Source organism: Bilophila sp. T19-St14, assembly GCF_059728385.1.
This window is the reverse complement of sequence record NZ_BAAGFT010000001.1, coordinates 2,073,776-2,189,118: the sequence shown is the minus strand read 5'-3', so window position 1 is coordinate 2,189,118 and position 115,343 is coordinate 2,073,776. Positions and strand designations below refer to the sequence as shown.

General features: G+C 60.1%; 88 protein-coding genes, 2 tRNA genes and 1 pseudogene (1 of these 91 cut by a window edge). 48 read left to right on the top strand and 43 right to left on the bottom strand.

The window, feature by feature from the left end; all coding sequences use genetic code 11:
• Positions 1 to 9, bottom strand: the 5' portion of a protein-coding gene (locus AC6I1V_RS09325; protein WP_302553498.1) for a D-alanyl-D-alanine carboxypeptidase family protein. The gene continues 1,011 nt to the left of window position 1, outside the view; only the first 9 of its 1,020 coding nucleotides appear in the window; it begins with the start codon at positions 7 to 9; the stop codon falls past the left edge of the window.
• Between the two features lie 316 nt (positions 10 to 325).
• Here AC6I1V_RS09325 and dnaK point away from each other — a divergent pair, with 316 nt between their 5' ends.
• Positions 326 to 2,242, top strand: coding sequence for a molecular chaperone DnaK (gene dnaK, locus AC6I1V_RS09320; protein WP_479859282.1), 1,917 nt, complete (start codon positions 326 to 328; stop codon positions 2,240 to 2,242).
• A gap of 1,312 nt (positions 2,243 to 3,554) precedes the next feature.
• Positions 3,555 to 4,052, top strand: a complete 498-nt coding sequence (locus AC6I1V_RS09315) for a pyridoxamine 5'-phosphate oxidase family protein (protein ID WP_486853923.1) — start codon at positions 3,555 to 3,557, stop codon at positions 4,050 to 4,052.
• Between the two features lie 408 nt (positions 4,053 to 4,460).
• Here AC6I1V_RS09315 and AC6I1V_RS09310 read toward each other — a convergent pair whose 3' ends face one another.
• Positions 4,461 to 5,816: a phosphomannomutase/phosphoglucomutase gene (locus tag AC6I1V_RS09310; protein WP_486853922.1), complete on the bottom strand. Its 1,356-nt coding sequence runs from the start codon at positions 5,814 to 5,816 to the stop codon at positions 4,461 to 4,463.
• A gap of 487 nt (positions 5,817 to 6,303) precedes the next feature.
• Here AC6I1V_RS09310 and hflK point away from each other — a divergent pair, with 487 nt between their 5' ends.
• The 6 genes from hflK to AC6I1V_RS09280 all read left to right on the top strand — a co-directional run bounded on the left by hflK (position 6,304) and on the right by AC6I1V_RS09280 (position 12,209).
• A complete protein-coding gene (gene hflK, locus AC6I1V_RS09305) occupies positions 6,304 to 7,506 on the top strand; it encodes an FtsH protease activity modulator HflK (protein WP_302553493.1) in 1,203 nt (400 codons plus the stop codon).
• Positions 7,506 to 8,354 (top strand): protease modulator HflC, encoded by an 849-nt coding sequence (hflC, locus tag AC6I1V_RS09300; RefSeq protein WP_302553492.1) that lies wholly within the window; start codon positions 7,506 to 7,508, stop codon positions 8,352 to 8,354. The genes hflK and hflC overlap by 1 nt, the downstream gene beginning before the upstream one ends.
• Positions 8,355 to 8,377: 23 nt before the next feature.
• Positions 8,378 to 9,073, top strand: a complete 696-nt coding sequence (locus AC6I1V_RS09295; protein ID WP_302553491.1) for a LexA family transcriptional regulator — start codon at positions 8,378 to 8,380, stop codon at positions 9,071 to 9,073.
• A 580-nt stretch (positions 9,074 to 9,653) separates the two neighbouring features.
• On the top strand, positions 9,654 to 10,664 hold the full coding sequence (locus tag AC6I1V_RS09290) for a lytic murein transglycosylase (protein WP_479859454.1): 1,011 nt from the start codon (positions 9,654 to 9,656) through the stop codon (positions 10,662 to 10,664).
• Between the two features lie 28 nt (positions 10,665 to 10,692).
• Entirely contained in the window at positions 10,693 to 10,893 is a 201-nt protein-coding gene (locus tag AC6I1V_RS09285; protein WP_486853921.1) for a hypothetical protein, read from the top strand.
• A 152-nt stretch (positions 10,894 to 11,045) separates the two neighbouring features.
• The gene (locus AC6I1V_RS09280; RefSeq protein ID WP_486849738.1) at positions 11,046 to 12,209 is read left to right on the top strand and encodes a metallophosphoesterase family protein; all 1,164 of its coding nucleotides are present in this window, start codon (positions 11,046 to 11,048) and stop codon (positions 12,207 to 12,209) included.
• 423 nt (positions 12,210 to 12,632) lie between these two features.
• Here the strand turns inward: AC6I1V_RS09280 and murJ are convergent, their stop codons facing one another.
• From murJ to AC6I1V_RS09250, 6 genes are all read right to left on the bottom strand, one after another.
• Positions 12,633 to 14,222, bottom strand: a complete 1,590-nt coding sequence (gene murJ / locus AC6I1V_RS09275) for a murein biosynthesis integral membrane protein MurJ (RefSeq protein WP_486849739.1) — start codon at positions 14,220 to 14,222, stop codon at positions 12,633 to 12,635.
• 265 nt (positions 14,223 to 14,487) lie between these two features.
• Positions 14,488 to 17,364, bottom strand: a complete 2,877-nt coding sequence (locus AC6I1V_RS09270) for a ComEC/Rec2 family competence protein (protein ID WP_486853920.1) — start codon at positions 17,362 to 17,364, stop codon at positions 14,488 to 14,490.
• 1,091 nt (positions 17,365 to 18,455) lie between these two features.
• Positions 18,456 to 19,550, bottom strand: coding sequence for a pyridoxal-phosphate-dependent aminotransferase family protein (locus AC6I1V_RS09265; RefSeq protein ID WP_486853919.1), 1,095 nt, complete (start codon positions 19,548 to 19,550; stop codon positions 18,456 to 18,458).
• On the bottom strand, positions 19,547 to 20,437 hold the full coding sequence (gene murI / locus AC6I1V_RS09260) for a glutamate racemase (RefSeq protein ID WP_486853918.1): 891 nt from the start codon (positions 20,435 to 20,437) through the stop codon (positions 19,547 to 19,549). Before murI ends, AC6I1V_RS09265 begins: the two co-directional genes overlap by 4 nt.
• A 111-nt stretch (positions 20,438 to 20,548) precedes the next feature.
• Positions 20,549 to 21,475, bottom strand: a complete 927-nt coding sequence (locus AC6I1V_RS09255) for a pyridoxamine kinase (protein WP_302552671.1) — start codon at positions 21,473 to 21,475, stop codon at positions 20,549 to 20,551.
• A gap of 805 nt (positions 21,476 to 22,280) precedes the next feature.
• Complete coding sequence (locus AC6I1V_RS09250) at positions 22,281 to 23,069, bottom strand: pseudouridine synthase (RefSeq protein ID WP_486854412.1); 789 nt, start codon at positions 23,067 to 23,069, stop codon at positions 22,281 to 22,283.
• A 145-nt stretch (positions 23,070 to 23,214) separates the two neighbouring features.
• Between AC6I1V_RS09250 and msbA the strand changes: the two genes are divergently transcribed.
• Positions 23,215 to 25,041 carry a lipid A export permease/ATP-binding protein MsbA gene (msbA, locus tag AC6I1V_RS09245; protein ID WP_302552673.1) on the top strand — a complete coding sequence of 609 codons (1,827 nt, stop codon included), beginning with the start codon at positions 23,215 to 23,217 and terminating at the stop codon, positions 25,039 to 25,041.
• Positions 25,041 to 26,603: an LpxL/LpxP family acyltransferase gene (locus tag AC6I1V_RS09240; RefSeq protein WP_486854413.1), complete on the top strand. Its 1,563-nt coding sequence runs from the start codon at positions 25,041 to 25,043 to the stop codon at positions 26,601 to 26,603. Before msbA ends, AC6I1V_RS09240 begins: the two co-directional genes overlap by 1 nt.
• A gap of 264 nt (positions 26,604 to 26,867) precedes the next feature.
• Here AC6I1V_RS09240 and AC6I1V_RS09235 read toward each other — a convergent pair whose 3' ends face one another.
• From AC6I1V_RS09235 to AC6I1V_RS09180, 12 genes are all read right to left on the bottom strand, one after another.
• Positions 26,868 to 27,524, bottom strand: a complete 657-nt coding sequence (locus AC6I1V_RS09235) for an alpha/beta hydrolase family protein (RefSeq protein ID WP_302552675.1) — start codon at positions 27,522 to 27,524, stop codon at positions 26,868 to 26,870.
• Positions 27,525 to 28,239: 715 nt separating this feature from the next.
• Positions 28,240 to 29,418 carry a sulfate reduction electron transfer complex DsrMKJOP subunit DsrP gene (dsrP, locus tag AC6I1V_RS09230; protein WP_302552676.1) on the bottom strand — a complete coding sequence of 393 codons (1,179 nt, stop codon included), beginning with the start codon at positions 29,416 to 29,418 and terminating at the stop codon, positions 28,240 to 28,242.
• Positions 29,419 to 29,427: 9 nt separating this feature from the next.
• Positions 29,428 to 30,225, bottom strand: a complete 798-nt coding sequence (gene dsrO / locus AC6I1V_RS09225) for a sulfate reduction electron transfer complex DsrMKJOP subunit DsrO (protein ID WP_302552677.1) — start codon at positions 30,223 to 30,225, stop codon at positions 29,428 to 29,430.
• Positions 30,225 to 30,611: a sulfate reduction electron transfer complex DsrMKJOP subunit DsrJ gene (dsrJ, locus tag AC6I1V_RS09220; protein WP_302552678.1), complete on the bottom strand. Its 387-nt coding sequence runs from the start codon at positions 30,609 to 30,611 to the stop codon at positions 30,225 to 30,227. Before dsrJ ends, dsrO begins: the two co-directional genes overlap by 1 nt.
• Positions 30,612 to 30,614: 3 nt before the next feature.
• Positions 30,615 to 32,279 (bottom strand): sulfate reduction electron transfer complex DsrMKJOP subunit DsrK, encoded by a 1,665-nt coding sequence (gene dsrK / locus AC6I1V_RS09215; RefSeq protein WP_302552679.1) that lies wholly within the window; start codon positions 32,277 to 32,279, stop codon positions 30,615 to 30,617.
• A gap of 12 nt (positions 32,280 to 32,291) precedes the next feature.
• The gene (gene dsrM, locus AC6I1V_RS09210) at positions 32,292 to 33,323 is read right to left on the bottom strand and encodes a sulfate reduction electron transfer complex DsrMKJOP subunit DsrM (RefSeq protein WP_302552680.1); all 1,032 of its coding nucleotides are present in this window, start codon (positions 33,321 to 33,323) and stop codon (positions 32,292 to 32,294) included.
• Positions 33,324 to 33,412: 89 nt separating this feature from the next.
• Positions 33,413 to 33,940, bottom strand: a complete 528-nt coding sequence (locus AC6I1V_RS09205; protein WP_486854414.1) for an RsbRD N-terminal domain-containing protein — start codon at positions 33,938 to 33,940, stop codon at positions 33,413 to 33,415.
• Positions 33,941 to 34,490: 550 nt separating this feature from the next.
• Positions 34,491 to 38,876 (bottom strand): acyl-CoA dehydratase activase-related protein, encoded by a 4,386-nt coding sequence (locus tag AC6I1V_RS09200; protein ID WP_486854415.1) that lies wholly within the window; start codon positions 38,874 to 38,876, stop codon positions 34,491 to 34,493.
• Between the two features lie 301 nt (positions 38,877 to 39,177).
• On the bottom strand, positions 39,178 to 39,561 hold the full coding sequence (locus AC6I1V_RS09195; protein ID WP_486854416.1) for a hypothetical protein: 384 nt from the start codon (positions 39,559 to 39,561) through the stop codon (positions 39,178 to 39,180).
• Positions 39,562 to 41,088: 1,527 nt separating this feature from the next.
• Positions 41,089 to 42,153: a permease gene (locus tag AC6I1V_RS09190; protein ID WP_486854461.1), complete on the bottom strand. Its 1,065-nt coding sequence runs from the start codon at positions 42,151 to 42,153 to the stop codon at positions 41,089 to 41,091.
• A gap of 84 nt (positions 42,154 to 42,237) precedes the next feature.
• Positions 42,238 to 42,579: an ArsR/SmtB family transcription factor gene (locus tag AC6I1V_RS09185; RefSeq protein ID WP_308770559.1), complete on the bottom strand. Its 342-nt coding sequence runs from the start codon at positions 42,577 to 42,579 to the stop codon at positions 42,238 to 42,240.
• A gap of 529 nt (positions 42,580 to 43,108) precedes the next feature.
• Positions 43,109 to 44,401, bottom strand: coding sequence for an N-acetylmuramoyl-L-alanine amidase (locus tag AC6I1V_RS09180; protein WP_302552690.1), 1,293 nt, complete (start codon positions 44,399 to 44,401; stop codon positions 43,109 to 43,111).
• A 236-nt stretch (positions 44,402 to 44,637) separates the two neighbouring features.
• Between AC6I1V_RS09180 and AC6I1V_RS09175 the strand changes: the two genes are divergently transcribed.
• Complete coding sequence (locus AC6I1V_RS09175; protein ID WP_486854462.1) at positions 44,638 to 45,600, top strand: AEC family transporter; 963 nt, start codon at positions 44,638 to 44,640, stop codon at positions 45,598 to 45,600.
• Positions 45,601 to 46,201: 601 nt separating this feature from the next.
• On the opposite strand, the gene AC6I1V_RS09170 is transcribed toward AC6I1V_RS09175, so the two are convergent.
• On the bottom strand, positions 46,202 to 46,939 hold the full coding sequence (locus AC6I1V_RS09170; protein ID WP_486854463.1) for a sulfite exporter TauE/SafE family protein: 738 nt from the start codon (positions 46,937 to 46,939) through the stop codon (positions 46,202 to 46,204).
• A gap of 264 nt (positions 46,940 to 47,203) precedes the next feature.
• On the opposite strand from AC6I1V_RS09170, the gene AC6I1V_RS09165 reads away from it, so the two are divergent.
• A complete protein-coding gene (locus AC6I1V_RS09165; RefSeq protein ID WP_302551384.1) occupies positions 47,204 to 49,141 on the top strand; it encodes a 3-phosphoshikimate 1-carboxyvinyltransferase in 1,938 nt (645 codons plus the stop codon).
• A 521-nt stretch (positions 49,142 to 49,662) separates the two neighbouring features.
• Here AC6I1V_RS09165 and AC6I1V_RS09160 read toward each other — a convergent pair.
• Both AC6I1V_RS09160 and AC6I1V_RS09155 read right to left on the bottom strand, forming a co-directional pair.
• Entirely contained in the window at positions 49,663 to 50,697 is a 1,035-nt protein-coding gene (locus AC6I1V_RS09160; RefSeq protein ID WP_486854464.1) for a hypothetical protein, read from the bottom strand.
• A 152-nt stretch (positions 50,698 to 50,849) separates the two neighbouring features.
• The gene (locus AC6I1V_RS09155) at positions 50,850 to 51,512 is read right to left on the bottom strand and encodes a tetratricopeptide repeat protein (protein ID WP_497736971.1); all 663 of its coding nucleotides are present in this window, start codon (positions 51,510 to 51,512) and stop codon (positions 50,850 to 50,852) included.
• Between the two features lie 21 nt (positions 51,513 to 51,533).
• Here AC6I1V_RS09155 and AC6I1V_RS09150 point away from each other — a divergent pair, with 21 nt between their 5' ends.
• Together AC6I1V_RS09150 and AC6I1V_RS09145 are read left to right on the top strand one after the other, a co-directional pair.
• Positions 51,534 to 51,938 carry a hypothetical protein gene (locus AC6I1V_RS09150; RefSeq protein ID WP_486849752.1) on the top strand — a complete coding sequence of 135 codons (405 nt, stop codon included), beginning with the start codon at positions 51,534 to 51,536 and terminating at the stop codon, positions 51,936 to 51,938.
• 143 nt (positions 51,939 to 52,081) lie between these two features.
• Positions 52,082 to 53,005, top strand: a complete 924-nt coding sequence (locus tag AC6I1V_RS09145; RefSeq protein WP_302551380.1) for a hypothetical protein — start codon at positions 52,082 to 52,084, stop codon at positions 53,003 to 53,005.
• A 285-nt stretch (positions 53,006 to 53,290) separates the two neighbouring features.
• Here AC6I1V_RS09145 and AC6I1V_RS09140 read toward each other — a convergent pair whose 3' ends face one another.
• The 3 genes from AC6I1V_RS09140 to uvrC form a co-directional block, all read right to left on the bottom strand.
• Entirely contained in the window at positions 53,291 to 53,803 is a 513-nt protein-coding gene (locus AC6I1V_RS09140; protein ID WP_486854465.1) for a GNAT family N-acetyltransferase, read from the bottom strand.
• A 461-nt stretch (positions 53,804 to 54,264) separates the two neighbouring features.
• Positions 54,265 to 56,190: a molybdopterin biosynthesis protein gene (locus AC6I1V_RS09135; protein WP_497736970.1), complete on the bottom strand. Its 1,926-nt coding sequence runs from the start codon at positions 56,188 to 56,190 to the stop codon at positions 54,265 to 54,267.
• Positions 56,191 to 56,522: 332 nt separating this feature from the next.
• Complete coding sequence (gene uvrC, locus AC6I1V_RS09130) at positions 56,523 to 58,538, bottom strand: excinuclease ABC subunit UvrC (protein WP_486853446.1); 2,016 nt, start codon at positions 58,536 to 58,538, stop codon at positions 56,523 to 56,525.
• A 167-nt stretch (positions 58,539 to 58,705) separates the two neighbouring features.
• On the opposite strand from uvrC, the gene AC6I1V_RS09125 reads away from it, so the two are divergent.
• Entirely contained in the window at positions 58,706 to 60,358 is a 1,653-nt protein-coding gene (locus AC6I1V_RS09125) for a hypothetical protein (RefSeq protein ID WP_486853447.1), read from the top strand.
• Positions 60,359 to 61,665: 1,307 nt separating this feature from the next.
• On the opposite strand, the gene lepA is transcribed toward AC6I1V_RS09125, so the two are convergent.
• The 6 genes from lepA to AC6I1V_RS09095 all read right to left on the bottom strand — a co-directional run bounded on the left by lepA (position 61,666) and on the right by AC6I1V_RS09095 (position 67,219).
• Positions 61,666 to 63,471, bottom strand: coding sequence for a translation elongation factor 4 (gene lepA / locus AC6I1V_RS09120; RefSeq protein WP_486853448.1), 1,806 nt, complete (start codon positions 63,469 to 63,471; stop codon positions 61,666 to 61,668).
• Between the two features lie 363 nt (positions 63,472 to 63,834).
• Positions 63,835 to 64,509, bottom strand: coding sequence for an amino acid ABC transporter permease (locus AC6I1V_RS09115; protein ID WP_005028212.1), 675 nt, complete (start codon positions 64,507 to 64,509; stop codon positions 63,835 to 63,837).
• Between the two features lie 3 nt (positions 64,510 to 64,512).
• Complete coding sequence (locus AC6I1V_RS09110; protein WP_486850087.1) at positions 64,513 to 65,379, bottom strand: amino acid ABC transporter ATP-binding protein; 867 nt, start codon at positions 65,377 to 65,379, stop codon at positions 64,513 to 64,515.
• 11 nt (positions 65,380 to 65,390) lie between these two features.
• On the bottom strand, positions 65,391 to 66,080 hold the full coding sequence (locus tag AC6I1V_RS09105) for an amino acid ABC transporter permease (protein ID WP_308771120.1): 690 nt from the start codon (positions 66,078 to 66,080) through the stop codon (positions 65,391 to 65,393).
• Between the two features lie 27 nt (positions 66,081 to 66,107).
• Positions 66,108 to 66,467, bottom strand: coding sequence for a hypothetical protein (locus AC6I1V_RS09100; RefSeq protein ID WP_486853449.1), 360 nt, complete (start codon positions 66,465 to 66,467; stop codon positions 66,108 to 66,110).
• Entirely contained in the window at positions 66,467 to 67,219 is a 753-nt protein-coding gene (locus AC6I1V_RS09095; RefSeq protein WP_486853450.1) for an ABC transporter substrate-binding protein, read from the bottom strand. The genes AC6I1V_RS09100 and AC6I1V_RS09095 overlap by 1 nt, the downstream gene beginning before the upstream one ends.
• A gap of 552 nt (positions 67,220 to 67,771) precedes the next feature.
• Between AC6I1V_RS09095 and speA the strand changes: the two genes are divergently transcribed.
• The 6 genes from speA to AC6I1V_RS09065 all read left to right on the top strand — a co-directional run bounded on the left by speA (position 67,772) and on the right by AC6I1V_RS09065 (position 78,312).
• On the top strand, positions 67,772 to 69,694 hold the full coding sequence (gene speA, locus AC6I1V_RS09090) for a biosynthetic arginine decarboxylase (RefSeq protein WP_302551371.1): 1,923 nt from the start codon (positions 67,772 to 67,774) through the stop codon (positions 69,692 to 69,694).
• A 247-nt stretch (positions 69,695 to 69,941) separates the two neighbouring features.
• Positions 69,942 to 71,129, top strand: coding sequence for a saccharopine dehydrogenase family protein (locus AC6I1V_RS09085; RefSeq protein WP_308771122.1), 1,188 nt, complete (start codon positions 69,942 to 69,944; stop codon positions 71,127 to 71,129).
• Positions 71,130 to 71,485: 356 nt separating this feature from the next.
• The gene (nspC, locus tag AC6I1V_RS09080; RefSeq protein ID WP_486853451.1) at positions 71,486 to 72,706 is read left to right on the top strand and encodes a carboxynorspermidine decarboxylase; all 1,221 of its coding nucleotides are present in this window, start codon (positions 71,486 to 71,488) and stop codon (positions 72,704 to 72,706) included.
• On the top strand, positions 72,706 to 73,458 hold the full coding sequence (locus AC6I1V_RS09075) for a tRNA lysidine(34) synthetase (RefSeq protein WP_486853452.1): 753 nt from the start codon (positions 72,706 to 72,708) through the stop codon (positions 73,456 to 73,458). Before nspC ends, AC6I1V_RS09075 begins: the two co-directional genes overlap by 1 nt.
• Entirely contained in the window at positions 73,455 to 74,114 is a 660-nt protein-coding gene (locus tag AC6I1V_RS09070) for an acyltransferase (protein WP_486853453.1), read from the top strand. The genes AC6I1V_RS09075 and AC6I1V_RS09070 overlap by 4 nt, the downstream gene beginning before the upstream one ends.
• 1,153 nt (positions 74,115 to 75,267) lie before the next feature.
• Positions 75,268 to 78,312, top strand: coding sequence for a DEAD/DEAH box helicase (locus AC6I1V_RS09065; protein ID WP_486853454.1), 3,045 nt, complete (start codon positions 75,268 to 75,270; stop codon positions 78,310 to 78,312).
• A 489-nt stretch (positions 78,313 to 78,801) separates the two neighbouring features.
• Here the strand turns inward: AC6I1V_RS09065 and AC6I1V_RS09060 are convergent, their stop codons facing one another.
• The 4 genes from AC6I1V_RS09060 to AC6I1V_RS09045 form a co-directional block, all read right to left on the bottom strand.
• Positions 78,802 to 79,488, bottom strand: coding sequence for a cytidylyltransferase domain-containing protein (locus AC6I1V_RS09060; RefSeq protein ID WP_302551365.1), 687 nt, complete (start codon positions 79,486 to 79,488; stop codon positions 78,802 to 78,804).
• A 452-nt stretch (positions 79,489 to 79,940) separates the two neighbouring features.
• Positions 79,941 to 81,578, bottom strand: a complete 1,638-nt coding sequence (locus AC6I1V_RS09055) for a cytidine 5'-phosphate N-acetylneuraminic acid synthetase (protein WP_486853455.1) — start codon at positions 81,576 to 81,578, stop codon at positions 79,941 to 79,943.
• A gap of 346 nt (positions 81,579 to 81,924) precedes the next feature.
• Positions 81,925 to 83,100, bottom strand: a complete 1,176-nt coding sequence (locus AC6I1V_RS09050; protein WP_302551362.1) for a DegT/DnrJ/EryC1/StrS family aminotransferase — start codon at positions 83,098 to 83,100, stop codon at positions 81,925 to 81,927.
• A 157-nt stretch (positions 83,101 to 83,257) separates the two neighbouring features.
• Complete coding sequence (locus tag AC6I1V_RS09045; RefSeq protein ID WP_302551361.1) at positions 83,258 to 84,334, bottom strand: iron-containing alcohol dehydrogenase family protein; 1,077 nt, start codon at positions 84,332 to 84,334, stop codon at positions 83,258 to 83,260.
• 129 nt (positions 84,335 to 84,463) lie between these two features.
• Here AC6I1V_RS09045 and AC6I1V_RS09040 point away from each other — a divergent pair, with 129 nt between their 5' ends.
• The 16 genes from AC6I1V_RS09040 (at position 84,464) to AC6I1V_RS08965 (ending at position 95,891) form a co-directional block, all read left to right on the top strand.
• A complete protein-coding gene (locus AC6I1V_RS09040) occupies positions 84,464 to 85,486 on the top strand; it encodes an NAD(P)H-dependent glycerol-3-phosphate dehydrogenase (protein ID WP_486853456.1) in 1,023 nt (340 codons plus the stop codon).
• 893 nt (positions 85,487 to 86,379) lie between these two features.
• Positions 86,380 to 87,564 (top strand): tyrosine-type recombinase/integrase, encoded by a 1,185-nt coding sequence (locus tag AC6I1V_RS09035; RefSeq protein WP_497736969.1) that lies wholly within the window; start codon positions 86,380 to 86,382, stop codon positions 87,562 to 87,564.
• 125 nt (positions 87,565 to 87,689) lie between these two features.
• Positions 87,690 to 87,824: a hypothetical protein gene (locus AC6I1V_RS09030; RefSeq protein ID WP_486853458.1), complete on the top strand. Its 135-nt coding sequence runs from the start codon at positions 87,690 to 87,692 to the stop codon at positions 87,822 to 87,824.
• Between the two features lie 89 nt (positions 87,825 to 87,913).
• Entirely contained in the window at positions 87,914 to 88,258 is a 345-nt protein-coding gene (locus AC6I1V_RS09025; protein ID WP_486853459.1) for a hypothetical protein, read from the top strand.
• Between the two features lie 57 nt (positions 88,259 to 88,315).
• The gene (locus tag AC6I1V_RS09020; RefSeq protein ID WP_486853460.1) at positions 88,316 to 88,651 is read left to right on the top strand and encodes a type II toxin-antitoxin system RelE/ParE family toxin; all 336 of its coding nucleotides are present in this window, start codon (positions 88,316 to 88,318) and stop codon (positions 88,649 to 88,651) included.
• Positions 88,648 to 88,962, top strand: a complete 315-nt coding sequence (locus tag AC6I1V_RS09015; RefSeq protein ID WP_486853461.1) for a helix-turn-helix domain-containing protein — start codon at positions 88,648 to 88,650, stop codon at positions 88,960 to 88,962. Before AC6I1V_RS09020 ends, AC6I1V_RS09015 begins: the two co-directional genes overlap by 4 nt.
• 592 nt (positions 88,963 to 89,554) lie before the next feature.
• A complete protein-coding gene (locus tag AC6I1V_RS09010; RefSeq protein ID WP_486853462.1) occupies positions 89,555 to 89,701 on the top strand; it encodes a hypothetical protein in 147 nt (48 codons plus the stop codon).
• A 136-nt stretch (positions 89,702 to 89,837) separates the two neighbouring features.
• Positions 89,838 to 90,185: a hypothetical protein gene (locus AC6I1V_RS09005; protein WP_486853463.1), complete on the top strand. Its 348-nt coding sequence runs from the start codon at positions 89,838 to 89,840 to the stop codon at positions 90,183 to 90,185.
• 571 nt (positions 90,186 to 90,756) lie between these two features.
• Positions 90,757 to 90,993 (top strand): helix-turn-helix transcriptional regulator, encoded by a 237-nt coding sequence (locus AC6I1V_RS09000; RefSeq protein ID WP_486853464.1) that lies wholly within the window; start codon positions 90,757 to 90,759, stop codon positions 90,991 to 90,993.
• A gap of 3 nt (positions 90,994 to 90,996) precedes the next feature.
• Positions 90,997 to 91,404 carry a hypothetical protein gene (locus AC6I1V_RS08995; protein ID WP_486853465.1) on the top strand — a complete coding sequence of 136 codons (408 nt, stop codon included), beginning with the start codon at positions 90,997 to 90,999 and terminating at the stop codon, positions 91,402 to 91,404.
• Positions 91,405 to 91,431: 27 nt separating this feature from the next.
• Positions 91,432 to 94,137 carry a DUF927 domain-containing protein gene (locus AC6I1V_RS08990; RefSeq protein ID WP_486853466.1) on the top strand — a complete coding sequence of 902 codons (2,706 nt, stop codon included), beginning with the start codon at positions 91,432 to 91,434 and terminating at the stop codon, positions 94,135 to 94,137.
• Positions 94,130 to 94,507, top strand: coding sequence for a hypothetical protein (locus AC6I1V_RS08985; protein WP_497736968.1), 378 nt, complete (start codon positions 94,130 to 94,132; stop codon positions 94,505 to 94,507). The genes AC6I1V_RS08990 and AC6I1V_RS08985 overlap by 8 nt, the downstream gene beginning before the upstream one ends.
• Before the next feature lie 472 nt (positions 94,508 to 94,979).
• A tRNA-Asn gene (locus tag AC6I1V_RS08980) sits at positions 94,980 to 95,057 on the top strand.
• Positions 95,058 to 95,102: 45 nt separating this feature from the next.
• Entirely contained in the window at positions 95,103 to 95,300 is a 198-nt protein-coding gene (locus AC6I1V_RS08975; protein WP_486853467.1) for a hypothetical protein, read from the top strand.
• Between the two features lie 69 nt (positions 95,301 to 95,369).
• Positions 95,370 to 95,645: a hypothetical protein gene (locus tag AC6I1V_RS08970; protein ID WP_497736967.1), complete on the top strand. Its 276-nt coding sequence runs from the start codon at positions 95,370 to 95,372 to the stop codon at positions 95,643 to 95,645.
• A gap of 69 nt (positions 95,646 to 95,714) precedes the next feature.
• On the top strand, positions 95,715 to 95,891 hold the full coding sequence (locus AC6I1V_RS08965) for a hypothetical protein (protein WP_497736966.1): 177 nt from the start codon (positions 95,715 to 95,717) through the stop codon (positions 95,889 to 95,891).
• A gap of 89 nt (positions 95,892 to 95,980) precedes the next feature.
• Here the strand turns inward: AC6I1V_RS08965 and AC6I1V_RS08960 are convergent.
• Positions 95,981 to 96,057, bottom strand: a tRNA-Arg gene (locus AC6I1V_RS08960).
• A 181-nt stretch (positions 96,058 to 96,238) separates the two neighbouring features.
• On the opposite strand from AC6I1V_RS08960, the gene AC6I1V_RS08955 reads away from it, so the two are divergent.
• From AC6I1V_RS08955 to AC6I1V_RS08935, 5 genes and pseudogenes are all read left to right on the top strand, one after another.
• Positions 96,239 to 96,931, top strand: a complete 693-nt coding sequence (locus AC6I1V_RS08955) for a metal-dependent hydrolase (protein WP_308771567.1) — start codon at positions 96,239 to 96,241, stop codon at positions 96,929 to 96,931.
• 15 nt (positions 96,932 to 96,946) lie between these two features.
• Entirely contained in the window at positions 96,947 to 97,150 is a 204-nt protein-coding gene (locus AC6I1V_RS08950) for a hypothetical protein (RefSeq protein ID WP_308771568.1), read from the top strand.
• 27 nt (positions 97,151 to 97,177) lie between these two features.
• Positions 97,178 to 98,335, top strand: coding sequence for an LPS export ABC transporter permease LptF (gene lptF / locus AC6I1V_RS08945; RefSeq protein WP_302551357.1), 1,158 nt, complete (start codon positions 97,178 to 97,180; stop codon positions 98,333 to 98,335).
• The gene (locus tag AC6I1V_RS08940) at positions 98,332 to 99,405 is read left to right on the top strand and encodes an LptF/LptG family permease (protein WP_486853469.1); all 1,074 of its coding nucleotides are present in this window, start codon (positions 98,332 to 98,334) and stop codon (positions 99,403 to 99,405) included. Before lptF ends, AC6I1V_RS08940 begins: the two co-directional genes overlap by 4 nt.
• A 757-nt stretch (positions 99,406 to 100,162) precedes the next feature.
• Positions 100,163 to 100,797 (top strand): annotated as a pseudogene (locus AC6I1V_RS08935) (IS1595 family transposase).
• Positions 100,798 to 101,178: 381 nt separating this feature from the next.
• Here AC6I1V_RS08935 and moaA read toward each other — a convergent pair.
• The 5 genes from moaA to AC6I1V_RS08910 form a co-directional block, all read right to left on the bottom strand.
• Positions 101,179 to 102,222 carry a GTP 3',8-cyclase MoaA gene (gene moaA / locus AC6I1V_RS08930; protein WP_486853470.1) on the bottom strand — a complete coding sequence of 348 codons (1,044 nt, stop codon included), beginning with the start codon at positions 102,220 to 102,222 and terminating at the stop codon, positions 101,179 to 101,181.
• A gap of 52 nt (positions 102,223 to 102,274) precedes the next feature.
• Positions 102,275 to 102,928: a molybdenum cofactor guanylyltransferase gene (gene mobA / locus AC6I1V_RS08925; protein ID WP_486853471.1), complete on the bottom strand. Its 654-nt coding sequence runs from the start codon at positions 102,926 to 102,928 to the stop codon at positions 102,275 to 102,277.
• Positions 102,925 to 103,701: a formate dehydrogenase accessory sulfurtransferase FdhD gene (locus AC6I1V_RS08920; RefSeq protein ID WP_302551351.1), complete on the bottom strand. Its 777-nt coding sequence runs from the start codon at positions 103,699 to 103,701 to the stop codon at positions 102,925 to 102,927. The genes mobA and AC6I1V_RS08920 overlap by 4 nt, the downstream gene beginning before the upstream one ends.
• The gene (locus tag AC6I1V_RS08915) at positions 103,698 to 103,925 is read right to left on the bottom strand and encodes a MoaD/ThiS family protein (RefSeq protein WP_302551350.1); all 228 of its coding nucleotides are present in this window, start codon (positions 103,923 to 103,925) and stop codon (positions 103,698 to 103,700) included. Before AC6I1V_RS08915 ends, AC6I1V_RS08920 begins: the two co-directional genes overlap by 4 nt.
• A 537-nt stretch (positions 103,926 to 104,462) precedes the next feature.
• Positions 104,463 to 105,740 (bottom strand): NOL1/NOP2/SUN domain family protein, encoded by a 1,278-nt coding sequence (locus AC6I1V_RS08910; RefSeq protein WP_486853472.1) that lies wholly within the window; start codon positions 105,738 to 105,740, stop codon positions 104,463 to 104,465.
• A 143-nt stretch (positions 105,741 to 105,883) separates the two neighbouring features.
• Here AC6I1V_RS08910 and AC6I1V_RS08905 point away from each other — a divergent pair, with 143 nt between their 5' ends.
• From AC6I1V_RS08905 to mdtI, 6 genes are all read left to right on the top strand, one after another.
• Complete coding sequence (locus tag AC6I1V_RS08905) at positions 105,884 to 107,533, top strand: FG-GAP repeat domain-containing protein (RefSeq protein ID WP_497736965.1); 1,650 nt, start codon at positions 105,884 to 105,886, stop codon at positions 107,531 to 107,533.
• A 489-nt stretch (positions 107,534 to 108,022) separates the two neighbouring features.
• Positions 108,023 to 109,255: a diaminopropionate ammonia-lyase gene (gene dpaL, locus AC6I1V_RS08900; RefSeq protein WP_337432130.1), complete on the top strand. Its 1,233-nt coding sequence runs from the start codon at positions 108,023 to 108,025 to the stop codon at positions 109,253 to 109,255.
• Positions 109,256 to 109,775: 520 nt separating this feature from the next.
• Positions 109,776 to 110,555: a YkgJ family cysteine cluster protein gene (locus tag AC6I1V_RS08895; RefSeq protein WP_486854727.1), complete on the top strand. Its 780-nt coding sequence runs from the start codon at positions 109,776 to 109,778 to the stop codon at positions 110,553 to 110,555.
• A gap of 25 nt (positions 110,556 to 110,580) precedes the next feature.
• Positions 110,581 to 111,399, top strand: coding sequence for a bifunctional hydroxymethylpyrimidine kinase/phosphomethylpyrimidine kinase (gene thiD, locus AC6I1V_RS08890; protein ID WP_302551345.1), 819 nt, complete (start codon positions 110,581 to 110,583; stop codon positions 111,397 to 111,399).
• Between the two features lie 528 nt (positions 111,400 to 111,927).
• Positions 111,928 to 112,323 (top strand): DMT family transporter, encoded by a 396-nt coding sequence (locus tag AC6I1V_RS08885; RefSeq protein WP_486854728.1) that lies wholly within the window; start codon positions 111,928 to 111,930, stop codon positions 112,321 to 112,323.
• Complete coding sequence (gene mdtI, locus AC6I1V_RS08880) at positions 112,320 to 112,649, top strand: multidrug/spermidine efflux SMR transporter subunit MdtI (protein WP_302551343.1); 330 nt, start codon at positions 112,320 to 112,322, stop codon at positions 112,647 to 112,649. Before AC6I1V_RS08885 ends, mdtI begins: the two co-directional genes overlap by 4 nt.
• Positions 112,650 to 113,934: 1,285 nt before the next feature.
• On the opposite strand, the gene AC6I1V_RS08875 is transcribed toward mdtI, so the two are convergent.
• Complete coding sequence (locus tag AC6I1V_RS08875) at positions 113,935 to 115,323, bottom strand: 3-deoxy-D-manno-octulosonic acid transferase (RefSeq protein ID WP_486854729.1); 1,389 nt, start codon at positions 115,321 to 115,323, stop codon at positions 113,935 to 113,937.
• Positions 115,324 to 115,343: the final 20 nt, after the last annotated feature.

Sequence of the window (115,343 nt, the reverse complement as noted above, 5' to 3'; positions counted from 1 at the left end):
GGTGGACATGCTGGATACGCTCCGGGAACCGTGTCTAGGGAAATGGGGAATCAGATAAGAACCTTATTCCAGCCGGATTGCGATGACAAGGGAAAACAGGCGGGTTTCCCGGCGAAAGGCCCCAGCGGGGCCCACTTTCTCATCAGGAACATAATTCTTTGATATTCCATATTGTTATGCCTATACCCCAACCCGGCCGCCATGAGAGTGTAAAAAAAATAGGCTCCCCCCTCTGGACGACATCGAGGAATGCTTTATTTCTTTCGCATAAAACATGACATCATCACCTCTTTACAGGGTGTGAGTCCTCGAGGAGGAACCTATTATGGGCAAAATCATCGGAATCGACCTTGGCACGACGAACAGTTGTGTCTATGTTATGGAAGGCAAAGACCCCAAATGCATCACCAACCCGAACGGCGGCCGTACGACCCCGTCCGTGGTCGCCTTCACCGACAAGGAGCGTCTGGTCGGCGACGCCGCCAAGCGTCAGGCCGTGACGAACTCCAGCCGTACCGTTTTTGCGGTCAAGCGTCTGATGGGGCGTATGGCCAATTCTCCCGAAGTCGAACATTGGAAGCAGCACGCTCCCTATAAGATCGTGGCCGGCGCCAATGGTGCCGCCGTGGTCGAAATCGACGGGCACCAGTACACCCCGCAGGAAGTCTCCGCGACCATCCTGAGCAAGCTGAAAGCCGACGCGGAAGCCTATCTCGGCGAACCCGTGACCGAAGCCGTCATCACCGTCCCGGCCTACTTCAACGACGCCCAGCGCCAGGCCACCAAGGACGCCGGGCAGATCGCCGGCCTCGACGTCAAGCGCATCATCAACGAACCCACCGCGGCCTCCCTTGCCTACGGTTTTGACAAGAAGGCCAATGAAAAGATCGTCGTGTTCGACCTCGGCGGCGGCACGTTCGACGTGTCCATCCTCGAAGTGGGCGACAACGTGGTTGAAGTGCGCGCCACCAACGGCGACACCTTCCTCGGCGGCGAAGACTTCGACCAGCGCGTCATCAACTATCTGGTGGAGGAATTTAAGAAAGAACAGGGCATCGACCTTGCCAAGGACAGCATGGCCCTCCAGCGTCTGAAAGACGCCGCCGAAGCCGCCAAGAAGGAACTGTCCACGTCGATGGAATCCGAAATCAACCTGCCGTTCATCACGGCCGACCAGACCGGCCCCAAGCACATGCTGATCAAGCTGTCCCGCGCCAAGCTGGAACAACTGGTCGCCGACCTGGTGCAGAAGACGCTGGAACCCTGCCGCAAGGCTCTGGCCGACGCCAACCTGAAGCCTTCCGACATTGACGAAGTGCTCCTCGTGGGCGGCATGACCCGTATGCCTCTGGTCCAGAAGACCGTGGCCGACTTCTTCGGCAAGGAACCCAACCGTTCCGTGAACCCCGATGAAGTGGTCGCCATGGGCGCCGCCATTCAGGGCGGCATCCTCGCCGGCGACGTGAAGGACGTACTGCTTCTCGACGTGACCCCGCTTTCCCTCGGCATCGAAACCATGGGCGGCGTGTTCACCAAGCTGATCGATCGCAATACGACCATCCCGACCCGCAAGAGCCAGACCTTTACGACCGCCGCGGACAACCAGCCCTCCGTGTCCATCCACGTGCTGCAGGGCGAACGTCCGATGGCCGCCGACAACATGACGCTGGCCCGTTTCGACCTGACCGGCATTCCGCCGGCACCGCGCGGCGTGCCGCAGATTGAAGTGGCCTTCAACATCGACGCCAACGGCATCGTGAACGTGTCCGCCAAGGATCTCGGCACGGGCAAGGAACAGTCCATCCAGATCACCGCTTCGTCCGGCCTCTCCGATGCCGACATCGAAAAGCTGGTGAAGGAAGCCGAAGCCCACGCCGCCGACGACAAGAAGAAGCAGGAGCTCATCAGCGCCCGCAATCAGGCCGACGGCCTGATCTACGGTACTGAAAAGTCCATCAAGGATCTCGGCGACAAGCTTGACGCGGCCCTCAAGAGCGACATTGAAGGCAAGATTGCCTCCCTCAAGACGCTCATGGAAGGCGAAGACGTCGAAGCCATCAAGAAGGCGACCGAAGAACTGGCTCAGGCTTCGCACAAGCTGGCCGAACAGCTTTACTCGCAGGCTCAGGGCCAGCAGCCCGGAGCTGACGCCGCCGCGGGCGCCCAGCCCGGAGCTGGCGCGGCTGGCGGCAAGAAGGCCGACGACGACGTGATCGACGCCGACTTCACCGAATCGAAGTAATAAGAGGAAAGGCAGTGCCTCCGGCGGCTGGGGGGCGACTCGCCCCCCAGACCCCGACAGTACGGCCTGAAAGCCCGAAACGCCCGGAACTTTTGTTCCGGGCGTTTCGGGCTTTCAGGCCGTTTCTGATCGCGTCGGGTGGTTGCTGTTTGAGGGGAGGGGGATTTTCAAAGGCTGTGTTATAGAAAATGGTTGGTGTCTGATTCCTTGAAATTTCAAAGGGGTAACCGGAAAAATGTCTTAGCCGTGGATCCCGCCAAGGGGAAAACTGGAAAAAAGGCTGTATTTTCCACCGCACCGTGGAGATGAAACAACCACATCTATATATAACAGAGACTTTTCAAAAAGATTTTGTCATAGTTATGATTGTCTCATCTTCATAGTATAGTGAAAATACAGCCTTTCCCCCATTTTGGGAGTGGAGGGCTCCATCCTGAGGCATTTGTTGGCTGTTTCTTTGGCGTTTCAAAAGAAAAAATATCAATCAGTTATTGTGGAACAACTTTGTTGCTTGAGGAAAGGGTGTTTTTAAAGGCTGTGCCATAGAAAACTGTTGATGTTTTTTTCTTGAATTTTCAAAAAAATAGCCGACAAAATCCCTTAGTCTTGGATTCAGTTAAAGGGGAAACTGGAGAAAAAGTTTGTATTTTTCAGTGTACTGTGGAGATGAAACAACCATATACTATGACAGAGCCAAATGTAAAAATAAAATACCAATCATTTACTGTGGCGCATCCATAGAAAAAGAAACACTTTTCCTTTTCAAAGGAGCTCTTTCTCTCCTCAAGCCTGCTAGTACGGGGTATATTCTCCCCCATGATAAGCTTTCGTGCCTATTTCCCTTTCGCCATGCTGTAAAGATGAGGTTGCCATATTCTATGGCAGGCTTTTTTATTGGCTCTGTTATAGTTTGTGGTTGTTTCATCTCCACAGTGTTGTGAAAATACAGCCTTTTTTCCGGTTTTCCTCTTGGCGGAATACAGGGCTAAGGCATTTTGTCGGTTATCCCTGTGGAATTTCAAGGAAAAAAGTATCAACCATTTTCTATAACACAGCTTTTTTATTACGGGGTATTTTTTAGAAAGGCTGTGCCATAGGAAGTGGTTGATGCCTGATTTCTTAAAATTTCAAAGAAATAACTCATAAAATGCCCCAATCATAGAGCCCATCAGCGGAAAATGAGATAAAAAGTATATTTTTCAACATGCTACGGAAATAAAACAACCATAGGCTATGACGGAACCTTTAGAAAAGGCGGGGAATGACAGGCGGGGAGGAATAGGATAGGGGGAGAAAAACACGGAGGTTGCTTATGAAAGCGATGCGGCGCAAGGATCGGCAAGTATCCGCCGAAGAAGCGATGGAGTATTTGAAAGCCTCAGTATACGGCGTGCTGTCCACTGTCGGCCCGGACGGAGAGCCCTATGGCATACCTTTGACGTATGCGGTTGAAGAAGGCGGCAAGAGCCTCGTGTTCCACTGTGCGCGCGACGGCTACAAGCTGGACTGCTTTGCCGTGAATCCGAGGGCGCATTTTGTGGCGGTGCAGGAAACGAATGTGTTGCCCGAAGAATTTTCCATCGAGTATAAGAGCGTCATGGTGTCCGGGAACCTTGAAGAGATCGAAGATCGTGAGGAGAAAGTCCGTTGCGCGCAGGTCGTCGGCGACAAGTATTCCACCATCAGCTCGGAAGGGTACGCCAACCGCGCCGTGGATAAGATCCGGGTGTTCCGCCTGAAGATAGAGCATATCTCCGGCAAGCGTCTCGTCAAGGCCGGAGAGCCCGGCATGGGCTATAAAAAAGGGTAGCAAGATGCCGAAAACGGGGAAAAGGCCAGCCTTTTCCCCGTTTTTTTGTATAGAAAGAAAACCGCCCCTTCAAGGGGCGGTCATGATTGGGAAGGTTTCGTCATAGCATGTGCTTGTTTTATCTCCTCAGCACACTGAAAATACAGTTTTTATCCTGTTTTCCCATTGACGGAATGCATGCCTAAGACATTTTGTTGGTTATTCCTTTTTCTATGACACAGCCACTGGAAAAAGGCTGTATTTTCCACCGCACTGTAGGTATACTATGACAGAGCCTTTTTCTTACGCGAAACCGACAAGAGGGATTCGATAAGGTCAAAAGTCTTTGAAGAGGGAGGGATGGGGTTTGGGGAAGGGAGGGGGAAACTTTCTTTAGAAAGTTTCCCCCTCCCTTCCCCAATTCCATGCTTACTCAGCTTCCCCAATCCACTTCTTCAGCGGGGTCTCCATCTCTTCACGGATGGCGGCGAGGGCTTCAGCGCTGTCCGCTTCAAAACGGGTGACGAGGACGGGCTGGGTGTTGGACGCGCGGACAAGGCCCCAGCCGTGGGGGAAATTCACGCGTGCGCCGTCCAGCTCAATGGTGTCGTAAAGGGCGCGGAAATGGGCCTTGACCTTCTCGACGACGGCGAATTTGGCGTTGTCCGGGCAGGGGATGTTGATCTCGCGGGTGGCGAAGGACGCGGGCCAGCCGGGGAGCCCGGTCATGGGCTTGTCCTGCGCCGAAAAGAGGGCCACAAACCGGGCCGAGCCATAGATGGCGTCGTCGAAGCCGTACCAGTTGTCGGCAAAGAACATATGGCCGGACATCTCGCCGGCGAGCGGGGCGCCGACTTCCTGCATCTTGGCCTTGATGATGGAGTGCCCGGTAGTCCACATCAGGGGATTGCCGCCGTGCGCCTTGATGTCATTGAACAGACGGCTGGAGCACTTCACGTCCGCGATGACCGTGGAGCCCGGCTTGCGGGACAGCAGCTCACGGGCATAGAGGGAAAGGACTTCGTCGCCAAAAAGCAGCCGCCCGTCGGGATCGACGATGCCGAGGCGGTCGGCGTCGCCATCCAGCCCGATGCCGAGATCGGCCTTTTCTTCCTTCACGCGGGCCATAAGCGCCTGCATGTTGGCCTCTACGACGGGATCGGGGTGATGGTTGGGGAAATCGCCGTCCGGCTCGCAGAACATGGGGATGACCGTTGCGCCGAGCTTGGTGAGGATGTCCGCGCAGATTTCGCCGCCCGCGCCGTTGCCGCCGTCGAGCACCACTTTGACCGGGCGGGCCAGCTTGAAGCGGCTGAGGATATCCTGTTTGTACGTGGGGATAATGTCGATGCGGGAAGCCGTCCCCGTGCCTTCGGCGAAGTCGCCCGCCTCAAAGATGGCCTTGATCTTTTGGATTTCTTCGCCGTGGATGGTGGACTGTCCGGCCCATACCTTGAACCCGTTGTATTCCGGCGGGTTGTGGCTGGCGGTGATCATGATGCCGCCCTGCCGGTTGAGGTGCTTGACCGCAAAATAGAGCGCGGGGGTGGGCACCATGCCGATGCTGATCACATCGATCCCGGTGGACAGGAGGCCCGCTACAAGCGCGTCGTGGTACGCGGGCGAGGAATGGCGGCAGTCATAGCCGATGACCGCACTGCTGATGCCCCTGCCTGCGAGATAGGTGCCGCAGGCTTTCCCAAGATGGGTCACCCATTCGGCGTTGAAGTCCTTGTCCACGACGCCGCGGATATCATAAGCGCGGAATACGTTGCCTGCGTTCATTTTTTTCCTCCGGGCATAGCCCGCTGTTTGTCGTATGGCGTGCGAAGAACATACGCTATGGCAGAAAAGAGAGGCGCTGGGTGCATAAAGAACCGTATTGGCCGTTTTCCGTAGTATACGTTTTGATGCGTTTGAAGGTTTGAACAACCGCAGCCCTTTTTATAGCAGACACCCCTCCCGCCCGCAAATGAGAAGGAAAAAGCCTTGACGGGCGGCAACGGGACAATACGCGCACTTTAGTCATTAGAACGGCGAAAGTCGCGTTCTTGGAAGAAAAAAACTAAATGAACTTGACCGTCTGTGCAGGATGACCTATATTTTGTAGACTCTGAATCCATTTGGCAGGCAATCCCGGAACGGACGGAATCCCGCCTGCGCCCGGATGGATTTGCCCCCCTCCGAAGGGGGATGCGATGCCCGGCCCGTGCCGGTGCGCCCCGCATGCCCCGGTACGGAGGAGTTTTTCTGGCCATATGAAGGAATCTTGATGAACTGGGACTGGGACAAGCTCCAAGAGAAACGGCAGAGGCAGAACTGGGGTAACAACAATAACAACAGCAATAATAACGAAGAAGAGCCGCCTTTCGGCAGCGGGAGCGGCAACGGAGGCAGGGGGCCGGACTATGAGAAGCTCTCCGACGCCTTCAAGCGCCTGCCTCACCTCTCCGCGCCCGCCGGCGGCAAGGCCAAGTGGATCCTTGTCGCGCTCGTCGCCGTATGGCTGCTTTCCGGCATCTATATCGTCAACCCCGATGAAGAGGGCGTTGTCCTGCGCTTCGGCAAATACGACCGCACGGTCGGGGCCGGCCCGCATTACGCGCTGCCCTTTCCCATAGAAACCGTCTACAAACCCAAAGTCACGCAAGTCCAGCGTGTGGAAGTGGGCTTCCGTTCCGTAGGGCAGGGGCGCACCTTCCAGCAGGGCGCGAACCGTTCCCTGCCTGAAGAGGCTTCCATGCTCACTGGCGACGAGAACATCGTCAACGTGCAGTTCAGCGTCCAGTACCAGATCAAGAATCCGGTGGAATATCTGTTCAACGTGACGGATCAGGCCGCCGTGGTCAAAAACGCCGCGGAAGCCGCCATGCGCGAAGTCATCGGCAACAGCCTCATCGACTCCGCGCTGACGGACGGCAAGCTCCAGATCCAGACGGAAGCCACGCAGCTTCTGCAGGAAATCCTCGACCGCTACAAGGTCGGCGTGCGCGTCATAGCCGTCCAGCTTCAGGACGTCCACCCGCCCAAGGAAGTCAGCGACGCCTTCAAGGACGTCGCCAGCGCCCGCGAGGACAAGAGCCGCATCATCAACGAAGCCGAAGCCTACCGCAACGAGCTCATCCCCAAGGCGCGCGGCCTCGCCGCCGAGGTGGAGAATCAGGCGCAGGCCTACAAGGAAACCCGTATCCGCAATGCCGAGGGCGAAGCCGACCGCTTCCTCGCGCTCCTCAAGGAGTACGAGCAGGCCAAGGACGTCACGAAGCAGCGCATGTATCTTGAAGCCATGGAAGAAATCCTCAGCCGCCCCGGCATGGAAAAACTCGTTCTTCCGAAGGACGCCGCCGATCGCGTGCTGCCGCTTTTGCCGCTCATGCAGCCCGCCCCGTCCGCCGGAAAGATTGCGCCCCAAGAACACCTTTCCGGGGGACGGCTCCCGGAAGCAACCCTGAGCAGACCGAGGGGGGACAACTGATGGAAAAGCGTTTTCCCTTTTTGATCGGCCTGATCATCATTCTGGTTTTGATCGGTTCCCAGAGCATCTTCATCGTCAACCAGACGGAAAAGGCGCTGGTGATCCAGCTCGGCGACCCTGTGGACAGGGTGTTTGGGCCGGGCCTGCATTTCAAGATTCCGCTTATCCAAACCGTCGTGCGTTTCGACGCGCGCGTATTAGATTATGAGGCAAGGGCCGCAGAGGCCTTGACCAGCGACAAAAAAGCTATAGTTCTCGATAACTACGCTCGTTGGCGGATCATCGATCCTTTACAGTTCTACAGATCGGTGCGCACGATACCGGGGGCCCAGGCCCGCCTTGATGACGTCGTGTACTCCCAGTTGCGCGCCCAGGTTGGTCGGCACAGCCTGACCGAGGTCGTCTCGAGCAAACGCAGCGGCATCATGGCCGACGTGACCCGCCGCGCTTCGGACATCATGAAAGAGTATGGTATTGAAGTTGTTGACGTGCGCATCAAGCGCACCGACCTGCCCGCCGAAAACCAGCGGGCCATTTTCGGAAGGATGCGGGCCGAACGCGAGCGCCAGGCCAAGCAGTACCGCTCCGAAGGTGTCGAAGAAGCGACAAAACTCCGTTCCGAAGCAGACAGGGAACGGGCAGTGATACTGGCAGAGGCCAACCGCCGTTCATCCGTCATCCGCGGTGAGGGCGATGCGACGGCGGCACGGGTTTTTGCGGAAGCTTTTTCCCGCGCCCCGGACTTCTATAAGTTTCAGCGCGGGCTTGAAGCGCTCAAGAAGGGCTTCGAGCAAAATTCCCGCATTGTGATTACGAACGATGACCCTTTCCTCGCCCCCATCAGATAACCCCGGGGGTATGGAGTTCTTCAATGACGTTTTTTCAGGAAGTTTATGACCGCATCCGTTGTGCGACGAATGCCAGAACCCAAACGGAACTGGCCGCCGTGCTTGAAATACGGCAGTCAAGCATTTCGGATGCGAAGCGTCGGAATTCGATCCCTTCCGACTGGTACATGAAACTGTTTGAAAAGTTCGGGCTCAACCCCGATTGGATCAAGAGCGGCACCGGCCCGATGTTCCTGAAGATCGATCAGGTCTATACGCCGGTTGAAGGCCCGCCGGAAGGGTTCCGCGAGGAACCGGCCCACTATGCGGACCCCAACGCCATCAGCACGCTGGCTAAGGTTTATTCGACGCAATGCGCGTATGAAGAGGGGCATCCCGCCCCGGATTTGCAGACTTCGGGCAAGATTGCCCTGCCGCAGTCCTACGTCAATGCGCAGACGCTCGTGTTTCATATCGAATCGGATTCGTTTTCCCCGCTGATCCGCCGCGGGGCCTATGTCGGGGTGGATACTTCGCGTGCGCATCCCATTTCCGGCGAAGTGTACGCCGTATATATGCCGCATGAGGGCGTGGCGCTCAAACGCCTGTTCCTCGACGGCGATCATGACCGTTTCATCCTGAGGACGGAACAGCCCGCCCATCCCGGCGTGGTGCTTCTCCCTCAGGACTGTCCGGGCCGCATCCTCGGCAGGGTGTCCTGGGTGTTGCAGAATGTGTAATGTATAACCGGTGAGGGGCCTTTTCCCAAAGCCCCTCGCCCGGCCCCAACGTATAACGGCTTTACGTTCATTGAATCCCTGTTCGCGGTTTTCCCTGTCGGCCTGTTGGCCTGCGGGGAGGCCGGGAGCAGGGATTTTATGGACTGGGAGGGCTGGCAATGTTTGGGGAGAGCTCGTGGGATGCCTTTTTGAAAGGCTGTGTTATAGAAAATGGTTGATGCTTTTTTCCTTGAAGTTCCACAGGGATAACCGACAAAATGCCTTAGCCCTGTATTCCGCCAAGAGGAAAACCGGAGAAAAAGGTTGTATTTTTCACCGCACTGTGGAGATGAAACAACCACAAACTATAACAGAGCCTTTTTGAAAGGCTGCGTCATGGGAAATGGCTGATGCCTTCCTGAAGTTCCAAGGGAAGCCGATGCAATGCCGCAGGCATGGAGCCCGGCAACGGAACAGCTGGAGAAAAGGCTGTAGTTTCACCATACTGTGGAGATGGAACAGCCGCGTCCTATGGCGGGGCCTTTGGAAAAGGGCCGTTTCACGATTCAATGAAAAAGAGGAGAATGCTTTGGAGAGTTCCATGATACGGCGTGCGTTGAGCGCCGTTTTGCTTTTGCTGGCGCTGGCTGGGGCGGGGTGCTCACAGAACAGGATCGTGTACGCGCAGCCCGGCGCGCAAGCGCAGCCGCCCCAATATCCCTCTTATCAGGGCTCGTATACGGGCACTGCGATCCCCCCGGCATGGCTGCCCCTGTACCAGCGTTTGCGTGCCGACGGGCTGGACGGCCCGGATCTTCCGGTTCTCTTTGCCTCGATGGGGATGCCGTCGCAGGATCCGATGGGCCGCAAGATCAAGGAGCTCTATACCAAGGCCTTCGCCCCCAAGCCAAAGCCGGCGCCGCCCTCCGCAAAGCCCGCAGCCCCCGCCCGCCCCAAGCCGTTGGTCTATCCCGGCGTGATCACCGCCGGGAACGTGGAGAAATGCCGGGCCTTCCTTGAGGCCAACAAGCCCGCCTTCGATTATGCCGAACGGACGTTCGGCGTGCCGCGCCAGATTTCCGTGTCGCTCCTGTTCGTGGAAACCCGCCTCGGCACGTTCTTGGGCAAGGAAAAGGCGTTCTACACGCTGGCGAGCATGGCTTCATCCCGGCGGCCAGAGGCCATTTCCACGTATGTGGCGCAGCTTCCCGGATCCGCGGCGGCCAATCGCCAAAGCTGGATCCAGCAGCGCATGGAGCAGCGTTCGGACTGGGCCTATAAGGAACTGGTCGCCCTGCTCAAAAATATCCGCGCATCCGGCGAGGACGCGCTGTCCATGCCGGGCTCCATTTACGGGGCTGTCGGGCTGTGCCAGTTCATGCCCACGAATATCAGCCACTACGGGGCCGACGGCAACGGGGACGGCGTGGTGAACCTGTTTGACGTGCCCGATGCCGTGGCGAGCCTTTCCAACTACCTCGCACGGCACGGCTGGAACAAGGCGGCGACCCGCGCCCAAAAGCAGAAGGTCATCAAGACCTATAACCGTATCGACATCTACGCCAATACGATCCTCGGCCTTGCGGAGGCGCAGGGGTACGTGGCGGAGTAACGCCCCCTCCTGTTCCCTAGGCATCCTCATGGAGGACAAAGGAAAAGGTTCTGTTAAGTATGTGGTTGTTTCATCTCCACAGTGCGGTGAAACATACGGCTTTTTTTCCAGTTTTTCCCTTGGCGGGATTCACGGCCAAGGCATTTTTCCGGTTATCCCTTTGGAGCTTCAAGGAAAAAAGCATCAACCATTTTCTATAGCGCAGCCAAGGAAAAAGGCCCCAGGCTAAGGCTTTGGAACCTTGGCGGGCCTATCGCCCCGTCCAAACGGGGGAGGGGGCTTCTCGGAATTGTATCCGTCCGTTCGCCAAGGCGTCACGGAAACGGCGTATCAGTTTGGTCTGTCTCTCTGACGGGCCAAACTTTTATTCGGAGAATGAAAATGACGTATCGACTTTCCGGCAGGCTGTTGAACAAGGGCCTCATGGGTGCCGTGGCCGCACTGCTTCTGCTGATGGGGCTGTTGGCTCCGGCGCGGGCCGAGCTGGTTCAGTTTGTCTATACCTCTGACCAGCATTATGGGATCACCCGCAAGGCATTCCGTGGGCTGGATAAGGTGTCTTCCCGCGAAGTCAATGCGGCGATGGTGCAGGCCATCAATACGCTTCCGGGGATCACGCTTCCCGATGACGGCGGCGTCCGGGCCGGGCAGCCCGTGCAGTGGGCCGATGCGGTGATCTCAACCGGCGACATCGCCAACCGCATGGAAGGAACCGACGAGCGCCTGATTCCTTCGGCTTCGGAGTGTTGGGCCCTGTTCGAGCAGCAGTACATCAACGGCGTCTCGCTCAAAAACCGTGCGGGTAAGGCGGCTGAAGTGCTGGCTATTCCCGGCAACCACGACGTGACCAATGCCGTGGGGTTTTACAGGGCGATGGCCCCGGCGAAGGACAATGGCTCCCTGCTCGCCATGTACAACCGCGCCAACAACGCCTCGCTGACGTCCGAAGCCTTTGACGCGAAGCGGGACAAGGTGTTCCTGAGCCGGGAATACGGCGGCGTACGTCTGCTTTTCGTACAGATGTGGCCTGACAGCGCGGCCCGGTCATGGCTCGGCGCGCAATTGGCCGGCATCCCTTCCGGCAAGCCGGTGCTGCTGTTCACCCACGATCAGCCGGACATTGAGGCGAAGCACCTCATCAACCCCAACGGTTCCGGGGACATCAACGCGAAGGACAAGTTCGAGAATCTGGTTTCCGACGTGTCCAGCGTTCGCAAGGCCAAGGAAGTCCCGGTCAAGGAACACCGGGAGCTTGCGGCGTTCCTCAAGAAGCACCCCGCCATCGTTGCGTATTTTCACGGCAACGAGAATTACAACGAGTTCTACACGTGGGGCGGCCCGGACAACGACATCGCCATGCCCGTGTTCCGCGTGGATTCTCCCATGAAGGGCAATGTGTCCGGCAAGGACGAGAAACGCCTTTCCTTTCAGGTGGTGAGCATTGATACCGACGCCCGGAAGATGACCGTGCGCGAAGCCCTCTGGAACGCCGATCCCAAGCATCCGGCGGTTACGTGGGGGGAGAGCAAGACCATCGGGATTTAGTGCGGATGGCGGAGGATAGTATTGGGGAGGGGGAGGGGAACTTTCTGAAGAAGGGGGGAGTACCCCCACGTTTCCCCACCCCCTCCCCAAACTCCACCCCCTCCTCTTCAAAGACTTTCGTGTTTATCGAATCCCTGTCCTTGAGTTTTTCCGGCGCGGATTGTTTTTGAAGCAAGACACATTGCAAAGCGGAAATGTTCCAAGCGAAAAGAGTATATTGGAATTTTTCGTAAAACGCCTTTTCCAATTCCCCAAAAAAAGAAGCCGCCTGAACACCGTTCAGGCGGCTTTGTTGCCTTCAGGGAAGGCTTGCAGCAGGGATTCGATAAAGCCGAAAGTCTTGGGAGGGGAAGGGGGAGGTTTGGAGGGGGGAGGGGAACCCTTCTCCAGAAGGGTTCCCCTCCCCCCTCCAATCTTCAATCCCTACCTTCCCCTTCTCAACGACAATGCTTCGGGCATGAACAGCTTGGCGAGCAAAAGATAGGGGATGGCGAAGATGACCCCGGCGATGCCGCATATGACGGCGTGACGCATAGCTGCGGGCAGATAGGCGTACAGGGAGGGGAACCAGAGGGGCAGGCGGCCTGAAAGCCCGTAGACCGCGGAAAAGGCCAGCAGCGTGCCGGGCAGGGCCAGCAGGCAGCCCTTGATGAGCAGGCGCCCCATGCCGTCGAACGCGCCCCTGCCGTGCTTGCGGATCCAGAACCACGACAGGGCAAGGGTGTAGGCGAAGAGGCAGAGCGTCGTCAGCGTGGCAACGCCGAACGCCCCCCAGAGCTTTACCGCGAGCGGATAGACGGGCAGGGCCGCAATGGTCGCTGCGGTGCCTACGATGGCCGGGGTGAGGGTATTCTGGCGGGCGTAGAAAGCCCTTCCGATAACCTGCTGCACGACCCAGAAGGGGACTGAAAGGAGCAGCATCTGGAGCAGCGGCGCGGCGAGGATGGTTTCCTCGGCGGAGAATTGCCCGCCTTCAAAGATGAATCCGAGCGTGGGCAGGGCAACGGCCATCATATAGGCCGTGAGCGGGATGACCACAAGCATGCTCCCGCGCAGGGCCGTGCCAAGGGTCTTGTCGAACCCGGCGTCGTCACCCCTGGCCGCCAGCGCGGCAAGGAACGGGAAGGACGCCACGCCCGCGGCCTGCGCCACCACGCCCACGGGGACAAGCATGATGCGCCGGGCATAGCTCAGGAGGCTCACCGCCCCTTCTCCCGCCATGGAGCCGAAAATACGCACGAACTGTTCATCCATAGCCACAATGGACACGCCGAGCATAAGCGGCAGGGCCAGCAGGAGAAGCCGTTTGAGGAGCGGGTGGCGCAGGTTGAAGCGGAGCCGCAGCCCAGCGGGGATGCCTTCGGGCAAGGGCGCGCCGGAGGAGCGGGCCGCCATGACGGGCAGCAGGAACGAGCCGAGGGCCGCGCCGAACAGGACGCCCCAGCAGAAGCCTTCCATGTCCCTCCCGGTCACGAGGAGGCCGCCCGCGATGATGCAGCCGTTATAGATGAGCGGCGTGAGCGCGGGGGTGAGGAACTGCTTGCGGATGTAGAGCAGGGCGGATACGCACGCGCCGGGCAGGAAGAAGACCTGTGCGGGCAGGATGATGCGCAGGAAATGGGACAGCCGTGCCTGTTTTTCCGGGGAAAATCCCGGCCCGACGAGTTGGGAGAGTTCCGGGGCGAAGATCCAGGCCACGGCGGTCAGGACGGCTATGCTGAGTGCCGCCCACCAGAACACCGCCGAGAAGAACCGCCAGCCGTCGGCCTCATCCTCCTCGAACCGTTTGGAAAGCAAAGGGATCAGGGTGATTGAGATATAACCGCCCGCAAGCAGGTGATTGAGGAAGTCCGGGATCACGAAGGCCGCGAAATAGACGTCCGACTCCGCACCCGCCCCGAATTGCCACGAAACCACCTTATCCCGTACCAGCCCCATGAGCCGGGACAGGAACACGCTGCCCGCCATGATCAGGGCCGCTATGCCCATTTTATGCGTTGCCGTCAGTCGCACTGGTTATCCTTATGATTGGAGGTTCAAACCGGGAAAAGGGCTTTCCGGGGAATATGTTGGGCTGTGTCACAGAAAACGGTTGATGCTTTATCTCTTGAAATTCCAAAGGGATAACCAATGAAATCCCCCAGTTATGGGGCCCGCCAGCGGTAAATTGGAGAAAAAGCATATATTTTCAGCATATTGCCGAGAAAAAACAACCATGTGCTGTGACAGAGCCCTATTTTTCCCTGCCCGGCATCCGTTCCCGTCCTCCAACGGTTTTTTAGGGTAAAGGGATGCTGCCGCCATTCCGTATTTCCGGCGGGAGGGCCTTTGCCCTCTCCAGAGGTTGGCCATATAGGGAGAGGCGAGGCTGTGGAGGAAAGCCTTCCTGAAGGGTGGGGTTCTTCCCAACATTCTTTTTCAGGGCCCAATGGACGGCAATTTCACCTTCATCGCCGGTGATGTAAAGCGGAATATCCCGCCATTCCAATGCGTCGCGGACTTTCCGGGAAGGAAGCCGGTAAGGGTTGTACGCCCCGGCGCTGGCGATGGCCAGCTTTGGGGATACCGCGTCGTACAGGGCCGGGACACGGCTGCCTGCGGAACCGTGGTGAGGCAGGACGAGCACGTCCGCCGAAAGATCCGCGCCGCTTCGCAGCAGGGCCCGCAGGTACGGGGCTTCGGCGTCTCCGGGCAGCAAGGCGAGGCTGTGCCCGTTGAGGGCAAGCCGGAACACCAGCCCGTTATTGCCCGAAGGCGTCACGCCGGGGGCCGGGGCCAGCACTTCAAGCGCCAGCCCGCCCGCAAGGGGGAGCACGTTTCCCGCCCGCAAAGTATGACGGGGAATGCCGCGCGAGGCAAGGATGGCGGCAAACGCTTCGGAGAGAGGCCGGGGCGAACCCTGCCGCGGCGTGTCGATGCCTTCAAGCGGAGCGGTATAAGCCTTTTTTATCGCGTAATTGTCCGCGATGAACAGCAAGCCTTTAAGATGATCCCGGTCGGGATGCGTTACGGCGATGAAGTCCAGCCGGGGCAGGTTGTTGGCGGTGAGCACCGGGGAAACGATATCCCTCCCTACATCGAAACGGTCGGAAAACAGCCCGCCGCCGTCCACCAGCGCCCGCCCTCCGCAGGGCCATTCCAGAAGGATGGCTTGCCCCTGCCCGACATCCAGCACCCTGAGGGAAATTTTGGGTTCAAAGAAGGCATGTATCCAGAGCAGCGGCCCGACGGAAAGCAGGAGCGCGCCGGAGATCAGAAGGCGTTTCGCCGCGTGCGGGAAGTGATCCCGGTGTACGCGCATGGCCAGCGCCACGGCAGCCGCCCCGAAGCCGAGGATGGCGGTCCAGTGCGGGCGCGGGGATACGAACAGATCCAGACCCGCGTGCGCCTGTAGCCAGCGCAGGCCGTACAGAAGGGCCTCGCAAGGGATGTTCGCCAGATGGAGCAGGAAAGCGGCAGCCTGTTCCAACCCGGCTGCCGCGGCGATAAGCCCAAGGAACGACAGCGGCAGGACGATGAAGCCGAGCGCCGGAAGCCAGAGCAGGTTGATCGGGAACCAGAGGGTCGAGCGCCCGAAGGCATCCAGCACGAGGGGGAGGGTGGCGAGCTGCGCGGCAACGGAACAGCCGAGGGTCAGCCAGAGAAGCCGGGCGAAACGGCTCATGGCGGCACGCATGGGCGAGATCCCGCCTTGCAGGGCTTTGAGCGGCGAGAAGGAAAACGGGCCGTCGTTCCAGAGCTTGCTGAGCCACGGGGAACAAAGCGCGATGCCCGCCACCGCCGAAAAAGAGAGCTGCACGCCCAGATCGTAAAGGCACAGGGGATCGGCCAGAACCATGCAGAGCAGGGCGAGCAGGAGCACGTCGGCAAAGGTGAAGGCCGGGCGCAGGTTCCGGCGGAAGCGTTCGGGAAGCAGATCGGGCACGCAGTGCAGCAGGCAAACGATGGTGAGCATCAGGGCGGCCCGCACCAGTGAAGGCGGCGCATCGCCAAGCCATAGATAGGCGTAGGCCAGCGGCAGGCTCAGGAGCCCGATGAGGCTGTAGGCCGGGAAGCGCAGGAACAGCCCCGGCGCGAGAAGCCCCACCATCCCTGTGAGCGCCAACGCGCCCAAGCCGACGACGGCAAGGTGCTGCCCGGACAGGGCAAGGCTGTGCATCAGCCCCGCCGCGTTGATGCGTTCCATGTCCGGCGTGTTGAGCCCGTAGCGATCCCCGAACAGCAAGGCCGGGATGATGGAAGAGCCGCCGTCCCGCATCCTTGAAAAGGGCCTCGTATCCGCCGGCGCTGCGGAGTGCGCCGGTGAACCGGAATGGTTCCGAACCTCGCCAATCCGTACGGCCCCAACCCGCTCAGGGGCGGACGGGAGGTTCTCCTCCCGTGGGGCAGGAGGCAATTCGTTCCAAGCGGCTGGGGGCGGCAGGGCCGACCGCCGGGAAGTGTTTCCGTCCGCACTGGAAGGGGAAAGCGTGCGGGGGCCGCGTTCTTCCGGCGAACCCAGCGCGGCGGCGACACGCAGGCGCAGGCGTTCCCGCAGCCCGGCTCCGGCGGAAGGCGTGCCGGATGTACGGATGGCGGCGTCATCCTGTTTGGCCCACGCCTGAAAGAACACGCCTTGGCGATGCCAGTAGTCTTCACTGTTCCACGCGCCTTGGTTGCGGAAGCCGTGAACCGGGCGGATTTTCAGGTTTGCGGTTATCCGTTGCCCCGGCAGGGGGCGGGGTACGTCGGGCATGTCCTGCCACGTCAGGGCCAGCCTGCCGGGGAGCGGTTCCTTTTCGGCGGGGCCTACATCGTCCAGAATGATTTGCAGCCGCTGATCCGGCAGGCCGCGGGAACCGACGATCACGCCCTCCACGGTGACGGCCCGCCGCGAGGACAGGCTTTTTTCCAGCCATGCCGGATACTCTTGGGGGACGCGCGGAGCGGACTTCCCACCGATCCACCAGCCCGCGATGACGCACGCAGCCGCCAGCAGGCAGCAAAGGGGGCGGCGCGTCCGGCTGTCCGCCCATGCGAACAGGGCGCAGGCCGTCAAAGCCGGAATCGGGAAACGGGCCGCGACGATTCCCGCGGCGAACAGCAAGACGCCGGTTTCCCAGAACAGGAGCGGCTGAAGCGGCGGGACGGGCGGCATCGGCTGTTTTGTCGGCATGGCGCAAGTTGTTTTGGGAAGGAGAAGGAAGATGGAAAAGGGGAGGCGCGTTTCTGGGGAAAGGGGCCGTTACGTTTTTCCTCCCGTTCCCAAGCCTGCCGATGCGGGGCCTTTTCAGGGTGCGCTTACCGGATTTTTCTGAAAGGTCCTGTTAGATTGTGTCGTCAATTATGTATCATTTATTGAAAGTATTAAATTATTTTCAAGTTGCAAAAAAGATTATTTTTTAATAATTTCAAATAATTATATACAATGACGACACAGCCTAGGGCAACCGGTTGATGGGTTAGGCTGCATCACAGCAAGGGATTGGTGTTTCAGGTTCTGCCAGAGGGAAAGGTTGGTATTCTATTTTATGCAATTCAAGATGGAACTGGGGAAAACTTTTTCGTTGTCGGGAACGCCAGCAAATGCCTTTAAAAGGCGCTCAATAAGAGCAGCCACTGAAAAATATATCAGTCAAATGGTATGACGACACTATAGTTTATTTTGGCTCTGTCATAGCAACATGGTTGCTTTATTTCAGCAGTATGCTGAAAGTAGAGACTTTTTCTCCAATTTTTCCGCTGACGGACTCCATAATTGAAGCATCTTATTGGTTATTCCTTTGGAATTTCAAGAAAGAAAGCATCAACCGTTTCTTATGACACAGCCTTTATTTTTTGAAATTCCAAATAAACCCAAGTCCCTGTTATGGAATGTGATTGTTTCATCTCCACAATATGGCGAAAAAACAGCTTTTTTTCTTCAATTTTTCCGTTGGCGGACTCTCCGGCTGAGGTATTTTATCAGTTATCCCTTTGGAGCTTCAAGAAATGCAGCATCAAGCATTTCCTTATGATGCAGCCCAAAAAACGGAGTGCCTTAGCCATATTTTTTCAAAGGAAAAAGGCTTGTATAATTGTTGAGTTATGCAAAATGCCAATCATGTGCCTACGGCAGGGCCCTTTGAAAGGGCTTCGCTGAGGAAAGGCATTTCATACGGCCCTGCCCCTGTCATATCCTTTTGTGGAATGCACCTTAAGATGCATGTTAAGACGCCCGGAAGGGGGAGGGCTGGGCCCTCCCCGAAAGCGTTTTGCCTCAGCGGGCTATTTTTTCAGCGTGGCGGCGATGGCGTCGAGGGCCTGTTCCATGAGGTACGGCTGGGCCTGCGTACCCATGTGTCCGAGGCGGAAGACCTTGCCGTCCATCGGGCCGAAACTGCCGGTGCAGATCAGCCCTCGGCGGCGGAGGGCTTCTTTCCATTCCGGCCACGTAAAGCCGTCGGGGATCATGGCCGCCGTGACGGTCGGCGCGTTGACGGCGTCGGGGGCCGTCCAGAGCTTGATGCCGAGTTCGGCCAGCCCCGCCCGGCATTGGGCCGCCACCGCTTCGTGGCGGGCAAACGCGGCGTCCATGCCTTCCTTAAAAATGGCCTGCGTCCCGGCGTACAGCGCGGCCACGCCGTGCCAGTTCGGGGTGTAGGGGCAGCGCCCGTCCGTGCGCACGGTGCGGAAGGGCAGGATGGCGTCGTAACCCTGATAGTTTACTTCCTTCATGCGTTCCCACGCGGCGGCGCTGACGCCCACCATGCTCATGCTTGGGGGGCAGCTCAGGCATTTCTGGGAACCGCCGAGCATCAGGTCGACGTTCCATTCGTCCATGTGTACGGGTGCCCCGCCGAGCCCCGCCACCGTGTCCACGTAGAACAGCGGCACGCCGAGATCCTTCTTGAGCTTGCCGAGCAGCCCGATGGGGTTCAGGGTGCCGGACGGCGTCTCGCAGTGCACGGCGGTCAGCATGACCGGCTTGACGCGGCGGATGGCTTCCTCCACGGCGGCAAGGTCGCTTTCACGGATGCTGCAATCATAAGGGAGGGATACTTTTTCCACGATGCAGCCGAAGGATTCGGCCATTTCGCCGATGCCGTCCCCGAAGACGCCGGTACCGACGCTGACCACATGATCGCCGGGTTTCAGGCAGCTTTTCAACGCGCCCCAGAGGGCGAGCATGCCTTCGCCGGTCATCAGGACGACATCGTCCTTTGTGCCCATGAGCTTGCCGATGCTGCGGCTGGCGGCGTCGTAAAGGCACAGGAAATCGGATTCGACCTGCCCCGATCCGTAATCCCTGCCGAGGACGGCGATGACGTCTTCATGCAGGGCGACCGGGCCGGGAACCATAGGAATGGGGGCGTAACTCATGATGGTTTCCTTTGTGTTGGCGTTTCGGCGGCGTCGGGGAGGGGCACGTTTTCAAGATCCACAAGCCGGACGTCGCTGTCCGTGATGGTCATGTTGAGGAACAGGCTGCCCGTGCGGGTGAACCGCTGCGGGTCGTCGGTGATGAAAAAGCGGATGCGCCCCGTGCGCCCGGCCTGCGGGTGGGCCAGCCCTTCATCGGCGAGGCGGCACTTGACGACTTCAGCCGTGGTCGCTGCGGAATCCACGATATGGACTTCCGGCCCGACGACCTTGCGGATGGCGGCGGCGAGCATGGGGTAGTGCGTGCAGCCGAGCACGAGGCAGTCGGGCGCGGGCGCTTTCTTAAACAGCGGCTCAAGGTAGCGTGAAACCACGCCCTCGGCGATGGGGCCGTCGAACCAGCCTTCTTCGGCCAGCGGCACGAACAGGGGGCAGGCAAGGCTGCGGACCTGCGCTTCGGGGCGGCGGCGGAGGATGGCCTCGGCATAGGCCCCGCTGCGGATGGTGGATTCGGTGGCGATGACCGCGATGTCGCCGGAGGGCGAGGCTTCGCAGGCGGCGCGGGAACCGGGCTCGATCACGCCGATGATGGGCATGTCGGGCCATGTTTCGCGCAGGGTGGGAAGCGCGGCGGCCGTGGCCGTGTTGCAGGCGATGACCAGCAGCTTGATGCGCTGGCCGATGAGCTTGGCGGCGGCCTGAAGGGAATAACGGACAATCGTTTTCTGGCTCTTGGCCCCGTAGGGCACGCGGGCGGTGTCTCCAAGGAACAGGTAATCCTCGCCGGGCATGAGGCGGCGCATGGCGTCAAGGACGGTCAGGCCGCCCACGCCGGAATCGAAAAGGCCAATGGGCAGTTGGCTTTGGGCGCATTGTTCCGTAGTCATCAGCATATCCTTTGCCCCATGCCGCCGTACCGGATGGGGCGTTCGCGTCCGGGGCGTCCCGCCGTCCGCGATTTCGATCGTGCGCCTTTGGGACGGGAGGCGGGGCCCATGTCAGCCTTCAAAGGGGGCCGCCGGGGTATGGCAGCCGTCCCCGTCCATGAGCCGGCATTTGCAGGCCGAGACGGGCGCGAACAGGCTGCCGAGGATGCGTTCCAACAGGATGCCTTCGCGCGAAGGCAGCCCTTGCCCGAATGTGGCCCGGATGCCGAGGGTGACGAACTGGACGGCGCGATCCAGCGCGATGGACAGGCTGTCGCCCTGAATGAGGCTGCCCGTGAGGACGCTGGAGAACGTGTCCCCCGTGCCGGGGTAGTGGGCGGGGATGTAGGCGCAGTCAATGCGCCAAAAACGGTCTTCGTTGCGTTCGTAGGCAATGACCGAGGCATTGCGTCCGGGGTCCCTGCCGCCTTCCAGCAGGGGGACGCTTGTGGCGACCACGGTTTGAGGCCCCATTGCGGACAGGCGGCGCAGCCGGCCCTTGATTTCCTCAGGCGAGATCCGGGGCGTGAACGGCTCGTCGAGGAGCAGGGCGACTTCGGTGATGTTCGGGGTGATGATGTCGGCGCAGGAGATGAGCCAGCGCATTTTTTCCACCATTTCCGGGGTCATGGTGGGATCAAGGATGCCGTTGTCCCCAAGCACCGGGTCCACGACCGCCAGCCCGCCGGGGGCAAGGCAGTTGCGGATGCACCGGGCTGCCGAATCCATCTGTTCCGGGGAGGCCATAAAGCCGGAGTACACGCCGTCGAAATGGAGGCCGAGCCTTTCCCAGTGGTCGAGGATGCCGCCCAGTTCCGGGGTGAGGTCGCACAGCGTATAGTCCGTGAATTCCACCGTGTGCGTGGAGAGCACCGCCGTGGGCATCGGGCAGACCTGTATGCCCATGCAGGAGAGGATCGGGATCGCCACCGTCAGCGAGGTGCGCCCGAACCCCGACATATCATGGATTGCGGCGATTCTGGGGACTGGGTTGCGCATAGCGAGACTCCGGGGAAAGGCTTGGACGGGGGAGGGAAACCCTTCTGGAGAAGGGGGAGCCTTCCCCCGAACCCCCTCCCTTCCCAAAGAGTCGGCCTTTTTGAGAGGGGGAGCCCCATTGTTTTTCAGGAGGCAGAAGTTTCCCATACCGGGGGCGGCAAATCAAGATCCTGAAAACGGGAGATATTCGCTTTTGCAATGGCTCTGTTCAAGTTTACGGTTGATAAAGAGAAAGGCTCTGTCATAGTATGCGGTTGTTTCATCCCACAGTGTGGTGAAAATACAGCCTTTTCTTTCAGGTTTCTCCTTGGCGAAACCTATGGTTAAGGCATTTTGCTGGTTATTCCTTTGAAACTTCAAGGAAAAAAGCATCAACCATTTTCTAGGACACAGCCTTGCAATAAAATCCATATTCCAACTACGTGAAATTCAAAATGAAATCTTTAACTCATCGAAAGGGCGAATGCCTCAAAACGGGCAAAAACGATTTTCACCAAAAAACAAGCAGGGTGCGCCCATTTTTCAGGCAAGATCCCCCATCTTTCCCCACCCTACGCGCCTGCAGGGAAAGCTGACAGCGTATCGCCCGCCGGGGCGAGGATCTCCCCCACCCTATATACCTACGGGGAAAGCCGACACTGTGGCTCCCGGCATCGTACAGTGCAACCCCACCCTACATGCCTACGGGGAAAGCGGCGAACAGGGATTCGATAAGGCCGAAAGTCTTTGAAGAGGAGGGGGGAGGCTTGGAGGGGGGAGGGGAAACTTTCTACAGAAAGTTTCCCCTCCCCCCTCCAATTTCCTCTTACATCCCCACAGCTTTTTTCAGGGCCGCCACTTCGGCGGGGGTCAGCTCGCGGGCTTCGCCGGGCTTCATGACGCCGAGGCGCAAGGGGCCTTGCGCGACGCGGACAAGCCGGAGGATGGTCAGATGCAGATCGCGGCACATGCGGCGGATCTGGCGGTTCAGGCCCTGATGCAGGGTCATTTCGAGCAGTGTGCCGCGCTGCCCCGTGGGAGATTCGGCATTGCGCGAAATCCCGGACAGGTCATGAACCTGCCCCGGCAGGACGCGGATTTCCACGGGCGCGAGCTTTTCGCCTTCGGCAAGCGTCATTCCCTTGCGCATGACGTCCAAGGCGCGGTCGGACACCCCGCCCCGGATGAGCACGCGATACACGCGCGGCATGTGGTGCCGGGGATGCACGACCCGGTTGGTCAGTTCGCCGTCGTCGGTGAGCAGGACAAGCCCTTCCGAAAAAAAGTCGAGACGCCCGGCGGGATAAAGGCGGCGTGCCTTCCACTTCGCGGGGACGAAATCGAGCACCGTGGTCCGGCCTTCGGGATCGTAGGCCGTGGACACCACGCGCACGGGCTTGTTCAGCAGCAGGTAGCAGGGGGACTGCGCAATGGGCCGGACGGGCTTGCCGTCCACTTCCAGCCTGTCGGCGCCGGGCCTGACCTGGAGGCCCGGCGTGGCGACGGGCTCGCCGTTGACGCTGACGCGCCCGGCGGCGATGAGCTCGTCGGCCCGGCGGCGGGAACAGACGCCGGCGTCCGCCAGCGCCTTGTTGATTCGTACGGTCTTTTCCATGATACTCCTAAGTGCGCGTGCGCTGGGCCGTTCCTGAAAAGCGCGGCGCAGCGCCTCCCCGCAGCTCTTGGGCGCGGGCCGGGATTCTCCGCTGGCGCTTGCCGATAATGTGGGCTAGAATGCCCTTTCGTCAAGGAATATGCGAATGAGTAAAAAGAAAGAGACCAAGGAGGAACGCTCCGAGCGCCGCAGGAAAGAACTCCGGCTGGCTCTGCGGGTGTTCCGGTACTTCCTCCCTTACAAGTGGGCCATGGTCGTCGCGCTGCTGGCTTCCGGCGTCGTTTCCGCAACTACGGCAGGCACGGCATGGCTGATCAAGCCCGCGCTCGACGACATCTTCATCCGGCAGGACGGCAAGGCGCTTCTGTACGTGCCTCTGGCCTTCATCGTGCTGACGGCCCTGAAGGGCGCCGGGCGCTACCTGCAAAACTGGTGCATGCACTACAGCGCGCTGCATGTGCTGGAAACCATGCGGCAGGAATTGTTCCAGAAAATCATTACCCTGCCCCTGCACTTCTATGAGGAGTCGCAGGTGGGGGCGCTCATGTCGCGCGTCATCAACGACGTGGGCATGATCCGGCAGAGCCTGCCCGCGTTCATCCAGATCATCCGGCAGGTGATCACCATGATCAGCCTGCTGTACGTCGTGTTCCAACAGAATTTCGAGCTGGCGTGCTGGGCCGTCATCGTCCTGCCCATCGCCGGGTTCCCGCTGTCGCTGTTCAGCCGGGCCCTGCGGCGGTACGGGCGCAAGAACGCCGAGGTGAACGCCAGCATCTCCAGCATGTTGCAGGAACTGCTCAGCGGCATCCGGGTCATCAAGGCCTTCGCCACCGAAAAGCAGGAAACGGGGCGTTTCAACAAGGAAAACGCCCGGATCATCAACATCAATTTCCGCCAGTCCTGCGTGTCCGAGCTGTCGTCCCCGGTGATGGAACTCATCGGCGCCCTCGGCATCGGGCTGGTCATCTGGTACGGCGGCCGCGAGGTCATCCAGGGCGATATGACTCCGGGCACGTTCTTCGCCTTCATGGGCGCGCTTGCCATGCTGTATACGCCTTTCAAAAGCCTGAACGGTGCGAATATGAACGTGCAGAACGCCCTTGCCGGGGCCGAGCGCGTATTCGCCATCCTCGACGATCCCGCCCTCAAGACCGAACGCGGCGGCACGCTGCCGCTGGACGAGCCTTTCCGCGAGCTGGCCTTCCGCAACGTGAGCCTGCACTACGGCGATGAGGGCACGCCCGCGCTCCGGGACGTTTCGCTTACGGTGAAGGCCGGGGAGCGCATCGCCTTCGTGGGGCCTTCCGGCGCGGGCAAGACCACGCTCGTCAACCTGATCCCCCGCTTCTATGATCCGCAGCACGGCGAAATCCTCCTGAACGGCAAGCCGATCAAGGAATATTCGCTGGCGTCCCTGCGGCGCTCGGTATCAATGGTTTCACAGGATGCCTTCCTGTTCGACACGACCATCGCCGAAAACATCGCCTATGGGCGCGACCTCTCCTCGGATCTGGATATGGAGCGCGTGCGTTCCGCAGCCGCGGCCGCCTATGCCGACGGCTTCATCAGCGAGCTGCCCGAAGGCTACGAAACGCCCATCGGGGAGCGCGGCGTGCGCCTTTCCGGGGGCCAGAAGCAGCGCCTGACCATTGCCCGCGCCCTGCTCAAGGATGCGCCCCTGCTCATTCTGGACGAGGCCACCAGCGCCCTTGACTCCGAATCCGAACATATGGTTCAGAAGGCCCTCGACAACCTCATGCTCAACCGCACCAGCCTGATCATCGCGCACCGGCTTTCCACCATTCTGGAAGCGGATCGCATCGTGGTCATGGAGTGCGGGCGCATCGTGGACATCGGGAGGCACGAGGAGCTGCTTGGGCGCTGCGAACTGTATACCCGACTGTACAACATGCAGTTCCGTACGCATGAGGACGTCTGCGTGTGTGAAACCGATATTGTGGAGTCTTGATGCCCTATTTTGGAAAATCGCTGCTTGGGGGCCTTTCCGCGCCCGTGTATTGGCTGTACCGCTTGTGGTGCCGCTCGCTGCGCTATACCGAAATCAACCGCGCCACCATCGAAAACACGGCCGATCAGGGCCGCCCCGTGGTTCTGTCGCTGTGGCATGATGAGCTCTTTCCTCTGATTTACCTGAAACGCCAGCTCAACATCATCGCGCTGGTCAGCCAGAGCGACGACGGCGATCTCCTCGCCGGGGTGCTGGAACGCATGGGCCTTGAAACCGCACGGGGCTCCAGTTCCAGGGGGGGGGTGAAGGCCCTCCTTGCCGCCGCCCACCGGATGCGCGAGTCCGGGATCTGCGGCTGCGTGACCGTGGACGGCCCGCGCGGCCCGCGCCATGAGGTCAAAGAAGGCGCGATATTCCTCGCGGCACGGGCAAATGCGCCCATCGTGCCCATCCGTCTGTTCATGGAGCGGCGTAAGGTCTTCAAAAGCTGGGATCGCTTCCAGCTTCCTTTGCCGTTCAGCCGGGTTTCGATGGTGTGCGCCGACGCCTATTACGTTGAATGCGATATCCGCGATCCCGAAGCCGTAGCGCGCGAGTGCCGCCGCCTTGAAGAAAAGCTTGAGGGGCTGAAAGCGCCCGATGTGCCGCCTTCCCCTTCTTTGCCGCACCAGGTTTCCCAAGCGTTTTCTTGGATCATGTGCCGGGTGGGGTATGGCTTCGCCCTTCTGCTCGGCAAGCTCGGCTTTTCCCGGATCCGCACGCTTGCCAAGGGGCTTGGTTCCCTGCTCTGGGCCTGCCTGCCCAAGCGCCGCCGCCTCGCCACGGAGAGCATCGCCCGGCACCTTGAGGTTTCACAGGCAACGGCGGAATCGTTGGCGCGGGCCAGCTTCATGCACAACGCCCGCTCGTTCCTTGAGTCCGTCCTTGTCCCCCAGTTCGGCCTGTCCCATCCTTTGCTTGATGTGGAGCGCCCGGATCTGCTGGAGCGCCTTAAGCGTGGGGAGCGCCCTTGTGTGGCGACGACGGCACATCTTGGGGCGTGGGAGCTGTTGGCCGGCATGCTTGGGGAGGTATCCGATCATCCGCGCCTGACGGTCGTGCGGACGTACAGAAACAAGGTGATGGATTACGTCACCACGCGGCTGCGCTCCGCGCACGGGGCGGGCGTCGTCGGACACCGGGAAGCGACTTTTCCGGTACTGCGGGTACTCAGAAAGAACGGGTACGCGGCGTTCCTCGCGGATCACAATACCAGCAGGAGCGAAGCGCTTTTCCTGCCGTTCCTTGGCGAGGAGGCCGCCGTCAACAAGGGGCCCGCTGTCCTCGCCGTCCGGGCCAAGGCCCTTGTCTGGCCCCTTGTTTTGATACGCGATGGGGATCGCTACCGTATGCTTATGGAAGAGCCGCTGGATACGGCTTTGCTTGAGGGCACTGCCGATGAAAAAGCGCTCATGGCTGCCACGTATTACACGGAGGCCATTGAACGCATGGTTCGCCGCGCGCCCGATCAATGGTTCTGGATGCACAACCGTTGGAAGACGAAGCGGGTTATGGACGATTGATAAGTTTGGAGAGTGCTGTTTTCAGAGGCTGTGTTAAAGAAAATGGTTGATGCTTTTTTTCTTGAAGCTCCAAAGAGATAGTCGGAAAAATGCTTTAGCCGTGGAGCCCGCCAAGGGGAAAACTGGAAAAAAGGCCGTATTTTCACCTCACTGTGGAGATGAAACAACCTATAACAGAGCCAAAAAAAGCATCAACCATTTCCTATGGCACAGCCATGCGTGAACATTGCATCAGCCAAATGCTGTGGCGGGGCCATTCTTTTCTTATTTCCAGCCTTCGGCGCGTTCCCGCAGGACTTTTTCGCCGTAGCGCTCAAACATCCCCCACGCCCACGCATGAGTCATATCCGGGGGACAGGAGACGTTCGCATCGGCGGTTTCCGCGGCTTCCCACGGGCCGCCGATACGGGCCACGAGGTTGGGGATGTCGAACCATGTGCTCCGGCTGTAGTCGATATGGATATTCAGCCAGTGGCGGACGTTGGGGAGCTTCCGGCGGGGCGCTCCCTTGCGGGATACGGGATCGAGGCTGATCAGCAGATCAATGGGCGCGTCGAGCTTACGGGCGACGAGGTTGACCGCCGCATCCCCGCCCCAACTGTGCCCGATGAGGGCCACGGAATGGCCCTTGGAAGCGTAGAGGTTCACGATGCCGCGCATCTTGCGGCTTTCGTAGTGTTCGCGGAACCAGACATCGTGTTTGGCGCGCAGATCGGCGGGATAGCGGGCACTGACGGCATAACTGTTTCCGAGGATCTGATCGAGGAAGCCGCCGATGACCAGAACCAGAGGCCGCAGGGCCTGCGCGTCAAGGGCCGCCGCTTTTTCCATGAAAAGCTTTTCCTGCCGCCTGTCCCGGACGGCGGACATGCCGCACAGCTCCAGAAGCCGTTTGGGGTTGCGTTGAAACGTGAAGTTCATCGGCCCTTCCTTTTGGGTTGAAATCGGGCGGGCGCGCCGCCGGGCGTTTCCCGCGCGAAAAACCGGGGAGGAAACATTGCCGTTCAGCAACGCGCTCTAGGATGTCAAAGCCCAGCAGCCTTGGCAAGCGGGTGAGAGCCCCCTTTTTCCCAAGGCCGTACCACGGCAGGCGGCTGATGTTTTCTTTCTTGAAGTTCGAGAGGGATAACCGGCAGTGCCTCCGTTATGGAACCCACCGGCGGAAAGCCGGGGAAAACCGCATGTTCCCCGTGCTGTGGGGAGGAGCCTCCAGAACGTATTGGTAGGCGCGAGCCCGGACAATCTTCCCCGTCCTGTGAGGAATTCTTGCTTCCCGGCGCGACATCCCCGCCTGGGACAATTAAAACCATTGGGTTCCGCTTGCCGACATGCAGGGCGAGCAATTTTCCCCGTACCGCGGGGAGGAACTCCACACATCGGCCACAAGTGCGGCATGACGGCAGCCTTCCCCGTACTGTGGAGGGGAAACCTTAGCTCAGGATTGCCGGAAGCGTAATCAATGGCCTTCCCCGTGCTGTGGAGGGGGAAACGCTCCACAGCCTTATGGCATGGCCTTCCCCAATGAAAAGCCCCTGTGCGATTTCCACACAGGGGCTTTGGAAAGGCCGCCTTCACCCCAAAACGGGGAGAGGCCGAGGGAACCCCTTGAGAAGGGATTCCCTCTCTTCTTTAAGGCTTAATTGCCCTTCAACGCGAACGTCCCGTTTTCCTTCTTCACGTCAATGGCGATCTTCCAGAGTACGGAGACAATGATGCCTCCGAGGCCGTAGACGCCGAGGGCGATAAGGATTTCAGGAACCGTCGGGGTGTATTCGGTGACGGTTTCAAACATGTTGGGCACGAAGCCGCCGATGAGCAGGCCGAGGCTCTTGTCGATCCACGAGGCAATCACCAGCAGGATAAGGGCCCAAGGCAGGATCTTTTCATTGTAGCGCAGTGCCGGGGGGATCAGCATGAGCAGGGACAGCGCGGCGAAGACCACCGCCGTCCACATCCAGCTGTTGATCCACGCCATATGTCCGTCATGCCCCACGAAGAGGTACAGGATGGAGTGCTGGTGTCCGGGGATGCCGCTGTAGAAAGCCGTGAAGATTTCCAGCAGGTAGAAGAACACGTTCACGCACATCGCATAAGTAATGATGGTGGACAGGGTCTTCATGGCTTCACGGCCGGGCTCGAAGCCGGTCACGCGGCGCACGACCAGCAGGAGCAGCAGCAGGATGGCCGGGCCGGAGCAGAACGCGGAGGCGAGGAAGCGGGCGGCCATGATGGCGGTGAGCCAGTAGTGGCGGCCCGGAATGCCGGCGTACAGGAAACCGGTGACGGTGTGGATGGAGAAGGCCCAGATGATGGAGATGTAGATGAGGACCTTGATCCACTTCGGCGGAGCCACGTCGTTGCGGGCGGCTTCAAGGGTGACCCAGCCGATAACGATGTTCAGGATGAGATAGCCGAACAACACGGTCATATCCCAGAACATCACGGAGTTCGGCGTGGGATGCAGCATCACGTTGAGCATACGCTGCGGCTGCCCAAGGTCGACCACGATGAAGAGCATGCACATAATCACGGCGCCCACGGCCATGAATTCACCAAAGATGATGATCCGCTTGAACTTCTCGTAATGGTGGAAGTAGGCGGGGAGCACGAGCATCACAGCGCCCGCGGCCACGCCGACAAAGTAGGTGAATTGGGCAATGTACAGGCCCCAGGACACGTCGCGGCTCATGCCGGTGAGGGCAAGGCCGATGTTCGCCTGGAAGATGTACACAATGAAGCCGAGGCCGAAGATTGCGCCAAGGAAGCAGAGCCACAAGTAGAAGCGCGGCCGGCCTTTGAGAATCAGTTCGAGCATGGCGGCCTCCTAGATGATGTAGTACACGCCGGGCTGGGTGCCCAGAGTGGGTTTGCGGCGGATGGTGAAGTTCTTCGACAGGGCCTGACGCACGGGCGAATCCGGATCGTTCAGGTCGCCGAAGATCATCGCGCCTTCGGAGGCTTCCACGCACGCGGGAAGCTTGCCCTGCGCCAGACGTTCGGTGCAGAACGTGCACTTCTCGACCACGCCGCGGGTACGCATGGGGAACTCTGGGTTCACGTCCTTCACATAGGGCTGCGGATCGCGGAAGTTGAAGCTGCGGGCACCGAACGGGCAGCCGGCCATGCAGAAACGGCAGCCGATGCAGCGGTGCGGATCCATGACCACGATGCCGTCCTCACGCTTGAAGGTGGCGGCGGTGGGGCACACACGCACGCAGGGCGGGTTTTCACAGTGGTTGCACAGCAGGAGGAAATCGCCGTGCAGGAACTTTTCGGGCATGTAGGGGTTCACGTCGTCGGGGAAGACGTGGGCGTACTTGTCCGTCCAGAGCCATTTGATGTCCTGGTTGCCGGGGATGGTGGGCACGTTGTGGGCATGGTGGCACGCGTCGATCACGCGCTGGAAGTGTTCCGGCGAGGTGAACTTGCGGGTATCGATGACCATGGCCCAGCGTTTGGCGTGCAGGGCATCAGGTTCGTTGGTGTAGCTGCCCTTGGCGGGCGCGGTGCCCGCCGGGAGGGCGCTGGCCTTGCCCCCGGCTGCGAGGGTCAGGGCGGAAGCCGTGCCCAGCGCAAAGGCGGAGAGACCGGCTATCTTCAGAAAGTCTCTTCTGCTTTTCATTAGTTGTTCCCTCTCGGCTCGACGTGGCAGGTCCAGCAATACGGATCGACGTTGTTGCTGTTGTGGCACTTGTCGCAGAAGTCGGCCTTGTTCGTATGGCAGGCCATGCACGTATCCTGAAGGCTGATGACCCACTTGCGGCCATCGGTGGCGACGTATTCGCGCTTGCCTTCACGGATGGCTTCATCACGCCAGGTGTTCAGCAGGGCCATGTGTTCGGCACGCATCCATTCCTTGGACTCGATGCACTTGTCCTTGCCTTCGCCCGTGGGCAGGGCGACTTCGGGGTAGACGTAGGTCTTGCCGCCGAGGTTCAGCCAGAAGGGCGAGGTGAACGCCGCTACGGCGATCAGGACGCCGGGGATGATGTATTTGGCATTATACATGGTTTAGTTGTCCTCCTCGGCAGAAGCGGCGAGCTCTTCAACGGCCTCTTCCTCCGGCTCGGGGTCGGGGCATTCGAGGTCTTCCTGACGCAGGTTCATGGTGCGGGGCTGTTCGCCCTTCATGACCAGCGCGTTGGCGACCAGCTCGTGCAGGCCGCTGACGGTGACGCCGGGCGCCCAGTAATTGGCGAGAGGCGGCAGCGCGGCGCGGTCGATGGCGCAGATGCAGGACATCCAGTTGACGCCGTTCTTTTCCTGCACGTAGCGGAGGGCGTTCCCGCGGGGGAAGCCGGCGCGCAGGCGCAGCTCCATGATTTCCTCGGTGTTGAGGCCGGAACCGGAACCGCAGCAGAAGGTTTCTTCCCGGATGGTGTGCGGGGGCATTTCCACGAATTCGGGGCAGACGGCGCGCAGGACGGCGCGGGGCTCTTCGAGCATGCCCATGGCGCGGGCCGGGTTGCAGGAGTCGTGGAAGGTGGTGATGATGCCGGTGTTGCGTTCGGGGCGGAGATTCAGCTTGTTGTGGTGAATCAGGTCGGCCGTGAACTCGGCGATGTGCACCATCTTGGTGGCGCGGGCGTTTTCAAAGCGCGTGCCGGTGATGGGGGAGGTGGGAACGTCCACCATACCTTCGGGCGCGGGGCCGTTGTAGGTCGCCATGTACTGGTTGATGACGCGCCACATATGGCCGCATTCGCCGCCGAGGATCCATTTGGAGCCGAGGCGTTTGGCTTCCGCGTACATCTTGGCGTTCAGCTTCTTCGCCATGTCGAAGGACACGAAGGAGCCGAAGTTGCCTCCTTCGGAAGCGTAGGTGGACAGGGTGTAGTCCAGCCCAAGCTCGTGGAACAGCATCAGGTAGCCCATGAAGGTGTAGATGCCGGGTTCCGCGAACACGTCGCCGGAAGGCGCGATGAAGAGGATCTCGTGGCCCTTCTCGTTGAACGGCGGATCGATATGGATGCCGGTGATGGTTTCGATATCTTCGCAGAGGAATTCAACGATTTCCTTGAAGGCGTGGGGCTGGATGCCGAGGTGGTTGCCGGTGCGGTTACAGTTGGACACCGGTTCCATGATCCAGTTGATGCCGAGGCCGAGCTCATGGAGCAGTTCGCGGACGATGGCCGTGATTTCGGCGGTATCGATGCCGTAGGGGCAGAACAGCGAGCAGCGGCGGCATTCGGTGCACTGGTAGAAGTAGGTGAACCATTCCTTGATGACGTCGGTGGTCAGCTTGCGGGCGCCCGCAACCTTGCCGAGGAGACGCCCGGCGGTGGTGAAGTCGCGGCGGTACACGGAACGGAGCAGTTCCGCGCGCAGCACCGGCATGTTCTTCGGATCGTTGGTGCCGAGGAAGAAGTGGCATTTGTCGGCGCAGGCGCCGCAGCGCACGCAGGTATCCATGAAGATCTTGAGGGAACGGTGCTTGGCAAGACGCTCCTTCAGGGCCTTATAGATGATTTCTTCCCAGTTTTCGGGCAGGTTCCAATCCTCATCCTCAGGCTGCCACGCATGCGGGTGAGGCATGTGGAGCCCTTCCATAATCTCCACCTTGGCGGGATAGGCGTACATACCGGGCTTGATTTCGGTCTTGACGTCCATCCAGCTCTTGTCGGGGAAACTCGCGCGGGAGGCGATCATTTCTTCCGGTTTTGGCATTTTGGCCATTAGGGAAACTCCTTACTTGGACGGGGCCGGGGCCGCGGGTTCAACGTCTTCGGGCTGCTTTTCCAGGGGCAGGCCAGCCTCAGCCATCAGGTCACGGAAGTCGTCCTCATATTCCGCATAGGTGCGGTAAGGGGCGTCCGGGTTGTTCCACGGGTTGACGTGACGGACTTCACGCGTGTTGCAGCGCATGTTGCGGGTGGGGGACAGGAAAATGCCGCCCATGTGCATCAGCTTGCTGAAGGGGAAGTAGATGAGCAGCACGCTGACGAGCGCGACGTGGGTGAAGAACAGGGGGTTCAGGCCCTCGGCGGACTGCGGCGTGAAGTGCAGGATGCCCATGATGAACACCTTGGCCTGCGCGATGTCGACCTTGTCGAAGTAGCGCATACAGATGCCGGTGCCGATGATGCCCATGATGAGGAACAGCGGGAAATAGTCGTTGGCGAGGGAGATGTAGCGCACCTTCGGGTTCACCAGGCGGCGGCCGAAGAGGAACAGCACGGCCACCACGATGAGCATGTCGGTCATGAACAGGCGCGGCACGCCCATCTGCATGATGCCGTCAACGAATTCGAGCCAGGTGAGGCAGACCGGGACGGGTTCGATGAAGAACCGGAAGTGCCGGATGAAGATGACCAGGAAACAGTAGTGGAAGATCAGCGCGAAGACCCACAGCCATTTGGAGGAGAAATAGGTAGCGCGCGGCCCCACGGGGCTGACTTCCGCAGAGGTGTTGCGGAACAGCGAACGGAACAGCAGCACCTCAAGGATCATGCGGCCTACGACAGCGGCGTTGCTCATGGGCGTGTCGAGGCGGTTCGGCTTGATCCAGTCCAAAGAACGCTCTTGACCACCCGTAGTGGGGATGGCGAAGGGCACGGGCGATTTCGCCCACCAGCAGGTGATGCGCCAGATGATCCCGCAGACGAAGACGACCGCGGCCAACAGAGGCAGCGCCACACCCAGCAGAGACTGGAATCCGGCGACCGCCCCCGACCAGGCGATGGCTCCGATGAGCAGGACTGCCACGAGTGAAACTATCATTCCCTACCTCACTCCAGGCTTAAAGTTTGACATATCCAAATCCGTAACCACAATAAAAAGGATTCCGAAAGGGAAACAGGAAGCAGGGCCTATTCCCCGCCCTGATTTTCCGCCATGCCATGTCTGGCCGCCCAGCGCCTGATCTGAGACGCCTCCCTGCGCTGTTGGGCCACACGCTCGGCGTAGACCTGCTCCCGATCCGCAAGGTACAGGTTGAAGGCCATGAGGCAGAGCGTGTCCAAACGATCCCCCATGTCCAGGAACCCCTGGACATCCCCTGCGGCCAGCATGTCCGCAAGGAGCAGTTCGCGAAGCACGGGCTTATACAGGTACAGCACGCCGACGGCCTGTTCGGGCTTGAGATCCTGCACCGCGCGGATGCGGATCAGTTCCGCTACGGCGGCGTGCACCTTGTCCAAGTCGACATCCCGGCCCGTGACGGCATCGTAGATCAGTTCCCCGGCGGCGCGGGTGGCGTGGCCGACGGGATTGGCGAACCGATCGCGCTGCGTCCGAATGAAACCGGTGGTCTCAAAAGGATACGTGGCGAACACGGCTTCAGTCCATTTTTGGATAGCCGCGTCGCGCCGAGCCGAGATGATGTCTTCAGTGCTCATGCTTGCTCACATCAAGGTTAAGAAGGGGATTTGGTTCTCCTGCGCCGCACGATCAAAACAAAAGCGTCCGCCCCGAAAGGTTGCGGCCCGCCTGTTCCGTCGAGTGCCTCCGAACCTGAAAATCATACGCCGTCTGCACCCTTACGCGATTTTGGCGAATTTCACAATACCGGCTTGAGAGGGGAGTGTTTGGCTGTTCAGACAAACAGCGTATAATCTTCTGGAACTAAATAAAATAATATTTTTAGCACGATTATTTGCCGCGTCCGGCTTCACCATGTCCGATGGGGCATCCGGCCCCGCCGGGCAAGCCTGTTTGCCGGAGGGCGGCGGGGGATGCACGGCCCTCACTCGTCCCTTTCAGGGCAGCAAAGGGGGCAGGCCCGGCTACGGCATTGTCCGCCGCAGCCGGGCTTGCTTTTATGATGCGGCTTTCAGGCTCCACAACCGGGACGTGCCCCTTTATGGCCCTGTTTTCAGGTGCGGCGGGCGGCAGCCTTGGGGGAGGGGCTTCGGAAAGGGCCCTCCCTCATGCCCCAGCCATCCCCGTTCACGCCGGGTTCGTCACTTCGTCGCCGCTGTTCCCGCTTCCACCGATGGTGTTTTCGAGCTTGCCCTTGAGGTTGTCGCGGAGGCGCCCGGCGAGCTGGGCGACGGACTCATTGAGGCTGGCGGGCGCGTGATCGCCCTGCGCCTCCTGCGGGATGCGGCTGCGGGCCACGGTCATGAACAGCTTGATCCGGTTGAGCTGGTTCGCCTCGCTGCTGCCGGGGTCGTAGTCCACGGCCATGAGGTTGGCGTGGGGCCGGATGCGCTTCAATTCCTTGAGCACGCCCTTGCCCGTAATATGGTTGGGCAGGCAGCCGAACGGCTGGAGGCACAGGACGTTGCCCACCCCGTGGTCGATGAGCTCCAGCATTTCCGCCGTGAGCAGCCAGCCTTCCCCGGCCTGATTGCCCGTGGAGACGATGCCGCGCACGCTGCGGGCCAGATCCGCAATCCGGGAAACGGGGAGGAACCGGCTGCCTTCGAGCGCCCGGCGCATGGCGTCGCGCAGGGATTCGATGCGCTTGATGATCAGCCAGTTGCCGAGTGCGGGGAGAGCCTTTCCGCCCATGTGCCGCCACAGGTAGACGGGATCGAGCAGGCAATAAAGGAAAAAGTCCATGAGATCGGTCAGGACGGGCTCGCCGCCTTCTTCCGCAATGTGGCGGATGACCTGATTGTTGGCGTCGGGGTGGTACTTGAGCAGGATTTCGCCCACGATGCCCACGCGGGGCAAGGGCGCGTGGTTCTGGCGGATGGCCGAGAAATCCCGCACGATGCTCCGCATGTGCGACTTGAACAGGGAGCTGTCGCCCCGCGCCGCGCTGAACTTTACGCGGTTCATCCAGTGGGCCAGCAGATCGTCCGTATCCCCGGCGTTGCGCTCATGGGCGCGCGCGGACAGCGAGACGCGCTGGAGCATGTCCCCATAGAGGCAGCCCAGGATGAGCCGGTGCAGCAGGCTCGCGGAGACGGAGAATCCGGGCTGGCTGTTCAGGGAGCCGCCGCTCAGGGTCAGGACGGGCACATCCCCGAACCCGGCTTCGCACAGGGCCTTGCGGAGCAGCGCCGGGTAGTTGGTCGCCCGGCAGGGGCCGCAGGTCTGCGCCAGCATAAGGGCCGTGCGCTTGGGGTCGTACCGCCCGCTTTGCAGGGCGTCGATAAGCTGCCCGATGACCACGATGGCGGGGTAGCAGGCGTCGTTGTGCACATAGTTGAGCCCGGTTTCGATGGCCCCGCGGCTGACCGTGGGCAGGACTTCCAGATTGTAGCCCGCGCTGGAAATGGCCTTGCCGATGATGTCGAAGTGCAGGGGGGACATCTGCGGGGCAAGGATGGTGTGCGTCCGGCGCATCGGCCTGGTGAACACCGGGCGGGAGGCGGGAGCGGCGTGCCGGGGCATGGGCGGCGTGCCGCGCCGTTCCTCCACGGCGGCGAGCAGGGAGCGGATACGGATGCGTGCCGCGCCGAGGGACGCGCCCTCATCGATCTTGATGAGCGTATGCAGCTTCCCGGCGCGGGTGAGGAGTTCCGCCACCTGATCGGCGGTGATGGCGTCGAGGCCGCAGCCGAACGAGGTCAATTGCACCAGTTCGAGGTTGGGGCGCGTGCAGGCCAGCGCCGTGGCCCGGTACAGGCGGGAGTGGTAGGCCCACTGATCCACCACCCGGAGCGGTTCGGCGGGGTGCCCAAGGTGCGCCACGCTGTCCTCGCTGAGCACGGCGGCGCCGAGGGAGGCGATGAGTTCGGGCAGCCCGTGATGGACAGCCGGATCGGCATGGTAAGGCCGCCCGGACAGCACGATGCCGAGCCTGCCGGTGCGTTCCAGTTCGGCGAGCACCCGTTCGCCTTCGACCCGGAGCTCGGCGCGGTAGGCTTCCTGTTCAAGGGAGGCGACGCGCACGGCGGCGCGGAGTTCCTTTTTCGGGATGCCGAACAGATCATGCAGCGCGGCGACGAGCGTGTCGGGGTGCTCCAGCGACACGAACGGCGTGTACAGGGTGCAGCCCTGTTCCAGCAGTTCGTCCGTATTCAGGCGGATGACTTCGGGGTACCCGGCCACCACCGGGCAGTTGTAGCCGTCCGCGGCGTCCTTGCTTTCCCGGCGCTCGCGCGGCAGGCAGGGGAAAAAGATGCGCTTGAGCCCCTTGCGCAGGAGCGAGGCGATGTGCCCGTGCGCGAGCTTGGCGGGGTAGCAGACCGTTTGCGAGGGCATGGACGACAGGCCGAGATCGAAAAGCTCCTTGCCGGACGGCGGGGACAGCTCCACGCGGTAGCCCAGCTCCGTAAACAGCGTGAACCAGAACGGGTAATGCTCATACATATTGAGCACGCGGGGGATGCCGATGCGCCCGCGCGGGGCCCCGTCCTGCGGGAGCGGCTCGTATCCGAACAGGCGGCGTTCCTTCCATGCGTACAGGTTGGGCATGGACGGGGGGGCCGCTTCGCCGCCGGACGCGCCGCGTTCGCAGCGGTTGCCGGATACGAGCTTCCGGCCGTTGGAAAAGCGGTTGACCGTGAGCAGGCAGTGGTTGCCGCATCCCTTGCAGCGCAGGGTTTTGGCGGAAATCTTGAGGGCGCGCAGGGATGCCGACGTCAGGGGCGTGGGGGCCGCGCCGTCGGGCGTGCGGCTGCGGGCGAGCAGGGCCGCGCCGTAGGCCCCCATGAGCCCGGCGATGTCGGGGCGGCAGACATGGTGGTCAAGGAGCCGTTCCATGACCCGCAGCAGGGCATCGTTCAAAAATGAGCCCCCCTGCACCAGCACGCGGTCCCCCAGTTCGGCGGGCGTGCGCAGGCGCAGGACTTTGTACAGCGCGTTGCGGGCCACGGCGTAGCACAGCCCGGCGGCGATGTCGCCGATGTCCGCGCCTTCCTTCTGCGCCTGTTTGACCTTGGAATTCATGAACACGGTGCAGCGCGATCCCAGATCCACGGGATGCCGGGCGAACAGGGCGGCGCGCACGAACGCCTCCATGCCCAGGTTGAGGCTGCGGGCGAATGTTTCGAGGAAGGCCCCGCATCCGGCGGAGCAGGCTTCGTTGAGGGTCACGCCCGCGATGAGGCCGTCCCGCGCCTTGAGGCACTTCATATCTTGGCCGCCGATGTCGATGACGTACGTCGCATCGGGCACGAGGCGGCAGGCGGCTTTCAGGTGGGCCACCGTTTCCACCTCGGCGGACAGCGAGCCGAGGGCGGCCTGCGCGAGCTGCGCGCCGTAGCCCGTGGCTACGCTGGACTGGATCCACGCGCCTTCAGGCAGGCTGTCGATGAGATCGGCAAGGTAAGGCAAAAGCCCCGCCAGCGGATCGCCCTGATTGCGCTCATACCATGAAGCCAGGACAGCGCCGCCGGCATCGGCAAGCACGGCCTTGACCGTCGTCGAACCGAGGTCGACGCCGAGGAAGAGCTGGCCGGACGCGGTTTCCAGCGGCTTGCGCGGGGCGGCGTCCCGGCTGTGGCGTTCGCGGAACAGCTCGTAGTCGGCTTCGTTGTCGAACAGCGGGGGCAGGGAGGCCGCCCGATCCCCGGCATCGCCCCGCACGCGGGCGCGCCCGGCCAGCGTGTCCAGCGTGACGGGCTCCATGTGGGCCATGCGTGCCGCGCCGGGCAGCTCCACAAGGCTCAGGGCCGTGCCGAGCGCAACCATATATTGGGCGTTCGGGAACGGCACCACCTCTTCGGGCGTGAGCTTGAGCGTGGCGATGAAGCGTTTGCGGAGTTCGGGCAGGAAGTGCAGCGGCCCGCCGAGGAAGGCGACCTTGCCCCGGATGGGGTTCCCGCAGGCCAGCCCGCCGATGGTCTGTTCGACCACGGCCTGAAAGATGGAGGCGGCGAGGTCTTCCCGCGCGGCCCCTTCGTTGAGCAGGGGGACCACGTCGGTCTTGGCGAACACCCCGCAGCGCGAAGCGATGGGGTACAGGGTCTTGTAGTTCGCGGCGAGCTCGTTCAGCCCGGAGGCGTCGGTGTGGAGCAGCGCCGCCATCTGATCGATGAACGCCCCGGTGCCGCCTGCGCAGGCTTCGTTCATGCGCAGATCCATGCCTTGGCTGAGATAGAGGATCTTGGCGTCTTCGCCGCCGAGCTCCACGGCCACGTCGGTTTGCGGGGCAAGCACGGCGATGGCCCGTGAAGCGGCCACGACTTCCTGCACGAACGGCAGCCCAAGGGCTTCCGAGAGACCGAGGGATGCGGAGCCGGTAATCGCCGCCGAGACCGCCATGCCGGGATACTTGAGGGCCAGTTGGTCGAGCATGGTGGAAAGCGTCTGCCGGACGGCCGCCCCGTGGCGCAGGTATTGCGCCTCGAGCAGCTTGCCGTCTGCGGCGACGAGCGCGAGTTTGGCCGTGGTTGAACCAATGTCCAGCCCCAGAAATACGCTTCTTTCCATCATGGATCTCCTTACATTGCTGGAGAGCCCGCCGCTGACAGCGGAAACCTCCATAAGCGACTGCATCGCTTCTTTACTGCCATCGGAAAACGGCTCGGAAAAAGGAACGGCGCCTTTATCTTTGCACATAACATGGTGTCTTTTTTTAACCAGATACCCAATGATACTAAAAAAGTACAGAGTATCAATGTATTGTATTCCAATGTCGACAATATGCGGCAAATGTGCCCTGTTCAGGTATCTGATGCCACCATTTCACATGGTTTTGGTTCCAATGGCAAGCGGGAAACGCTTGAACAGGCGATTACAAGAGCACCGCAGATCGGCAGTACAGAGGGCGGACGCGTAAAAAAATTTCCGCAGCAGCTTCCAAGGCGGCACAAGGAGCGCTGCGGGCGCGGCCTTGCGGGTTCATGCGGAGAGCCGGAACCGCTTCCGCCGGCCTCACCTTTGGCGGCAGGCTTTCCAGAACCGGGGAGACACCGACGCCCTGATCATCCAAAGGTACCCCACCATGAGCCGCAAGAGGCCCTTTCCGTTTGGCTGTGCCATAGAAAATGGTTGATGTTTTTTCCTCGAAGTTCCAAGGGGATAACCAACAAAACGCCTCAGCCGCAGATTTCGACAAGGGGAAATTCGGATAAAAAGTCTCTATTTTCACCGCGCTGTGGAGGTGAAACAACCACATACTATGCCACAGCTTCCGTTTTGATCCGCAAGGCTCTGGAGTATCCCATGAGCAGCCGCAGGAGGAGTATTTTTAGCCAATCGGAGCGCCTAGTTGCTCCATGCGCATGAAGGAAATCCATGTGGGTGGGGAACACACGTGCAGCCTCGTGAAGGTCAAGGACGGCCTGTATTAGGAAATCCATGTGTGGGGAACACGTTGCAATGGCTGCTGTCCTTCCATACGTATGGAGTGATGCGTGCCGGGATCGCGTTTTTCCATCCCTGTTGCCGTTTTTCCATGCGCATGGAGCAGATTGCCCGACGTCGGCGAACAGTGAGGGCCCGTTGGCTGTTTCTCCATACGCATGGAGCACATCCATAACACACCCCTGTCAGATTGCGTGGCGCACAGTTCTTCTCCATGCGCATGGAGCACATCGCGAAAAGTTTGCCCGGCCCGATTCGAGCACCGCTGTCTCTCCACATACAGAGCCACAGCAAACGCAGTTTGCTGGGCTGTGCCGTTGTATTACATATAATTATTTGAGATTATTCAAAACAATCTTTTGTGGCTTGAAAAATGGTTAGATAATTTCAATGGCTCTGTCATAGTATGCGGTTGTTTCATCCCACAGTGTGGTGAAAATACAGCCTTTTTCTCCAGTTTTCCCCTTGGCGAAACCTATGGCTAAGGCGTTTTGCTGGTTATTCCTTTGAAACTTCAAGGAAAAAAGCATCAACCATTTTCTATGGCACAGCCATTTCAATAGATTATATTTTTGAAGACACGGCCTAAAGTGCGCCCTTCGGTATGTTCCTTCATGCGCGTAGGGTGCATCCGCCAAAGGGAAAAACGGAGAAAAAGGCCGTGATGTTTCTGTATGCGCGCAGGGCGCATCGCGCCCGTGCTGCCCGCCTGATCAACGTGAAGAATGTCTCTCATGCGCGAGGCGCATAGCTGGCGTGGCGGGCAATAGCCTTGATGGAAATGTGTTCCTTCATGCACCTCGGACGCGTAGGGGAGATCTCTTTACTGCCTCTAACCCCTGCAGTTCCCTCTGTGCGGGTGGAGCGCAGGCGCTTCCCGCATGCCCTGCCTGATTTTTTCTAGAAAAAATTGAGTATTAAGTCAAATCAAAATTTGAAATTATGATTTTAATTTCATGTCGTTCGTATCTTCTAGAATATAATGCCAATTGTCGTCATTGACATTTCTTCGGAATAGCAAGCCGGAGCCGCCTTTTTGCGCTCCCAGGGCGTGTCTGTATGGCGGGAGGCTGCCGTGGGATATGGCTGTCCCTTTGAGGGGGCGGCCATTCCTGAGGCAATGGGATGGAAGTTCGGAAATCGCGTTCATCCTTTCTTGGGGTGTCCCTCCTGGCTCTGTCATAGCATACGGTTGCTTCATCTCCGCAACACAGTGAAAATGAAGATTTTTTATCACGATTTCCCCTTTTAGCGGAACCCATAGCCAAGGCATTTTGCCGGTTATTTCTTTGGAACTTCAAGGAAAAAAGCATCAACCATTTTTAGGACACAGCCTTCCTCATAAGCCTGTTCCGGCGGCAAACGGCAAGCCGTTGAACAGCCATCCCGCAGCCGTACAGAAAACCAGCAACACGGCGAGAAAAAGCGCAATGAGCTTCCAGCGCATGATTTGCCGCAGCATGAGGATTTCCGGCAGGCTTACGACCACGGTGCCCATACAGAAGGCCAGCGCGGTTCCGGCAGGCACGCCCTTGAGCAGCAGGCTTTCAAGGATCGGCACTATCCCGGTTACATTGGCATACAGGGGGATGCCCGCCACGACAGCCAACGGCACAGTCCACCACTGTCCTTTTCCGAGGTGCGTGACGACCCATTCATCAGGGACATACCCGTGCAGAAGCGCACCGACGCCCACGCCGATCACGACCCACGGGGCCACCCTGCGGAATATGCTGCGCGTTTCCGCAAGTGCGAACCGATGCCTTCCTTCAAGGGAAATCCGTGTGGGAAGGATGGCTCCGCAGGCGCAGGACGGGCGCAGCTCCTGAAGTTCGGGTTTCCGGCGCAGCAGCGGTTTCAGCCAGCGTTCGGCCCCGGCTGCGTCCATGATGATCCCCCCGGCGATCCCGGCGAGAAGCCCCGTGCATACATAGGCCAGCGCAAACGGCCAGCCGAGCAGCCCTCCGAGCAGGATTACGGCGATTTCGTTGATCATCGGTGAGGTAATGAGGAACGACATGGTGATGCCGAAGGGGATGCCCGCCGTGGTGAACCCTAGAAACAGAGGGATGCTGGAGCAAGAGCAGAACGGCGTCACGGCTCCGAACCCCGCCCCCAGCAGATAGCCGAAGCCGCGCCGGGTTCCCGCGAGCCGTGCGCGGAGGCGTTCCGTTTGCAGCCCCGCCCGGAAGAACGCCACGCCATATACCATGAACACCAACAGCAGAAGTATCTTTATGGTGTCGTAAATAAAGAACGAAACAGCCCCGCCCGCCGATCCGCCGGGAGCCAGCCCAAATAGCCCGTACGCCAGCCATTCGGCCAGGGGCTGATTGATGGTATAGGCCGCGATCCAAGCGGCGACGGCAGCCGCCCCCTTTCCCCAAAATCCAATCTGATTCATGACGAACACTCCTTTGCTATTTGGCCTTTTATACAAATAATAAAGCCAAAAAAACGGCGCCCGCACCATCGGCAGGCGCCCGCATCAGGCCGTGCCGGAACGATCCGGCATGACGCCCTTGAGCCGTGTGAGAAGCCTCGTTCTGACTACGTCCCCCGTACAGCGTAAAAAAGTATCCAGACAACCGAGGGAAAGCGAATAGAAAACATTCGTGCCCCGCTTTTCGTCGTCAACGACCCCGGCTTCCTTCATAACGGCGAGATGGCGCGATACGGTGGAGAGATCGCCGCCGACCAGCTTGTGCAGATCGCAGACGCACAGAGGCCCCCGCGTCAGGGCTTCGGCCATGATAAGGCGGCTTGGATGCCCCAATGCTTTGAAAATATTCGCTTGTTCTGCAAGAAAGCGTTTTTTGTTTTCGTCCATAGCGCTTCTTCTTTGTTTAAAAGGCCAAATAAGCAAAAAGAGGCTGTGCGTCAAGGCGGCTCCAACACGGGCCATTCGCGCTTTCAATAAAATTTGAATTTAACTAGGTAAAACTTAAAATGAATTTTCTAGGAAATGACTGTGTTCTAGAAAATGGTTGATGTTTTTTTCCTTGAAGCTCCAAAGGGATAACCGGCAAAATGCCTTAGCCGTGGATCCCGCCAAGGGGAAAACCGGAGAAAAAGGCTGTCTTTTCACCGCACTGTGGAGATGAAAAAACACAAACTATAACAGAGCCTAGGAAATCACCGAAAAGGTGCATGTCGCCCAACACGCATCCGGGAACGGGATTTCCACATCCTGTTTGAGCGCAGCCCCGCCTTCCCAGACTCTTGACCTGAGCCGGGACGAACTCCCGCGGCGTGGCCTCCCCACCCGTCAAAAGTCTTTGGGAGAGGAGGGATGGGGGTGTGGGGGAAGGGAGGAGAGGGCTTTCTCCAGAAAGGCCTCTCCTCCCTTCCCCCACATCTCACATCTTCCCCGTATAAACCAAAATGCCGTTGGCGATGCCGCGCGCGATGGAGGCGCGGTACGCGTCGATGGCCAGACGTGCGGCCTCGGCCTTGTTGGTGCAGTAGCCCACCTCGATCAGCACGCCGGGCACCCCGGAGCGGCGAAGGACATGGAAGGGGGCGGTTTTGATGCCGCCGTCGTGAGTCCGGTAATTCTTTTTCCTGAGATACTTGAGCGTCGTCTCATGGACGTTCCGCGCAAGGCGGCGGGATTCCTGTTTCTGGATGGTGAAGAGGCGGTGGGGCGGCAGCTTTTCCCGCGCGGCGCGGCTGCGGCCACGGAGGGCGTTTTCGACGGCGGCAAGGCGGGTTGACGCCGAGGTGCGGGAAACGTCGAGATAGTACGTCTCAAAACCCTGCACGCCCTTGGAGGGGTTGGCGTTGACGTGGATGGAAATGAAGAGATCGGCCTTGTTGGTGCGGACTTTGTCGGCCCTCTGCTCCAGCGTGATCCATGTATCGGAGCGGCGCGTGTACCGGACGTTGAGGCCGCGCGAGGACAGGATTGCCCCCACGCGCTTGGAGATGTCCAGCGTAAGATCTTTTTCCCTGATGCCGTTGTGGTGCGTGCCGGGATCTTTGCCGCCGTGCCCCGGATCGATGAGCACTGTTTTTACACCGAGGCGGAACGGTTTGCCTTTAGGCTGTTTCCCCTTGCTTACTTTGCTGGCGGCGGAGGGAGGCCGTTTTTTTTCTTTGGGCGAGAGCGCCGCAAGGTAGCCGGAGGCGTCTTTAGCCGTATTGGACGAGGGGTATTTCTTGAGGATCTGCCTGAGGAGTTCTTGCGCCCCGGCCTTGTCGCGGAGGATTTGGCCCCGCAGCCGCGCCGCCCGGTACAGGCTGTCGTCTGCCAGCGAGCTTTTGGGATAGAGGCGGACGAGCTGGAGGTACCGATCCACCGAGCGCCGGGCATCCTTGGCATTGGAGGCGCAGCGGGCCAAATGATCCAGCGCTTCGGCGGAGCGGAACAAGGCCGCTGATCGCTCTTTCCATTTTTTTTCGACCCGATAGACGGTCAGGAAGGTTTCGGCAAGCTTTTCCCACGGCTCACGCTGGAGCCGTTTCTTGGATTTTTGAAGCTGCGCCATATCCCGGATGGCTTTATCGTATTTTGCCGGATTGGGGCCGGCAGCGGCGGGGGCGGCGGATACGAACGCGAAACACAACGCCAGCAGAATGCACCATGAAAGGAACAGGCTGTTTTTATGAGTCGTCTTGCTTTTGTCTCTTGGCTGTCGTGTTGTGTCCATGCCGTAGTGGGGAGGAGGTTTTTTGCGCCGCTGCGCCAGTTCCGTCAAGAGTACCAACGGGAAAAAGAAAAAACAAGGAAGGATGCCCGTGAGAGGGTGAGAAAGGCGTTGTGGACATTCCGGGATATCCAAGGCACGGTAAAGGGCGCCGTTTTTTCCATTGCATGCCGACGGCGCACGGTATATAGCTTGCGGACTCTGATTGATTGAACAAACAGTATCCTTCCGAGGCTCCCATGTTGTCCATCCTTTCCACGCTGGTTCCCGTATTTGGCATCATCCTGTTTGGCATCGTCGTTGAACGGATGGGGTTTTTGCCCATAGAGACATCGGGCTGCCTCAACCAGTTCGTCTATTGGATCGGCCTGCCCATGATGCTGTTCAACCAGCTTGCCCGCATGGAAGCGGGGCAGATGTCGGGAGGCATGGTCGGGGGCATCCTGCTCGGCTACGGGATCACCTACCTGTTCGCATACGTGTTCTTTTCAAACTTCCTGCGGAGGCGCTGGGAGGAAAGCTCAGTGTTCGCCCTGCTGTCGAGCTTCCCGAATGCGGCGTTCATGGGGCTGCCGATTGTGGTGCTCCTGCTGCCGGACAGCTCCGAGGCCGCCATCGTCGCCAGCCTTTGCGCGGTGATGACCTCCGCGAACCTGCTTTTCACGGACGGCAGGCTGGAAGCCGGGAAGCATAAGGGCGAAGGCCGCAAGGAGGTGTTCCTGTCCCTGCTCCGCTCGCTGCTCCACAATCCCCTGCTCATTTATTCGGCGCTCGGCGCGGCGGTGAGCCTGTTCCATATCGCCGTCCCAAAGCCGATCCTGTCGATGTCGGCCATGCTCGGTTCCACGTCCGCCCCCTGCGCGCTGTTCTGCATGGGCATGATCCTCTCAAAGCAGATGACTTCCTCGCAGGGCTTCGTAAAGGGATGGGCCAGACGCCAGTTCCCTCTGCATGTGCTGAAACTGGCGGTGGAGCCGCTTTTCATTTTCGGCGTCCTCTACCTGTTCGGCGTGCGCGGCATCGCGCTTGCCTCGGCAACCATTGTGGCAGCCATGCCCACGGCTGTGGCGGCTTATATCATTGCGGAAAAATATCAGGTGGCTACAGAAGATTCTTCGCTCGGCATCGTGGTTGATACGGCTTTATCGGCGGTGAGCATCCCTCTGCTCATCGTGGCATTCCAATACTACGGCCTGCTGTAAGGGGGAGGTGCGCCACAGGAGCGGCAAGGCATCCGAAGCTGCCGGTACGCTTACGGGCCCCATCTTCAGTGGGATGATGCCGCCCCTCCCGCTTGGCATTGCAGATGCGTCCATGTTCAGCCAGTGCCCATACAACACCGCAGCCACCAAGGGTTTAGCCGGGCGGTTCCTGAATATGCCCTCCCCCGTTTTGGGGGCCATGACAGTCGGGACATCTGTCCTCTTGCAACCCATTGGAGGCCGCGCCGTGCGCCATACCTCCCCAAAGACCTCCTAGTCCTGTACACAGTCCCTTGTGGTGCGCCATATGGACAACATATTTCCCTTCCGCACCATCGGCGTGTCGCCGCAGAAGCCGATATAGGACGGGCAAGGCATCGCCGCCCGGCAGATGAGCCTTGAAAGGGCGGGCGCTGTGGAGGGCTCTTTCCCAACAAAGCGCCTTTCAAGCCACTCACCTGTCGCGGGGACGGACTCCTTTCGCGCGGCCTCCCCACCAGTCGAAAGCCTTTGGGAGAGGAGGGATGGGGGGGGGTGGGGGAAGGGAGGAGAGAACTTTCTTCAGAAAGGCCTCTCCTCCCTTCCCCCACCGCATTCCCGGCTACAGCGCCTTTACAAGCCCGACGATGGAAATGAGCATGAGCAGGGCAAGGACAACCTTGCGGAAGCGGGCCTCGTCGACGGTGGAGAACCAGCGGTTGCCGAACCACATGCCGCCGAACATGGGAACCATAAAGACAAGGGTAAAGATGACGGTATCAAGGCTGATGAGCCCCTGCTGCCAGTAAAAGAGCGAGGCCCAGACGTCCGTGAACAGGAAAAAGGCGATGAGCGAAGCGCGCCCCACGGCGGCCCCAAGCGGGCTGGACAGGAAAAAGAGAATGATCGGCGGGCCCCCGTTGGCGGAAGCGCCGTTGATGATCCCGGCGAGGAGCCCGACGCCCGTGGTCTGGGGCGGCGTGGGCGCGTTCTTGGGCCGCAGCCCGCAATAAAGCATGGAAGTGAGGATGAGGACTACGGCGTTGATGATCAGGCGCATGGCGTCCACGGGTATGGAAACCAGACAGTAAACCCCGAAAGGCGTGCCGAGCGCCACGCCGAGCGCAAGCCAGCGGAGGGATTTCCAGTGGACTTGCCTGTAGACGAAGGGCAGGTGTCCGATGCTGGCCAGCACTTCCCAGAACAGGATGACCGGAGCCACCTGAGCAGGGGGGAAGAACAGCGTCAGGAGTACGATCATGATCATGGAAAAGCCGAATCCCGTCGCACCGCGGACGATGCCCGCCAGAAAAACGGCTGCAAAGACATAGGTGAACAGAAGCGGGGTGAAGCCGGACATGGGGCCTCCTCAGGGCTGCGGGGGAAGGATGCCCGGCCCGGAAAACGCCCTGTGTGGGCGGGGCATCTAGGGATCGGCCTAACGTGGGCGGAAGCCCCCTGTCAAGTGGGCTGCAGGACGGAAAGAACATTGGGCTGCGCTTGCGGGTGAGGGCTTTTCGAGGTATCATGAGTTCTTTATATGACAGTTCGTTCCGAAGCTGCGCCTTGCCTGTGGAGCCTGCATATCCCGTCTTGAACTCAGACCTCTTACGAGTACCCCTCCATGACCATCAAAAGCCATTCTTCCCGAGATTCCCGCAACCCCAGAGATTTCAACGACCCGCGGAACAAGCCGCAGGAGCGTTCCGAACGGACGGAACGCCCCGAACGCTCCGAATGGGCCTCCCGCCGTTCCGATCGCCCCGAATGGTCGAACCGCGACCGTTCCGAGCGGGCCCCGCGCCCTGACTGGGCCGTCCGCGGCGAACAGCGCCGCCCCCGCGATCGTTTTGAAAACGGCGACCGCCCCCGCCCGCAGAGAGGGGCCGGCCTCATCGCCGAACTGCGCGAACTCGACCGCGATCTTATCAAGATGATCGCCCGCCGCAGCCGTATGCTGACCCGCCTGCCCAATGCCGGAACGTCGGATCACGAACGCGAACTGCGTACTTCGTGGGAAGAAAACGCTGCCGCGGTCAGCCGCGATCCCAAGCTCATCCGCCAGATTTTCGCCCTGCTTCAGGAAGTGGAAGTCGCCCCCGCCGATATGGAGCAGCCCTCGGCCTTCAATCTCGCCCCGGCCCGCAAAACGCTCGCCGTGGATCTGCCCGCGCCCGCTTCCGACCGCCTGCCCCGCGTCCGCATGGTGCTCGCGGCCAGCGGCGCCGCCGAATGTACCCTTCACGGCGTGCCGCTCAACGGCCCGGTCATGGAGTGCCTGAAAGGGCTCAATCAGGTCGGCGCCCGCCTGCGCTGGGAAGAGGACGGGCGCATCCTCTGTCAGGGCGGCGAGCCGGTTTCCGGCTACAACAAGTCCATCCTCGACAAGGTGGTGCACGTCGGCGACGACCCGTTCAACCTGTACCTGATGCTGTTCCAGATGGTGACGCGGCCCGCGCGCCTCAAGATTATCGGCGAAAGCGGCCTCAAGTTTGTGGACTTGGCCCCGATCCGCCATTTCCTGCCGCTGCTCGGCGCGCGCCTGACCAGCGTGGTTCCCGGACAGGAAGGCCTTCCCGCCCGTCTGGAATCTTCCGCCATGCTGCCGTCCGAGGTGGCCGTGCCCGCCGAACTGCCCGCCGACGCGCTGGAAGCCCTGCTCGTGGCTACGGCAGGGTGGGAGCGTGACGTTACGGTCGACTTGAGCGGGCACGCCGAAGGCCGCAGCATCGTCTCCAAGGTTCTGCCCATCCTCCAGAGCGCGGGCATCAAGGCGAGCCTCACGGATACCGAAGGGGCCCTTTCCCTGCATGTGGTTCCCGGCAAGGCCCAGTTCCCCGATGATCTGCTTCCCGGCATCAATGTCGTCGCCGCGGCGACGCTGCTCGCCATGCCCGCCTTTGTCGGCGGCCGCGTGAAGCTTTCCGGCCACTGGGAAGCCACCGGCGACGCCAGAAGCGGCGACGTCGTCAAGGGCCTGTTCTCCAAGCTGGGCGTGAACCTCTCCGTCGCCGACGGCGAAGTGTCCGCCTCCTTTGGCGAAGGCGTTGCCGAGGGTGAGGCCCTTCCGTCGCCCAATCCGGTTGATGATCTCACGGATTTGCCTTCCGCGCTTCTGCCGCTTGGCTTGGCGCTGTCCCTGATCCCCGCCGTGCGTGCGAAGGGGGGGGCCATGCCCAAACTGCCTGAGAGCGTGGATAAGATCCTCGTGGAAAGCTTCCTGAACCAGCTTGGCCTGTCTTGCGAAGACGGGCGGCTCGTTTCCATCGAGCCTTCCACCACGCCGTGGGCCAGCCCGACCGTGCAGTGGGCTCTGGCGCTTTCTCTGGCGGCCTTCCTCCGTCCGAACATCAAGCTGAGCAACCCCGGCATCGTCACGAACTACCTGCCCGTTTACTGGAATATCTATAACACGCTGCCGACTCCTTCGATGGCCCGTAAAGGGCATGAGGAAGAGGCCGCGCCCGTGGCCAGCAGCCGCCCGGCCCGCCGCCGCGTGCTGGCCAGCCATACCCCCGAATCCGAAATGCCCGACGAAATCGTCTATCCTGACGAAGACTAGGGCCGGGTTCGGCGTTTTGAAGGGCATGTGAAGCGATTGGGGAGGGGGAGGAGAAACTTTCTTAGAAAGTTTCTCCTCCCCCTCCCCAAACCCCACCCCCTTCTCTTCAAAGATTTTTACGCTTATCGAATCCCTGTTCGCAGCGTTCCCTGAAACGGATTGTGGGGAGAGGCCACGGAATCCAAAGGCCGTTTCTTTCCAACCGAGGAATGGGATCGCCGAGCCGAACGGAAACGGTTCCGCATCCGGTACAATCCGGGCGCGGAACCGTTTCCGTTTGGTTTTTAGGGGGAATCAATCGCTTTTCTATACGTGGGGAGAGGCGGCTTTCTCGAAAGGCTCTGTTATAGTTTGTGGTTGTTTCATCTCCACAGTGCGGTGAAAATACAGCCTTTTTCTCCGGTTTTCCCCTTGGCGGGATCCACGGCCAAGGCATTTTGCCGGTTATCCCTTTGGAACTTCAAGGAAAAAAGCATCAACCATTTTCTATAACACAGCCTCTCGAAATGTCCCTTTTGGCATCAGGGGCAGGGCACGGCGCTGGGGCCGCCGCAGCTGCCGGAGTTCCCCATATCGAAGGGGAGGCCATAATCCTGCGGCGCGGCTTGTCCGGGCAAGACCGACTGGCCGCCGAACATGGGTTCGGAAGGCGCGGACGGGGCCGTGGGGCGTACCGCGGGGGAGGCCGGGGACTTCGCCTTGACGAGCGCCGAGGGGACGCCCATGAATTCCACCAGCGGCAAACGTCCCTCGCTGGAGTTGATGACCCGCGCATCGTTGCACCAGAGCCGGAACTGGGTTGCCAGCACGTCGAGGCTGAACAGATCCCAGAGGCCCAAGGGCGGCGTCTCCAAAGACGGCAGGAAAGAGCGGGGCAGCGGCGTGCCCATCTCGATGCGTTTTTTGAGGTTCAGGATGATGGCGAGATCTTTTTCCTCTTCCGCAACCGGGCACCAGATGATCTTGCGGGCGTCGGCTTCGGACATGCCCATCACCAGTTGGCGGCAGGCGCTGCACGAGGGGGAGAAGAAAACGCGGGCGGTGGCTTCGTCTTCCATCTCAGGGGATTGGATCGCCCACGGGCCGACTTCGCTCCGGGCGAGCCCCCCAAGGGTCAGGAGGAAGAGGGCACCCCAGACGACAAGCAGGGGGGAAGCGTGGCGCAAGGCGCCGTGGTGGGCGTCTGCAAGCGTGGCGGCGCGGAATGCGCTGTAGGAGAGCGCGAGGAACAGCGCGGCAACCATGCAGGCGACGCAGGGGAGCGTCAGGATCATGATCCCAAGCAGTACGCAGTCCAGCAGGACGGCAAGCCCGGCCAGCCATCGGCCGAGCGCCGCGTGCCCGGTAATGGCCAGCAGCCCCAGCAGGGAGAAGATCCCCACGCCGCCCCACCACAGGGAATAGCCGTTGATGGAAAAGTTCTGATAGAGCGTACACCCTGCGGAAACACAGGGCACGGACGCCGCATCCAATGCGTTCCAGACGGAAAAGAGGATCCCGCAAACGGCAATCAGCAGGGGAAGATACAGCGGGCTGTGGGAGCGGTTCGTCAACATGCCAGTACCTCGGTGATGCGGCCCGCGGGATGGGATACCCCTGCGGCGGCTGCGTGTTCCCGTTTTCTCTACCGACTTTGGCAGCGGAGGTAAAGCCGCGCCGCTTGCGCAGGGAAAACGGCGGGAAAACGGGGCCGCGCGGAGGCCGGAGGCTATTTGCAGATTTTTTCGCGGCGGGCGGCTTCGATGCCCGCGCAGTCGCCGGTTGAGCAGGCCTTTTCAAAGGACTCGCAGGCTTCCTGCTCTTTGCCTTCTTTGAGGGCGACCGCTCCGAGGATGTTCCATACGCGATACGAGCTGTCGTCGCGGCGCAGGGCTTCTTCCAGATCCTTGCGGGCCCCGGCGGTATTCCCCTGCTGGAACAGGCAGATCCCCCGCGAGAGGTACGCCTCGGCGGAAGGTTCGATCCGGATGGCTTTCGTCAGATCATCGAAGGCGTCGTCGGCGTATCCGAGCTGGCTCAGGGCCAGCCCGCGGCGGATCAGCGCCTGTGGGTAATCGGGCTCGATTTTCAGCGCTTCGTCAAGGTATTCCAGCGCCTTTTCCGGGTCGGTACACGTCTCGCCTTTCCAAAGGATATGCGCCTTCGCGAAGAGCTGCTCGGCCTGCGGGTCATGTTTGCCCGATACCCCCGTGGGGTTGGCTGGCTTGGGGGGCAGCTTTTCCGGCTCCAGCAGCGAGCAGCCGGGCAGCGTGAGGATGGACAGCAGGGCCAGCCCCCCCGCAATGGCCCGGAATCGGACAGGATTGATTTTATTGATAAGCTTATATAGAACACTTTTACTAATGTTAAAACTTTCTATATTCATTATCATATAGTAACCCCGGAGGTAATGATGTTTCAATACAAAATATCGGCCATCAAGGTTGCCCGTGACCGGCTTTCGGATTTGCCTGTGGAACAGGCCCGGATGGGTGCCTTGGTTCTTGCAGGGCTGCGCCGCGTTTGCGAATTGGCCGACACGCTCGATTCCTGCATAACCGAAGACATGCCGTTTGCTAAGCATTTTTTCAACGAATTGGCAACCCTTCCGCATGATGACGAAAGCCACTGGATGAATCTGCTGGAGGATTTGGCCTTGATTTTCCGCGCGAAACGGTTGGCTTTCCCCGATCTGCCTGAGGGAGGGGAAGAACGGCGCCTGTTGGAGTTTTTTGAGGCGTCGGAAGAGTGGGGCGATCCTGAAACGGAAGTGGGCTCGTGGTACTGGAAACGGCTCCCTGAGCGTTTGTCGCGCTGAACCTTTCCCTGTTCGGTTCCGGGGGCGCGCCGGTCAGGAACAATTGCGGGCTGTTGCGCTTTCCCGTATGATCCCCTTCCTGCCGTCGCGCAGGAGCGCCCGCCGGAAACGCGCCGTTTCCGGGACGGGGCAGGGAGGCGAACATGAAGCGTTCAGGGATTCTTGCCCTATGGCTTATTTTGAGCCTTGTTTCCGTGATGGCTTCCGGTTGCGGATACAGGGTTGCGGCTACGGTTCAGGCCAACGCGGAAGCAACCCCGGTGCCTACAAAGCTCTCATGGGCGGCTGTGCCGGGGCCAGGGCTTTCGGCCTCCGCCCCGGAAACCGTTTCCGGGCTCCAGACGGTGTCGGTGCCGCTTGCCACGGCGCTTTCGCTCTATAACTGGAAGTGGCTTTCCAATCCCGATCATGCCGCCGAAGCCGACGTATTGGTGCGGATCTGGTGGATGACCGGCGGGCCGCAGTATATCAGGGAGTGGGCCGATCCTTTTTATCGGCCCGGCCTGAGCTTCGGTACCGGGATTGGTTTTGGTTCTTCCCCGTGGCGCAGGGGGCCGTTCGGGTATGCGCGGCAGGCATTCTATGTGCCCGAACCGGCCATTCAGGCCGTCTATTCCCGCGTACTGGTTGTGGAAGCCTTGCGTGCCGACGCCTTGCCCAAGGCCACGCTGGAGGCATTGCTCCCCGCCGCGAAGCCTTCGGGCATCGCCTCCAAGCCCATGCCTGCGGCGGAGCAGGGCGGCGATCCTTCCAAGGGGCCGTATGCGCCGCCGATTGTGCTTGAAGGGGAAGCCCTCAGCAAGCCCCCCTATGCCGCCCCGCTGAAGGCGACGGGGGCCGATCCCGATCGGGAGCCGCCCTACGCGCCTCCGCTGCTGGCCTCCGCTTCGCAGGGCGTCCCGGATGAGGCCGTGCTTTGGCGCGTTGTGGTGACGAGCGGCGGGTCGAAAGGCAATACTTACGAAATCCTCCCTCAGCTTGCCACCGCCGCGGCGCAGGCCGTCGGCAAGAACATGCAGGCGGATGTGTTCGTCGACAGCGACATGCGCGTGACGTTTGGGAAATAAATGGCTGTGTTCAATTTTACGGTTGATGATTTTTTTCAATGAAAATCAATAGATAAAAGTCCGTTCCACGTCTAGTGATGTGGGCCTCTCTCATTTTTTGTTCATTACATGAAATCCAGTTTTGAAAAATTGTTGCAAGATCTCAAGATAATTTCCAAAAAACTCTTCCTTTCCAGTTGGAATCTTGTATCAACCACAAACTTAAACACAGCCAAATAAATTGTTGTGAAATTGGAGGGGGGAACCTTTCTTGAGAAAGGTTCCCCCCTCCAATTCTTTCCTCTCTCATTCACCAACAGGTTGCTCCGGGCCGTCGAGAAGCTTCTGGTAGAAAACGAGATCGAGCCAGCGGCCGAATTTGTACCCCGCTTTGACGATTTTTCCGGCGAACGTAAACCCGAATCGCTCGTGCATGCGGATGCTGGCGGCATTGTCGGCATCAATGCCCGCGATCATGGTCGCATAGCCTGCCCCGTTCGCGGCCTCCAGCAATTTTTCCATCAGCCGGGTGGCGATGTGGCGCCGCCGGAAGTCCTTATGCACATAAATGGAATGTTCGATGCTGTACTTGTAGGCGGGCCACGGACGGAAATTTCCATAGGTGGCGAATCCGGCTACCACGCCGTCCTCTTCCAGCACGAAAACGGGAAGCCCGGCCTCACGGTGTTCGTTGAACCACCGCCTGCGCATGTCCAGCGTATGCGGCTTATAGGTATAGACGGCCGTGGTGTTGATGACGGCATCGTTATAAATATCCAAAATCGCTTGCAGGTCTGCTTCTGTGGCAGGGCGAATCATGAGGCTTTCCTTGGCTGTGCTGATCGGTTTCCCTGATAAGGAAACGGGTTAGGGGTGAATCTTGGCGGGGGAGGGGTTCCCCACGGCTGTGTTACAGAAAATGGTTGATGCTTTTTTCCTTGAAGTTCCAAAGGGGTAACCGGCAAAATGCCTTATCAGTGGATCCTGCCAAGGGGAAAACCGGAGAAAAAGGCTCTATTTTTCACCGCACTGTGGAGATAAAACAACCATAAGCGATAACAGAGCCTTTCTCTTTATCAACCGTAAACTTGAACAGAGCCTTCCCCACGGATGGCCCCCGCATCTTACGCTCCGGCGGCTGCGCCGAGGTTGGGAGGGGCCTCTACAGACGGCCCCGCACGGATGGCCCGGCAAGGTGCCTTGGCTGTCGGGCGGGGCCCCTGCCTTACGGACATTGGCGGCAACGCCGCCCCTGCCCCAAGGGTTCCCCTCCCCTCTTCCTACATCCGTTTTTCGCCTTCCACCATGATCTGCCCGGTAAGGGGCGTATCATAGCCGCCCTGGGCTTCGATGCGCGCCTTGAATGCCGGCGAGTCGAGCAGGGCGCGGACGGCCTGAATGCGGGGATCATCGAGGAAGCGCGTGGGGATGACGAGATCATAGCGTTCGAGGGCGAGCGGCACGAAGTCAAGGCCAAGCGCCTTGGCTGCGGCGTAGATGCCCATGCCGCAGTCGGCCGCCCCGGTGAGCACGTTTACCGCCACGGCCATGTGCGTGAACTCTTCCTTGTCGTATCCTTTGATGTCGGAAGGCTTGATCCCGGCCTGCTTCAGCTTCCAGTCGAGGAGGATGCGCGTCCCGGCCCCGCGCTGGCGGTTGATGAAGCGGACACGGGTGAAATCGTCGATGCCCTGAATATCCATCGGGTTGCCGTGCGGGACGATGATGCCCTGATGCCGGATGGCGAGGTTGATGACCGTTACGTCCGCATCGGGCAGGAATTTCTTGATGAACGGGAAGTTGAAGTCGTCGGATTCGGGATCGAAAAGATGCATCCCAGAGAGATGGCAGGAGCCGTTTTTCAGGGCCGTAATGCCGCCCATGCTGCCGACGTGCGTGGAGGCGAACCGGAAGGGTTCGGGCAGGCCCATGAGTTCGTCCGCGAGCAGATCAAGGGTGTTGTCGTGGCTGCCCACACAGACAAGGATGCGGTCGAGTTCCGCTTCCGAAACGGACAGCTCGGCGGGAACCACGGCGTGCTCATTCAGGCCCTCAGCCTGTTCGGGGATGCGCACGTCGCCCTGTGCGCGGGTGACGGTGGTGATGTTCCCGGCCCCGCGTCCGAGCGGCGTGGCGACCAGCTTGTCGCCGACCCGCCCGATGGACACGCGCACGTGCTCCTCGACGCCCGGACGGGAGGGCACGGTACGGGTCAGCTCGACGGGGACGACGGTTTTTGCGGGCGGCTCGCGGTGCGAAAGCCACGAGATGAGCGGTTCGAGCAGTTCCTTGAAGCAGACCAGCGCGCTTACCGGATACCCCGGCGCCCCGGCTACGAGGCGGCCCCGGCAGTTGGCGAGCAGGGAAGGCTTCCCCGGCATGGCGGCGATGCCGTGCGTGAGGATTTCGCCTTCCTTTTCCAGCGTGGCGCGGGTGAAGTCCCTGGAGCCTGCGGACGAGCCCGCACAGAAGATGGTCAGGTGCCTGCCCGCGTCAAGGCTGTCCTTCAGGGCCTGATGCAGGGCTTCCGGGCTGTCCGGGACGGGGGCGGCGCGTTCCACGACGCAGCCCAATTCACGGGCCAGCGCCGCCAGCATCTGGGAATTGGATTCCACGACCTGCCCCTTGCCGGGATCGGGGTGCGTGGCGAAGTCGAGCACCTCATCCCCTGTTGGGATGATGCGGACAGTGACGCGTTCCCAGACGGGCACATCCCAGATGCCGCCGGAAAGCAGCGCGCCCACATCCCACGGCCTCAACTGGTGGTTGCGCGGAAAGAGCAGCTCCGTCGCCACAATGTCCTCCCCGATGCGGCGGACGTGCTGCCACGGAAAGGCGGGGGCTTCAATGGTGACGCCGTCGCCGTCCAGCACGACCTGTTCGATCATGATCACGGCGTCGCAGCCTTCGGGCATGGGGTGGCCGGTATTGACGGCAAAGCAGGTTTCCCCGGCCTTGAGCGTCAGCGGGTGCCCTTCCCGTGCCGCGAAGGTCGAACGGGCGTTGACCGCGTAACCGTCCATCGCCGCCGAATGGAAGGTGGGCGCGGAATAGCGGGCGTGCACCGCGTGCGCCAACACCCGGCCCGAAGCTTCATGCGAAGGGATCGTTTCCTCGCGGATCAGCGCTTCGCGGTCTATGGAAGCCTTCACCCGTGCGACGGCTTCCGCGGGAGGGATTGTCTTGAGGTAGATATTGCGTTTCATGATAAATCCTTATGTGAATAAAACACATTTTGCAGCCTTACCGGGAGACGTGCGGCAGGGCTTGGCTTCCCGTGCCGTCCGTTCCGCCATGGGCCTTTGCAAAAGCCTTTGGGGGAGGGATTGTCTTGAGATAGATATTACGTTTCATGATAATTCGTTATGTGAATAAAACACATTTTGCAGCCTTGCCGGGAGACGTGCGCCAGGGTTTGGCTTCCCGTGCCGCCCGTTCCGCCATAGACCTTTACAAAAGTCTTTGGGGGAGGAGGGGTGGGGTTTGGGGAGGGGAGGAGGGGCCTTTCTCCAGAAAGGCCCCTCCTCCCCTCCCCAATTCACTCCTTCAGCCTCTTCAGACTACCCGCCAGCGCTTCGGCCTTGCGGGGGCCGATGCCGGGGATCGCGGCAAGCTGGGCGGGCGTGGCGGCAATGATGGCATCAAGGGCCTTGAAATGATCCCAGAGCAGCCTGGCCGTAGCCTTGCCGACGCCGGGGATGCGGAGCAGTTCGGCGGAGAGCGCCGCGCCCGCCCGCGCCCGGCGGTGCCGCCCGATGACGAAGTGGTGCGCCGTATCGCGGACATGCTGGAGAAACAATAACTCGGCGGAACCGTCGCGCAGCGGCAGGGGGTTGCTCCTGCCGGGCAGGAAAATCCGGTCGCCCACATTCCCGGCCCGGCGGTCGGCGCGCCCCATGTCGTCGCGGGCCTTGGCGATGCCCGCCAGCAGGAACAGCCCTTCGGCACCGGATTCCCTGACGATGCGCTGCACGGCGGAAACCTGCCCGCGCCCGCCGTCGATGAGCACCAGATCCGCCCACGGCGGCCCGGATTCGAGGCGGCGGCGCATCCACTCGGCAAGGGCGGCGTAGTCGTCGCCGTTGCAGGCCGCTTCGCCTTCAAGGGCATAGGTGCGGTAATCGGATTTCTGGGGCTGCCCGTCCTCGAAGACGACCATGCCCACGCGGGTGGACGTGCCGCCCGTATGGGAAACGTCCACGCACTCGATGCGCCGGATGGGGCGGGATGCCGTCGGGACGGCCCCCGGCAGGGCGGATTGTACCTTGTCCAGCGCGAAGGCGGCGGCAAGACGGTCGGACATGGGGACTTCCGATTTGGTGACGGCGGCTTCGCGGGCGTTGGAGACGGCCATGTCCACGAGCCGGGCTTCGGCGGCATTGCGGGGCTTGGCGATGCGGACGATGCCCCCGCGCGCGTCGGCAAGGGCCGCTTCCAGCGCTTCGAGGGATTCCACCTCGTCGGTGGCGTGCCCGTTGGAATCCGTCCCGGCGGCGTGAGGCGGTTCCGCTTCGCCTTCGGGTGCCGCAATGTGATCTTTTTCTGGGGAGGCGGCGTCTAAGGCGTCCTGCCCGCCGGACATCCCCGGCAGAGCCGTATCTTCGGGCAGCCACGGCACGACGATGCGCGGCGGGATGGATGTCTGCGGGCCGTAGAACTGCCCGATGAAGCTCCAGAGCAGTTCCGGGCCTTCCGCCAGTTCCAGATCCGGCCAGAAGAAGGTGCGCCCATCCACAAGCCGCCCTTCGCGCACGAAGAGGAGCCCAAGGGCAAGGCCGCCTTTGGCGGGGGCCACGCCCGCTACGTCCATGTTGCCGCCTTCCGGCAAGACTACGCTCTGGCGTTCCACCGTGCGTTCGATGGCCTTGATCTGATCCCGGAACACGGCGGCCTGTTCGTAGTTCATGGCTTCGGACGCGTCCGTCATGGCGTGGCGCAGCGTATCGAGCAATTCACGGGAGCGCCCGGAGAGGAGCAGTTCCACGCGGTGTATGAGGGAGGCGTATTCTTCAGCGGGGACGTTTTCCGTGCACGGCGCGAGGCACTGCCCGATATGGTGGTAGAGGCAGGGCCGGACGCGGTTTTTAAAGGCCCGGTCCACGCAGCGCCGCAAGGGGAAGACCCGGTGGATGCTCTTCCATGTCTCGCGGGCCGCCTGCCCGGAGGTGAAGGGGCCGAAATAGCGGGCGTTGTCGCGCCGGGCCTGACGCACGACCTCAAGGCGCGGATAGGGGGCGTCCCTGGCGATGCGGAACAGGACATACTGCTTGTCGTCGCGCAGGACGATGTTGTAGTGCGGGCGGTGTTTCTTGATAAGGCTGGCTTCGAGGAGCAACGCTTCCTTTTCCGTGGTGGTGGAAAGCGTCTCCAGCGAGGCGGCGTGCCCGATCATGGCGGCGGTTTTCGGGGTCAGGGCCGAAGCCTCCCGGAAATAGGAAAGGATGCGCTTGCGGAGGTTGCGGGCCTTGCCCACATAGATGATCCGCCCCTGCGCGTCCTTATAGATATAGATGCCGGGCGTGATCGGAAGGGTTGAGGATGCTGGGCGCTCCATGCGATCTCCAAAAAAAGTCTGAAAAAGAGGCAGGATGAAAGGCCGCATCCAGTCTACAGGGTGGTGGGCGGCCTGTAAACCGCCCTCCGGTTGGCGCTTGCCAGATCGCGCCGGATGCGTGTACTCTACTCGTATCCATTTATATTTTTTGCCGACGAGAGGCCAGTATGGCGCGGAAAGATCCCTACGACCCGGAAGAAGGCATCATAGACCTTTTTGATATCGTCGATGACCCCGAGGCGTCTCCTGAACCGGAGCCCCGCGGGGCTCTTCATGATGAAGGCGGGCAGGCCCTGCCGGGACAGCCCGAAACGGCCGAGCCGGAAAGCCCTCCGAGGGAAGAGGGCGAACGTGTGGTGTCGCGGTATCCTTTTGAGAACAGCGATGATTTCCTTGAAGAGATCGAAAAGACGCCCCTCATGACGCTGCTGCCTCCGAAGGGCGGGGCTTCCGCGTTGCCGGAGGAGCCCGTTTCGGATGGCGCGGGAGAAGAGGCTCCCGCCGAGAGCCAGCCCGTCCGCGAAGAGCCGGACGAGGCGTTGATCCGCGCCTTTGAAGCGGAAATGGCGAAGGCAGGGGCGGTTGTACACGAGTATGGTGTGGAAACGGCTCCCGGCGTGGCCGATGCCTCCGGGGGGCCGGACGGGACGGAAGCCCCATCCGCCGACGCCGCAGGGCCGGAATGTGCCGAGCCGTCCGTTGGGGCTCAGGGGGCCCCCGCCCCGGAACCCGCTGAAAGGACGTATGCCGAGGATCTGGAATTGCTGTCCGGTGACGCTCCGGCTGCGGATGCCCCACAGGTTGAACCCTCGCCGATTGCGTCGGGGCCCGCTCTGGAGGTTCCCATGCTGATTTCCCCGGAAGGGGAGGATGGCTTGGAAGCTGACCCCGCCCCCTCCCGGCAGGCCGAGGCCGCGCCGGAAAGGGCTGTTGGGGAGCCGCCGGAAGCCTTGCCCTCTCCCGCATCAGTGGATGAAGTTGCCGGGCCGTTGCCGGAAGTTTCCGAGGACGGCACGGATCGGGCGCTTGCCTTCGTGCCCGTCGCCGTGCCGGACGTTCCCGTCAGTGCCGCCGTGCCGCAAGCGGAGCCTGGCTCCTGCGGGCATGGAATGGAAGAACGTATTATCCGGCTGGAGGAAGCCTTGAGCCGTCTCAACGAACGGGTAGCCGCCTTGGAGCAGCGCGTAGATGACGCCGCTGGGCAGGAGCTCAGCGTTTCCGCGCTCTCCGGCGACATCCAGTCCCTGCTTGCGGAAGGCAATGCCCTGTGCGGCCAGTTGAAATCGCTCGCGGCGGAGCTGACGCCTTCGGACGTCCCCGCCGAGGCCCCCGAAGCCGCACCGCTTCCCGGCGCATCCGCCGAGGCGCCTGAAGAGCCCGCCTCCCCTTCAGTTCCCTCCCGTTCCGCCGAGATCCCTTGGGAGTCCACTTCTTCGGAAGCCGATCCCGATGACGGCCCGGATGTGCTTGGCCTTGCGCTGGAATCGCTGGAGCGGCGGCTTGCGCTCTTGGAGAGCCGCCCCGTGCAGGCTCCCGACGCCGCCGGCATCGTGCAGGATGTCCTTGCCCTCGTCCGTGTGGACATGGAAAAGGCCTCCGAGGAGCAGGAGGCTTCTGCCCGCGCGCTGGGGCAATTGGAGCGGCGCGTGCAGGACTTGGAGAGCCGCCCGCTTCCGCAGCTTATCCTGCCGGATCTCCCCGACGCGGAAGCCATCACCGCCGACGTCATGAGCCGTATTCAGAACGAGCTTGACCGCATCGCCGCCGAAGCCGCCGCCCGCGTCCTGCGGGAGGAGATCGCGGGGTTGATGGGGAAGTAAAAGGGGAAGATTGGGGAAGGGAGAGAAAACTTTTCTGAAGAAAAGCTTTTCCCTCCCTTCCCCAAACCCCATCCCTCCCTTTCCAAAGACTTTCGGGTTTATTGAATCCCTGTTCCGAGCTTTCCCTGTGGGCGGAAGCTGGGCGGTTTGGGGTATCCGCCGTGTAGTCCGCTTAGAAATGGCCGGACGCCGAGCCGTTCCTCAAGGCGTGTTGTCCACCGCATAGGCCGATTAGGAATATCCGGCCCGCTCCGGTTATTCGTGTGGGCGGCTTATAAGCTGGGTTAGGAGTCGGCATGGCGGGGATAGGTTTTATCCGCCGTATGAGGTCGCTTAAAAATTTGTTGTTATAATCGTCAAAATCGTTGGCGGTTTATCCGTCGTGTAGGCGGATTGGAAATGATGAACAAGGCCCTGTCATAGTATGTGGTTGTTTCATTTCCACAGTACGGTGAAAATACAGCCTTTTTCTTTGGTTTTCCCCTTGGCGGGATCTAGGGCTAAGGCATGTTGCCGGTTATCCCTTTGGAGCTTCAAGGAAAACGCATCAACTGTTTTCTATGGCACAGCCATGAACAACAGGCCGTTTGATGTTATCGGCGGTATCTGCTGTGCAGGCGTTTCAGAAGGTTTTCCCTGTGGCGGAAGGCTGGGCGGGGTATTGGTTTCGGCTGTATCATAAAATGGTTCATGTCCTCTTTCGTCCCAGAGAGGGATAAGCAATTGCCTCAGACGTGGGGCCTGCCAACGGGAAAACTGAAGTGAAAAGCCCTCCCTTTACCATGTGGTGGAGATGAAACAGCCACATTCTATGACAGCGTTGTTTTTTCGGTTGGCTCTGTTATAGTTTGTGGTTTTTTCATTTCCACAGCACGGTGAAAATACAGCCTTTTTCTCCGGTTTTCCCCTTGGCGGGATCCACGGCTAAGGCATGTTGCCGGTTATCCCTTTGGAGCTTCAAGGAAAAACGCATCAACTGTTTTCTATGGCACAGCCTTTCGGTTTACGGTGTGGACGGAAAGGAAGGGGTATCCGGATCAATCCGCTGAATGGAGTGGTTCAAGAAGGGAGGCTTCGTCATGGCGTGTGGCCGTTTCATTACCTCATCATGGTGAAGATACGGCCTTTTTCCCTGTTTTTGTCGGCGGGCTCCATGACTGAGGGATTGGGTTGGCTGTCTATTGGGAATTGTAAGAAATAGGGATTCAGACGGCTGTTATGGCAGGGCCATAAGAAAAGGACAGATTCCAAGAATCTGTCCTTTTCTTATGTTATGGAATCGGAAGAGGTGCGCCCCTTCTTGTTCCTTACTCGTCCCCGACCTGCAAGGCGGCGAGGAAGGCTTCCTGAGGCAGCTCGACGTTGCCCATGCGCTTCATGCGCTTTTTGCCTTCCTTCTGCTTTTCGAGGAGCTTGCGCTTACGGGTGATGTCGCCGCCGTAGCACTTGGCGGTTACGTTCTTGCGGAGTGCGGAAATGGTTTCGCGGGCGATGACCTTCTGGCCGATGGCGGCCTGGATCGCCACTTCAAACATCTGGCGCGGGATGGTGCGCTTGAGCTTGAGGGCAAGCGCACGCCCGTAGGCGTAGGACTTGTCCTTGTGTACGATGACCGCGAGGGCGTCCACGGCTTCGCCGTTCAAGAGGATGTCCAGACGAACGAGGTTCGAGGCCCGGTAGTCGATGACTTCGTAGTCCATCGAGGCGTAGCCGCGCGTGGCGGATTTCAGGCGGTCGAAGAAGTCGAACACGATTTCCGCAAAGGGCAGCTCGTAGGTGATGACGACGCGGTTCTGGGCCAGATAGCCCATGTTCTTCTGGATGCCGCGCTTTTCCTCGCAGAGCTTCATCACGTTGCCGACATAGTCGCTCGGCACGTGGATGTCGATGCGGACGTAGGGCTCATAGAGGTTGGCGATGCGGGCGGGATCGGGGAGCTTCGACGGGTTGTCGATTTCCGTGGTCTTGCCGTCCGTCGTCTCCACCCGGTAGATGACCGAGGGGGCCGTGGCGATGAGATCCACCTGAAATTCGCGTTCGAGGCGTTCCTGAATGATCTCCATATGCAGGAGGCCGAGGAAACCGCAGCGGAAGCCGAAGCCGAGGGCCTGCGAGGTTTCCGGTTCCCATGAGAAGGCCGCGTCGTTGAGCTGGAGCTTTTCCAGCGCGAACTTGAGCTGTTCGTAATCGCTCGGATCGGACGGGTAAAGGCCGCAGAAGACCACGGCCTTCACTTCCTTGAAGCCGGGCACGGCTTCGTCGCAGGGGCGTTCGGCCAGCGTGATGGTGTCGCCGACCTTGGCGTCGCCCAGTTCCTTGATGTTGCCGCAGAGGAAGCCCACTTCGCCCGCGGAGAGTTCGGGCATATCGCGGGACTCAGGGGAGAACACGCCGAGCCGGATGACTTCGTAGGTCTTCTTGGTGGCGAACAGTTCGATCTTGTCGCCCTTGCGGAGCGTCCCGTCCATGATGCGGAACATGACCACGACGCCCTGATAGGAATCATACCACGAATCGAAGATAAGCGCCTTAAGCGGCGCATTGGGGTTGCCTTCGGGCGCGGGGAGGCGTTCCACAATGGCTTCGAGCACATCGGGCACGCCGTCGCCGGTCTTGGCGCTGACGGGCAGCGCTCTGGAGCAGTCCAGCCCGATGTCCTCTTCAATTTCGGACTTCACCCGCTCCACGTCGGAGCTGGGGAGATCGATTTTGTTGAGAACCGGGATGATCTCATGGTTGTGATCGAGGGCGAGGTAGACGTTGGCAAGCGTCTGCGCCTCCACGCCCTGCGTGGCGTCCACCACCAGCAGCGCGCCTTCGCAGGCCGCCAGCGAACGGGAGACTTCATAGTTGAAGTCCACATGGCCGGGCGTGTCGATGAGGTTCAGCAGATACTGCTTGCCGCTTTTCGAGGTGTAGGGGATGCGGACGCTCTGCGCCTTGATGGTGATGCCGCGCTCGCGTTCGATGTCCATGCGGTCAAGGTACTGGTCGCGTTTTTCGCGTTCCGACACCAGCCCCGTAAGCTCAAGGATACGGTCGGCGAGCGTGGACTTGCCGTGGTCGATATGGGCGATGATGCTGAAATTGCGGATATGTTCCTGTACGGGCATTGAAGCATGTCCTTTTTTCAAGAATGGGTGGTGCCTCCGGCGGCAAGGGGCTGCCGCCCCTTGACCCTGCTTGGGGGGAATGATTCCCCCCAAACCCCCTCGGTTATGGAAACGCGAGAGGCTGAGGTTTTATATCGGTTGTATTGTTTCCTTAAAAAGCGGAATAAACGGCGGCGCCGTTTATTCTGTTGATGAAAGAACCCACTTCCGGCGTTTCCGCTTACGCCGGGGGCCGGGCCGATCCGACTGGGAGTCAACCGCCGTAATCAGGGCGCTTCCGTTTACGCCGGGGTCCGGGGGGAGGCTCTCCCCCCGGCGGAGTCTGAGGCGGAGCCTCAGCGGGTGCAGGGCGGCGCCCTGCGCTTACTTCTTCCCGAAGCCGGGAATGGCGAACTTGCGTTCGAGCTTCTGGAGGAACCACGTGGCGAAGGAGACGAGGACAAGATAATAGATGCCCGCCACAATGTAGACTTCCGTGGGCCGGAACGAACGCGAAACAAGTACCTTGGCCTCGCCGGTAAGCTCGATGCAGGTGATGATGTAGGCGAGGGAGGAATATTTGATCAGATAAATGATTTCGTTGCCGCAGCCGGGCAGGGCGCGCCGGGCCGCCTGCGGGATGACCACCCAGAGGATGGTCTGCAATTTGGTGAACCCAAGGGCATAGGCCGCCTTGATCTGCCCCTGCCGGATGGAGAGTAGCGCGCCGCGGACGTATTCCGACTGGTACGCGCCCGTGCAGAGGATGAAGCCGAGCACGGAGGCCGGGTAGGGTTCGAGGTAAATGCCGAGGTTGGGCAGGCCGAAATAGAGGATCATGAGCTGCACCACGAGCGGTACGCCGCGGAAGATGGTGGTGAAGCCGTTCCCAAGGCTGCGGAGCCACTTGGGGCCGAAGACGCGGGCCACGCCGGTGAGGACGCCGAGCACGAACCCGATGGTCGCGGAGGGCACGATCAGGGCGATGGACATGACGAGCCCCCGGTTGAGCGCGGGGAGGACTGTCTGGAAGATGAAGTCGGGATCAAGCCACTGCATCGTCTAGTCCTTTTTCGGTGCGTCGGGGATCATGGACGATTCGCTGCCGTCGTCGGTGATGTCGTGGGACAGGTCGCCGGTGAGGAGTTCGCTGACCGTGGGCCCGCCGGTTTTTTCGGCGCCGCGCAGGTCGAACAGCTTGCCGCAGAAATCGCTGGTGCGCGTGCCGGATCCGGGGGCCAGCAGCACGTCGGGCGCGCCCTGCTCGATGATCTTGCCCTGTTCCATGAACAGGATGTCCGTGGCGAGGGCGCGGGCGAAATCCATCTGGTGCGTGGCCATGATCATGGTCATGCCGCCGTCCGCAAGATCGCGGATGACCGAGAGCACTTCACCGACAAGTTCAGGGTCGAGGGCTGAGGTCGGCTCGTCGAGGAGCATGACCTTGGGGTCCATGGCGAGGGCGCGGGCGATGGCGACGCGCTGCTTCTGCCCGCCGGAGAGCTGGGCGGGGTAGAGCGCGGCGCGCTTGGCGAGCCCCACGCGGCTGAGTTCGGTCAGGGCGCGGCTGCGGGCTTCCGCCTTGCTGAAGCCCATGACCTTGCGCAGGGCGATGGAGACGTTCTCTTCGGCGGTAAGGTGATCAAACAGGTTGAAATCCTGAAAGATCATGCCGACCTGCTGCCTCAGGGCGCACAGTTCCCTTGTGTCGCGGGCGTTGACCCTCTTCCCCTCAAGCCAGATGTCGCCGGAATCCGGGGGCAGGAGGTAGTTGAGGCACTGGAGGAACGTGCTTTTGCCGGCGCCGGAAGGGCCGATGACCACTTTCACGTCGCCTTTGTGCACGTCAAGGGACACGCCGTTGAGGATCGTTTTGCCGCCGAGCTTCTTGACGATGTTGGTGGCGCGCAGGATAGGGGTAGTGTTCATGGTGACGTGCCTCACATGGAGCCGCTGACGGCGTAACCGGGAATATGGACCTTGCGTTCCAGCACGCGGAGGAGGTGCACGCCCACAAGGGTGATGCCGAAGTACAACAGGCCTGCCGTGATGTAGAGCGGCAGGTGCTCATAAGTCCGCGAGGCCACGAAGTGGGTGCGGGCCATGATTTCCGGGGTTCCTAGGACGAAGCACAGGGCCGAGTCCTTGAGCAGGATGGAAAATTCGTTGGACCAGCCGGGGATGGACAGGCGCAGGGCCTGCGGAAGGACGATATGCCGGATGGCCTGCCCGTCGTTCATGCCGAGGGCGCGGGCCGCGCGGAACTGGCCCACCGGGAGCGTCTCGATGGAGCCGCGGAAAATCTGGGACTGGTAGGCCGCGCTCGCCATGCCGAGGACGAGGCAGGATGCCGTGATGGTGGACAGGTTCAGGCCGATGACCTCGAACAGCCCGAAATAGAACAGGAACAGCAGGAGCAGGATGGGCATCCCCCGGAAGAACCACACGTAGACCCCGATGATGCGGCGGATGAACGAAGGGCCGTACACTTGCAGCACGGCGAGGGGAAGGCCGATGCAGAACCCAAGCGCCAGAGATCCGATGACGGTGATGAGGGTTACGACGCCGCCCTGAAGGATGTAGGGCAATGCGTTGAGAATAACCGGGATTTTGTCCACTATTTCCAGCATCTCGACTCACGGAATGGGGGTTGAGGGTCAAAGCGTTCCCAAATGGGAATGCCCGAACGCCGAGCCTGTGCCCGGCGCGCCGCAATGCGGCCTGGATTCCGCCGAAAACGGCGTTTTCCGGCTGAACGGCTTTGGTGCGCGGAGCCTTTTTTCAAGGAAAGGCTCCCTGGGCGGGCGGCGGAGCGCCTGCGCGCCCGGAACCGGAGGGCCTGGGCGGATGCCGAAGGCCGCGCCCGCTCCGCGAAAAGCGTTCCAGCATACGCCAGTCTTCCCGAAGAGGGAAGCCCTGACAACAAGGCGGCGACGGCGGAGGGAGGCCGCGTCGCCGGTCTTGCGTAAGCGCGTCGAAAACGCCGGGGGCCGCATGGCCCCCGGCGTGAGCGTCATTACTTGTTGCCGAGGTACTTGGCCTGGAGTTCCTTCCAGTAGGGATCGGCCTTGAGGAGCTTGTAGCCTTCGTTGACGAGCTTCATGGTTTCGGCATCGCCCTTACGGATGGCTACGCCGAACTCGTCGGAACCGAACACGGCCACTTCCTGCACGGGCTTGCCCTTGCGCATGGCGTCTTCGGCGGGGGCGGCGTCGAGGCCGATGGCGTCGATGCGGCCGTTCAGCAGGTCTTCGATGGCCATGGGGCCGGAGTCATAGAAGCGCAGCTGGTAGTTGTACTTCTTTTCGGCCTGCGCCTTCTGGAGCATGTCGTGTTCGTTGGTGCCGCGCTGGACGCCGAGCTTGATCTTGCCGTTGTAGATCTGGTCTTCGGTAATCTTGGAGCCCTTCTTGGCGATGAAAATCTTGCGGATGGTCCAGTAAGGCTCGGAGAAGTCGGCCTGAGCCTTGCGTTCGGGGCTGATGCTCATGCCGGAACAGACCATGTCGATCTTTTTGGCGAGCAGGGCGGGGATGATGCCGTCCCAGTCCATCGGCTTGTGTTCCACGGTAAAGCCCATCTTCTTGGCGATCCAGTTCATGGAATCGACGTCGAACCCGGCGGGCTTGCCGGTTTCGTCCACGTAGGCGAACGGAGGATAGTTGGCGTCGATGCCGTTGATGAGGTGCTTGCCGGCGGCCATGGCGGGGGCGGCAAGGGGGATGGAGAGCAGCAGGGCTCCGAGCCAACGAAGAGCAATCCGTTTCATTTTTTCCTCACTGAAGGTTGGGCGTGGTCAAACCTGCACCTAAAACCGGACAGGAAAACACAAGACGCTTCCGGAAGCGGCCGAAGCGGAAGTCCGGCTGATTCCAAACCTTTCCCCTAGCACAGATATTTTTGCCGCGCAATCATGCCGCGCCCGGACGCCCCGCCCCGGCGTGGGGCGGAACCCCATGCGGGAACGCTCCCCCCGCATGGGGGACGGCTTTGTGCCCAACGATTTGGAAAGGCAAGTCATAAGCGCGCCTCCCCGCATGGGGGGGCGGCGCTCTGGCTTGTTGACAATATTGTCTTTTTGAAGGTATATTCCAACCCGTATTTGGACTGTTTTTCGTACGCGCAAAACGCCCCGGTTCCCCCGGATTTTCTCCCGAGGAACGGGGCGTTTTCCTTCCGAAGCGCATTGTCCGCCAAACGGCGCGGAAATGTCACCCCGCGGCCACATGGGGGGCGTAGGTTCGGATTGCGCTGCGATGGCTGTGTCACGGGGCAGGGATCCCGCGCCTGTTCAACCGATTACCTTGAGAGGTTCCGTTACGTGGCGATAAAGCGCACTCTCCAGCAATGGAGTGTGGAAGATTCCACCGAACTGTACGGCATCCGCAACTGGGGGGCCGGCTACTTCGGCGTTTCGCCCGAGGGCGATGTCGTGATTTATCCTTCCGGCGACAGCAAGGGCGTGGCCGTCAGCGTCCCTGAGGTCATTCGGGGCATGCGCGAGCGCGGCTACGACATGCCGGTTCTGTTGCGCATTGAAAACATTCTTGATTCGCAGATCACCCTGCTGCACGAGTCGTTCCGCAAGGCCATCGGCTCGCTCGGCTACAAGGGCGAATACCGCGGCGTCTTCCCCATTAAGGTGAACCAGCAGCAGCACACGGTCGAGAAGATCGCCCAGTTCGGCTCGCGCTTTCACCACGGCCTCGAAGTCGGCTCCAAGGCCGAACTCATTTCCGCCATTTCCCAGCTCAAAGACCCGGAAGCCTGCCTCATCTGCAACGGCTACAAGGACGAGGAGTTCATTGACCTCGGCCTCTCCGCCGTGCGCATGGGGTTCAAGTGCATTTTCGTCATGGAAATGCCCGGCGAGCTGGAGCTTATCCTCGAACGCTCCGCCGCGCTCGGCGTGCGCCCGCTCCTCGGCGTGCGCGTCAAGCTCATCACCAAGGGCAGCGGCCACTGGGCCGGTTCCTGCGGCGAACGCTCCGCCTTCGGCCTGACCACGGCGCAGGTGGTGGACATCGTGGACACTCTGAAGCAGCACGACATGCTCGACTGCCTCCAGCTCCTGCACTACCACCTCGGTTCGCAGGTCCCCAACATCCGCGACATCCGCACCGCCGTCATGGAGAGCACCCGCGTCTATGCGGGCCTCGTGCAGGAAGGCGCGAAAATGGGGTATCTCGACCTCGGCGGCGGCCTCGCCGTGGACTACGACGGCTCGCACACCAACTATGTGAGCAGCCGCAACTATTCGATGGATGAATACTGTACCGACGTTGTGGAAGCGGTCATGACCATCCTCGACCAGCAGGGCATCGAACACCCGCACATCGTTACGGAATCGGGCCGCGCAACCGTGGCCTACTATTCCATCCTTCTGTTCAACATCCTCGACGTGAGCATCGCCGAAACGGGCGAGAGCATCCCCGATGTCCTGCCCGAAGACGTGCCGGAACCGGTGGTCAACCTCCGTGAAGTCCTGCAGGGCCTTTCCGTGCGCAACCTTCAAGAGTGCTACAACGACGCCGTCTACTACCGGGACGAAATGCGCCAGCTGTTCATCACCGGGCGCGTGACGCTCCGTCAGCGGACGCTTGCGGACAAGTTCTTCTGGGCGATCATCAACCGCATCTCCGAGGAAAAGGAAAAGCTCAAGCATACGCCCAAGGAACTCGCGGACATCGACAGCACGCTTGCCGACATCTATTACGGCAATTTCAGCGTGTTCCAGTCGCTTCCCGACGCATGGGCCATCGATCAGCTCTTCCCGGTCATGCCGGTGCACCGCCTGACGGAATTCCCGTCCCGCAAGGCGGTCATCTCGGACATCACCTGCGACAGCGACGGGCGCATCGACAAGTTCATCGACCCGCAGGGGATGCGCGCCTCCCTCGATCTGCATCCCCTTGTGGACGGCGATGAATATTATCTCGGCGTGTTCCTTGTGGGGGCGTATCAGGAAACCCTCGGCGACCTGCACAACCTGCTCGGTGACACCAACGTCGTGTCCATCCGCATCAGTGAGGACGGCTCTTACCAGTTCGTCCGCGAGATCCGGGGCGATTCCGTAGCCGACATCCTCGACTATGTGGAATACGATCCCCGGCGCATCCTTGAGGATCTCCGTGAAGCCGCCGAGCGGGCCGTGCGCGAAAAGCGCATCACTCCCTCGGAGCGTTACAAGATCCTGCAAACCTTTGAAGACGGTTTGCGCGGCTATACCTACTTCGAGCGGTAGAATGCCTCCGGCGGCAAGGGGGCTACCGCCCCCCTTGACCCCCTGTCCGGGGGGAATGATTCCCCCCGGACCCCCTCGGTCATGGATGGGCGGCGGCAATGCCGCCGTATGCCGTGCCGGGGTGTTCGGAGCATATGATTGATGCTGTTTCCCGAAAACGGGAGATGGTGATTGACCATCAAGCCGGGCCAAGGGATTGAGTCCCTTGCAGGGGCCGGGGCAGAGCCCCCGGAAAAAGGAGAAAAGAATGGCACGAGTTCTTATCATCGGCGCGGGCGGCGTCGGCAGCGTTGTGGCGCACAAGTGCGCGCAGAATCCCGAAGTTTTCACCGAGATCATGCTGGCGAGCCGTACGGTTTCCAAGTGCGACGCCATTGCCGCGAGCATCAAGGAGCGCACGGGCCGCATCATCGAGACGGCGCGCGTGAACGCCGACGACGTGCCCGAACTGGTGGCGCTGATCAAGCGTTACAAGCCCGTCATGGTGATCAACGTGGCCCTGCCGTATCAGGATCTCACCATCATGGATGCCTGCCTTGAAGCGGGCGTCCACTACATGGACACCGCCAACTACGAGCCGCTGGATGTGGCGAAATTTGAATACAAATGGCAGTGGGCCTATCAGCAGAAGTTCAAGGACGCCGGCCTGATGGCCCTGCTCGGCAGCGGCTTTGACCCCGGCGTGACCAACGTGTTCGCGGCCTATGCCCAGAAGCACCTGTTCGACGAGATCCACGTCCTCGACATCATCGACTGCAACGCGGGCGACCACGGGCAGCCTTTCGCCACGAACTTCAACCCGGAAATCAACATCCGCGAAGTGACCGCCAAGGGCCGCTACTGGGAACGCGGCGAGTGGGTGGAAACCGATCCGCTTTCGTGGTCCATGACCTACGATTTTCCGGGCGGCATCGGGCCCAAGAAGTGTTTCCTCATGTATCACGAGGAGCTTGAGTCCCTTGTCCAGAACCTCAAGGGCATCCGCCGCGCCCGTTTCTGGATGACTTTCTCCGAGAACTATCTGAACCACCTCAAAGTGCTCGGCAACGTCGGCATGACCGGCATCGAGCCTGTGGAGTTCCAGGGCCAGCAGATCGTGCCCATCCAGTTCCTCGGCAAGCTCCTGCCCGATCCGGCCTCCCTCGGCCCGCTGACCAAGGGCAAGACCTGCATCGGCTGCGTGATGAAGGGTGTGAAGGACGGCAAGGAAAAGTCCGCCTACATCTACAACATCTGCGATCACGAAGCCTGCTACGCCGAAGTCGGCAGCCAGGCCATTTCCTACACCACCGGCGTGCCCGCCATGATCGGCGCCATGATGATGGTGACCGGCAAGTGGATGCAGCCCGGCGTCTGGAACATGGAACAGCTCGATCCTGATCCGTTCATGGAGCAGCTCAACCTCCGCGGTCTCCCCTGGGTCGTGCAGGAGTAGTTTGGAATTGGAAGGCTGATTGAGAAAGATTGGAGGGGGCGGGGGAACTTTTCTGAAGAAAAGCTTCCCCCGCCCCCTCCAAACCTCCCCCACCCCTTCCAAAGACTTTTGTAAAGGTCGATGCCGGGCCGGGCGGCTTGTCATCTGGCCCTTATTGATGCGTCCCCCGGTATTTCACCAAAAGAACCCTCTTTCTTTTCTCCCTCAAGGTCCGCCGGGAAAGCTTCAGGGCAGGGATTCGATAAGGTCGAAAGTCTTTGAAGGAGGAGAGGAGGGGGTTCGGGGGAGGGGAGGAGGAAACTTTCTCCAGAAAGTTTCCTCCTCCCCTCCCCTGATACCTTTTTCCCCTACTTCCTATGACTAAAACCTATCTTGAACAGTTGAAGCCGGAGCGGTTCCCGTCGCCGAGCTTTGTTGTGGACGAGGCGAAGCTGCGCTCGAACGTGGCGGTTCTGGACGAAGTGCAGCGGCGCACGGGCGCGAAGATCCTGATGGCCCTGAAATGCTTCGCCATGTGGGACGTTTTCCCGATCATCTCCCGCAGCGGGGAAGGCGCGCTGTACGGCTGCTGCGCCAGCTCCCCCGACGAAGCCCGGCTTGCCAGGGAATGCTTCGGCGGCGAAGTCCATGCGTTCGCGGCGGGCTACTCGGAAGCTGACATGACGGAACTGCTCGAAACAGTTGACCATATCTTGTTCAATTCATTCGCGCAGTGGGAACGCTTCAAGGGCATGGTCGAAGCCAAGAACGCCGGGCGTGCGACGCCCATCGAATGCGGCATCCGGGTCAACCCGGAGCACTCCGAGGGCGCGGTGCCCATGTACGATCCCTGTGCTCTGGGCTCCCGGCTCGGCGTGCGGCTGCGGGAGTTCGAGCGTTTCGCGTCCGCTGGCGGCTGCCCCGCCCAGACGCCGCCTCCCGGCCTCAAGGGGCTTTCGGGGCTGCATTTCCATACCTTGTGCGAACAGGGCGCGGACGCGCTGGATCGGACGCTCAAGGCGTTTGAAATGAAGTTCGGCCGGTATTTGAAGGGCCTTAAGTGGATGAACTTCGGCGGAGGCCACCACATCACCAAAGAGGGCTACGACATCGACCTGCTCTGCAAGTGCATCGAGCGGGTGCGCGACCGCTACGGGGTGCAGGTCTATCTTGAGCCCGGCGAAGCCGTGGCCCTGAACGCGGGCGTGCTGGTGTCCACCGTGCTCGACGTGGTGCGGGCGGATATGCCCGTGGCGATTCTGGACACTTCGGCGGCGACGCACATGCCGGACGTTCTGGAAATGCCGTACCGCCCGATGGTCATCGGCTCCGGCGAGCCCGGCGGGAAGCGTTGGAATTGCCGTCTTGCGGGCAAGTCCTGCCTCGCGGGGGACGTGATCGGCGAATACAGTTTCGACGAGCCGCTCAAGGCCGGGGACAGGCTGGTCTTTACGGACATGGCGATTTACAGCATGGTGAAGACCACGACCTTCAACGGCCTGCGCCTGCCCTCCATCGTGCGCTGGAACCCGGAAACCGACGGGACGCGCCTTGTCCGGGAATTCGGCTACGAAGATTTCAAGATGCGGTTGTCCTGATGTCGAAAGAAAAGCTCTCCTATGCGCAGCAGGTTTGCGTCAAAAGCGCGGGAAAGGCCATGCAGCGCACCGGGATGGTCGGCCCCGGCGCAAAGGTCGGGGTCGCCGTTTCGGGCGGCGTGGACAGTTGGGTGCTGCTGGAAGTGCTCCGGCGGCGCCAGCGCATCGTGCCGTTCCGGTTCGACATCATGGCGATCCATCTGAATCCCGGCTTTGATGCGGAAAACCACGCGCCGCTCGTCGAGTATCTGGCGAAACACGGCGTTGCGGGCCACATCGAAGTCACGGATCACGGCCCGCGCGGGCACTCGCCGGAAAACCGCCGCAATTCCGCCTGTTTTTATTGCGCCATGCTGCGCCGCACACGGCTGTTCGAGGTATGCCAGCAGTATGGGCTGACCCATCTCGCCTTCGGGCACAACGCCGACGATCTGGTTACGACGTTCTTCATGAATCTTGTCCAGAACGGGCGCGTTGAGGGTATGGGCATGTGCGACGACTTTTTCAAGGGGGCGCTGAAGGTTATCCGGCCCCTGCTCCTTGTGGAAAAGCCGGACATCATCAAGGCGGCGCGGCGCTGGGAGCTGCCCGTCTGGTCGAACCCCTGTCCTTCCGCCGGGAAGACCAACCGGGCGAATTTCCAAGCCAAGATCGACGCGCTGCACGGCGGTGACAAGATGCTCAAGACAAACCTTTTCAACGGGTTGTGCCGCTGGCAGTTGGCGCAGTCCGAAGGCGGGAACAAGGCATGATCGGCAAACTCCGCAAGGCTATCGAGCGCAAACTTTCGGCTCAGGACATCCTTTCCTATGCCGCGATCACGTTGCAGCGCCGCTGGTCGAAGGATTGGGGCACGCTGGCCCTGCGGCTCAAGGCGCGGCTGTTCGGCATTGAGGTAGGGCCCGGCGTTACGGCGTGCGGATCGGTGATCCTTGGGCGTTGGCCCGGCAGCCATATCCGCCTCGGCGCGGGGTGCAGCCTGATTTCCTCCTCGCGGCGCGCCACGGCCTCCACGCTGTACGCGCCCGTCCGTCTCCGCACCTATGCCCCTACAGCCCGCATCGAGCTGGAGGAAGGCGTCCAGCTCAGCGGCACGGCGATCACGGCGCGCTCATGCACCATTTCCATCGGCAAGGATACGATGGTGGGCCCGAACTGCGTGATCACGGATTCCGATTTCCACGCGCACTGGCCTGCCGAGACGCGGCACATCGAACCGGCCTTTGAGCTGGATCGCGGCGTATCCATCGGCGCGAACGTCTGGATCGGCATGAATTCCCTTATCCTCAAGGGCGTGGCCATCGGGGACGGGGCCATCATCGCCGCCGGGTCCGTCGTCGTCCGCGATGTGCCTGCAAAGGCCGTCGTCGCCGGGGTGCCTGCCAGGATTGTGAAGGTTGGGGAGTAAGACTTGGAGGGGGCGGGGGAACTTTTCTGAAGAAAAGCTTCCCCCGCCCCCTCCAAACCTCCCCCACCCCTTCCAAAGACTTTCGCAAGGGTCAATGGCGTGACGGGCGGCTTGTGCGGCTGGCCCTTGGCATTCGTCCCCCGGCGGCTGCTGTAGAAAGGCAAATCCTTTTTTGGCAGAATGTTTTTTGAGCATATCCATGTTTGAAAGCAGCCCTCTTTCTTTTATGGCCGTGTCGTAGGAACTGGTTGATGTTTTTTGAAATGGCTGTGTTGTAGAAAATGGTTGATGCTTTTTTCCTTGAAATTCCAAAGGGATAACCGGCAAAATGCCTTAGCCGTGGATCCCGCTAGGGGGAAAACTGGAAAAAAGGCCGTATTGTTCACCTCACTGTGGAGATGAAACAACCGTATACCATAACAGAACTTTTGAAATTCCAAAGGAATAGCCAATAAAATGCCCCAACCGTAGAGCCCATCGGCGGAAAAGTTGGAGAAAAATCCGTGTTGTTACCATACGATGGAGGTAAAACGGACACATGCCATGACAGGGCCTGATTCATTCCTCTGTCATAGGAAATGGGAGACATTCACTTTTTCGATGTATTTAAAAATATTTTAAATTTGATATAGTTAAGTATAAATTTCATTTAAAGCGTGAATGCCTCGGAAATGGTTGATACCTTATTTTTTGGGAACTCCAAGGAAATAACCAATAAAATGCCGCAGCCATAGAGTCCGCCAGCAGAAAAACTAGATAAAAATATGTATTTTCAATATATTATAGAGATAAAAGGCTGTGTCATAGAAAACGGTTGATGCTTTATTTCCTTGAAATTCCAAATAAATAACCAATAAAATCCCCCAATCACAGAGTCTACCGGCAAAAAAGTTGGAAAAACATATATTTCAGCATGTTATTAAAGAAAAACAACCATGTGTTATGACGGAGCCAAATAAAACAACCATCCGTAACAGAGTTTGATTCATAGTTCAAAATTATTCGGTACAACTTCCGAACAGGGATTCGATAAGTGTAAAAGTCTTTGGAAAGGGAGGGATGGGGTTTGGGGAAGGGAGGGAAAAGCTTTTCTTCAGAAAAGTTTTCCCTCCCTTCCCCAACTGCCTCTCTCCACTTTCAAAATAAAGTTGCTATGCAAAACAACGTGGCTGATTACATCCGGTCGCTGCTGGCGTCCGAACGGTTCGCGAGGCAGGTGACGCACCATAGGGTGCTGCCCGCGCGTGAGGCCCGCTATGGCGAGGCGCGCCGCCCGTGGCCCCGCGCCATTGCGGAGGTGCTGCGCGAGCGGGGGATCGCGTCGCTCTACAGCCATCAGGCGCTGACGGCGGATATTGTCCGCGCCGGGCGCGACGTGGTCGTCGCCACGCCTACCGCCAGCGGCAAGACGTTGTGCTACAGCCTTCCGATACTGGAAAAATGCTTGCAGAACCCGGACAGCCGCGCGCTGATGCTGTTCCCGCTGAAGGCGCTGGCGCAGGATCAGCTTGCCGCGTTTGGGGAGCTGACCGGGCACTGGCCCGAAGCGGCGAGGCCGTCCATCGCCATCTATGACGGCGATACGACCGATCATTTCCGGCGCAAGATCCGCAGGAACCCGCCCAATGTTCTGATCACCAACCCTGAAATGCTGCATCTGGCGATTTTGCCCTTCCATGAGCAATGGACGACGTTCCTCGCGTCGCTTTCGCTGGTGGTCGTGGATGAGGCGCATACCTATCGCGGCGTGCTCGGATCGCACATCAGCCAGCTTTTCCGCCGCCTGAACCGGATCTGCGCCCGCTACGCCGCCCGCCCCAATTTTGTTTTCTGCACGGCGACGGTCGGCAACCCGGAGGAACTGGCGGGCAATCTGCTGGGCAGGGTGTTGGTGCGGGAGAAGGGGCCTTCCCAAAAGGATGCCTGCCCCGCTTCCCCTCCGGTTGCCCCTTTGCCCTCCCCTGAGCCTGCCGCGCAGGGGACGGAAACGCCCGGCGCCTTCCATGAATCGGCGGACATCCCCGTCATCCGCGAATCGGGCGCGCCGACGGGCAGGCGGCATATGGTGTTCATCGACCCGGAAGACAGCCCTTCCACAACCGCCATCGCGCTGCTGAAGGCGGCGCTGGCGCGGGGGCTGCGGACTATCGTGTACTGCCGTTCAAGGCGCATGACGGAACTCATCGCGCTGTGGGCCGCTGACAAGGCCGGAAGCTACGCGGGCCGCATCAGCGCGTACCGGGCGGGTTTTTTGCCTGAGGAACGGCGCGAGATCGAAGCCCGCATGAGCGACGGGCAATTGCTTGCTGTGGTTACGACCAGCGCGCTGGAACTGGGGATCGATATCGGCAGCCTCGACGTGTGCATTCTTGTGGGGTATCCGGGCACGGTCATTTCGACCATGCAGCGGGGCGGCCGCGTGGGGCGGGCCGGGCAGGAATCCGCGGTGCTGCTCGTCGCGGGCGAGGACGCGCTGGATCAGTATTTCATCCACCAGCCTGAGGCGTTTTTCGGGCGCGAGCCGGAACGGGCGGTCATCAATCCCGACAACGAAGTCATCGTCAAACGGCACCTTGAATGCGCGGCGGCGGAACTGCCTTTGGCTTGCGGCGATCCGTGGCTGAGGGGCGAGGGCGCACGGGCGGCGCTGGGAGAACTGGAAAAAGAAGGCCTGCTTCTCAAGTCGGCGGACGGCAGGGAATGGGTGGCGGCCCGCAAGCGCCCGCAGCGGCATGTGGATCTGCGCGGCTGCGGCGCGTCATGCACCATTGTGGACGCCGAGGGCAAGCCCATCGGCAGCGTGGACGGGCATCAGGCGTACAAGGAGACGCACCCCGGCGCGGTCTATCTGCACCGGGGCAAGACGTATGTGGTCAAAAGCCTCGACATGGCGGAGCGGATTGTCCGCTGCGAAGTGCCGCAGCAGCGGGTAAACTGGCATACCAGGGTCAGAAGCCACAAGGAAACCGCCATCATTGAAGTGAAGGCTTCGGGCTCGGCGTTTGGTGCGCCCGTTGCGTTCGGGCGGCTCCGGGTTACGGAAACCATCACCGGCTACGAACAGCGCTCCGTTGCCGACAATCGGCTGATCTGCGTCGTGCCGCTGGATCTGCCCCCGTTGGTTTTCGAGACGGAGGGCTTGTGGTTTTGCGTGCCGGACGGCCCGCGCCGGGCCACTGAGGACGGCCTCATGCATTTCATGGGTTCCATCCATGCGCTGGAACATGCGGGTATCGGGCTCATGCCGCTGATGGTCATGGCGGATCGCAATGATTTCGGCGGCATTTCCACACCCATGCACGCCCAGCTCGGCATGCCCGCCGTTTTCGTGTATGATGGGCTGCCCGGCGGCGCGGGGCTGTGCCGTTCGGCTTTCCCGCGCCTTGCGGAATTGTTCGCGGCGGTGCGGGATTTGTTGCTGCGCTGCCCCTGCGAGCTCGGCTGTCCGTCTTGCGTACACTCGCCGAAGTGCGGATCGGGAAACCGGCCCATCGACAAGGCGGGGGCGTTGTTTTTGTTGGAGCGGATCATGGAGGCCCCCGCTCCGGGCGGGGATATGGTTGTGAGCGGGCTGGAATCGGAACAGCCGAAGGAGAAGACCGTTATGGCGGCGGATATTGAATTGGGAGGCCCGGCGGCGGGCAAGCGTATCGTTGCGCCGCTTCCTGAGCGGTTTATGGTGCTCGACGTGGAAACCCGGCGTTCGGCGGCCGAGGTGGGCGGCTGGCACCGGGCGGATCGTATGGGCGTCAGCGTGGCGGTTCTGTACGACTCCAAGGGTGATTGCTTCACCGAATACGAGCAGGAAGATCTCCCGACCATGTTCGAGCGCCTGAGGGAGGCTGGGTTGGTCATCGGGTTCAACTCGTCGCGCTTCGACTACGCGGTGTTGCAGCCGTTCGCCGGGTACGATCTGCGTTCCCTGCCCACGCTGGACATGCTTGTGGAGGTCAAAAAGCGGCTTTCCTACCGTGTTTCGCTGGATAATCTGGCCCGTGCCACCCTGAACGCCCCCAAGAGCGCGGACGGGATGCAGGCGCTGCAATGGTGGAAGGAAGGCAACCTCGCCTCCATCGCCGAATATTGCCGCAAGGACGTGGAGATCACCCGCGACGTGTATCTGTTCGGGCACAGGGAAGGCTATCTGCTGTTCACCAACAAGGCCGGGCAGCAGGTAAGGGTTGTGGTGGAGTGGTAGGCAAAGTGAGGGGGACGGGAACGCTTTCTGGAAAGGCTATGCCATAGAAAATGGCAGATGCTTTTTTCCTTGAAACTCCAAAGGGATAACCGGAAAAATGCCTTGGCGTGGATCCCGCCAAGGGGAAAACCGGAGAAAAAGGCTGTCTTTTCACCGTACCGTGGAGATGAATCCACTGCTATAACAGAACCTTCTGAAAAGGGCGTTCCCGCCTCCCGTATGTTCCTTCAAAGGGGGTTCCCCCAACCCGCTGTTGTTTGCCGGAGCGGCGGCGGAAGGGGGAAAGCGGAGTGAAGCGGCGCAGGGATACGCCATGTCAGCTTGAGGGCTGATCGGGCGGCGTCTCCTTTTTGTTTTCGTCGTGCGCCCCCTGACCGAGGGCGTGGGCGTCGGGGCATCAGCTCGGCACGGAGCGCCGGTTTTTGCCGATCATCCATCGAAAGCCCCAGACGACCCAGCCTGCCAGCAGGATGATGAACAGGGCGCTTTTCATCGGAACAGCTCCACGATTTCGCGGGGCGTGATGTCCGGGCGGATGTCGCGCAGGGCGAGGTTGATGAAGTCGTCGGCGGTGTCCATGTCGAGCTTCATTTCAGGATGGTGCAGGGCCGGATCGAGCGGGTCGAAGGTGCGGATGGCGAACAGCTCCGGGTTGTCCACGATATACGAGAGGCAGTGCTCACGGTGGGCGGGCAGGGTGGCCTCGTTCATGGCTTTGGTGAACAGCTCGAAGGAGACGATTTCCGCGCCGAGGCCGTCCGGGTAAAGGTTGTTGCGCGGGATGTGGTTGTAGGCGTAATCGCAGTTCCCGGCGGCGTGTTCGCGCTGGTAGAAGCGGATCAGGTTGTCGATTTCCCCGCCCCAGATCAGCGGGTTGTCGGCGCACACGCGGACTACGAGATCCGCACCGTGCGCGGCGGCGGCCCCGTGCATGCGCGAGAGCACGTCTTGTTCCGATCCCCGGAAGATGTTGACGCCCTGCGCCCGCAAGTGGCGGGCAAGCACTTCGTCGCGCCGGGTGTCGGGCAGGGCGACGACCAGATCGTCGGCCAGTTCCGAGCGTGCGCAGCGCCCCACCACCCAGTCGATGACGGGCAGGCCGTGCAGGTTCAGCAAGGTTTTGCAGGGCAGGCGGCTTGATCCCAGCCGTGCCTGAATGACGATGACGGTTTTCATGGCTGTGTCCTTTGGGGAGGGGTGGGCGGGAAGGGGAATCGGGGGAGGGGAGAAGGAAGCCCTTCTCCAGAAGGGTTCCTTCTCCCCTCCCCCGGAGCCCCCTCCCTTCATCCTCCTAAGACTTTTGGTTTGGCTCTGTTAGAGTTTGTGGTTGTTTCATCTCCACAGTGCGGTGAAAATACGGCCTTTTTATCCGGTTTTCCCCTTGGCGGGATCCACGGCCAAGGCATTTTGCCGGTTATCCCTTTGGAACTTCAAGGAAAAAAGCATCAACCATTTTCTATAACACAGCCTTTGGTCTTATCGAATCCCTGTCCGGGAGTGTTGCCGGTCGCCGAAGGTTGTCGGGGCACGGCGGGGGATGTCCTTTCTTCGTACCAGCCGGGGGATGTATCAGCAATGGCGTGAGAGCCCGTTTGCCCCGCCCTTGGCCCTGTTCCTTCGCCCTGTCTTCAGTTTTCTTTTTCTTTCTTCAAGAGCTTCAGGATGCCGCTGACGACCTTGGCCTTGTTTTTTTCAAAATGGATGCGGGACTGGCGCTGATACAGGATGCTGCGGCGTTCGGGTTCGTCGATGAGCTCCATAAAGGTTTTGCGGAGGCGTCCGGCGTTGAATTTCCGCATGATGCCCATGTAGGCGAATCCGTGATCCGCGCGGGCGAAGGTGTGCCGCGCCTCGCGCTCGTGCTGCGCCAGAACGATGCTTGGGATGTGCATGTGGGCGAGTTCATAGACGGTGCGCCCGGCGGAACAGACGGCGAGATCCACGCCTTCCATCATGCGCGACATGATGTTGGTGGCGTACTCGAAGCGGAGCAGCGGGTTGCCGATGGCCTTGATGTGCCTGGCCAGCTCGTCGCGGTGCGCGTAGCCCGGCCCGGTCACGACACGGATGGCGATGCCCCGTTCCCGGCAGAGCGGCTCGACGGCATCCAGCGTCTGCCGGGTGTAGTCGGGCATATCCGTGCCGCCGAAGGTGATGAGGACGCATTTCGGGGCCGGGCGGAACACATTCTGCTCTGCCTGCAAAAACTCGTCGCGCAGGCAGAAATACTTGTGCCCATAGAGAAAGCGCTCCGGCTGCTTGCCGTCCGCTCCGTTTTGGGGCTCTTCATACAGGGCGTTGACCACCTGATCGGCCAGCACCGAACCGGGCCCCTCGTCCTCGAAGTTGACCACGGGGATGTTCGCGGCCTTGAGGTGCTCCATATATTCGCGGGGCGTGTCCAGCATGTCGTTGATCACAAGATCGGGTTCGAGCGCAAGCACGTCTTCCCACAGTTCGCCCCGCTGGATGACGGTCTTGTAATCGCGTGCGGCGATGTTGGAGGCGGCGAGTTCGCTTTCTTTGGTGCAGACGAAAAAGACCTTATGGTTGGCGATCTCGTGGGCCAGCATGAGCGAACGGAAGACGTGCCCCATGCCGATGGCGGGATAGCCCGCGACCACGAACACCACGCGGCGCTGCTTCAGAAGGCGTTCGCACAGCCACCAGTCCTGATAGCTGTTGATCTCCATCGCCCGGTCATTGAGGAAATACGGTACGGCCTGCCGGATGGTACCGCCTTCCAGCGCGTCGCTTTTGACGATGATGAGGGCCTTGCTCTCGACCACCAGTTCGGATTCGTCTTCGGACATGAAGGATTCCAGCCGCCCCTGATGGACTTCCCAGATGCGGTGCCGGACGCTTTTGACGGTGACGAGGCAGTCGGCCTCGTTTTCAACGAATGTCTTGTAGGCGTCGTCGATGTCCACCCACGTCAACAGGGGGCAGCTTGCCCGATAGATGATGATGTGCCCGTAATCGTTGCCCAGTTCGCGGAGGATGGATTTCATCTCCGTGATGATGTCCAGCGAGGTGAAGCGCAGCCCGGCGTTGTAGTGGGCGCGTACGCCGTTGCGTTCGCAGATCAGGCTGATTTCCTGGCTGTCCGTGACGACCACGACGTCGTGCGCCGGGACGACGCCGCGCGCCGTGTCGATGGCCCGTTGGATCAGCGTGACCCCCGCGAGGCGTTTGACGAGCTGGTCTGGGATGACCGCGTTTTTCTTGATGGCCGGGATGACGATGCAGCGTCGCGTTTCTGTCATGGGAAAATACCTCCGGCGGCAAGGCGGGCGTCGCCCCTTGGCCCCTACAGGGGGGCATGATGCCCCCGAACCCTTTGAGTCCGCCGTGATGCGCTTCGGGCGAAACGGCGTTTCAAACGAAGCGCACCGCGGCAATCCGGCGGGCGTCCCCCGTGAAGGCCGGCAAAAAGGAAAAGGGAACAGCCGGGGAACTTGCGTTAAAGAACAGCCCGTTGCGAAGACGCAACCACGCATGGGCCCATTTGTGAACGTCTTTGGGGAGGGTGGGGGAGGTTTGGAGGGGGCGGGAGGGGCTTTCTTCAGAAAGGCCCTCCCGCCCCCTCCAATCTTCTCGCAATCCCTCTTCCTACCTCAAGCCTTCCAACACTTCGCGGGTGGACTTCAGCATGTAGGCGAAGTCCTCTTCGCTGAGCCAGTGCTGGAAGGGGAAGGAGATCTGGCCGTCGAAAAAGGCGTCGGCGTTGGGGCAGTCGGCTTCCCCAAGCCCGATCTTCTTGTAGAAATCGTAACGGTCGAGCGGGATGTACTGCACCACGCACTTGATGCCCTTTTCTTCGGAAATGGCGTGCATGAAGGCGTCGCGCTTGCCGTTTTTCATGCAGCCCACGAGCAGGTGGTAATTGTGGCGGGTGGTGTCTTCGCGGAGGAATTCCAGTTCGGGGTAATCCTTGAGCGCGTCGATGAAACGGATGGCACGGGCGCGCTTTTCGGCGTTGATCCGGTCGATGCGCTCAAGCATCTTGACGCCGAGGGCGCACTCGATTTCGCCGAGGCAGTAGTTGTTCGGCCAGAGCATGTCGCCGTCGAGCATGGGCATGTCCACATTGCCCATCGCCGGCGTCCAGTAGTTGGGCCGGGGTTCCGGGTAGCCGCAGTGCCCGTTGTGGCGCAGGGCGGGAACCAGCGCGGCGAGCTTCGGGTCTTTGACGACCAGCATGCCGCCCTCGCCGAGCGTGGTGAGGTTCTTGTGGGAATGGAACGAAAAGATCGCCATGTCGCCCCACGCGCCGGACTTGATGCCGCCGACGTCCGCGCCGATGGACTGGGCCGCGTCCTCGATGACGAGCACGTTGTGCCGCTTCGCCACTTCCATGATCGCGGGCATGTCCGCCACGTAGCCGTACAGGTGCACGACGACGATGGCTTTCGTTCTGGGCGTGATGCACTTTTCGATGGTTTCGGCGTTGACCACGTGCGTGACGGGATCGACGTCCGCCCAGACGAGCTTCGCGCCCTTCTTGGCGTAGGGGTAGGCCGAGGCGGTGAAGGTGTGCGAAGGAATGACGACTTCATCGCCGGGCTTGAAGTTGCAGAGCTGCGCGGAAAGCTCAAGCGCGGACACGCCGTTCATCACCGCAAAGCAATGCTCGGCTCCGATGTATTCGCCGAACGCCTTCTGGAAGGCTTGCAGATGCTTGCCCTGCGTCAGCGGTTCCGCGTTCCGCATGGCTTCCACGACCACAGCGATCTCTTCTTCGGTGTACTTGATCGCACGTCCGCTGAAATTCACTTTGATGTCCATAAGATGTCCTGTCTCTGGCTGCCCAGTGCGGAACCCGAAGCGGTACGGCCGTTTCGGGTTCCCTCATGTTTATCGGGACAATTGGCGCTGCGGCAGGGGCCTCCATGCCTCTGTCGTAGGGGCCGGCCCCTTGCGGGGCCAGCCGGAGGCGCCCCCGCTAGATGCTCTTGTAGCGTTCGATGAGGTTTTCCTTGGTAAGGATCTGCTTGAAGCCGGGGCCGAGGGCGTTGGTGAGGGGCTTTTCGTGGACGATGCAGCCGCGATAGAGGCCGTCGTACTGCTCTTCGGTGAGATCCTTGCAGATGCCGGTGGGCAGGCTGACGCCCTGCCGTTCGATCATGGTGCGGAACTGTTTGTATTCTTTGGGGTAGATGTCCCCAAGAACGTTCAGGGCGAGGCAGTTGCCGAGGCCGTGGGCCACATGCAGGACGACGCCGAGCCCGGCGGAGAAGGGATGGATGACGCCCACGTTCCCGGCGGCCATGCCGCCGATGTAGGAGGCGATCATCATCTTTTCGCGGTTTTCTTCGCTCATCATGTCGTCGGAAAGGAAAATTTCCTCGCAGAGCTGCACGGCGCGCACGGAGAAGGCGTCGATGATGGCGTTGCGGTAGCTGCCTTGGAGCGACTCGATGCAGTGCATGAACGTATCGATGCCGGTGTAGAAATACTGGTTGCGGGGAACGGTGGCGAGCAGGTCGGGATCGAGCAGGAGCTGATCATAGACCGTGTAGTCGCTGTTCATGCCCAGTTTGAGATTTTTGGGGATATTGGTAAGGACACAGGTACGGGAACACTCGGAACCCGTGCCGGAAAGGGTCGGGATGCCGATCTTGTAGACGGCGGGATTCTTGACGAGCTCCCAGCCCTGATAGTCTTCGGCCTTGCCGGGGTTGGTGAGGAGGTTGGCGACGGCCTTGGCGGTGTCGAGGGCGTTGCCCCCGCCGATGCCCACGACGCAGCAGGGGATGCGGCTGTCGGCGGCGGATACGGCTTCCTTGAAGGCGTCGATGCGGGTGACTTCCGGCTCGGAACTGGAGTCGACGAAATGGAGCTGGTCGCCCTTTTCCATAGGCAGACGGCCGATCAGCTCATGATCGCGGAAGAAGTGGTCGACGAAATAGACGACCGGGCCGTCCACGGCTTCGCGGCGGGGTTTCAGCAAGTCGCCGAGCTGGGCCAGGGAGCCCCGCCCAAACACATAGTAAGGAACATTTTTTGTATTGCGATACATAGGAAAAGCCTCATTGGGTGATTTTAGGAAACGATAGCGGGCATTGTATGTTGAATCCGTCCGGGCCGCAAGCCGGAGCAAGCGGCCCGTTCCGGCGGTTTTCCACCGATTTTTCCACGGGAGGGTGATATGTCGGGCAAAACTTCGATAGCGGTTCTCGGCGGCGGGAGCTGGGGTACGGCGCTGGCCCATTTATTGGCCCATGCCGGGCATTCCGTGGCGCTGCTGGTGCGGGATGCGGCGCAGGCCGCGCACATCAACGCGCATCATGAGAATCCGCGCTACCTGCGGGGCGTGCCGCTGCATCCGGGCATCCGGGCGGTGGCCGGGGATACCGGCGGCCCGGAACAGGCGGAAGTGCTGGCGGACGTCTCCATCCTCGTCCTGTCGGTTCCCTGCCAGGCCATGCGGGGGACGCTTCGCCGGTTGGCGGGCGCTGTGCCTCCGGGCTGCGTCCTCGTCAATACGGCAAAAGGCATTGAGGTTTCCGAATTGGTTACGGCGGAGCACATGGTTCGGGAAGAGCTGCCCGGATTCGCAGACCGGTACGCCGTCCTTTCCGGGCCTTCGTTCGCCCTTGAGGTGGCGAGCTGCAAGCCCACGGCGGTGGTGCTCGGCTGCCGCGACGAGCGGCTTGGGGCACGGCTGCGGGAGGTGTTCGCCACGCCGTGGTTCCGAGCCTATTCGAGCACGGACGTGCCGGGCGTGGAGCTTGGCGGCGCGATCAAAAACGTCATCGCCATTGCAGCGGGCCTCAGCGACGGCCTCGGTTTTGGGCTGAATGCGCGGGCGGCGCTGGTCACGCGCGGCCTTGCGGAAACCAGCCGCCTCGGTATGGCGCTCGGTGCGCGGGCGTCGACGTTTATGGGGCTTTCCGGGCTTGGGGATCTCATGCTCACCTGTTCGGGCGACTTGTCCCGCAACCGCCAGGTCGGGCTGCGCCTTGGGGCAGGGGAGAGCCTGGAAGACATCGCCTCATCCATGAGCATGGTGGCTGAAGGGGTCAAAACCACGCAGGCCGTGTACCGGCTGGCGCAGCGCCTCGGTGTGGACATGCCCGTGACCGGCACGATGTACAGCGTACTCTATGAAGGATTCGCGCCCCGCGAAGCGGTGCAGGCCCTCATGGGGAGGCAACTGAAGGAAGAGTAGACGATGAGGTTGTGTTGTTAATTATATAATATATCGAAATTATTTAACTGTTTTTTAGATTGTAAAAATATTTTAAATAATTTTAAGTGATTACTTGTAAAATAACGACACGGCCTAGAGCTGATGGAGGGCTGTTTTTTCAGCCGGTTGGCGGGTGGAGGCTTTATGCCGTCCGAGTGGACAAGAAGTTTCTGGCGCCGGGCGAAATCCGGGAACCGGAGGATGGAACCCTAAGGGGGCCGCGCAGGGTGCCAGCCCCTTGTCAAGGGCGAGCGGAGCGGCTATTAAAAATGTGCCGGGACAGTGCGCCAACACTCCCCCGGCAGGCACAGCGCGTGAGCGCACCCTTTTAAACTACACGGTTGTCAGGTTACACATGTTGCCCCGTCCTGGTGCTAGCAGGACGGGGCCTTTGTTTTGTTTTACATTCGGGACGAAGCCCGGAGTACCAGACAAAGGAGCGTCAGCAGCGTCAAGACGATAAGGCGTCTCATGCGGCTTGGCCTCCTTTACCCGTATAAACGGAGCTTGCGCTGTGCCGAGCGCGTGGAGGCCAACCGCGTAGCGAGCGCGTTGCAGCCTGCCGGACAGAGAAAAACAAGCAGGCCCTTGCCGGAGATCGTGCTTAGGAAAAGAAAAACCCCTCACAGATTGCCATCTGCAAGGGGTTGATTTCACTGGTGCGCCCGGCGCGATTCGAACGCACGGCCTTTAGCTCCGGAGTCTATAGGACTGGTTTTCTTTGTATTTCTACGAATTTCTATTTAATTCTTTATCACTCTGTTTTTATATGATAAATGGAGACTAGTTTTTCTGTTGGTTTCTGTCAATTTCTATTTTGTTTGTTCTTGCGTGCGGGGAATGGTGCGGGGAAAGACGGTTGGAGGGGCAAAGTGGTAACAGCCAAGAGAGAAAAGACGCGTTACGCAGGCGTAACCTTTCGGATGGTAGCCCGGTTGGATGGATACGGTAAAGAACGGATGTACTATATCCGGTATCGTCGAGGTGGAAGAGGTTCCAAAGAGATAGAAGAGCCTGTGGGCCGCGAATCCGAAAGTATGACCGCTTCCAAGGCGAACCGTATTCGCGCCATGCGTGCGACCGGAATTGAGCAAGCCAACACAGAGCGGCGTAAGGCGGAAGAGGCGGCACGGCTGGCGGATGAAAGCCGGGTGACGGTGGAAAGCCTTTGGAGGCGGTACGAGGAAGCCAACGCGGGCAAGCCGTCTGTTGTGCCTGACAGGAGCTATTACAAGTATCTATCCAATCTGGCGGACAGGGAACCCGCCAGCCTGAGAACCGAAGATGTGGATGCCTTGCGCCGTAGGCTTGCCGGAACCAAAAGCCCGCGCCTGAAAGACGGGAAGCCCGTGCCATTGGCGGCACAGACCCAAAAGCACGTATTGGGCCTATTGCGGCGTTTGGTGCATTTTGGCGTGAAGCGTGACCTTTTCCCTATGCCGCAACATCTCCATTTTGAAATGCCCCGTGTGGACAACGAAAAGACGGAAGTACTCACAGACGAGCAGCTTTCCCGTTATCAAAGAGCACTTGACGAGGAACCAGACCAGAACGCCGCCGCCCTTTTGCGGTTGGCGTTGGTAACAGGAATGCGAAAAGGCGCGCTTTTGGCCCTCCGGTGGGATGATTGCGACTTTGAACGGGCGCGCATCACCTTACGGGGAGAAGCCGCCAAGAAACGGAAAACGGAACATATCCCCATGAGCGCCGCCGCCCGTACCGTGCTGGAGGCCATCGAGCGTACGGAAAGCCCGTACATTTTCCCTGGTAAGGATGGAGGCAAACGTACAGACTTCCGCCGCATGGCCCGCCGCGTAAAGGAAAAGGCCGGATTGCCCGACGATTTCCGCCCGCTTCATGGCTTACGCCATAATTTTGCGTCCCGTTTGGCTTCAAGTGGACAGGTGGATATGTACACCCTGCAACGTCTCCTCACCCATGAATCACCACAAATGACACAACGATACGCCCATTTGCATGATGATGCTCTGATGCGCGCCGCCAGTGTTGCGGATGCTATGCTTGAGGTAAACACCTCGCCAGACGATAAAAAGTGATTTTTTCTTTTTGAAGTTGCCCGACATTATGTCGGGCAAGTCGGGCATGTCGGGCAGGTCGCCAACAACAGCGAGGCATATCAACGCTTTTTCCTGCCCGACATGGCTTTCCCTATGTCGGGCGCATGTCGGGCATGTCGGGCGCGCCCGACTTCATGGGGCATTATACGGGATGGATGGAAGGGCATGGGCCGGATGCGGCACGTGGGAGGCATGGGGAGATGCGCGCCGCACCGGACGGCCTTTCCCTTGGCGGCTAGCCTTTCCGGGCGTCCACGCCCGGCCTGCGGCCTCCATGCGGGGCAGGTGCGGCGGCTTGGATGCGTCGGGGCGTCCATCCTGAAACGTCATGCGTTTGCAGTTGCCCGACATCATGTCGGGCAAGTCGGGCATGTCGGGCAGACCGCCAACAACAGCAAGGCATATCAACGCTTTTTCCTGCCCGACATGGCTTTCCCTATGTCGGGCGCATGTCGGGCATGTCGGGCGCGCCCGACTTCATGGGGTACCATGCGGGACGGATGGAAGGGCATGGGCCGGATGCGGCCCGTGGGAGGCATGGGGAGACGCGCGCCGCACCGGACGGCTTTTTTCCCTTGGCGGCTGGCCTTTCCGGGCGTCCACGCCCGGCCTGCGGCCTCCATGCGGGGCAGGTGCGACGGCTTGGGGCTTGCAAGGTGAAGAGTTGACGTGAAGAATATCTTGACTCTATACGTCAATGGCTTACAATTTAGTTATGAATACCCCACCTATGACCGTTGTTGAGACCCCTTCTTTCCTCCGTAGGGCAAAAGGTTTGCTCTCCGAATCAGAACGCGCCGATTTGGTAGCATACCTCGCTGAAAATCCCGATATTGGGAAGGTCATGGAAGGCACGGGCGGCGTTCGCAAGGTGCGGTGGGCAAGAGAAGGGGAAGGCAAGAGCGGCGGCTACAGGGTCATTTACTATTTCCATTCTGAGCACATTCCCTTGTTTGCCCTGCTGATATACGGAAAGAACGAAAAAGCGAACCTGACACAAGCCGAAAAAAACGATATGCGCCGCTTGACGGCGTTGCTTGCGGCATATGGGAGACAAAAGTCATGAGTACGATAGGACAGGAAATTATTGCTGGCCTGACTGAGGCCGTGGGCTATATGGACGGAACGGCGGATAAGGCACAATTCGGCATTCACGATTTCACCCCCGTCAATGCGCCTGAGCGGGTGGACGTGAAGGCTATCCGCCAAAAAATGGGCCTCTCACAATCAGTATTCGCTTCCGCATTCGGCCTTTCCCTCTATGCCCTTCGCAATTGGGAACAGGGAAAAAGACAACCTGACCCGGCGGCGCGTGCCTATCTGCGTGTTATCGAAGTTGCCCCGGATGTGGTGCGGCGGGCACTCTGTGAGGCATAACGCAAGTTGCCCCGGTAGGAAGTGACGATTCCTACCGGGGCGCAAAAACTGTAAATCCACTATGATTTGCGGGGGACGTGCCCCACGGGGCGGCGGGTGTTACCAGCACTTGCCGCCCTTCTTTGTCAGATAGCGACTCCACGCGTACTTGGCAAGAGGCCGCCACAACGGGAGTTGAACCCGTATACCACCACAACATGAAATGGCATGTTGAAGTGCCCGTTACCTGATTACAGGAATATGACGACCACTTTTCCCCGTACTTAACCGAGACAATGCACGTCAATGCCGTCCTAACTCCACGCTTTCCCCCTTGACTTCCGCCGCACCTTTCGGCAATTCTGACCTTCCTAAAACCTAGAGAGGCGCATCCGTCGCCTTTGCCATTCTCCCCCGATTGGCAAAAAGAGCGGACTTTCTTGTTTCCTGCCACCATTGCACCCTCTGGCCTTTATGGGCCTATGGGGATTGCGGTTACATATTGGCGGAAAACAACGTCCGGGTGTTCGTGAGACCCTGGCGGCCTCTCTAGGGCCGGGGAGCGTTGTTTCCGCCTTTTTTTGTACGCAATCCCAAAACCTAGAGGTGCATCATGCTTAGATTCCTTCTCTCTTCCCGCTTCTTGCGGTTCCGGTACCGCCTCTCTTCCTTCCTCACCCGCTCCATCCGCAAGGCCGCTGTGGTGGCCTTCCTTGGCGTCCTGCTGGCTATCTGCGCCGCCCCGGAACTCTTCCTGTAGGGCCGTGACCTCAAGCAAAGGCGCGGACATCTTGCCCGCTTCCTTGGCGCGAACGGTCACGGTCGGGAGTCTCCGGGCGTGTCATGTCGCCGCCATACACCATAAACGCAAGCCGCAAGGCGATGGAGATAGGACAATGAGCGAGATTATCACTTTTCAGAATCAGAAAATGACCAAAGAACAGCTCGAAGAAAACTACAATCAGGAATCCCTTACCACATTTGTGGAAAGGTCTTTTTATCCGTGCAGCGCTTTTGTTGAAATCCTTTCCGATGCGGCTTGTTCCGGTAACAAGGAATGTGGTTTTCCGTCCGCGAAAGTTGGCGATATAGCGACAGTGTGCGCTCTTTTGACGGAGTATGCCGAAAACAGGCTGAAGGCTGTTGCGCAACTCATTGAGCGAAGCCAAGCCGAGGAAATCAAGGTGTATGTCCGAAAAGGCTATGCGTGCGAGTTTGTCCCCCAAGCTCTTGAAATAGGGTAGCCGCCTCCTCAAACGGTGCGCCCGGACTCATACCGGGCGCACCATGTAGGAGAATTGAACACACCGCCGCCTTTATTATTTCAATATGTTACGAAATCATAAAAAAAGATGAAGGTACAACTTAAAATTTTTTCGATCTTTTTTCGATTTGTAAAAAATCGAACCGTTTAACGGATAAATGTTAAAAAATGAGCATTTTTAACGGAGTAAAGAATTTGGTCAATTTATTTGCTTTAACGTGGCGGGCAATTTAGGACAAAAGGTGTTTCATGAATTCTGATTTGTCATTGATTACAACTAGTATATTTTTGCACTATGTTAAACTAGGTTGACAACGCAGCTGACAAGTAAACATCTACAGAGTAAAAGTTTACCATAATTTTAGCGCGCGATTTTGCACAGTTTAGTGCGCAATTTGAGACAGCTGCACTTGATAACATCTTTTCCATTCTGCTATGTTTGGGTCAATTAGTGTTTGGATGTATTTGTATCGGTTAAGGAGTCTATTTATAAATAAAGTTGATAACTCAACCGGGCATTTCTTATAAGTCTTTGAAAAAGGCATCAAAACATGAAAAAGACCCATCGCCAAAACATTGTCAGTTGCCCCAAGGAAATCACCGTTGACCTGATTACCGAAGAGGAAGCCGCCGCCATATTGGGATTGAAGAAATCCACCATGCAACAACGCCGCTGGCTGAAACAGCCGCCCGCCTACGTGAAGACGGGGCGATTCATCCGTTACCGCATGGCGGATATTGTCGACTACATCAATTCCTGCGTTGTGAACCCGAAGGTGGAAGGGTGAGGCATGGCGAGAAAGAAGAGGCCGGATTTCAATCAAGTAGAATGGGCAAGGCGGGCATCCTATCCCCATTCGCGGGAAGAGTGCCGGGATTGTGTCCACTACGGCATGAGGCCGCCCGTGTGCAACAGTCTGGAAAGGCATTTCCTCCGTTTGCCGGAAGAGGCCGACGAAACGCAAGAGTGCCCTTTCCGGGAAGAGGAAACGGCGGAATCTGGACAGTGGACATTTTACCATCATTCACGGGAACAGTGCCGCGAATGCTTCTTTTTCAGCCGGAACCCTCCCATGTGTACCAACCTTTCAGTGGGGGCGCTGTACACGCGGGAAGAGTTCGCAACATTGCCGGAATGTCCTTTTCGGGAAGCCATGTTGATGGAACCGCGTGCGGTTTCGGCGGATTGGTTACGTTGACCGTGTGCAGGATATGAGGGTTTTGATATGCCAGTAGACGATCTCAACCAGATTTTTGGGGATAAGCTCCGGGAGGCCGGGCTTGCCGTTGAGCAGGTGGAGATGGACGGCCTTTTGCACCGTTGCGGGACGGTTGCCAAGCCGGGCGGGAAGGATGGCGCTTATATCGCCCATGCCGATTCTCCAGCTTCCATCTGGTGGCAGAACTGGCAGACGGGGGAAGACGGCACATATTGCCCCGTCAAGAAAGGCACTATGACCGCCGCCGAACGGGACACGCTGAAAAAGCGGATTGCGGAAGCCCGTGCCCGGCGCGAAGCGGAAGAGGAGCGGCGGCACGCAAAGGCCGCCGAAACCGCCGCAACGCGCTGGAGTGAGGCAAGCGACGCGCCCGACAGCCACCCTTACCTTGAACGTAAGATGGTGCGTTCCTACGGGTTGCGACTGTGGGGAAATCAGTTGCTTATCCCGCTCCATGATGAAGCCGGAAAGCTGGTATCCCTCCAGAGCATAGACCCGGACGGCGAGAAGCGTTTTCTTGCTGGCGGAAAGACGCGGGGCGGCGCGTTCTTCATTCCGGCACGGGATGGAAAGACGGCTACCGTGCTTATTGCCGAGGGCTACGCCACAGCCGCATCCGCGTGCATGGCGTCGGGCTATGCGGCGTTTGTGGCTTTCAATGCGGGAAACCTCTTGTCTGTAGCAATGCGGGCGCGGCGGCTGTTCCCGGAATCCAAGCTGATTGTGGTTGCTGACGACGATTGGCAGACGGAAGAGAAAACCGGGAAAAATACCGGATTGAAGGCGGCGGAAGAGGCCGCCCGGCGCGTTGGCGGTTGGCTTGCCGTGCCTCCCGTCCGGGGCATCCCCGGCGCGTCTGATATAAATGACCTGCATCAAAAGGGCGGCATTGATGCCGTATGGCGTTGCCTCACTTCCGCCCGCACCCCAGACGACGAACAGCCACAAAAAGAGTACATGACCGCGCCTGACGGCTCCGGGGAAAGTACGCCTTCATCTGCCGCAATCGGGAACGGTCTCCCCGCTTCCGTCTTGCCGGAAGGGTATTTTCTGATAGCGGACGGCCCACGGGCTGGCCTGTACTGCGTTGAGCGGCGAAGAGGCGAAGAACAGGAAGTGCGCTTAGGGCCGCCGCTGTTTATTCGGGGCATGACACGGGATGCGGACAGCAATGAATGGGGATTGTGGCTGGAATGGAATGACCCGGACGGCAAATTGCACCAGTGGGCGATGCCTCTTGAGCTTCTTTCCCGGTACAATTCGGACTGGCACGCTACCCTTGTTCGCGGCGGCTGGCTTGGAGACCCGCGCCACAAGAGCAAGGTAGCGGCGCTTTTGTCTATGGTGCGCCCAAAGGAGCGTGTCCGGTGCGTTCCCTGCGTGGGCTGGCACAAGGACGCCTTTGTATTGCCAGATGTGGCCTATGGTGCCGTGGGGGAGTCAATAGTGCTCCAATCAGCCAATCATGCCCGCCTCTATGATACGGGGGGGACGGTGGAAGACTGGCGGAAACTTGCCGGGCTCGCGGAAGGAAACAGCCGCTTTGCCCTTGCCGTATCCGCCGCCTTTGCCGGAACGCTCTTGCGTCCCGCAGGGATTGAGTCCGGGGGCTTCAATTTCGTTGGTGGTTCGTCCACAGGGAAAACTACGGCGCTGCGTTTAGCCGCGTCTGTATTGGGAGGCAAGGAACACCTCCGAAGTTGGCGAACAACGGACAACGCGCTCGAAAGCATCGCCGTCCATCACAATGACACAACCCTTATTCTTGACGAATTGGGGCAGGCATCCGCCCGCGCCGTTTCGGAAGCGGCGTATATGCTCGCCAACGGGCAAGGGAAAGCCCGCTCCGGGAGGGATGGAAGCGCACGCACGTCTCATCAATGGTGTTTGCTGCTCCTGTCGTCCGGCGAGGTTGGGCTTTCGGACAAGATGGCGGAAATAGGGCAACGCACAAAGGCCGGGCAGGAGGTGCGCCTTGCTGACATTCCCGCCGATGCCGGGTGTGGTATGGGGATTTTTGAGGAGTTGCACGGCTTCCCGGATGCGGGGGCGTTATCCCTTCACATCCGGGAAGAGTCGGAACGATGCCACGGGCACGCGGGGCGGCTGTTCCTTGAACGGCTGACGGAACACCGGGAAGAGGTGCGGGACAGGCTCCGGGAAGTCTTGCCTTTGTTTGTTTCCCGTATCTGCCCCGCCAATGCTGACGGACAGGTCAAGCGCGTGGCCTTGCGTTTTGCTGTGTGCGCGGCGGCGGGTAGCCTTGCGGAAGATTGGGGGATTGTCCCTTGGAAGCCGGGGACGGCCTTTGAAGCCGCCGAACAGTGTTTTGCCGTGTGGTTGCGAAACCGTGGCGGGGCCGGGGCGTCTGAGGATGCGGCGGTAGAGTCTACCACGCGCCTTTTCATAGAACAGTACGGCGTAAGCCGTTTTCAGGATATGGACAATCCCACAACAACCTGCATCAACCGTGTTGGATTCCGACGAAGCATAGAGGACGGGAGAACGGAATACCTCGTTTTGCCGGAAGCGTTCAAGGTGGAAGTGATAGCGGGGCACAACCCCACAAGGGCCGTCCGCGTTCTGTCTACGGCGGGATGGCTGGTACGGGATTCAGAACGGGACGCCACAGTGAAGAGGAACCTCCCCGGACTTGGGCGCGTACGCTGTTACGCTATCCGTTTGCCTGTGGAGGTTGACGACGATGCTTGAATGTTTCGCGGAGAAGCTACGGAAGGCAGAGGAAGAGACGCCGCCGCGTCCGATATGCCCGTCTGTCCCGGAAAGGAAGCCTCCCCTTGTGGTGGATATGGTGTACGCGCCAGACAAGCCCGACGTGGAAGCGCCAATCACAATTGACGCCGCCGCATCCTGTCTGGGGTATCCGGCCCGGTGTGTGGGGTGCGCTGAATATCGCGGAACCACACGGCGATTTTGTAGGCGTTTTCACTGGTGGGAACCGTGGCCCGTCCCGGAAACGGGGGAATTGCCCACGGTGGTGATTGTGGGTGGAGAAATCCGGCATGTGTACGGGGATGGAACGGAACGTGTTGTGAGAAAAAGAAAGGCTTCCGGTGGATAGGAAGCCTTTCCCGCGCTGGCGCTCTTGGCGCTCCGGCTCTGTGCCGTTGATTCGGTGTTAGACCCCTTGTCAATGAATCTCCGGCATTGCAAGGGCTTTCAGCCGTGCATTGCCCCGGCAGGCCCACGGTTTCGCGCCCGAACCAACAAGACGCGAAAAAAATAATACAGTGCGCCCGGAAGGTCAAAGGGGCTACGGATGGCCTTTTGCCGTGCCCGCCGCGTGAAAGGCGGGGTAACACTCATTTTGCCGTATACCGCATGGCGCGGGGATGCGGTTTTTTGTTGTACAATGGTAAACGGTTGTATGATATGGCTGGTTTTCGTGCCGTACCCGTAAAAATGGTGGAAAATAAGCAAAAATAAGCGCCAACGTGCGCATTATAGACGGAATGTGAGAAAATTTTGAACAGAAATTAGGAAATAAGACCTGTTGACGGCACGCGGCAGACATGCCAGCCTTATAGATTCCCCGCAAGTGTACCCCGATTGGGAAGGGGCGCGGGCGTGTTTATGTCTGCGGTATGTAGGTTCAATTCCTGCCCTTGCGGGGTTTTTGTTGTGCCTTTGACATGATGTCGGGCAACTGCAAACGCATGACGTTTCAGGATGGACGCCCCGGCGCATCCAAGCTGCCGCACCTGCCCCGTATGGAGACCGCAGGCCGGGCGTGGACGCCCGGAAAGGCCAGCCGCCAAGGGAAAGGCCGTCCGGTGCGGCGCGCGTCTCCCATGCCTCCCACGGGCCGCATCCGGCCCATGCCCTTCCATCCGTCCCGTCTGATGTCCCCATGAAGTCGGGCGCGCCCGACATGCCCGACATACGCCCGACATAGGGAAAGCCATGTCGGGTAGGAAAAAGCGTTGATATGCCTTGCTGTTGTTGGTGGCCTGCCCGACATGCCCGACTTGCCCGACATGATGTCGGGCAACTGCAAGCACATGACGTTTCAGGATGGACGCCCTGACGCATCCAAGCCGCCGCACCTGCCCCGTATGGAGACCGCAGGCCGGGCGTGGACGCCCGGAAAGGCCAGCCGCCAAGGGAAAGGCCGTCCGGTGCGGCGCGTGTCTCCCATGCCTCCCACGGGCCGCATCCGGCCCATGCCCTTCCATCCGTCCCGTCTGATGTCCCCATGAAGTCGGGCGCGCCCGACATGCCCGACATACGCCCGACATAGGGAAAGCCATGTCGGGCAGGAAAAAGCGTTGATATGCCTCGCTGTTGTTGGCGACCTGCCCGACATGCCCGACTTGCCCGACATGATGTCGGGCAACTGCAAGCACATGACGTTTCAGGATGGACGCCCTGACGCATCCAAGCCGCCGCACCTGCCCCGCATGGAGGCCGCAGGCCGGGCGTGGATGCCCGGAAAAGGGGGATGAAAAAGTCTGATTTTTGTATTCGTGCGGGGAATGGTGCGGGGAAAAGAAAAACCCCTCACAGATTGCCATCTGCAAGGGGTTGATTTCACTGGTGCGCCCGGCGCGATTCGAACGCACGGCCTTTAGCTCCGGAGGCTAACGCTCTATCCGACTGAGCTACGGGCGCGGAGTTTCCCCGTAAGGGGGCACCACAGACTTGGGAAGCTAGCTCTTGTGCCGCGTCCTGTCAAGCTGTATGCTCCGGTACCGGGAGCGTGCCGCGGCTTATTCCGTGTCGGAGCCGTGCCTTCGTGTCCATCCCTTTGTTATGCTCCCCCTTCTTTTTCTTTATCTTTAAGGAGTATCCCATGAGCGTTTCCGTTACTTGGTACGGTCATTCCAATTTTAAGGTTTCTTGCGGCGATGTGACTGTTTTCATCGATCCTTTCTTCACGCACAACCCTTCCTGCCCCGTGACGTGGAATGAGGCCGGGAAGCCGGATTTGGTGCTCGTCACCCATGACCACGGCGATCATACGGGTGACGCCGTGGCGATCTGCAAAAGCAGCGGCGCGACCTGCGGCTGTATCGTCGGTACGGCCGAACGCCTGATCGATGCCGGGATGCCGCAAGCCAGCATCCCCGCCGGGATCGGCTTCAACATCGGCGGCACCATCGAAGTGAAGGGCGTCCGCGTCACCATGACGCAGGCTTTCCACACTTCGGAATCCGGGGCCCCCGCAGGGTATGTCGTGACCATGCCGGATGGCTTTACCTTTTACCATGCGGGCGATACCGGCCTTTTCTCTTCGATGGAGCTGATAGGTTCGCTGTATCCGCTGGATCTTGCGCTGCTGCCCGTGGGCGGCTTCTTCACGATGGACGGGCTGCAGGCCGCCCATGCCGCGCGCCTGCTCAAGCCCAAGGCCGTGATCCCCATGCATTGGGGCACATTCCCGGTTCTTGCACAAGACCCCTCGGCTTTTGCGTCACACCTTGCGTCCGTGGCCCCCGACGTCCGCCTTGTCTCCATGAAGCCCGGCGACAGCACCGCGTTCTGAGCACGGAGGTGCCCCATGACGATCATCGAACACGGCGAACTGGTTCGCCGCGCCTTGGAATATGTGCAGGAAGAACGCTGCCGCCGCCCGGATGCGCCGCTTTCCTCCCTGCTTGACGAAGCGGGCATGCGCTTCAACCTGACGCCGTTGGACGCGGCCCAGCTTGCCCGCCTTTTTTCCGAAAAAGGACAGGAGCCTTCCGACCCGTGCAAACGCTAACTTCGCATCCCTACAGGACGTTGCCCGATGCCTTCACTTCTTCAGAGACAGATATTTAAAGAAATCGCCAACCTGTTCGTCCTCGCCGTGGGAGTGCTGCTGACGCTTATCCTCATCAGCCGGGCGGTGCAGATGCGGGAACTGTTTCTGGGGCTGGATCTCGGCATCCTGGATACCGTCCTGCTGTTCGGCTACATGACCCCGCTGTTCCTCATGCTGGTGATCCCCATCGCCTGTATGCTCAGCGTCTTCCTGACCTTCCTGCGCATGAGCACGGATCGCGAGCTGGTCGCCCTGCGCGCGGGGGGCATCAACATTTATCAGATGCTTCCCGCGCCGCTTCTGTTCAGCGTGATCTGCATGCTGCTGACGCTCTGGGTTTCCCTGCATTGGCTGGCGTGGGGCATGGGGCATTTCCGGGAAACGATCCTTGAAATCGCCAATACCCGCGCCCGCGTCGTGGTGCAGCCCGGCGTCTTCAATACGGACTTCCCCAATCTGGTGCTTTTCGCCCGGCAGGTGAACCCCGGTGACGGGGATATGGCGCAGGTTCTGGTGGACGACCGTTCGCACCCCGAACGCCACATGACCATCCTCGCCCCGGAAGGGCGTTTCGATACCGATACCGAACGCGGCGAGCTGGTGTTCCTGCTCAAGGAGGGCAAGATCTACACCACGGACAAGAAGGGCTCCTCGGTGCTGGCCTTTGACGAATATAAGGTGCGGCTGCCGCTGGACTCCCTTTTCAAGAGCCTTGATCTTGGGGATGTGCGGCCCCGCGAGATGTCATGGAGCAAGCTCTCCAGCATCACACGGGAGGAGGCCCTCAAAGTGGATGTGAATTACGCCAACAAGCTGGAGGTGGAGCGCCATAAGCGCTGGGCCTATCCGGTGGCGTGCATCGCCCTGACCCTCTTTGTGCTGCCGCTGGCTTCGGCCTTTGAGGGGCTGCACAGGCAGACGGGGCTTATGCTGGCCCTCGCCATGTTCTTCGTTTATTACAGCCTGATGTCACTCGGCTTCAGTACGGGCGAGTCCGGGGCGATCCCCCCCTCCATAGGGTTGTGGGTTCCGAACATCCTGTTCCTTTGCCTCGGCATCTACGGGCTTTGGCTGACGGCGCATGAGCGAACGCCGCATTTGGCGACTTTCTTCCGCAACTTGCGGGTACGGAGGGCGTCATGAGTTTGCTTTTCCGGTATCTGACCAAGAACAACGCGATGATCCTGCTGCCGACCCTTGCCGTCGGCATCGGCCTGTACGTGCTCACAGACCTGTTCGAGCGGCTCGACAACTTCATTGAGGCCGGGCTGTCCGTGGGCATGGTGCTCACTTACTTTATCGTGAAAATGCCGCTTGTGATTTCCCAGATCCTGCCGGTGATTTTCCTGCTGTCCGCGGTCATCCAACTGTGCATCATGGCCCGCAGCCGCGAATTGACGGCATTGCAGGCCGGGGGCATCTCGCTCGGCGTGGTGGCGAACTCCATGATCCTCTGCGGCATCTTCTGGGGTTCCGTCCAGCTTGGCTTTTCCGAATATCTGGGCGTTGCCGGGGAGCGCGAGTCCGCCCGCATCTGGCAGGAGGAAGTCCGCAAGAAGAACCTCGCGGCAACGGTACTCAAGGACGTCTGGTTTACGGACGGGGACTGGATCGTCTCGCTCGGAACGCTTGACCCCAAGGCGCACGGCACGGGCTTCGCCGGGTATGAACTGTCCGAGGACGGCCTGAGCATCAAGCGCATCGTGCAGGCGGCCACATTCACCGCAGCGCCCAACCACTGGGCCTTGCGGGATGTGCGCGTCTATACGCCCGACACCTTCACGCAGGTGCAAGAACCGGACTTCGTCATCCCGCTCAGGCAGGATCCCGAAACCTTCCGGCTCGTCAATACGGGCACGAAGCCGCAGCAGTTGCCGCTCTGGCAGCTTGGGGACGCCATCAGCCAACTGAAGTCTTCCGGTTCCAACGTGGAGGCGCTCCGTACGGCGTGGCACGCCAAGCTGGCCTATGCGGCGTCGATTCTGGTCATGGCTTTCGTGGCGACGGCCATCGTCTCGTGGAAGGACAACATCTATATCGCCGTGACCGTGGCGCTGCTGTGCACATTCCTGTATTTCGCGGTGTATACCCTCGGCACGACGCTTGGACAACGCGGCATCCTGCACCCCTTCCTCGCCGCGTGGACCGCGAACATCATTGCGCTGTTCCTTGCGTTCTGGCGGCTTGTCCCCTTGCTGCTGCGAAGGAAATAGCCCGGCGGAACTTTAACTGGAGGGGCGAGGAAACTTTTTTGAAGAAGGGGGAACACCCCCATGTTTTCCTCGCCCCTTCTCTCTCTCTCTCTCTCTCTCTCTCTCTCTTCCGCCACGTCTTTCCTCGTTCCTTTCAAAGGCTTTTTCCTTTACGAATCCCGCCCATTCGTTTTTCCTGCGGCGGCGGAAAAGTGCTTCCTTTGGCATTGAGGAGCAATGTGTTGCCGTTGCCGGAGGATATGATTGGCATATTCATCAAGAGGGTGACTATACGGAATTCCCCCCAACCTTTTGGTCGGCAAACCTCATGGCTGAGAAACTGTATTTCATTGTTTGAAATGTAAAAAATAAGGCTGTGCCATAGAAAACGGTTGATGCTTTATTTCCTTGAAATTCCAAAGAAATAACCAATAAAATTCCCCAATCACAGAGCCCATCAGCGGAAAATTTTGAGAAAAAGCATATATTTCAGTATATTGCTGAAACAAAACAACCATATACTCTGACAGAGCCAAAAATAAACTATCAACAAGTTACTACGATGCAGCTGTACCTTTGCAGCGGGCCAGTGGAAAACGGCATCTCTTCGCGGGCGTAGTTTAATATGAATCCCGCTTGAAAATTTTTAACATGGCTCTGCCATAGCATGTGGCTGTGTTATTTTCACAGTATACTTAAGTTGTGCCGTCAATGAGATATAATACATTGAAATTATTTAAGGGGTGGCCTAGCTAAGGGAAAATAGTTAGGATAGCTCATGTATGAACGGCGAAGCAGACTAAGTTTGCGTCAACAGTCTGAATTGATAACACTATTCGTGGCAGGGGCAACAGCCCGCACTGCCGGGGAACTTGTGGGCGTTCACCACAACACAGCGGTTTCCTACTTTATGCGTCTCAGGCACCTGATTGCCGCTCATTTGTCCAGTTATCGCCTGTCAGGGGAGGTTGAAGCCGATGAAAGCTATTTTGGCGGGGTCAGGAAAGGGAAACGCGGGCGCGGGGCAGTGGGAAAAATAGTGTTTTTGGGCTTGTTAAAACGCAGTGGCAAGGTTTACACGGCCATAATCCCTGACGCCCGCACAGAAACGCTGATGCCTATCATTGAGGAGCAGGTTGAGCCGGACAGCATCGTCTACACAGACACTTTCAAGGCGTATAATGCGTTGGACGTAAGCTGCTTTCATCATCACCGAATCAATCATAACAGGCTGTTTGCCAAACGAGTGAATCATATCAATGAGATAGAAAATTTTTTTGGAACCAGGCAAAACGGCATTTGCGCCGCTTTAACGGCATCAAGCCAGAACATTTCTACTGGTTCCTGAAAGAGTGTGAATGGCGATTCAACGGCGGCAACCATAAAGAGCTCTTAACCCAGTTAAAGTATTGAGTAAACATTAGCCTTAGCTAGGACAACCAAAAGATTATTTTTGGTATTTTTAAATAGTTATATTCAAAATGACGACACGGTCTAAAATACAAGTTTTTTTAATTCTTCGTTGATGGATTTCATGATTGGGGGCATTTTATTGGTTTATTCCTTTGGAGTTTTAAGAAATACGGCATCAACCGTTTTCCATGACACAGCCTTCACCATTGAAATACACATTCCCCAACATGAAAACGGACTCAAGAAAGCCTGCGAACAGGGATTCGATAAGTACAAAAGTCTTTGAAGAGGAGGGGGTGGGGTTTGGGGAGGGGGAGGAGAAACTTTCTCCAGAAAGTTTCCCCTCCCCCTCCCCAATTTCCCAATAGCCTTATTACCCGCCTACCCGCCGATGGCGGTCATGCGCCGCTGGGCCACGGCGTTGCGGCGGCGTTCGAGGAGCCGCGCCCCGATGGGCTTTTCCCGTGTGGCGAGGGTGACGATGCGGCGGACGGCTTCGATGCCGAGCCTGGGATGCCGCAGGGCATTGCAGAGCCGGTATTCCCGGTCGTCGAACAGGCATGTCCTCAGCGCACCGTCGGACGTGATGCGGAGCCGGTTGCAGTCCGTGCAGAAATGGCTGGAAAGCGGCGTGATCAGGCCGAGGCGCCCAAGGCCGGGGCCGTCCGGGCCGGAGAGGGCGTAGAGCCGGGCGGGGCCGCCGCTGCGCTGCCCCTGCTCCACAGGGGCGACGGAGACGAGCCCCTTGACGGCGTCAAGGATGTCCGGGGCAGGCCAGAAACAACTGTCCGACCAGCGCGTGCCTTCGCCCATAGGCATGAATTCGATAAACCGCACATCGACGGGGTGGCGCATGGCGTAATCGACAAAGGCGGGCAACTCGTCGTCGTTGAAGCCGCGCATGGCGACCGCGTTGAGCTTGAAGGGGATGCCCGCGTCGAGAAGGGCATCCATGTTCTCCCGAACCTTATGGAACAGATCGCGGCCCGTAACCCGCTCGAACTTGTCCCTGTCGAACGTGTCGAGGGACAGGTTCACCGCGTTCAGGCCGATGGCTTTCAGAGTGCGGATATGGGGGCCGATCAGCGTCCCGTTGGTGGTCACGCGGATGTCGAGGGCGGGGTGTGCGGCCCGCAGGCGTTCGAGGAACTCGGCGAACCCTTTGCGTGCGAAAGGCTCGCCGCCCGTCAGCCGGACTTTTTCCACGCCCATGTCCATCGCCATGTCCACAAGCTGCTCCATCTCCTCATAACGCAGGACGGATTCGTGGGGAATGAACGTCTCCATGCCGCTGCGGCAGTAGGTGCAGCGCAGGTTGCAACGGTCGGTGACGGAAAGGCGGATATAGCGGACGGCCCTGCCGTGGCCGTCTTCCAGCGAGGCGGCGGGTTCGCACGGATGGGCGGAGGGGGGGATTGCATTCATGGGACTGCCCGGTGGTTGTGCGCCGTAAGGGGCGGCGCGGTGGGGGAAGCCTTTACCGTACCCCCTCCTCGGCGGCGTGGCAAGCCGTACCGTACCTTTGCTCACATGCGGCTTCAGCCATACGTTTGGCCCGCTCAAGTTCGTCCGGGAAATTGATGTTGAAGAAGGGCAGGGCTTCGGCCTTGGTATAGGCGACGCGCGACTGCCGCCCTTCGGGGATCACAAGGTTGAGCTGCCGGAGGCTGCGGGCATGGGCCTTTTCAAAGAAGGGCAGGCAGGCCGGTTCGTAGATGGAGACGAGCGCCTCGATGAATCCCGTTTCCGCCTGCTGGAACGTCGTCATCAGCGTTTCGGGGGAACGGGCGTTGCGGACGTCGATGAGGCGGCGCAGCGTGGGCGCGTCCATGAACGGCAGATCGCACGAGAGCACGAGGAGCGGCTGCCGGAGCTCCCGGAGCGCGGCCCATACCCCGCCGAACGGCCCAAGGCCGGGTTCCGCGTCGGGGATGGAACGGATGCCGGGCAGGGCCGGAACAGCTTCCCCTGACGCGGGGGCCCGGCACGAAATGGCTACGCCGTCCGTACACGCGGCGAGAAGATCGGCTGTGCGGGCCAGCATGTCCCGCCCGTCACCGGGCAGGCGCAGGCGTACCTTGTCCTGCCCAAGCCGGGTGGAGCGCCCCCCGGCCAGCACGACGCCGATCATGCGATCCTGCCTTCTCCGGCGAAGACCGTGAGCCGTTCCTCGCGGGGACGGCAGAAGCCGACGACGGTCACGGGATGGGCGGGATGGAGCCTGTTTTGCTGCCGGGCCATTTCCACGGGCGTGGAGGTGACGGCGCTGCGGCTGATGAGGAACGAGAACCCCGCCCGGCGCGCCTTGGCGTAGAGGCTGGACGTGATGCGGGCCGAGACGAAGAGCACGGTTTCCGCCGGATCGATGCCGTTGAGACAGGCCCAGCCCGCAAGCCGATCGAGGCAGTTGTGCCGCCCGATGTCTTCGGCAAGGCGGAGGAAGGCCCCGGCCTTGGGATCGAACATGCCCGCGCGGTGGAAGCATCCCGTGGATTCCCAGAGCAGGGGGCAGGAGCCTTCCAGCGTCAGGAATGCGTCCATATGCTTGACGATGGCGTCGGGCGTCATGACGATGGAGGGCGTTTCGTCGTGCCCTTTTTTCTCCATGCGCTTGAGCTCCACGGCAAAGGCGTGTTTCGCGTCGATGCCGGGCGGGACGGATACGGCGCGCACGCTCCCGGACATGCGGAACGGCGAGGGGCCTGCTTCGGGGCCGAGATGCCGGCGGTCGAGCAGGACGTGCCCAATCGCCAGCGGCTCAAGATCGTCGGGCCATGCCCACAGGCGGCAACTGCTTCCATGCCACGAGACGTATACGGGTTCCTCCGGGCTGACTGCGTCGTCGATATGCTGCCACCCGCCGTCTTTCCAGCGGGTGACGGAGTAGGACAAAGGGGTATTCATGGGTTGGCCACCTCTGCGGAGGGGACGAAGGCGAGCCTGTCGCCGTTGTTCAGGATGCGATCCGGTTCGGCATGAACCCCGTTGACGAGGAGCAGGGTTCCCGCGGATCGGATGTTGAGGGCGCGCATGGCTTCGCCCGCCGTGGTTCCTTCGGCCACGTCCAGCCTGCCGGTTTCGGGCGTGTGCGGGGGCAGCGTTGCGAAGCGGCGTATTTCTATCAGCATGGGAAGACTCCTTGAGCCCCATCCTAGCGGATACCGCAGGTTTTTTGCAAGGCCGGGAACACGCGGTGCCGCGGTTCGGGGCCAGTGGAAACGGAAGGCTGTGTTATAGAAATGGTTGATGCTTTTTTCCTTGAAGCTCCAAAGGGATAACCGGCAAAATGCCTTGGCCGTGTATCCCGCCAAGGGGAAAACGGGAAAAAAGGCTCTATTTTTCACCGCACTGTGGAGATGAAGCAACCACATACCCTAACAGAGCCAAACGGAATGCCGCGGATAGGGGGTCAATAAACGCGAAAGCCTTTGAAGAGATGGGGTATTCGCTTTTGCAATGAAGCATGCGGCTTTCATCTCCACAGCACGGTGAAAATGCGGCCTTTTTCTCCAGTTTTCCCCTTGGCGGACTTCATGGCTGAGGCATTTTGTCGGTTATTCCTTTGCAGCTTCAAAGTAAATGTCCCAGAGAAGCGTGGGACTCCCCCCTTCTCCAGAAAGTTTCTCCTCCCCTCATCAACACATTGTTATTCCTGAAATATACGTTTACCGGTCGCTCCACACGGCGCGCCCGGCCTTGAGGCGGAGGCGACCAAGGGGAAGCCCGCGCCAGAACAGGGACGCTTCCTTGCCGGGCAGCCCCGTGTCAAGGCTTCCGCCTTGCAGCAGGCGTTCGAGGGCGGGCACGTCGTCGACGTCGAGGCGGGGAGTGCGGCGGGGTTCCGGATCAAGCAAAGCCCTGAGCCGCGCCGAAGGGATAAGCCCCTGTGCCGACGCCTTGCCGAGGGCCATGCCCTGCCAGCGCACGGCGGCGGGCAGGTGCGCCAGCGCCGGGGCGGGCAGGAAGTGGAGGGAATCCTCGAACGCCGCCAGATCGCCGGGGGGGAGCAGGGAGGGGGACAGCCCGAACTCCTCAAGGAAAGCCGGGGGGATCGCGCGGTAGGCCGCCGTGGACGCCTCCCCTTGGGCGAGGCCGGGCGCGGCGGCGGAGTCGCCGGGTTTGCGCAGCAGGGCGATATAAAAGCCCTGCGCGTTGGAGGCGTCCTCGTCCACCCGGAGCGTGCCTTCGCAGCCGGGGAGTTCCGGCGCGGCGAAAACGAAGCCGGGGAACGGCTCCAGCGGGATCAGTTCAAGGCCGAGCCCTTCAACGGCAAAACGGACTTGCCCTTCGTTCTCGTCCACATTGGTCGTGCAGGTGGAATAGACGAGCTTTCCGCCGGGGCGCAGCAGGCGGCCCGCTTCCGTCAGGAGCTTGCGTTGCAGATCCAGCATGGGCTTGAGGCGGTCGCCCTGCCAACGCCTGATCGCCTGCGGGTTCTTGTCCGTGGTTCCCCAGCCGGAACAGGGCGGATCAAGGAGGATGGCATCCCACGAGGCGTCGGGCAGGGGCAGGGACTCGCCGGGCCATGAGCAGGTCACGGCCTGGAGGAGGTTGAGCGCGGCGAGGTTGCGGCGCAGGTTCGCGAGGCGCGGGCGGGCCGGTTCGTTGCCGAGCACCAGCCCCCCGCGGCCCACAAGCTGCGCGAGGAGGCCCGTCTTGCTGCCGGGGCTGGCGCACATATCGAGCACGCGGGCCCCTTCGCCGGGCGCGAGGGCCAGCGGCGGGAGCATGGACGAACGATCCTGAATGTAGACGTACCCCCAGAAGGCGGCGAGGCTCCTGCCGAGCGGGAACGGCTCCCGGAGCAGCCGCCTTGCCAGCGGAGAAAACGGTTCCGGCTCGAAAACGAAGCCTTGTGCGCTGAGCAGCGCCTCGACGGACGGGATCTGTTCCGGGCCGCAGACGAGGCGGAAAGAACGGCGGAGGGCGGGGGTGTCGGTCATACTATCCTATTTAGAAAAAACGCGATAAAGGGTTTTTGGCACTTTCCGTTTCCGGCGTTGCGCTTGCGGAGACGGGGAAGTCTATAGTATGGTAAAAAAAGTCGACCGGGCTGAACCGGCGAATCCTTCCAAGGAGTTTACGAATGCATCTGATATTCCGTACGGCTCTGATGCTGTGTACAATGCTGGTATTTGTGGCGCAAGCCCTTGCCGCCGATGTGCGCAGCTACGCGGTGCTGCCTTTTAAAGTGAGTGGTTCCAGCGGGTTCACCTATCTGGAAAAGGCCATTCCGTCCATGCTGAACTCCCGCCTGTACTGGCAGGGACATTTCCAGCCCGTTGCCGACGCCGCACTCGCCAAGGCCGGGGCCGTAAGCGATGCCGGAAGCGCCGCCAAGGCCCTTTCCGCCACCGGTGCCGACTATGTTGTCTGGGGTGACGTGACGATTATAGGCGACAGCGCCAGCCTTGATGTCCGCGTCCGTGACAAGGCGGGCAAGGAATGGCGCAAGGGCGCGAAAACCCGCGTCAATGACCTTATCGCCACCCTTCAGGGCGTTTCCGACAGCATCAACGCCGAAGTCTTCGGGCGCGGTGGTTCCGGCGTCGTTGCGGCGGCCCCGGCTGCGAGCGCCGGGCAGGCGAACCCCAATTTTGTCCAGAAGGAGGCCACGCAGAGCCAGGTCTACCTGAACCCGCAGTTCCGTTATCAGGGCAGCGACGGCACGCGTTACCGCAGCCAGACGCTTCCCTATGCGGCTGTGGGCATGATCGTTGCCGACGTGAACGGCGACGGCAAGAACGAGGTGGTCGTGCTCGGCGAAAAGCGCCTTTACGTGTATCAGTGGCAGAACGAGCGCCTCGTGCAGCTTGGGGAATACAGAATCCCCACCCGCATGATGCCGCTTGCGCTCCGCAGCATCGATCTGAACCGCGACAGGGCTGAGGAAATCATCCTGACCGCCTATGAGGAAGACTACACGCAGCCGTATTCCATGATCCTGAGCTTCAAGGGGAATACCTTCACCGAAGTGGCGGAACGCCTTCCCTACTATCTGAACGTGGTGCGCATTCCCCCGGATTACATGCCCACCCTGATCGGCCAGAAGGGTGATCCGTCCCGCATTTTCTCGCGTGGCGGCGTGTATGAGATGATGAAGCAGGGCAACAGCCTTGTGCAGAGCAAGAAGCTGGATCTGCCGAGCGGCGTGAACGCCCTGAACTTCGCATGGCTGCCCGGAACGCCGGGCAAGGAAACCGAAAAGCTCGTGGTGCTGACCGATGAGGAACGCCTCCGCGTGTTCTCAAGCAACGGCTCGCAGTTGAACCAGACGGACGAGAAGTTCTCCGGATCGGCCATCGGCATCGCCGAACAGACGCAGATGCCCGGCATGGGCAAGGACAATATCCTGATCCCGTCCAAGTATTTCGTGCCGGTGCGCATGATCCCCTCGGATCTGGAACAGGACGGCACTTGGGAACTGCTGGTCAACAAGCCCATTTCGGTGTCCGCGCAGTTCTTCGAGAACTACCGCTTCTTCCCTGAGGGTGAAGTCGAATCCCTGTATTGGGACGGCGTGGGCCTCAGCCTTCAGTGGAAGACCCGCCGCATCAAGGGTTCCGTTGTGGACTTCGCGCTGGCTGACCCGAACAACGACGGCACCAAGGATCTTGTGGTCTGCCTGAACACGCCCCCCGGCGCGCTCGGCCTCCAGAACCGCAAGACCGTGGTGGTCTTCTACCCGCTGGATCTCAGCATGATGGATCCGAAGACGGCCCCGGCGCTCGACTAGCGGCGGATAAGAGGGGGCCTCCCGCAGCAAGGGCAGGCAACTGAAAGGCATCCATATGGCGCAGGCTTCGTTCGCGGGGCCTGCGTTTTTTTTGTTTGGCTGTGCCATAGAAAACGGTTGATGCTTTATTTCCTTGAAATTCCAAAGAAATAACCAATAAAATCCCCCAACCACAGAGCCCGCTGGCGGAAAAACTTTGGTAAAAAGCATATATTTTCAGTATGTTGCTAAACAAAACAACCATGTACTCTGGCAGAGCCTTTTGTTTCCGCTCTGGGGGGATCTTGTTCTCGTAATGAGAAAAAAGCGTTCGCAATCCGGGAGAATTCTCATTTCGGGAACGGCGGCACCTGAAAATGCTGAAAAATCCGCTTCAAAATGGGGATGATAGCAAAACACCACATTGGCCCTATCCTTGCTTTGGAGGGGCATTCCGGGATGTGCCCGGATGTTCCCCGTTTACCCTGCTGCCGCATCGGGAGGTTCGCAATGGACAATGCCATGCTTTATCACATCAATACGCAGTGCCTGCGGCCCGGCTCAGGCGCTTCCTTGGATATGCTGAGCGCCGCCGAAGCCCGGCGCGCCCGGCGTTTCCATGCCGGTTTCGCGCAGTACGCGCCCACGCCCCTCGTCCCCCTGCCGTATCTGGCCTCCACGCTCGGCCTTGGGAACATCCGGGCCAAGGACGAGTCGAAACGCTTCGGGCTCAACGCCTTCAAGGTGCTCGGCGCTTCCTATGCGATGGGCCGTTACCTTGCGGAACGGCTCGGAAAACCCATCGACGATCTGACGCCCGCCGATCTCTGTTCCCCCGCCGTGGGCGAGCGGCTTGGGCCCATTACCTTCGTATCCGCCACGGACGGCAACCACGGCCGGGCGGTAGCGTGGACGGCGCAGCAGCTCGGCAAGAAGGCCGTCATCTATATGCCCAAGGGTTCCGACCCGGCGCGGCTGGAGAACATCCGCAGCCACGGCGCGGAAGCCGGCATCACGGATCTGAATTATGACGACGCCGTGCGCCTCGCGTGGAAGATGGCCTGTGAAAACGGCTGGGTCATGGTGCAGGACACGGCTTGGGACGGCTATGAGGACATCCCCACATGGATCATTCAGGGCTATGCCGCGCTTGCTGTTGAGGCGCTCGCCCAGTGGCGCGCCGAAGAGCTTGAGCCCCCGACGCATCTTTTCCTTCAGGCCGGAGTCGGCTCTTTCGCGTCCGGCGTGCTCGGCTACATGGCCTCGGAACTTGGCGACGCGCTCCCCAAGACGATCATTGTAGAGCCGCACGCCGCCGACTGCATTTACCGTTCCGCCCTTGCCGGGGACGGCCTGCCGCATAACGTCACGGGCGATCTTTCCACGCTGATGGCGGGGCTGGCCTGCGGCGAGCCCTGCACCGTGGGGTGGCCCATCCTGCGCGACTATGCCTCGGCCTATGTTTCCTGCCCCGATTATGTAGCCGCCAACGGGATGCGCCTCTACGCCGCCGCGCGCGGCGGTGACGCCCCCATCGTTTCCGGCGAGTCCGGTGCGGCGCCGCTCGGCGCGCTCGATCACATCATGCGCAACCCCGCCCTTGCGCCGCTCCGCGAAGCCCTTGGGCTCGGCCCCGATTCCCGCGTCATGCTCATCAGCACCGAAGGCGACACCTCGCCCCGCGTCTGGCGTGACGTCTGCTGGTACGGCGGGCACGGTGACGGGCTGCGGGTGGGTGAGTAGGATATGAGATTGGGGAGGGGGAGGAGAACCTTTCTGGAGAAAGGTTCTCCTCCCCCTCCCCAAACCCCACCCCCTCCACTCCCAAGACTTTCGGCCTTATCGAATCCCCCTTGTCGGTTTTGCCTGTGGCTTGCAGGGGATTGGTTGAGGCGGGACAAAAGGGGACGGTTCCATCCGGGGGACGGATGGGGCCGTTTTTTGGGGGGAATGGGGCGTATTGTTTTGGGGATAGGGTTTCTTTTGGGGGCTGTCAGAGTATGTGGCTTTCATCTCCACAGCACGGTGAAAATACGGCCTTTTTCTCCAGTTTTCCCCTTGGCGGACTTTATGGTTGAGGCATTTGGCTGGTTATTCCTTTGAAGCTCAAGGGAAAAGGCATCAATTCCATGGCACAGCCTTCTTTTTCAATGCCGTTATGCCGTTTCAAAACGCAAGCTCCTCGATAGGAAGTTGTTCTTGCCGCCGGGGGCGGAGTCCCTTACCATCGGCGGAGACATTCAACAAGGAAGGATAGTGCCTGATGTCATCCTGCAAACGCTGCGGCCAATGTTGCCGCCTTGGGGGGCCGGTGCTGCACAAGGACGACTTGTCCCTGCTCGATCGCCTTGATGCCCCGGCCAAGGAAACCGTCCCGTTCGGCATGGCCGATCTGGTCACGTTGCGTACCGGCGAGCTGGTTCGTGACGATGTGCTCGGCACCCTGACGCCTCTTGAGGGCGAATGCGTAAAGCTGGCCCCGTCCAGGGGCCGGACGGATTGGGAATGCCGTTTTCTCGTCCGTATGCCGGACGCCTTGCCGGGCCGGGACGCCGGATGTGCGATTTATGGCCGCCGCCCTTCCCAGTGCCGGGCGCTGAACTGTTCCGACACGCGGGGCATCGCCGAGCTGTACGCCCATGACCGGGCTTCCCGCGCGGATGTGATGCGGGCCGTGGGCGCGCCGGAGGAATGGCTTGGCCTGTTCCCCGCCTATGAGGAAATGTGCGCCTATTCGCGCATCGCGCCGCTGGCGAAGCTTGTCATGCCGCCGATCAATCCCGGCACGCCCGCCGAAAAGGAAGCCACCGAAGCCCTGCTGGAAACGGTGCGCTACGATATTTCGTTCCGCCAACTGTGCGTGGAACGCGGCAACATCCCGGAAAGCTGTCTTCCCTTCCTGCTTGGGCGTCCGCTTTCCGAAACGCTCTTCATGTTCGGCTTGGCCCTGACCCGGAACAATAACCGGATGGGGCTTGTCCGCCGGAGTGAGGGAAGCTATGGTGGCCCCGTATTTCCCGACGGGAAAGATCTTTACAGATAATCGCACCATCAAAGGAGCGTTTGCCATGCCTACTCCTCCATGTATCCTCACCATCGCCGGTTCCGACTCCGGCGGCGGCGCGGGCATTCAGGCCGACCTCAAAACCATTACCGTTATCGGCGGGTTCGGGATGAGCGTCATCACCGCTCTGACCGCGCAGAACGGCGTGGGCGTCGCGGGCATCCATGCCCCGGAACCGGGCTTTGTGGGGCTTCAGCTCAAAACGGTTCGGGAAGGCTTCCCCATCGCCGCGGCCAAGACCGGCATGCTGTTCTCCGCCGAAATCATTGAGGCGGTCGAGGCCGGATTGCAGGGGCGCGAGTTCCCGCTTGTGGTTGATCCCGTCTGCGTAAGCCAGAGCGGGCAGCGGCTCCTCCGCGAGGATGCGGTCAATGCCTTGCGCTGGCACATTCTGCCCAAGGCCGATCTCCTGACGCCCAACCGCCCGGAGGCGGAACTGCTCGCGGACATGAAGATCGATTCGGAAAAGGATGTTGACGTCGCCGCGCGCAAGCTCCTCGATATGGGCCCCAAGGCCGTGCTCATCAAGGGCGGGCATTTCGGCTCGGCCTCCGATGCCGAATTCACGGACTGGCTGGCCCTGCCGGGCGAACCGCTTGTTGCGTTGAGGCAGCCCGGAGTAAAGACCTTGAACAACCACGGCACAGGCTGCACGCTGTCCGCCGCCATTGCGGCCTATCTGGGGCTTGGGCTCGGAATCCGGGATGCCATCGTGCACGCCCAGAAGTTCCTGAACCATTGCCTGCGCCACGGGTACGCGCCGGGGCTCGGTGCGGGCCCGCCCAACCACGCCTCATGGATTGCCAAGCGGGTTGACGAATAGCTTCCCCGGCGGAGAAAAGGGGACGTCCGTACGCCGCTGCGCCCGGAACGCCGTTTTGGGATCTTTTCTCCGCCATAGCATTGTTTCCGGCTCTGTCAGGGGAACTGGTTGTTTTATGTCTAAAATATGCTGAAAATATAGGTTCTTTCTCCGGTTTTCGCTGATGGCCCCATGATTGGGGGGATTTTATCGGTTATTCCTTTGGAATTTCAAGAAAACATCAACCGTTTCCTATGGCGCAGCCTTGTTTTTTTCCTGTCTTGGGAGGTTCGGCTGCCGGCGCACGGGAATATTTCGTCCCGGTGAGAACGTCGCCTTGCCTTCTATGCCAACATGCTTTATCTTTTTTTATTATGACGACATCTGCTCTCTATCCGCGTTGGCTGCAATGCGGCCTCTCCTCAGCCGAAAGGACTTGGATCAGCCTGCTCTAAGTCGCCCTCCGCGCGTCTTTGTTCTTTCTTTTTTGCCATTCGGGCGTTGCCGCGCTGTGTTCGCGTGTATGCGCCTCAAGACGACGGAGTTTTTATGTCTTCTGTATCGCATGTGAAGCATTGGTTTTTTTTGTTCTGTGCCATTCTTTTTGAAGTGGGCGGGACTTCGGTGATGAAGATGTCCCAGCACGAAGGCTGGCTCCTCGGCCCCAATGCGGGGCTTATAGCCATGTTCGCGCTGATCGGGCTTTCGTACTACTGCCTTGCGCTTGCCGCGACCGGGCTTCCCATCGGCGTGGCCTATGCCTTCTGGGAAGGCCTCGGGCTGACCATGATCACGCTCGTAAGCGTCTTCCTGCTCGGTGAAGCCATGAACCTGCAACGCTTCATGGCGTTGCTTGCCGTTCTCAGCGGGGCGCTGTTGATCCATCACGGTACATCCGAAGGCGGGCCCGCCCAGCGTTCCGCCAAGGCGGGGGCGGCGTCATGAGTTCGTTCTTTTCGCTCTCGCTGTTGGCGGTGATCGTTGCCGCACTGCTGGATATTGTGGCCAACCTGCTGCTTGCCAAATCGCAGGGGTTCCGGCGCAAGTTCATAGGGTTCGCTTCGCTCGGCATGGTTGGGCTGGCCTTTTACTCCCTTTCGCTCGCCGTGCGGGATATGGATCTCGCGGTGGCCTACGCCATGTGGGGCGGTTTCGGCATCCTTGGGACTTCCATCGGCGGCTGGTTCCTGCTCGGCCAGAGGCTCAAGCCCTGCGCATGGCTCGGCATGGTGCTGCTCATCGGCGGCATGACGGTATTGAAGTTGAGTTAGCGTAAGGAGCGTAGAAATATTGGGGAAGGGAGGGAAAACTTTTCTGGAGAAAAGCTTTTCCCTCCCTTCCCCAAACCCCATCCCTCCCTTTCCAAAGACTTTTGACGTTATCGAATCCCTCTTGCCAGCCTTCCCTGTAGGTATGGAAAGCGCTTCGGCGCGGCGTTCTTGGGGAGCGGTCTTCCCTGTAAAGAGGGAAGGAGCCGGTTCTCTTGCTGATTATCTCGGTTGTCCGTCTTCTTCCCGTTTTTACTGGAGATCTGGACAGCAGGGTATCGGCGTTTCGCGTTGAGCCTGCCGACAGTTTTCACTGAAGATATGAAAAGAGCCTGAACAAGGATAGGTTCAGGCTTTTGTTTTTGGCTGCGTCATGGAAAACGGTCATGCTTTCTTGGAGGCTGTGTCCTAGAAAATGGTTGATGCTTTTTTCCTTGAAGTTCCAAAGGGATAACCAGTAAAATGCCTTGGCTATGGATTCCGCCAAGGGGAAAGCTGGAGAAAAAGCTGCATTTTCACCGCGCTGTGAGATGAAACAACTACATACTATGGCAGAGCCTTCTTGAAATTTCAAAGGAATAACCAAATAAAATGCCCCCAATCATGGACCCCATCAGCGGAAAAATTGGAGAAAAAGCCGCTATTTTCAGCATACTGCTGAAATAAAGCAACTACATACTATGACAGCTCCTTAAGGGAAAAGAAAGGGGTACAGACCGTGAGCGGAGCGGACTCCTTTCGCGTCTCCTCTCCATTCGTCGCAGTTTTGCGGGAAGGGCCGGGAGAGAGAGCTTTTTGTAAAGGCTCTGTCAGAGTATATGGTTGTTTTTTAGTATGTTGAAAATAAAGACTTTTACTCAGATTTTCTCGCTGATGGGCTTTATGATTGGAACATTCTGCTGGTTATTTCTTTGGAACTTCAAAAGGCTGTGTTCTAGAAAATGGTTGATGCCTTTTTCCTTGAAGTTTCAAAGGAATAACCGGCAAAATACTTTAGCCGTGGATTCCGCCAAAGGGAAAACTGGAGAAAAAGCTGCATTTTCACCGCGCTGTGGAGATGAAACAACTACATACTATGGCAGAGCCTTCTTGAAATTTCAAAGGAATAACCAAATAAAATGCCCCCAATCATGGACTCCATCAGCGGAAAAATTGGAGAAAAAGGCTGTATTTTCAGCATACTGCTGAAATAAAACAGCCAAATGCTATGACAGAGCCTTTCAAAAAAACATCAACCGTTTCCTATGTCACAGCCTCTGTAAAAAGTTCCCTCCCCCGTTCTTTCACCTCATTTCACCATTTCATCCAATAATCTCTGCGCACAGCGGGCCGAGCCGCCGAGACGGGGCGCGAGCCAGCGTTGGAAGCGTTCTCGCACGGCGTCATGGTGCGTTGGTGCGGCGAGTTGCTGTTGCAGCAGTGTCGCGACGGCCTTGGCGTTTTCCCCGATTTGGAGAAGGCCGAGGGTTTCGAGAGAGTCTCGTTCGGCTTCGCCGGAAGGTTCCAGTGCCCATGCGAAGTTGTCCAGATGCGGGCCGCAGCAGGGAATCCTGCCCAGTGCCAAGGGTTCGAGGAAATTCTGGCCGCCGAGGGGGGCAAGGCTGCCGCCGACGAAAACGGCGTCCGCAAGCAGGTAAAGCTGGCCGAGTTCCCCGAATGTATCCCAGATGACGATGGAGCCTGCGGGGATGGTTTCCGTTTGTTTCGAGCGCATGACGGCGGGGAGTTTCGCGCCGCTCAGAAGGGCCTGCCACGGTTTGACGCGGTGCATGTGCCGGGGGGCGATGACGATGGTGGGGGCGCCGTGCGCGTGCAGTGTTTGGATGACGGAAAGGAGTGCGGGGTCTTCCTGTTCACGGACGGAGGCCAGCAGGACGGTCTGCCGGGCGTGAAGTTCGGGAGGCAGGAGCTTCAGCAGGGGGGCGGAGACGGCGGGCATGGCTGTGGCGGTGGCCCGGTCGAATTTGATGTTCGGCACGGCCTCCACTCTGTCGCCGCCGAAGATCTGGGCGAAACGTCCGGCGTCCGTTTTTGAGATGGCGCAGACATGCTTGGGTGCGATGGATTCCCAAAAGCCGGGGACGACGGCCCCAAGTTTGAGGTAACCGCGCAGGCTTTTGTCCGTCATGCGCCCGTTGAGGATCAGCATGGGGATATTTCGTTTTTCGCAAGCCAGCATGAGGCCGGGCCAGAGTTCGGTTTCCAGCAGGCCGACCACACGGGGGCGGGCTTGTTCGAGCGCCTTCTCCATGAGCTTCGGATCGTCCAGCGGGAAAAATGTGGGCCGGACGGATAGCCACCGGTGTTTCTCATGAAGTTTTCCCGACATATTCCGCAAAATGTCGAGCCCCTGCCGTGTCCATGTGGTGGCGAGCACACGCAGCGGTTCGGGATCGCCTTGCCTCTCGCGGAGTACGGCAAGATGGGCGAGCAGTTCCCAGACAAGGTAGGCTTCGCCGCCGGATGCCGCCTGAAGCCAGATGTCCGCCTTTGTACAGGTGGTTGCACTTCCGCCGTCCGTTTCCGTGCCGAGCGCCGGGCCGGGCCACCCGTCAGGGACAAGACGTTGCGGGAAGCCATCCTGAAGGCGTTTATGGCGGCGCAGGACTGGACGGGCCGCCAGCCATGCCAAACCGTATGCGCCGCTCAACAGGGCGCGGAGCACGCTGCGTTTCACTATAAGGTATCCTTGGTTTG

What these genes read in the sequence shown, in the direction of transcription:
- AC6I1V_RS09015 (WP_486853461.1), top strand. Translation starts at nt 88,648, where the DNA reads ATGAGTACGATAGGACAGGAAATTATTGCTGGCCTGACTGAGGCCGTG.
- AC6I1V_RS09200 (WP_486854415.1), bottom strand. Translation starts at nt 38,876, where the DNA reads ATGATGGAAAGAAGCGTATTTCTGGGGCTGGACATTGGTTCAACCACG.
- lptF (WP_302551357.1), top strand. Translation starts at nt 97,178, where the DNA reads ATGCCTTCACTTCTTCAGAGACAGATATTTAAAGAAATCGCCAACCTG.
- AC6I1V_RS09115 (WP_005028212.1), bottom strand. Translation starts at nt 64,509, where the DNA reads ATGCAGTGGCTTGATCCCGACTTCATCTTCCAGACAGTCCTCCCCGCG.
- AC6I1V_RS09140 (WP_486854465.1), bottom strand. Translation starts at nt 53,803, where the DNA reads ATGATTCGCCCTGCCACAGAAGCAGACCTGCAAGCGATTTTGGATATT.
- AC6I1V_RS09195 (WP_486854416.1), bottom strand. Translation starts at nt 39,561, where the DNA reads ATGTGGTTGTTTCACCTCCACAGCGCGGTGAAAATAGAGACTTTTTAT.
- AC6I1V_RS09170 (WP_486854463.1), bottom strand. Translation starts at nt 46,939, where the DNA reads ATGTCCGGCTTCACCCCGCTTCTGTTCACCTATGTCTTTGCAGCCGTT.
- uvrC (WP_486853446.1), bottom strand. Translation starts at nt 58,538, where the DNA reads ATGGAGCGCCCAGCATCCTCAACCCTTCCGATCACGCCCGGCATCTAT.
- AC6I1V_RS09075 (WP_486853452.1), top strand. Translation starts at nt 72,706, where the DNA reads ATGTCGAAAGAAAAGCTCTCCTATGCGCAGCAGGTTTGCGTCAAAAGC.
- AC6I1V_RS08950 (WP_308771568.1), top strand. Translation starts at nt 96,947, where the DNA reads ATGACGATCATCGAACACGGCGAACTGGTTCGCCGCGCCTTGGAATAT.
- dsrJ (WP_302552678.1), bottom strand. Translation starts at nt 30,611, where the DNA reads ATGTATAATGCCAAATACATCATCCCCGGCGTCCTGATCGCCGTAGCG.
- AC6I1V_RS08905 (WP_497736965.1), top strand. Translation starts at nt 105,884, where the DNA reads ATGCATCTGATATTCCGTACGGCTCTGATGCTGTGTACAATGCTGGTA.
- nspC (WP_486853451.1), top strand. Translation starts at nt 71,486, where the DNA reads ATGACTAAAACCTATCTTGAACAGTTGAAGCCGGAGCGGTTCCCGTCG.
- AC6I1V_RS09270 (WP_486853920.1), bottom strand. Translation starts at nt 17,364, where the DNA reads ATGCCGACAAAACAGCCGATGCCGCCCGTCCCGCCGCTTCAGCCGCTC.
- AC6I1V_RS09085 (WP_308771122.1), top strand. Translation starts at nt 69,942, where the DNA reads ATGGCACGAGTTCTTATCATCGGCGCGGGCGGCGTCGGCAGCGTTGTG.
- AC6I1V_RS09020 (WP_486853460.1), top strand. Translation starts at nt 88,316, where the DNA reads ATGACCGTTGTTGAGACCCCTTCTTTCCTCCGTAGGGCAAAAGGTTTG.
- AC6I1V_RS09150 (WP_486849752.1), top strand. Translation starts at nt 51,534, where the DNA reads ATGTTTCAATACAAAATATCGGCCATCAAGGTTGCCCGTGACCGGCTT.
- AC6I1V_RS09165 (WP_302551384.1), top strand. Translation starts at nt 47,204, where the DNA reads ATGACCATCAAAAGCCATTCTTCCCGAGATTCCCGCAACCCCAGAGAT.
- AC6I1V_RS09110 (WP_486850087.1), bottom strand. Translation starts at nt 65,379, where the DNA reads ATGAACACTACCCCTATCCTGCGCGCCACCAACATCGTCAAGAAGCTC.
- AC6I1V_RS09055 (WP_486853455.1), bottom strand. Translation starts at nt 81,578, where the DNA reads ATGACAGAAACGCGACGCTGCATCGTCATCCCGGCCATCAAGAAAAAC.
- AC6I1V_RS09265 (WP_486853919.1), bottom strand. Translation starts at nt 19,550, where the DNA reads ATGAGTTACGCCCCCATTCCTATGGTTCCCGGCCCGGTCGCCCTGCAT.
- AC6I1V_RS09050 (WP_302551362.1), bottom strand. Translation starts at nt 83,100, where the DNA reads ATGGACATCAAAGTGAATTTCAGCGGACGTGCGATCAAGTACACCGAA.
- hflK (WP_302553493.1), top strand. Translation starts at nt 6,304, where the DNA reads ATGAACTGGGACTGGGACAAGCTCCAAGAGAAACGGCAGAGGCAGAAC.
- AC6I1V_RS09030 (WP_486853458.1), top strand. Translation starts at nt 87,690, where the DNA reads ATGTCGGGCATGTCGGGCGCGCCCGACTTCATGGGGCATTATACGGGA.
- thiD (WP_302551345.1), top strand. Translation starts at nt 110,581, where the DNA reads ATGCCTACTCCTCCATGTATCCTCACCATCGCCGGTTCCGACTCCGGC.
- mobA (WP_486853471.1), bottom strand. Translation starts at nt 102,928, where the DNA reads ATGATCGGCGTCGTGCTGGCCGGGGGGCGCTCCACCCGGCTTGGGCAG.
- AC6I1V_RS08885 (WP_486854728.1), top strand. Translation starts at nt 111,928, where the DNA reads ATGTCTTCTGTATCGCATGTGAAGCATTGGTTTTTTTTGTTCTGTGCC.
- AC6I1V_RS09205 (WP_486854414.1), bottom strand. Translation starts at nt 33,940, where the DNA reads ATGAGCACTGAAGACATCATCTCGGCTCGGCGCGACGCGGCTATCCAA.
- hflC (WP_302553492.1), top strand. Translation starts at nt 7,506, where the DNA reads ATGGAAAAGCGTTTTCCCTTTTTGATCGGCCTGATCATCATTCTGGTT.
- AC6I1V_RS09280 (WP_486849738.1), top strand. Translation starts at nt 11,046, where the DNA reads ATGACGTATCGACTTTCCGGCAGGCTGTTGAACAAGGGCCTCATGGGT.
- AC6I1V_RS09185 (WP_308770559.1), bottom strand. Translation starts at nt 42,579, where the DNA reads ATGGACGAAAACAAAAAACGCTTTCTTGCAGAACAAGCGAATATTTTC.
- AC6I1V_RS08915 (WP_302551350.1), bottom strand. Translation starts at nt 103,925, where the DNA reads ATGCTGATAGAAATACGCCGCTTCGCAACGCTGCCCCCGCACACGCCC.
- mdtI (WP_302551343.1), top strand. Translation starts at nt 112,320, where the DNA reads ATGAGTTCGTTCTTTTCGCTCTCGCTGTTGGCGGTGATCGTTGCCGCA.
- AC6I1V_RS09155 (WP_497736971.1), bottom strand. Translation starts at nt 51,512, where the DNA reads ATGATAATGAATATAGAAAGTTTTAACATTAGTAAAAGTGTTCTATAT.
- dpaL (WP_337432130.1), top strand. Translation starts at nt 108,023, where the DNA reads ATGGACAATGCCATGCTTTATCACATCAATACGCAGTGCCTGCGGCCC.
- AC6I1V_RS09290 (WP_479859454.1), top strand. Translation starts at nt 9,654, where the DNA reads ATGATACGGCGTGCGTTGAGCGCCGTTTTGCTTTTGCTGGCGCTGGCT.
- AC6I1V_RS09045 (WP_302551361.1), bottom strand. Translation starts at nt 84,334, where the DNA reads ATGTATCGCAATACAAAAAATGTTCCTTACTATGTGTTTGGGCGGGGC.
- AC6I1V_RS08990 (WP_486853466.1), top strand. Translation starts at nt 91,432, where the DNA reads ATGCCAGTAGACGATCTCAACCAGATTTTTGGGGATAAGCTCCGGGAG.
- lepA (WP_486853448.1), bottom strand. Translation starts at nt 63,471, where the DNA reads ATGCCCGTACAGGAACATATCCGCAATTTCAGCATCATCGCCCATATC.
- AC6I1V_RS09255 (WP_302552671.1), bottom strand. Translation starts at nt 21,475, where the DNA reads ATGCGCAACCCAGTCCCCAGAATCGCCGCAATCCATGATATGTCGGGG.
- AC6I1V_RS09070 (WP_486853453.1), top strand. Translation starts at nt 73,455, where the DNA reads ATGATCGGCAAACTCCGCAAGGCTATCGAGCGCAAACTTTCGGCTCAG.
- AC6I1V_RS08940 (WP_486853469.1), top strand. Translation starts at nt 98,332, where the DNA reads ATGAGTTTGCTTTTCCGGTATCTGACCAAGAACAACGCGATGATCCTG.
- AC6I1V_RS09310 (WP_486853922.1), bottom strand. Translation starts at nt 5,816, where the DNA reads ATGAACGCAGGCAACGTATTCCGCGCTTATGATATCCGCGGCGTCGTG.
- AC6I1V_RS09285 (WP_486853921.1), top strand. Translation starts at nt 10,693, where the DNA reads ATGGAGGACAAAGGAAAAGGTTCTGTTAAGTATGTGGTTGTTTCATCT.
- AC6I1V_RS08910 (WP_486853472.1), bottom strand. Translation starts at nt 105,740, where the DNA reads ATGACCGACACCCCCGCCCTCCGCCGTTCTTTCCGCCTCGTCTGCGGC.
- AC6I1V_RS09190 (WP_486854461.1), bottom strand. Translation starts at nt 42,153, where the DNA reads ATGAATCAGATTGGATTTTGGGGAAAGGGGGCGGCTGCCGTCGCCGCT.
- AC6I1V_RS08975 (WP_486853467.1), top strand. Translation starts at nt 95,103, where the DNA reads ATGACGTTTCAGGATGGACGCCCCGGCGCATCCAAGCTGCCGCACCTG.
- AC6I1V_RS09000 (WP_486853464.1), top strand. Translation starts at nt 90,757, where the DNA reads ATGAAAAAGACCCATCGCCAAAACATTGTCAGTTGCCCCAAGGAAATC.
- msbA (WP_302552673.1), top strand. Translation starts at nt 23,215, where the DNA reads ATGAGTAAAAAGAAAGAGACCAAGGAGGAACGCTCCGAGCGCCGCAGG.
- dsrP (WP_302552676.1), bottom strand. Translation starts at nt 29,418, where the DNA reads ATGCTCGAACTGATTCTCAAAGGCCGGCCGCGCTTCTACTTGTGGCTC.
- AC6I1V_RS09250 (WP_486854412.1), bottom strand. Translation starts at nt 23,069, where the DNA reads ATGGAAAAGACCGTACGAATCAACAAGGCGCTGGCGGACGCCGGCGTC.
- AC6I1V_RS09060 (WP_302551365.1), bottom strand. Translation starts at nt 79,488, where the DNA reads ATGAAAACCGTCATCGTCATTCAGGCACGGCTGGGATCAAGCCGCCTG.
- AC6I1V_RS08895 (WP_486854727.1), top strand. Translation starts at nt 109,776, where the DNA reads ATGTCATCCTGCAAACGCTGCGGCCAATGTTGCCGCCTTGGGGGGCCG.
- AC6I1V_RS09095 (WP_486853450.1), bottom strand. Translation starts at nt 67,219, where the DNA reads ATGAAACGGATTGCTCTTCGTTGGCTCGGAGCCCTGCTGCTCTCCATC.
- AC6I1V_RS09105 (WP_308771120.1), bottom strand. Translation starts at nt 66,080, where the DNA reads ATGCTGGAAATAGTGGACAAAATCCCGGTTATTCTCAACGCATTGCCC.
- murI (WP_486853918.1), bottom strand. Translation starts at nt 20,437, where the DNA reads ATGACTACGGAACAATGCGCCCAAAGCCAACTGCCCATTGGCCTTTTC.
- AC6I1V_RS08920 (WP_302551351.1), bottom strand. Translation starts at nt 103,701, where the DNA reads ATGAATACCCCTTTGTCCTACTCCGTCACCCGCTGGAAAGACGGCGGG.
- AC6I1V_RS09135 (WP_497736970.1), bottom strand. Translation starts at nt 56,190, where the DNA reads ATGAAACGCAATATCTACCTCAAGACAATCCCTCCCGCGGAAGCCGTC.
- dsrO (WP_302552677.1), bottom strand. Translation starts at nt 30,225, where the DNA reads ATGAAAAGCAGAAGAGACTTTCTGAAGATAGCCGGTCTCTCCGCCTTT.
- AC6I1V_RS09010 (WP_486853462.1), top strand. Translation starts at nt 89,555, where the DNA reads ATGCTTAGATTCCTTCTCTCTTCCCGCTTCTTGCGGTTCCGGTACCGC.
- dsrM (WP_302552680.1), bottom strand. Translation starts at nt 33,323, where the DNA reads ATGATAGTTTCACTCGTGGCAGTCCTGCTCATCGGAGCCATCGCCTGG.
- dnaK (WP_479859282.1), top strand. Translation starts at nt 326, where the DNA reads ATGGGCAAAATCATCGGAATCGACCTTGGCACGACGAACAGTTGTGTC.
- AC6I1V_RS09005 (WP_486853463.1), top strand. Translation starts at nt 89,838, where the DNA reads ATGAGCGAGATTATCACTTTTCAGAATCAGAAAATGACCAAAGAACAG.
- AC6I1V_RS09315 (WP_486853923.1), top strand. Translation starts at nt 3,555, where the DNA reads ATGAAAGCGATGCGGCGCAAGGATCGGCAAGTATCCGCCGAAGAAGCG.
- AC6I1V_RS09145 (WP_302551380.1), top strand. Translation starts at nt 52,082, where the DNA reads ATGAAGCGTTCAGGGATTCTTGCCCTATGGCTTATTTTGAGCCTTGTT.
- AC6I1V_RS09295 (WP_302553491.1), top strand. Translation starts at nt 8,378, where the DNA reads ATGACGTTTTTTCAGGAAGTTTATGACCGCATCCGTTGTGCGACGAAT.
- AC6I1V_RS09240 (WP_486854413.1), top strand. Translation starts at nt 25,041, where the DNA reads ATGCCCTATTTTGGAAAATCGCTGCTTGGGGGCCTTTCCGCGCCCGTG.
- moaA (WP_486853470.1), bottom strand. Translation starts at nt 102,222, where the DNA reads ATGAATGCAATCCCCCCCTCCGCCCATCCGTGCGAACCCGCCGCCTCG.
- AC6I1V_RS09040 (WP_486853456.1), top strand. Translation starts at nt 84,464, where the DNA reads ATGTCGGGCAAAACTTCGATAGCGGTTCTCGGCGGCGGGAGCTGGGGT.
- AC6I1V_RS09100 (WP_486853449.1), bottom strand. Translation starts at nt 66,467, where the DNA reads ATGACGCTCACGCCGGGGGCCATGCGGCCCCCGGCGTTTTCGACGCGC.
- AC6I1V_RS09065 (WP_486853454.1), top strand. Translation starts at nt 75,268, where the DNA reads ATGCAAAACAACGTGGCTGATTACATCCGGTCGCTGCTGGCGTCCGAA.
- AC6I1V_RS08985 (WP_497736968.1), top strand. Translation starts at nt 94,130, where the DNA reads ATGCTTGAATGTTTCGCGGAGAAGCTACGGAAGGCAGAGGAAGAGACG.
- AC6I1V_RS09125 (WP_486853447.1), top strand. Translation starts at nt 58,706, where the DNA reads ATGGCGCGGAAAGATCCCTACGACCCGGAAGAAGGCATCATAGACCTT.
- dsrK (WP_302552679.1), bottom strand. Translation starts at nt 32,279, where the DNA reads ATGGCCAAAATGCCAAAACCGGAAGAAATGATCGCCTCCCGCGCGAGT.
- AC6I1V_RS09235 (WP_302552675.1), bottom strand. Translation starts at nt 27,524, where the DNA reads ATGAACTTCACGTTTCAACGCAACCCCAAACGGCTTCTGGAGCTGTGC.
- AC6I1V_RS09180 (WP_302552690.1), bottom strand. Translation starts at nt 44,401, where the DNA reads ATGGACACAACACGACAGCCAAGAGACAAAAGCAAGACGACTCATAAA.
- AC6I1V_RS08955 (WP_308771567.1), top strand. Translation starts at nt 96,239, where the DNA reads ATGAGCGTTTCCGTTACTTGGTACGGTCATTCCAATTTTAAGGTTTCT.
- AC6I1V_RS09175 (WP_486854462.1), top strand. Translation starts at nt 44,638, where the DNA reads ATGTTGTCCATCCTTTCCACGCTGGTTCCCGTATTTGGCATCATCCTG.
- AC6I1V_RS08995 (WP_486853465.1), top strand. Translation starts at nt 90,997, where the DNA reads ATGGCGAGAAAGAAGAGGCCGGATTTCAATCAAGTAGAATGGGCAAGG.
- AC6I1V_RS09025 (WP_486853459.1), top strand. Translation starts at nt 87,914, where the DNA reads ATGCGTTTGCAGTTGCCCGACATCATGTCGGGCAAGTCGGGCATGTCG.
- AC6I1V_RS09160 (WP_486854464.1), bottom strand. Translation starts at nt 50,697, where the DNA reads ATGTTGACGAACCGCTCCCACAGCCCGCTGTATCTTCCCCTGCTGATT.